Raw genomic sequence first — 110,160 nt, forward strand, 5'->3', positions numbered from 1 at the left:
GCGCGTCGGGAAGGCGATCAGCGACAGTTCCGACACCGGCACGCCGTCCTGCTTGTCAGGCGGGCGCAGGATCGTGAAATGCACCAGATCCACCGCGCTGTCGGATTTCAGGAGGTTGCGCCAGGTCCGCTCGCCCGCATAGGGCTCGCCCGAGACCAGTAGCACCCTGAGCCGGTCGCGCACGCCGTTGATCTGCACCACGGCCATATTGTTGCGATCGGTGAGTTCGCCCTCGGCGACCTCAACCCACAATTGCACCACGTTCTGCCCGCCGTGATCGAGCACCAGCGGCAGGTCGATATCCTCGCCCACCGGCACCGGATAGGTCTCCGGCGGCGCGCCATCGATCGCTACCGAGAGCATGACCGGCCGCCCGCCAAGCCCCGCCGGCATCCGTCCCTGCTCCTCGACGCGGATCGTGAGTTGCACCGGCTCGCCTATGATCCCGAAGACCGGCGCGGTCTTGATCATCAAGCGGCGGTCCCAGTCGTCGTCGTGCCCGGTCAGGAGCACGTTCATCGGCGCGGGCATGTCGGGCGCAAGCTCCAGGTCATGCACCTGGCCGTCGGTGACGAGGATCGCACCCGCAACGCGCGCCCTTGGCTCCTCTGCCAGGGCCTGCGCGAGCGCGGTCATCGCGAGCGTACCGGCATCCTCGGCCCCGTCGCCGAGTACGACCTTGCGCAGTTCGGTGTTCGGCAAGGCCGCGATCTCGGCCTCGACCCGCGCCACCGCCGCTTCGGTCTGCCGGGCGCGGTCGGCGATCTTCTGGCTCGCGCTCTCGTCGACGACGAGGATGACGATGTCGCTGAGGCTGCGCCGCTCCTCGGTCTGCAACGAGGGGCCGGCGATCGCCACCAGAAGTGCTGCGGCGGCAAGGCCGCGCAGCCACCAGCCCGACAGGCCGCGCCAGAGTGCCAATGCCATGAAGGCCAGCGCGAGCCCGCACGCGGCCCAGATCAGCGGCCAGGGCAGGAACGGATCGAAGACGACATGCCCGGTCATTGCCCCAGCCTTTCCAGAAGCGTCGGCACATGGACCTGGTCGGATTTGTAGTTGCCGGTCAGCACATACATGATCAGGTTGACGCCGAAGCGGTAGGCGATCTCGCGCTGGCGCTCGCCGCCGAGGCCGCGCCCCACCCGGAACATCGGCCGGCCGCTGTCATCGACCGCCCAGGCCGAGGCCCAGTCGTTGCCGCCGATCACCACCGGGGTCACCCCGTCGTTGAGGTTGCGGAACGGCATCCCCTCGGCGCGCTCGGCATCCGGCGGCGCGGCCTCGACCCAGACCGCGCGGCCGGCATGGCGGCCGGGGAAATCCTGCAGGAGGTAGAAGCTGCGGGTCAGCACATGGTCGCTCGGCAAGGGTTCCAGCGGCGGGATATCGAGGGGCGCCGCCAGCGCCTGCAGCCGCCGCCCCTCGGGCGTCGCCGCGCCGAAGCCCGCGACATCGCCGTCGCGGGTGTCGAAAAGGATCATGCCGCCGGACCGCAGATAGCGGTTGAGCCGCGCATAGGCCGCGGGCGACGGCGCCTTCTGGTCGGCGGTGACCGGCCAGTAGAGGAATGTGTAGACCGCGAGATCGTCGGCCTCGACATCGACGCCGCGCGGCTCCACCGGCTCGACGGAGGTGCGGGCGAAGAGGATCTCCGACAGGCCCCAGAGCCCCGCCTCGGCGACCCGGTCGGTCTCGGCGTCGCCGGTCAGGACATGGGCGAGGACGACATTGCCGGCGGCGCGGACGAGTTGCTCCTCCGCCGCGCCTTGGGCATGGGACTCGCCCGGCAGCCCCGCGGCGAGGATCGCGAGCAGGAGCGCCGCCATGCCCGCCCGCGGCCCCCGCAGCCGCCCCGAGAGCGCGAGCGCCGCGATCATGTCCAGCAGCAGGAGGAGGAGTGCTGCCCCGAGGAACCAGCCCTTCAGGAGCGTTTCGCGCGCGACAGCCAGCCCCTCGACCGCGACATCGTTGGGCCATTCCGCCGCCGCCAGCACCCGGTCGGGCGCGACCGCGTTGACCGCGAGCCGCCGGTCGCCCGATGCATAGAGCCCCGGCGGCAGCTCCGGCCCGATCCGCGGATCGGCCAGCGCCTCGCCGGGGATGCCCGGCAGATCCTCGGCCTCGCCCAGCGCGCCATAGGCGTCGAGCACCTTCTCCGCGACCCAGGTCGTGCCCGCGAGATCGGCCTCTTCCGGCCGCGCCGGCCGGCTCGACACCGCGAGCCGTTCGAGCATCTGCACGAAGAGCCCCGACAAGGGCAGGTTCGACCATTCGGCATTGGCCGCGACGTGGAAGAGCACCACCTGCCCCTCGCCGATCGCCCGCCGCGTGACGAGCGGCGTTCCGTCGGCAAGCGTCGCGACGGTCGCCGCCGCGAGATCCGGCCCCGGCTGGGCGAGGACCTGCGCGCTCACCGCGACATCGGCGGGCGCCACCAGCCCGGCGAAGGGCGATCCGTCCGCGAAGGGCGCAAGCGCCTTCGGCTCGCCCCAGCTCATCGTGCCGCCGACCGCGCGGCCGCCAAGCCGGAGCCGCACCGGCAGCAGCGGATCGAGCGCGTCCCGTCCGACATCGGAATTGGCAAGGCGCGGCCCGGCAAAGCGGACGAGCAGCCCGCCCTCCGCGATCCATTCCGACAGCGCCTCGCTCTCGGCCACCTTGGCGACATCGGCAAGGATGATCACGTCGGGGCTGGCAAGCAGCACGTCGCCGATGGTCCCCTCGACGAGATCGGCGGTCGGCACCAGCGCCTGACGCAGGTAATGGTCGGGCGAGAGCAGCTCCAGCCCCTCGCGCCCGGCGCCGCCGACCACGAGCCCGACCTTGCGCCGCTTCAGCGCGTCGTCGGTCAGCGCGACCGCACCCGCCGTGGCCTCGCCCGACACTTCGAAACGGGTGATGCGGTTTCTCAGTTCCGGCGGCAGGTCGAACGCCGCCTCGGCCATGCCGTCACCGTCGGCGAACGTGGCTTCTGCCCGCGCCAGCTCGCGCTCGATCCCGGCGGGGTCGAGCCCGCGCGCGACGATCTCGGCCGCGGCCGGGCCGGCATGGCGCGCCCTGAGAGCGGTGACCGAGACCTTGCCCTCGGCATAGCCCGCGCCGGAGAGCGCCACCACGTCCCGCGCACTCTCGACCGCCGTGACCTTGCCCTTCGCTGCGAGTGCCGCGGCAAGCTCCGCCCGCCCCTCCCGCGCGAGCCCGTCCGACAGCCAGAGCGTATCGAAGCCGCCCTCCGGCAGTGCTGCCGCCAGATCGGCCAGCGCCCCGGCCTCCGGCTCCCACGGCTTCGGCTCCAGCGCCGGCAGGCTCGCGGCGACCGCGTCGGCGGCCGCGAAGACCGGCCCGCCCGCAGACGGATCGGCGAGGGAGACGAGCGCCACCGGCCGCCCGGCGCGCCCGGCATCGGACAGCGCCGCCGAAATCCGGCCCGCGCGCCGCGTCCAGTCGCGCGCATCGGCCCAGCCACCATCGACGAGAACGAGTAGCGGACCGCCCCCCGCGACCTTTTCCTGCGGATTGAGCACCGGCCCGGCGAAGCCCGCGATGACGAGCGCCGCCGCGAGCATCCGCAGGAGCAGCAGCCACCACGGGGTGCGCTCGGCCTCCTGCTCCTCGTCCGTCAGCCCCAGCAGCAGCGCCACGCCCGGAAACCGCCGCCGGATCGGCGCCGGCGGGATCGCGCGCAGGAGAAGCCAGAGCACCGGCAAGAGTACGAGCCCCCAGAGGAGCCAGGGAATCGTGAAGCCGATGGGGCCGAGGATCAGCATCAGTGGTCCTTCCTCAGCGCCGCGTAGATCCAGAGGAGCGCCCCTTGCGCGGGCTCGCCGGTGTGATGGGTGGTGTAGAGCCAGCCCGCCTTCTGCGCGTAATCGGCAAGCCGCGCCTTGCGCTCGGCGAGCCGCTCCTGGTAGCGCGCGCGCAGGTCGCCGGCCTTGCGAGTCTCATGGGTCAGCGTGCCGCCCATGCTTTCGAAGATCGTGCGGCCGTCGAACGGAAACGCCTCCTCGACCGGGTCCAGCACCTGCATAAGCACGCCCGTCACGCCCTTGTCGGCGGCGAGCGCCAGCGCCATCTCGACCGCCTCGGGCTCGCCCATGAAGTCCGAGAGGAAGACCGCGCGCGAGCCCGCGAGGATCGCCCGCGCCTCGGGCGCGCCGAAATCGGCCTCTCCGGCGGCCCGCGTGAAGGCCTGCGCAAGGCGCAGGAGCTGCACCTCGCCCGAACGCGGCGGCGCGATAGGATCGGCGAGCCCGACGCGTTCGCCCGCCCGGATCAGGAGCACGGCGAGCGACAGCGCCAGAAGCCGCGCCCGGTCGGCCTTGGCCTGCCGCTTCGGATCGCCGGTGAATTCCATCGAGCGGGAATCGTCGACCCAGAGATGCACCGATTGCGCCGCCTGCCATTCCTTCTCGCGCACGAATTGCGCGTCGGCCTTGCCGGAGCGGCGCCAGTCGATCAGCCGCGCCTCGTCGCCGGCATGGGCGGGGCGGTACTGCCAGAACTCGTCGCCCATGCCCGAACGCCGCCGCCCGTGCTCGCCCAGCTGCACCGTCGCCGCCAGATGGCGGGCATCCGCCATCAGGGGCGGCAGCGCCGAGGCGAGCGCCTCCGCCCTGCGCCTCAGGCCCGCCGGACGGGCGGAATGGGGCGCGGCCTCGGTCATGCCGCCTCGGCCCGCGTCACGTCACGCGCCACGCTCTCGATGATCTCGGCAAGGCTCTCGCCCCGCGCCCGCGCCGCGAACGAGAGCGCCATGCGGTGGCTGAGGACCGGCCGCGCCAGCGCCAGAACGTCCTCGGCCGAGGGCGCGAGCCGGCCCTGCAGCAGCGCCCGCGCCCGGACCGTCAGCATCAGCGCCTGCGCCGCGCGCGGACCTGGCCCCCAGCTCACGCTGTCGGTGACCGCACCGCCCGCCTCGTCCTCGCCGGGCCGGCAGGCCCGCACCAGGTCGAGGATCAGCTCCACCACCTTCTCGCCGACCGGCATCCGCCTCACGGTGGTCTGCGCCGCGATGAGATCGGCGGCGGTGAAGACCTGCGGCGATTCCGCACTCTCCACCCCGGTCGTGGCCAAAAGGATGTCGCGTTCGGTGCCGCGGTCGGGATAGTCGACGTCGATCTGCACGAGGAACCGGTCGAGCTGCGCCTCGGGCAAGGGATAGGTTCCCTCCTGCTCGATCGGGTTCTGGGTGGCGAGAACGTGGAACGGCGCGGGAAGCCGGCGGTGCTGGCCGGCGATCGTCACCTCGCGCTCCTGCATCGCCTGCAAGAGCGCCGACTGGGTGCGGGGCGAGGCGCGGTTGATCTCGTCAGCCATCAGAAGCTGGCAGAAGACCGGCCCCTCGATGAAGCGGAAGCTGCGCGACCCGTCCTTGGCCGTCTCCAGCACCTCAGAGCCGAGGATGTCGGCCGGCATCAGGTCGGGCGTGAACTGCACCCGCCCCGATTTCAGCCCCATCACAGCGCCGAGCGTGTCGACGAGCATGGTCTTGCCCATGCCGGGCAAGCCGACCAGGAGCCCGTGGCCGCCGCACAGAAGGGCCGCGAGCGACAGCTCGACCACCCGTTCCTGCCCGATGAAGCGCCGCCCAACCGCCTGCCGCGCCTCGGCGATCTTTTCGCCCAGTGCCTCGATCTCGGCCAGAAGATCGGTGGTATCGGCCATGACAAGCCCTCCTCCATCGTTATACTTGTGAGCATAAAGGCAGAATTCCAACCCGGCACCAATGGCAAAAAAAGACCCAGAACAATTGATCGTGAAGCCCTCGGCGGAAAACCTCGCTGCCGCGGCCAAGGCCGCCGGCAAGAAGGGTCCGCCGCCGGTACACCTGTGGAATCCGCCCTTCTGCGGTGATCTCGACATGGAGATTCGCCGCGACGGAACCTGGTTCTATCTCGGCACGCCGATCGGGCGGCACGGGCTGGTGAAGCTCTTCTCCTCGATCATCCGCAAGGACGGCGACGACTATTTCCTCGTGACGCCGGTTGAAAAGGTCGGCATCCGCGTCGTCGACGCCCCCTTCGTCGCGGTGGATGCCAACGCGGCCGGGGCGGGCCGCGACCAGGCGATCACGTTCCTTACCAGTGTCGAGGACGAGGTGACGGCCGGCCCCGACCACCCGATCCGCGTCGCCCGCGACCCCGAGACCGGCGAGCCCTCGCCCTACATCCTCGTCCGCGCCAATCTCGAGGCGCTGATCGACCGCAAGACCTTCTACCGGCTGATCGAGCTCGGCGCCCACGAGGAGCGCGAGGGGCAAAGCTGGTTCGGCCTCTGGTCCGGCGGCACGTTCTTCCCGGTGATCCCCTCGGCGGAGCTCGCCTGAGTGCCGAAATTCTGCGCCAACCTCTCGTGGCTCTTTCCCGAACTTCCCTTCATGGACCGCTTCAAGGCGGCGAAGGAGGCCGGGTTCGACGCGGTCGAGGTGCTCTTCCCCTATGACTGCGCCGCGCAGGAGATGCGCGACCAGCTGGTCTGGAACGGCCTGACTTTCGTCCTGATGAATTGCCCGCCGCCGAACGCCACCGGCGGGCTGCAGGGTTTCGCCGCGGTCCCGGGCCTCGAGGACCGCTTCCGCCGCGACTTCGACCGCGCTTCACGCTTCGCGCAGGTGCTGAAACCGCGCCATATCCACATCATGGCCGGCGTCGCGGACGGACCCGAAGCCGAGGCGACCTTTACCGAAAACCTTCGTTGGGCCGCCGCCCGCGCGCCCGGCCAGAGCCTGACGATCGAGCCGATCAACCGCCACGACATGCCGGGCTACTTCCTCGCCGACTACACCACGGCGGCCCGCGTCCTCGACGCGGTCGCCGCCCCGAACCTCGCGCTCCAGTTCGACGCCTACCACGCCCACCGCATCACCGGCGACGTGCCGGGAACCTGGGCCGCCCACGGCCACCGCGCGGTCCATGTCCAGGTCGCGGGCTTTCCCGGCCGCCACGAACCGAAAGGCGGCGAGATCGACTACCCCGCCTTCTTCGCCCGCCTCGACGCGGAGGGCTACGCCGGCTGGGTCAGCGCCGAATACGCCCCGGCCGCCGCCACCGCGGAGGGACTCGGCTGGCTGCGCTGACCGCTGTCATCTTGCCCGAAATATTCCGGGGGAGTCGCCGCGCCAGCGGCGACGGGGGGGAGCGCCCCTAGCGCCGCTCCGACCTGCGCCGCGGCTGCCGGCCCTCCAGAACCCCCGATTCGAGGATGATCTCCGAGACCTGGTGCTCGCGCCGGTAGGCCATCACATGCACCCCCGCGACACCCTTGATCTCGCGGATCTGCTGGATGAGCTCGATGCAGATCTTCTTGCCCTCGGCCCCCGGCTTCTCGGCCTTCTCCATCCGGTCAATGAGCGCATCGGGCACATGGATCCCCGGCACGTTCGACCGCATCCACCGCGCCGCCTTGGCCGAGGCCAGGGGCCCGACGCCCGGAAGGATATAGACCTTCTTGTCGAGCCCGAGATCGCGCACCCGCGCCATGAACTTCTCGAAGAGGGGAATGTCGTAGATGTAGTTGGTCTGGATGAACTCCGCCCCCGCCTCGACCTTCTTGGCGAGCCGCTCGGGCCGCCAGTCATGCGGCGGGATGCAGGGGTTTTCGGCGGCACCCAAGAACATCTGCGGCGGCCGGGTGATCTTGCGGCCCGACAGGAACATGCCCTGGTCGCGCATCGTCCGGATCGTCCTGAGAAGCGTCAGCGAATCGAAGTCGAAGACCGGCTTCGCGCCGGGCTGGTCGCCCACCCCCACCCCGTCACCGGTGAGGCAGAGGACGTTCGACACCCCCATCGCCGCCGCACCGAGCACGTCGCCCTGGATCGCGATCCGGTTCCGGTCGCGGCAGGAGATCTGGTAGACGGTCGAATACCCCGCCCGCGTCAGAAGCGCCGAGATTCCGATCGACGACATGTGGCAGTTCGCGCCCGACGCGTCCGTCGCATTGATCGCATCCGCCACCTCGCCAAGGGGCTGCGCGGCCTCGAACACGTCCGACGGATCGGCGCTGTCGGGAGGGTTCAGCTCCGCCGTCACCGCGAAGCGTCCCGCCCTCAGCACCCGCTCCAGCCGCGAATGCGAGACATGGCCCTCGGGCGGCGGGGCATAGACCGGCACCTCGTCGGAATAGTCGCCCGTGCTCATTTCTTCAGCACCTCCCGGTTGACCGCGCTCGCCGGCTCCTCAGCCAGCGGCGCCACGGCGGGTTCTATCGCGCGTGCCTCGGGGAAGGCTTCGGCGACCGCGGTGCGCGCAGCCTCGCGCGCCTCCCTGAGCTTCGCCGCCTTCTCGCGGCTGACCCTCAGCCAGGACGAGGAGCCCTTGAGGCTGCGGTCGACCGGCGGCAGCACCTCGCGGATCTTCTGGCCGCCCTTCATCCGGGTCGAGCCGTCCCAGGCGGCCGCCCAGACGCATTTCATCCAGGGCTTCACCTCGCAGTAATTGCCCGGCCGCACGCCGCCGCAAGGACCGTTCCGCAGCTCCTTGGGGCAGTTCATCGGGCAGGACATGCCGGTCGAGGACAAGGCACACTGGCCGCACATCTTGCAGTCGAAGAGAACCGACTTCACCCCCTGCTCCAGCAGCGCGATCGGCCGCTCCACCCGGTTGTAGCCGATCTTGGCGAAGACCGGGTCGAGTGCCACCATCACCCCCTCGACACGCTGGTAGATCCACTCGAAGACGCCGGAATGACGGATCGCGAAAAGTCGAATGCGGTACATGGGTTGGCCCTGCTCGCCGCGCCGCCCTGAGCATGGCGGCTCGGCTTCAGGATCGGCGGGCGCCGCAGCGAATGCAAGCCAAATCCGAGACTTCCGCCATTTCAGCGGTAGCGTGGCGCCCGCCCTGCCATGGCCGCCATCACCGCCTCGATCTGGTTCGCGCCGCCGAGGATGTCCGCCTGCAGCCTCGCCTCAAGCGCGAGTCCTTCGCCCGTCGGCAAGACCCAGCCCGCCTCGACCAGCCGCTTCGCGGCGGTGAGCGCATCGGGCGAGCGCAGCGCAAGCTCCGCCGCCATCTCCCGCGCCGCCGCGACCGGATCGGCCGCGAGCCGCGTCACGAGCCCGAGCGCCAGCGCCTCTTCGGCGCCGACGACGCGGGCCGACATGATCAGGTCCTTGGCCTGATCGGCGCGCATCAGCCGCGGCAGGAACTGGCTGATCCCCATGTCGGGGATGAGCCCCCATTTCGCCTCCATCACCGACAGCCGCGCATCCGGCGCCGCGATCCGGAAATCGGCGGCAAGGGCGAGTTGCAGCCCGGCGCCGTAGGCCACGCCCTCGACCGCCGCGATCACAGGCACCGGCAGCGCCGCCCAGGCGGTGCAGGGCTTCTGGAACCGGTTCGCGGCTTCGCCCTCGGGCGGCGTCAGGATCTCGCGCTTCAGCCCCTCGATATCGGCCGCGAAACCCTGCAGCACCGAGAGGTCGAGCCCCGAGGAGAAACACCCGCCCGCGCCGCACAGGATCACCGCGCGCAGGCCCCTCTCCCGCGACAGCCCTTCGGCCGCCCCGGCGAGCGCGTCGAACATCTCCATCGTCCAGGCGTTCTTCCGTTCCGGCCGGTTCAAGCAGACCTCGGCCACGCCGTCCTCGCCCAGGGTCACGCGCACCACGTCGCCCATCGCCGCCTCCTTCTGCAAGTCGCGGCATCATCTCTGGCGTCGCCCACCGGGAAAACCCCGTCAGTGCGGCCGTGACGCGAGGTCACGAAATCGCGACCCGCAGGGCTCCTGACAGAAGGCTGTCAGGAGGGCTGTGCGACAAGGTCCGCGTCACCCCGCATGAAAGGAGTTCCCCATGCAGTCCCAACCCGTTGTCGTCTGGAGCGAAATCCCGGTTTCCGATATGAAGAGGGCGGTGGCCTTCTACAACGCGACCTTCGACTGGCAGATGACAATCGACGAAAGCGGCCCGAACCCGATGGCGATCCTCGGCGGCAACATGGAGACGACGGGCGGCCATCTCTATCCCGGCAAGCCTGCCCGGGATGACGGCCCCACCGTCCATATCGCCGTGTCCGACCGGCTCGAGGATGCCGCGATCCGCTGCCGCAAGGCCGGCGGCGAGGTGATCGGCGACATCATCACAATCCCGCCCGGCCGCTTCGTCTATGCCAAGGACCCCGACGGCAACTCGATCGGGCTCTTCGAACCGTCGAAAGCCGCCTGATGCGGCGAGCCGACCGCCTCTTCCAGATCGTCCAGTATCTCAGGGGCGGTCGGCTTCTGACCGCGAAGATGCTCGCCGAACGGCTCGAAGTCAGCGAGCGCACGATCTACCGCGACATCGCCGACCTCGTCGGCTCCGGCGTGCCGATCGACGGCGAGGCCGGGATCGGTTACCTGATGCGGGCGGGCTACGACCTGCCACCGCTGATGTTCTCGAAGGCCGAGATCACTGCGCTCGTCGCCGGCGCCCGAATGGTCCGGAGCTTCGGCGGCGCGGCCATGGCGCTCGCCGCCGAGGAGGCGCTGGCCAAGATCGAGGCGGTGCTGCCCCACGATCTGAAGGACCGCCCCGCAGGGGTCGCGGTCCATGCCCATGACGCGGGCGCGCTCTCGGACGCCGACCGCGCGATGGTCGACCGGCTTGATGCCGCGACCGATGCCCGGCTGACGCTCACGCTCGACTACCGCGACGCCGGGGGCGCGGCGACTCGGCGCAGGGTGCGGCCGCTTGGCCTCTGGTTCTGGGGCAAGGTCTGGACGCTCATCGCCTGGTGCGAACTGCGAGACGATTTCCGCATGTTCCGCATCGACCGGATCGCATCGGCCGAGCCGGCCGGCCCCTTCCGACCTGAACGCGACAAGAGCCTGGCAGCCTTCCTGCAGCAGGAAGTCGCGCGCACGGACTGCGCGCGGGACTAGCGCCATTTCGGGTCGATCACCTCGTATCCGAGCATCTCGGCCAGCCGCCCCACCGTCGCCGCCGCGACATCCGCAGCACCCTTCGGCAGCCGGGCATCATAGCCACCGGCCCGCCCGAGCACCCGCCCCGCCAGCGCGAACTTCATCGGATGGCGCGGCAGGCCGAGCCGGTCGAGCGCGATCTTGCCCGCCGCATCCCACTCGAAGATCGAGAAGAAGAACCCGAGCGTTTCGCGGATCGCGCCCGGCGCGGGATCGGTGACCGTCGCGTGCTGTTCCATCACCATCGGCCCCGAGCCGGTGTTCATCGGATGGACGTGGCGGATCTGCTCCGGCAGGACGGCGGTCTCCCCCGCCCTGACGGTCCCGACCTTGCCGTCCAGCCGGTAGGTGCCCTCGCCGGACAGGAGCTTGAACTCCTCGTGCCAGCCGACGTGGAAATGTTCCGCGAAATCGGGTGCGCGCGAGGGTTCGGCCATCGTGTATCGGAGGACGAAATGGGTATCGCTCATGTCGAGCAGTTCGAACTCGGTCCCGGACCTTGGATTCGTGACCCTCGCGCCGACCTCCAGCATGCCGCAGCCCCCCGACATTGACACCAGGGCCGAAGTCTACCGCATCTGGGCGCCAACACCCAAGCCAATCGGACCGCCGGAGCGTGGCCCTTCTTGCAGGGCGTCACGGCTCGGAGGCAGGCCAAACTTCCGGCTGTAGTCGCGGCTGAAATGGGTCGGGCTTTCGTAACCCACGGCGAAGGCCACCGCCGAAACCGGTTGCCGCCCATCGGCAAGCAGGCCCCGCGCCTCGATCAGGCGCAGGTCCTTCTGGTATTGCAGCGGCGTCGTCCCGGTCACCGACTTGAAGTGGTCGTGAAACGACGACGGGCTCATGCCCGCCGTTCGCGCCAGATCGGAAACCGCGAGCGGGGCGCGGAAATCGGCCCTGATCCGCAGGATGGCCCTGGCGATGCGGCTGGCATGGCTGTCGACGGACAGAAGGTTGCGCAGCATTGCCCCGATCGGCGACATGAGAAGCCGGTAGTGAACCTCACGCAGCACCGCTGGTCCCAGCACCCGGGCGTCGAGCGGGCGGTCCATCATCGCAATGTAGCGGCCCAGGGGTTTGAGCCATGCCGGATCGGCCGGCGCGGCCGACAGCGACCTTGCGCTGCCCGCCGGGGGCAGCGCCTCGCCGACCTGTTCGTAAAGGCTGCGCACCAGCGCCAGATCGAGCGACAGGATCAACGCAAGATAGGGTTCGGACGCACTTGCCTCGGTGATCCTCGAGACGACCGGCACGTCGTGACTGACCAGCAAGGCATCGCCCGCCCGCAACCGCGCGCCCTGATCACCAACGAACGTTTCCTTGGCGCCCTGAAGAATCAGGCAGATCACAGGTTGGTAGATCACCGCCTCGAAACTGCTGGCGACTTCCTTGCGAAGCACGAAGAGGCCGGGCAGACTTTCCGATTTTTCCTTGAATTTGGCCGCATACCGCTCGCTGAGAGCCGCCAGTTGGGTGAGATCCATGCGCGCATCCTCCACCTCCCCATTACCGGATAACGCTGCAATATGCACCAATTTCAACGGAGCTTCGGAGGAACAGGCAGGTCAAACGGAAGATGTGGCAGGCACGGGCACCCCCATGCCGCTAGAGTCACAGCCAGCAAGCAGCCGACGGAGACAGCCATGAGCGTCATGCAGCAAACATTTCCCGTGAACGCCGATACCGACATTCCCGCCGTTGGTTTCGGCACCTACCTGATCTCGAACGAGGAGGCGGTCGAGGCCGTCTGCGGCGCCATCATCGCCGGCTACCGTCATATCGACACCGCCGCCGGCTACCGGAACGAAGAGGGCGTCGGCGCCGGTCTGCGCGCCGGGCTGGAGGCGACCGGCCTGTCGCGCGGCGACATCTTCGTGACGACGAAGCTCTGGCCCGGCAACCCGGCCTGGGGCGACGCGCCCAAGACCGAGGCGCAGACCCTGGCCGAAGCCGAAGCGAGCCTCGCGCGGCTCGGGCTTGACCATGTCGACCTCTACCTGATCCACGCGCCCTTTGGCGGCGCGGAGCGGATCGGGCAGTGGCGGGCACTTCTGGAGCTGAAACGGACCGGCAAGGCCCGCAGCATCGGCGTGAGCAACTTCAACCAGGCGCATCTGGAAGAGATCAAGGCCGCCGGTTTGCCGATGCCAGAGGCCAACCAGATCGAGTTGCACCCCTGGTCGCAAAAACCCGAGTTGCTCTCCTACATGAAGGCGCACGGCATCGCGCCGATCGCCTACAGCAGCCTCGTGCCGCTGTCGACATGGCGCGCCGAACCCGGGCAGGACAGCAAGAAGACCGACGCGATGAAGAATGACGGCCATGCCTTTGCCGGAATGGCGGCGAAGTACGGCGTGACCGAGGCGCAGGTTCTGCTGCGCTGGGGCGTGCAGAACGGGTATGCCGTGCTGCCGAAGAGCCTTAACCCCGAGCGGATGCGGCAGAACATCGACCTCGCGGGCTTCTCCATCGACGACGCCGACATGGCACTGATCCGAACGATGAACCGCGGCGAAGGCGTCGCCTGGGCAAGCGGCGATCCTAGCCTGGCCGATTGAGCCTTTCGACTGGCAGGGCAACGCGGCACGCGCCGAAAGCGCCGCTCAATGCGCCTCGGCCCAGTTCGCACCCTGCCCGGCATCGACCACGAGCGGCACGTCGAGATGGGCGGCGGGATGGGCCGCCCCCTCCATGACCTCGCGCGCGGTCTTGATGAGCCTGTCCACCGCGCCCTCCTCGACCTCGAAGAGCAGTTCGTCATGGACCTGCAGAAGCATCGTCGCGGGAAGGCCCTCTATCGCTTCCGGCATGCGGATCATCGCGCGCCGGATCACGTCGGCCGCCGCGCCCTGAATCGGCGCGTTGATCGCGGCGCGCCGGGCAAAGCCCGCCGTCGTGCCCTTGGCGTTGATTTCGGGCGTATGGATCTTGCGGCCGAAAAGGGTCTGGACATACCCGTGCTCCTTCGCGAAGGCCACGGTCGCGTCCATGTAGGACTTGATCCCCGGGAACCGCTCGAAATAGCGGTCGATGAAGCCCTGCGCCTCGGCGCGCGGGATGCGCAGGTTGCGGGCGAGGCCGAAGCCGGAAATCCCGTAGATCACGCCGAAGTTGATCGCCTTTGCCCGGCGCCGCACCATCGGGTCCATGCCCTCGACCGGCACGCCGAACATCTCGGAAGCCGTCATCGCATGGATGTCGACGCCCTCGCGGAACGCCGTCTTCAACTCCGGGATATCGGCGACATGGGCGAGGATTCGAAGCTCGATCTGGCTGTAGTCGAGCGAGACGAGCCGCATTCCCGGCCCGGCGACGAAAGCCTCGCGGATGCGGCGCCCCTCCTCGGTCCTGACGGGGATGTTCTGCAGGTTCGGATCGGTCGAGGCGAGCCGCCCGGTATTGGCCCCGGCGATGACGTAGGAGGTGTGGACGCGGCCCGTCTCGGGGTTCACATGGCTCTGCAGAGCGTCGGTATAGGTCGACTTGAGCTTCGACAGCTGGCGCCAGTCGAGCACGCGGGCCGGCAGGTCGTGCCCCTCGGCGGCGAGGTCCTCAAGGACATCCGCACCCGTCGAATAGGCCCCGGTCTTGCCCTTCTGCCCGCCCGGAAGCGCCATCTTGTCGAAGAGGATCTCGCCGAGTTGCTTGGGGCTGCCGACGTTGAAGGGCTCGCCCGCGAGCTCCTGGATCTCAGCCTCGAGCCCGGCCATCTTCTGGGCAAAGGCATTCGACATCCGGTTGAGCGTCGCCGCATCGACGAGGATGCCCGCCATCTCCATCTCGGCAAGCACCGGCACCAGCGGGCGCTCCAGCGTCTCGTAGACCGTCGTCACCCGCGCCCGGTGCAGGTTGGGCTTGAACGCCTGCCAGAGCCGGAGCGTGACATCGGCATCCTCGGCGGCGTATTTCACCGCCTCGTCAATCGGCACCCGGTCAAAGGTGATCGCCGACTTGCCGGTGCCGAGGAGCGATTTGATCTCGATCGGCGCATGGCCGAGATAGCGTTCGGAAAGCCCGTCCATGCCGTGGTTGTGCAGCCCCGAATGCATCGCGTATGACATCAGCATCGTGTCGTCGATCGGGGCCACCCGCACCCCGTGACGGGCGAAGATCTTCCAGTCGTACTTCATGTTCTGGCCGATCTTGAGGATCGCATCATCCTCCAGCACCGGTTTCAGAAGCCCGAGCGCCTCGTCGAGCGCCATCTGCCCCTCGGCCAGTTCGTTCGAGCCGAAAAGATCGCCGCCGCCCTGCCGGTGGCCGAGCGGGATGTAGCAGGCCTCGCCCGGCACGACCGAGAGCGAGATGCCGACAAGTTCCGCCCGCATCTCGTCGAGACTGGTGGTTTCGGTATCGACTGCGACATAACCGCGGTCGCGGATCGCCGCGATCCAGCGCGCGAGCGCCTTGGCGTCGCGGACGCATTCATATTTTCCGGTGTCGAAGGGCGCCGCCTCGGCGACCGCCTGCGGCGGCGCCTCGGCGGCTTCGTGCGTGACCGGCACCGCCGGCGCCTCGGGGATCGCCGGGGCTTCGACCTTCAGCGCCTCGGCGACGCGCTTCGTCAGCGTGCGAAACTCCATCTGCGCGAGGAAGTCCATCAAAGGCTCCGCCTCGGGCGCCTTCACCTCGAGTTCATCGAGCGTCCATGCGACCGGCGTATGCGCGTCGAGCGTCACCAGCCGCTTGGAGATGCGGATGAGTTCGGCATTGTCGATCAGCGCCTGGCGCCGCTTCGGTTGCTTGATCTCCTCTGCGCGCGCCAGAAGCGTCTCCAGATCGCCGTATTCGTTGATGAGAAGCGCGGCGGTCTTCACCCCGATCCCCGGCGCGCCGGGCACGTTGTCGACCGAATCCCCGGCCAGCGCCTGCACGTCGACCACGCGGTCGGGCTTGACGCCGAACTTCTCCTCGACCTCTTCAATGCCGATCCGGCGGTTCTTCATCGCGTCGAACATCTCGACGCCGCCGCCGACGAGTTGCATCAGGTCCTTGTCCGACGAGATGATCGTCACCTCGCCGCCCGCCTCGGTCGCCTGCCGGGCGAGCGTCGCGATGATGTCGTCGGCCTCGTAGTTCTCAAGCTCGAGGCAGGCGACGTTAAAGGCCCGCGTCGCCTCGCGCGTGAGCGGGAACTGCGGGCGCAGATCCTCCGGCAGGTCCGGCCGGTTGGCCTTGTACTTGTCGTAGATGTCGTCGCGGAAGGTCTTGGAGGAATAGTCGAAGACGCAGGCGATATGAGTCGGGCCGTCCTTGCCGCTGTTCTGGCTGAGCAGGGACCAGAGCATGTTGCAGAACCCCGCCACCGCGCCGATCGGCAGCCCGTCGGACTTGCGCGTGAGCGGCGGCAGCGCGTGATAGGCGCGGAAGATGAAGGCGGAACCGTCGATCAGATGCAGATGGCAGCCCTTGCCGAATGTCATGTCGCCCCCCGTCCTGCTCGTGACCGACTATTCGCACGATCCTCGCGGGAACGCCACCCGCGGCCGGCGGCCCTGCTTAGAGGTGCGTTCGAGAGCAGTTCAGAATCCTCCGGATAGGGCGGCCGGTTGATCCGGCAACGCTTGGCGCCACAGCAGCGCAAGGATGACTCTCGTCGCGGTTGCCTCATCAAGTGGCGCGCGTTACATGTCCTCAGGGGCAGCCAAAAACAGGCACAATCTATGTCGAAGCATCCGCTTTCCAACATCAATGCGCCGGTCAAGGTCGTGATCTGGGACCTCGACGAAACATTCTGGAAGGGAACGCTTTCGGAAGAGGGCATCGAGCCGATCCCCGCTCATGTCGAGATGGTGCGGACGCTTGTCGACCGGGGCATCATGTGCTCGATCTGCTCCAAGAACGACTTCGACACCGCCAAGGCCAAGCTGGAGGAGCTTGGCATCTGGGACATGTTCGTCTTCCCGCATATCGACTGGACGCCGAAGGGCCAGGCCATCAACACCATGCTGGAACGCATGGGTCTGCGGGCGGAGAATGCGCTCTTTCTCGACGACAACCACCTGAATCTTGAAGAAACGACCTTCTTCAACGAAGGCATCATGTGCGTCGACGCAACCCTCGATCTTGCCGGGCTTCTCGACCTGCCGCAGATGAAGGGCAAGGACGACCGCGAGCATTCGCGCCTCAAGCAATACCGGGTGATGGAAGGCAAGTTCGCCGAGATGAAGTCGAGCGGGCTGTCGAACGAGGATTTCCTGCGGCAGTCCGAAATCCAGATCCGCATCATCACCGACATCGACGACAAGATGGACCGGGTTCTGGAGCTGCTGAACCGGACGAACCAGCTCAACTTCACGAAGGTCCGCGCGAACACCGACAAGGAGCGGGCAGACCTCGACAATCTTCTGAAGACGTCCGGCATGCATGCCGGCCTGATCCAGGTGAAGGACCGCTACGGCGACTATGGAATCGTCGGGTTCTTCTGCGTGCGGACGAAGTTCTCGGGCACGACGGTGCACCATTTCGCTTTTTCGTGCCGGACGCTCAACATGGGCGTCGAGCAATGGGTCTGGCAATATCTGAACAAGCCCGAGTTCAAGATCGTCGGCCCCGTGTCGGGCGACCTCGACGCAGACAAGGAGGTCGACTGGATCACCGAAGTCGCGGATTTCGACGCCGCGGTGGAAGAGGAGCAGAAACGACTTGTCCTCGTCGGTGGCTGCGATCTGCTGCAGGTCTCGTTCTACTGCGGCACCAACCGCGACGAATTCGTGAACAAGCAGGACGAGATGGGGCTCCTCGTCCGCTACGACGATGTCGGATTCTTCATCAACCCGCGCGACATGGAGCTGAAGCACTCGAGGGCATTAAGAAACTTCATAGGCTGGTCTTATGACGACATGTTGAACCTCGACCGGAGCCTTGGTGAAGCCGATCTGGTTCTTCTCTCGATGTATTTCTCGGTGCCATCCGACAACCTCTTCACCTTCGGCGGCAAGGAGTTCGGCGGCAAGTACTGGGGAACGGTACCTCCGCGTCGGCTCAAGCGGCTGATGAAGGACCCCGATCACGCCTTGCGCTTCGCCAAGGAGATGTTCCACCGCCGCCTGCCGCTCGAGGACCGGCTCGACCTGACGCGCCAGGCCTTCGCCCATGCTTATGGCCATAAGAAGCCGGGCGCGCTGCTGTTCATCCTCTCAGCCGTGGCCGACCACGGTCAGCAGGCCGAACGAACGCGCGACATGCGCCTGGCCTTCAACACGATGTGCCGCGAATTCTGCGCGGACAATCCGGAGGCGGTGTTTGTCGATATCGATACGCTGCTGCTCCCGGAGGAGTTCGCCGACAGCGACCATTACACCAGAACCGGCTATTTCAAGATTGCTGATTTCATGAACCGGAGCGTTGGAAACGCCTCGGGCGCGAAGGCTGCATAATTAAGTACAACGCGATCAGTGGCCCCAAAAGCCAGAACCATCACAGGAACCCACCATGACTTCGGAAACTTTAGGTGATCGCAGGATCGGCGAGGCTAGCCAGCCCCCTAGCGCCATGGAGCGCTATATGGGCTTTCTGCTTCAGGAATGGGAGAAGATGCGCGTTAAGGCGTTGCGTGCGCCCGACTTGCAACCGTCATCGTCCACTGACGTTTTGAAATCGACCGTTGATATCGTAGGAGGCGCATCCGGCCTTCGGCTCGAATTCGGCGTGTGGCGCGGCAAGTCCATCCAAATGTGCGCCGCACGCTTTCCCGATCAAAGATGGTACGGTTTCGACAGCTTCGAGGGCTTCCCGGATGACGGCAGAATTGACTGGCAGAAACCGTTCAAAGTCATCGAAATGCCCGACACGCCCAATAACGTGACGCTCGTTAAGGGGTATTTCTCAGACTCCCTCGATCCTTTTCTAGCCAACACTTCTGGTGAGGTCGCCTTCGTAAACATCGACTGCGACCTCTATTCCTCGACCGTCGACATCTTCAGCGCGTTGGAAAAGCACAATAGGCTAAAGCCCGGTGTCGTCATTTATTTCGACGAGCTGATCAATTACGCTGACTACATGTGGAACGAAAGCCTCGCGCTGTTCGAGATGTGTGAGCGCACCGGCCTTGGAGTAGAGTGGATCTGCTACGACCACCACCTGCGATCGCCCGAAGAAACGACCGCGTTTTTTCATAAAGGCAACCACCCGACTTGGAATGACGATATCCGAGAGGGATACTGGGTGCAGGCTAGCTGCCGACTGACCAAAGGGCCGATCGACTGTGGACCGATGCATGATCCTGCTTACCGCGCACGGATCGCGCGGATGATCAAGGGGTTCACGAAGCAGGAAACCGTGCGCACTCGCTCATTCGAAAAACGTCAGGAACGGCTGGCCGAGCAGGAGCGTGAACGAGAATTAAGACTTGTTGAGCGTAAGAAGCTTGAGAAACAACGGCAACTGGAAAACCTCGAACGCCGCCGCTTGGAAAAGGCGGGCCGTCACTGAAGGACCACGCTCCGCGCGGTTTCTTACCACGTTTTCAGTAAGGCGATGAAAGTGATGAGGAAGGCACCGCGACAATCCCCTTTACCTCGGTCAGCTTGAGTGTTTTGGCAAGCCTTCGGGTATCAGACAAACTGACGACGGACGCTATTCGTTGAGCTTGGCATGAACCTCGTCGAGGTCGACTTCGCCCTTCGGCATCTTGTTCGCCGGGTTCTCGAAATCGTAGCGGAAGAGTTCGAAGTCGCGCTTGTAGATCTCGTAGACGATATGCATCGAGAGGTCGTCAAAATAGGCTTCGACCGGATGGGCGCGCTTCGGACCGTGGCCCTCGCTCTCGTTGAAGCGCGGGATCGCGGCGAGGTCCACCGGAACCGGAGTCTCGATGGCGTCGAGCACCTTTTGCATGCCGTCGTTGAAGGTCTCGGTGAAGATGATCGAGTTATAGCGCCCGCCGTTGGCGATCAGTGTCGCGACATGGCCCGACATCGCGGACCAGTGGATGTCGGGGTCCATCGGCCGCTTCCAGCGGATCGTGTCGCGCGCGAACAAGAGGAAGCGGCGGAACGACTTGATCTGGTCGAAATCGAACCCGGTTTCCGGGGTGCCGACCTCGATGCCGTATTTCTGGGTCAGGAGCGGCACGAGATTGCCGCGGTAACGCTTGCCGTTCCTCTGGATGCCGCAGATCTTGTCGAAGAAGGACGACAGGATCCGCGTGTAGGGATTGCGCACGCAGGTGAAGGTGTAGCTGCGATGGGCCTTCACGTTGGCCTCGATCAAGGGCTGGCTCGGTTCCTGCGCCCACTTGTGCATGCCCGAGGTCGAGTCATGGATATCCCCGTCGAAGAAACGCCCGTGATCGGAGTAGAACATGATCTGGCCGATCGTCGAGCAGGCGCATTTCGGCACCACGCGGTAGACCACGCTTTCGCTCTCCGTCATCCAGGTGCCGGGAAAACCCATGAAATCGCCTCCAAAACCGGGCCGCATCGCAACCCGCGCACGAATTGCTGCATAAAGAGCAAAGAAGCACTGTCTTTTCAACGGCTGTTGGGGGTAATTAGCCCCACAAACAGCCAAGCAGCGTCTTCCAGGTTTCACCAATGGCAAGAATCGCCTTCATACTGCTGTGCCACCGGGATCCCGAGGGGATCATCGACCAGGCCCGGCGGCTCACCGCGACCGGCGACTGCATGGCGATCCACTTCGACGCGCGCGCGAATCCCGCCGACTACGCGCGGATCCGCGCCGAACTGGCCGGCAATCCCAATGTCACCTTCGCGCGGCAGAGGGTCCGGTGCGGCTGGGGCGGCTGGAGCCTCGTGCAGGGTACGCTGAACGCGACCCGCGCCGCGCTCGACTCTTTTCCCGACGCGACGCATTTCCTGCTGCTGTCGGGCGACTGCATGGCGATCAAGTCCGCCGAGTATGTGCATGCCTTCCTCGACGCCGAGGATGTGGACTATGTCGAAAGCTTCGACTTCTTCGACTCCGACTGGATCAAGACCGGAATCAAGGAAGACCGGTTGATCTATCGCCACCCGTTCAACGAACGCCGCCACAAGCGGCTCTTCTATGCCTCGCTGAACCTGCAAAGGCGGCTCGGCCTCAGGCGGACGCCTCCAGCCGACCTGCAGATGATGATCGGCAGCCAATGGTGGTGCCTGAGGCGCCACACTGTCGAGGCGGTGTTCGAATTCACGCGCGGCCGGCGCGACGTCATGCGGTTCTTCCGAACGACTTGGATCCCCGACGAAACCTTCTTCCAGACGCTGGTCCGTCACCTCGTCCCAGAACGCGAGATCCGGTCCCGAACGCTCACCTTCAAGATGTTCACCGACTACGGGATGCCGGTGACGCTCTACAATGACCACTACGACCTCCTCCTGGGGCAGGACTTTCTCTTCGCCCGCAAGATCAGCCCGGACGCGCGTGAACTGAAGGCGCGGCTCGGCGATCTCTATGCGGCGCGGGGCATCGAGTTCCGGATCTCGAACGAGGGGGAGCGGCTTTACACGTTCCTCGCGGGGCGCGGTCGCTCGGGTCGGCGCTTCGCCCGGCGGTTCTGGGAAACCGAGGCGAGCCTCGGCGCCGATCGCGAGCTCATGATCGTGGTGTGCAAGAAATGGCATGTCGCCAAGCGGCTCGCCCGGCGCGCCGGGCAGGTCGCGCAGGTGCCGGTGATCGAGTACCTGTTCAACGAGGAAGGGACGCCCCTGCCCGATCTCGGCGGCATCGAGACGACACTGGAAAAGCGCGCCCGTCACCACCGGGCGCTGATGCGGATGCTCTACGGCTATCACCGGACCGACCGGCTGATCATATGCCTCGATCCCTCGAGCATCGATCTGATGCAGGATTTCTGCTCGGACCGGGCGACCGTGCGGATCCTCGAGGTCGACTGCCGGTATTCGGACGACAACCTCGCCGGCCATGCCCGCCGAGTTGGCCTCGCGGGCGAACACACCGGCGCAGAGGCGCTCGGCCGGCTCCTGCCGTCGATCCGCCACGACCTGCGCCACGAGAGCGACCGGATCCGCGATTCCGGTTTCTCTCATCTCCACCGGATCCGCGAGGGCCGCTCCGTGGAGGAAAACGCCGTGCCTTTGGCGGCGTTTCTCGATATTTCGGTAGGCGCCGCGCGCGAGATCGCGGCAAAAGAGCACATGTTCGACGATTGAGGAAGCCATGGCCTACGTTTACGACGACACCAATGTCTTCGCCCGCATCCTGCGCGGCGAGATCCCCAACAAGACGGTGCTAGAGACCGAGCATACGCTCGCGTTCCACGACATCGGCCCGCAGGCCCCGGTCCATGTGCTGGTGATCCCGAAGGGCAAATACGTGAACTTCGACCACTTCTCCGCCGAGGCCTCGACAGAGGAGATCGCCGATTTCATGCGCAGCGCGGCCGCGGTCTGCGAGACGCTCGGCATCCGCCCCGGCGACGGCGGACAAGGCTACCGGACGATCTCGAATGCCGGGACACATGGCGTGCAGGAAGTGCCGCATTACCACATGCATATCCTCGGCGGCCGGGTGCTTGGGTCGATGTTGAAGCGGGTGGATTGACAGGCGGCGCGCGCTTGTCCATCCACCTACAATCGCTATCATGCCGCAAACTTTCGTGACGGAGCCCAGACCATGCCCATCCCCGCCCCAGAGACCGAGGTCGTGTCCTCCTGGAAAGTGGCCTGCGACGGCGGCGAGGGCGCGCTCGGCCATCCGCGCGTCTGGCTGACGATCCCGCAGGAGACGGGTTTCGTCGAGTGCGGCTATTGCGACAAGAAATACGTCATCGACCGCGACCACGCCCACGACGACCACTGACGGCGCCGTCCAGGCCGCCTGAGGCGGGCCGCCCAGGCGAGCCCGGATGACGGCGCGGATGCAGGCGGCCGGTCATTCCGCCGCGACCCTCGTCGCAAAGCGCCTCAGGAGCGAGGCGATCTCCGGCCGGCAGGATCCGCAATTGTTTCCCGCGCCGATCGCCGCGCCCACCGCCTCGACCGACAGCAGGTCCTGGGCGAGCACGGCCTCCACGATCGTGTTCACGCCGATGCCGAAACAGGAACAGAACGTCGCGCCGGGGTTGGGTCGACCGGCGGCCGGCTAACCGGCAAGGGTCTCCAGACCGGCGCTGCCAAGCTGGTTGGCCAGATGCTCGCGCGAGACCGCCACGGGCTCCGGCCCGGCGAAAAGCGCGGCCAGCGCCCTACCCTCGGCGATCAAGGCCACCCGCCCCGGGCGCGGTCGACGACGTTCTTGGCCTCGGCGGACGGCAGACCGAAGGCGGTGCGGGCGAAAGCCTCCCAGTCCGTTGGCAGAGTGGCACCGGCAAGCTCCATGCGCCAGCCGCTCGCGACCAGTGTCCGCGCGGCATGGTCCGTATCTGGCAGCGCATCGGCCCGGGTGACCGCGAAGCCGTACCAAGCGGCGTTTTAGGCGCGCAGGATAACCGCGCCGGCCTTGCTTTCTGGCCGTCCCGCGACCGGGTCGGTGACGGGCGAGACGAGCGCGCCGACGCGGCCCGTGGGGGCGTGCTCGACGGTCCAATGCATCGGTGCGAAGACCTGGCCGGGGCGCCCTTCCGGTGCGGGTCCTCGTGTGCAACTGGTCGCAGATACGGCCGGTGTTGAGCCGGAAGGGGTAGCAGCCGTCGGCGATGGCGGGTCCGCGCGAGATGACGGGCACCATTCGCGCCTTGCCGTTCGGCGTGAAGAAGCCCGCCTCGGCGAAGAAGCGCCCGCCGGTCCGGGTCGCGCTCACCGGTCAGCAAACCGGCGCCAGCGCATCGTATGCGGCCTGGTCGAGCGCGGAGAGACCGGGAATGTCGAAGTCGCGGACCTGTGTGCCGCCGCCCGACCGGAAAGCGCGGCGTATTCGCGGAGGATTTCCGCCGGCGCGGCATAGTCGAAGGTGGAGGCCCAGCCCATGCGGCGCCCGACCTCGGCGAGGACCGCCCAATCGGGCCGGGCAGAACCGGGCGCGGGCAGGAAGGGGCGCTGGCAGCTGATCGTGCGGTCGGAATTGGTCACCGTGCCGTCCTACTCGCCCGAGCCTGCGGCCGGCAGCAGAATATCGGCGAGGCGCGTAGTGTCGGTCGTGGCTAAAAGGTCGCTGACTCCGGTGAAGTCGCATCCCGCGATGACGTCGCGCACAGCGTCCGCATCAGGCAGGGTCGCCGCGGGATTGGTGCCGATGATCCAGAGCGCCTTGATGCGTACATCGGCAACCACCCTGAACATCTCGACCGCCTTCCACGGCTTCTCAGGCATCGCCGGCGCCTCCCAATACTCGCGCACGAGGCGACGATGATCGGGGTTCTCGATCTCAAGGTGCCAGGCAAGCATGTTGGTGAGCCCGCCGACCTCGCGCCCGCCCATCGCGTTGGGCTGGCCCGTGACGCTGAACGGCACCATGCCGGGCCTGCCGATGCGGCCGGTCGCGAGGTGGCCGTTGAGAATCGCGCCCACCTTGTCGGTGCCGGAGGCGGACTGGTTCACGCCCTGGCTGAAGACCGTCACGACCTTCTCGGTGCCGATCCAGAGGTCGAGGAAGGCCGCGATCTCCGCTTCGCCGAGTCCGGTTTTGCCCTTGTCGGCGCGGGCGGCGGCGGCGGCCTCGTCGAAACCCTCGAGATGGCACGCAAAGTCCGGGTCGACCGCACCTCTGTCAGCAATGGCGGCGAGCAGGCGGTTGAACAGTGCCACGTCGGCGGCGGGATCGATCTTGAGGTGCAGATCGGCCAGATCGCAGGTCGCGGTGCGGCGCGGGTCGACGGTGACGACCCGCATCTCGGGCCGCGCCGACTTCGCGGCAGCGATCCGCTGGTAGAGGACCGGGTGGCACCAGTCGAGGTTCGATCCGACAAGGACGACGAGATCGGCCTCCTCCAGATACTCGAAGGTGGCCGGCGACGGTCGAGGCCATGCAGAGACGCGAATTCGAGTCGATATTGGCCGACCCGATGAACCCCTTCATCAGCTTGTTGGCGACGTAGTAATCCTCGGTCAGGAGCTGGCCCGAGACGTAGAGGGCCACCGCATCCGGACCGTGCACGGCGATGGTCTGCCGGAACCGGTCCGCCACCAGATCAAGCGCCGCGTCCCAGCCCGCCTCGCGGCCGCCGATCCGAGGGGCGAGAAGCCGGCCGTCGAGGCCCAGCGTCTAGGCCAGCGCCGTGCCCTTGGAGCAGAGCCGACCGCTGTTTGCCGGCTGATCCGGATCGCCCCGCACCGCGAAGCCGCCCGCTCCGTCGGGTGCCACGATCACGCCGCAGCCGACGCCGCAATAGGCGCAGGTGGTGCGGATGCCGGGCGCGTCGAGAAGGATCCGCCCGCCCTCGAGCCGGGCGGGATAGGTCGGGACCTCGCCCGCGTCGGCACCCTGCGCCTGCCCGGTCTCGAGGCTGAAGACCCAGCTGTGCAGCGGTCGGAAAGCGCGAAGACCTCGTCGGCGGCGGTGCGGAAGACCGCGACGCAGCCCTCAGCGGTCTTGACCACGCGGGCGCCGCGTGTGGGGATGTCGTCCACCGCCCCGATGTCGTTCGAGGTGGTCATTCCGCGGCCTCCAGCATGAGATTGGCGAGCGGCGCGCAGCGCGCCCGATCGGATTGGACATGGTCCGCCCAGGGGGCCCTCTGGTAGACGGACTGGCTGATCCGAAACCGCTCGATCAGGGCGGCGCGGCTCTCAGGGGCGTCGACGACGCGCGCCTTCACCCAGTCGAGCCCGACCTTGGCGATCCACTTGTAGGGCCGGTCGAGGTACTTGGCGTTCTCGCGGTAGAGCTGGACGAAGGCGATGGTGAGCGCGATCGCCTCCTCCTCGGTCCTCACGCCGGCGGGCCGCTCGGTCTCCTTCACGTCCATCCCGGCAGCACCGCCGACACCGACCTGGTATCCGCTGTCGACGCAGACGATGCCGACATCCTTGCAGGTCGCCTCGGCGCAGTTGCGCGGGCAGCCGGAGAGGGCTTGACCTTGTGCGGCGTCCACGAGCCCCAGAGCGCCTGTTCGAGCTTCACCCCGAGGCCGGTCGAATCCTGCGTGCCGATGGGCGTTGTTTCAGAACTCGGCAGCGGCGGGATTCACGTAGCGAATCCGGCAGGTTAAGACGCCCGGCATGAACAAGCCCGAACCTGCTCGCTACCGCGCGACGAGCTGGAAGCCCTGCAATGAAGCGCTGAGGCGTCGCGGATCACTGCTGATCAGGCTCGACAAGGACATGGTGTGGCTTGCCCCCAGGGCCGGGCGTTCAGGCCGACCGCCGGTATTCTCCGATGCCGCGGTACAGTTCTGCCGGATGCTGAAGGGTGAAGGGCGTCCCGGAAACATGCCTGCGGCATGTTTCGGCCCTGAACGGGCGGAGCCCCGGGCAAGTTCAGCCTACCGCTTCGGCAGACGACGGGGATGGTGTCCAGCATCCTGCAGATGGCCGGGCTGGATTGGCCGGTCCCCGGCTTCTCCACCCTGAGCCGCAGGCAGAGGAACATCGCCGTCGGGATCTCGAGCCGCCGGTCGCCGGGCCCGCTGAGCCTCATGGTCGACATCGAGCCGGTAAGCGCCACCGGTTCGAGCGAACCGGCAAGGGGGGACCAAGTTCCCGGGCGACGGCGAATGGCTGGCCCGCAAGCATGGCACCCATCGCAGACGCCACTACCGCGAGGTACATCTGGCGATTGACACGGCCACCGGCGACATCCGGGCCGAGGAATTCACCTCGAGCTGCGAAGGCGACAGACCCGTCCTTCCTGACCTGCTCGGCCAGATCCCGCCGGATCAACCGATCGGCACGGTGACCGGCGATGGGGCTTTCGACACCCGCCGCGGCCACTCCGCGATCCTCGCGCGTGGCGGCACCGCTTTTGTACTCATCCGCAAGAACGGGCGCTTTTGGAAGGAGGACTGCCCTGCCGCAACGGCGCGCAACGAAATCCCCCGGGCGGCCAGACGCTTCGGGCGGGCGACCTGGAAGCATTGGCCTGGCTATCACTCCGCTGTCGGATCGAGGCGAAGATGCCCTCGCGGGTTCGCTCGACCCTGTGGCGCTGAACCTGCGCGGCCTCAAATCCGTCAGCGAAAGTATCGCATCGCGAGACCCCGACCGCCAGACCGCCGACATCCACATCCGCATTGTCCTCGTGAACCGCTTCAACGCCCTCGGCCAAGCCAAGATCGAGCGCGTCACCCGAGATCAACGGGCAAAGGGGGCATCACGCCCAGACCGCGACTCTTGCAACAACGCCGGGTCGATGTGGCGAGGATCGCGCCGGGCAGGAAATGCGCTCGTCGGTCTGGCCGTCCCGTTCACGGCTGCGCGGTGATTTCCTGCGCGTCCCCGCAGCCACTTCCTGTTTTGTGTGCGCCCTCCGGACGGCACGGTCGACGACGATCAGGCAGGGCGCGCAGAGTCCGCTAGTGCTTTATCATCACGTGACGCACGGCCGTGTAGTCCTCGAGCGCGTACATCGACATATCCTTGCCGTAGCCCGAGCTCTTCAAGCCGCCGTGCGGCATCTCGTTGACCAGCATGAAATGCGTGTTGACCCAGGTGCAGCCATAGCGGAGCCTCGCCGCCGTCGACATCGCCCGCCCGATATCCTTGGTCCAGACCGACGACGCGAGGCCGTAGTCGCTGTCGTTGGCCCAGCCGACCGCCTGCTCGACATCCTTGAACGGCGTCACCGACACCACGGGGCCGAAGACCTCGCGCTGGACGATCTCGTCCTCCTGCCGCGCCCCGGCGACCACGGTGGGCGTGTAGTAAAAGCCGTTGTCGCCATGAGCCTTGCCGCCGGTCGTGATCTCGACATGCGGCAACTCGCGCGCGCGTTCGACGAAACTCGCGACGCGGTCGCGCTGGCGGGCCGAGATCAGGGGCCCGATCTCGTTCACCGTGTCGTCGCTCTGCGCGAAGGCGATCCCTTCTACGGCCGTTGTCAGATCGGCGACGAGCTTCTCGTAGGTCTTCTCGGAGGCGTAGATGCGGCAGGCCGCCGTGCAGTCCTGACCGGCGTTGTAGTAGCCGAAGGCGCGCAGCCCTTCGACGACCTCGGACAGGTCGGCATCATCGAACACGATGACCGGCGCCTTGCCGCCAAGCTCCAGATGAGTGCGCTTGACCGATTTCGACGCCGCCTGAAGCATCTTCTTGCCCGTCGCGACGTCGCCGGTCAGGGAGATCATGTCGACCTTCGGATGCGAGACGAGCGCGTTCCCCACGGTCTCGCCGCGCCCGGTCACGATGTTCACGACGCCGGGCGGCAACTCCTCGGCCAGGATCCGCGCCAGCTTGAGCGCGGTCAGGGGCGTCTGCTCGGAGGGCTTGAAGACGACGGTGTTGCCGCCGGCGATCGCGGGGGCGAGTTTCCAAGCCATCATCATCAGCGGATAGTTCCAGGGCGCGACCGAGGCGATGACGCCGACCGGATCGCGGCGGACCATCGAGGTGAAGCCTTCCATGTATTCGCCCGCCGCCGGTCCGTGCATGTTGCGCGCCGCGCCCGAGAAAAAGCGGTAGACATCCACGATCGCCGGGATCTCGTCGCCGATCGCGGCATTGATCGGCTTGCCGCAGTTCAGCGCCTCGAGCCGTCCGAAGGCCTCGCCCTCGGCCTCGATCCGGTCGGCAATCCTCAGAAGCGCCGCGGCGCGGGCCGACGGCGAGGTGCGCGCCCAGCCGGAGAAGGCGTCCGAGGCCGCCGCGACGGCCGCTTCGACCTGCTCCGCCGAAGCCTCGGGCAGATGGAGGATCGCCTCTCCGTTGCGCGGGTTCAGGATCGCCTCTTTTGTCTCTGTTCCCTCGGTGAAAGCGCCGTTGATCAGGAGCTTGGTATCCATGTCTTATCCTCGCTATGCGGATGTCATTTGCCGCCCCCGGCGGTCTCGGTGCCGCCGCGGGTCAGGTAATAGGCGCCCAGGATGGGCAGGAAGGTCACCAGCACGACGACCATCGCGACCACGTTGGTCACCGGGCGCTGGCGCGGCCGGACAAGCTCTTCGAGCATCCAGATCGGCAGGGTCTGCTGCTGGCCGGCGGTGAAGGTGGTCACGATCACCTCGTCGAAGGACAGCGCGAAGGCGAGCATCCCCCCGGCGAGTAGCGCGGTCGAGATGTTGGGCAGTATCACGTGCCGGAAGGTCTGGAAGCTGTTCGCGCCGAGATCCGCCGACGCCTCAACGAGCGACCCCGACAGCCGGCGGAACCGCGCGACCGCGTTGTTGTAGACCACGACGATGCAGAACGTGGCGTGGCCGAGTACGATCGTCAGCGTCGAGAACGGGATGTCGCCGAGGTTAAAGGCCGAGCGCAGCGAGATGCCGGTGATGATACCGGGCAGGGCGATCGGCAGGATCACCAGAAGCGAGATCGACTCGCGCCCGAAGAACTTCGCCCGGCTCACGGCGGCCGCGCAGAGCGTGCCGAGCGCGATGGCGATCACGGTGGAGACCGCGGCGACCTTCAGCGAAAGGCCGAGAGAGGCCCAGACATCCGGGCGGTTCCAGGTGACGCCGAACCATTTCAGCGTCAGCCCCGGGGGCGGCCACTGGTACGATCGGTCCTCGGTCGTGAAGGCGTAGACGAAGATCAGGATGATCGGCAGGTGCAGGAACGCGAGCCCGGCGAAGGCCGCGATCTTCAGTCCCAAAGGGGCGCGCTCAGAGTGCATCGAACGCCCCCTTCCGCTTGGCCATCCAGAGATAGAAACCCATGATCACGATCGGCACCACGGCGAAGGCGGCCGCGAGGGGGATGTTCCCGGCGGTGCCCTGATGGGCATAGACCGCCTGCCCGATGAAGAGCCGCGAGGAACCGATGATCTGGGGAATGATGTAGTCGCCGAGCGTCAGCGAGAAGGTGAAGATCGAGCCGGCGATGATCCCCGGCAAGGCAAGCGGCAGGATCACATGGCGCAGCGTCTGGCCCGGGCTGGCCCCGAGATCGCCCGACGCCTCCAGCAGGTTCTGCGGCACGCGTTCGAGCGCCGCCTGCACAGGCAGGACCATGTAGGGAAGCCAGACGTAGAGAAAGACGAGGAACGTGCCGATGTAGCTGACCGACAGGGAGCCTCCGCCGATCACCGGCATCGACAGCACAGCGTTCAGGACCGCGCTCGCGCCGATCCCTTCCACCATCCAGTTCAGGATGCCTTCCTTGGCGAGGATCAGTTTCCAAGCGTAGACCTTCACGAGATAGCTCGACCACAGCGGCAGCATCACGCCGAGATAGAAGAGCGCCTTCATCGGGCCCTTCGCGTAGCGCGCGGCATAGTAGGCGATCGGAAAGGCCACGATCGCGGCGGCGACGGTCACCGCGGCCGCCATCAGGGTCGTGCGCAGGATGATGTCGAAATTGGCGGGCTGCAGCAGCTCCGCATAGGTCTTGAGCGTGACCTCGTAATTGATGAGGCCCGTGAACTCGTCGATCGAAAAGAAGCTCTGGACCAGTAGGGCGAAGAGCGATCCCACATAGACGATGCCGAGCCAGAGGAGCGGCGGCAGCAAGAGGACGAGCAGAAGCAGGCGAGGCTGGCGCCAGAAGGCGTCCGAGACCCGCTGGGCGAGGCCCTGATGGCTTGCGACCATCACTCGTCCTCCATCCGGTGGATCGAGGCGTCGCTCCAGTTGAGCCCGACCCGCGTCCCAGGTTCCGGCACCGTCCGCTCCGCCGGAACCGCCACCGTGAGCTGGTCACCGCCAAGGTCCACGGTCACGCGCTTGACGGGTCCGATGTAGCGTATCGACGCGACCGTACCGGCCAGGCGTCCGCTTTCCGCCTTCGCAAGCTCCATCGACTCCGGTCGCAGGCTGTGCCACGCCTTCGCGCTGCCCGCCGACTGGCTGAGTGCGGGCGACAGCACGTTGGCCGAGCCGACGAAATCGGCGACGAACCGCGTGCGCGGGCGCTGGTAGATGTCTTCCGGGCTGCCGGCCTGCACGATCCGCCCGTCGTTGAAGACCGCGACGCGATCGGCCATCGACAGCGCCTCGCCCTGGTCGTGGGTCACGAAGACGAAGGTGATGCCGAGCTGCTTTTGCAGCGCCTTGAGCTCGTCCTGCATCGCCTCGCGGAGCTTCAGATCGAGCGCGCCGAGCGGTTCATCGAGCAGAAGGACGCGGGGCTTGTTGACGAGCGCGCGGGCGAGCGCCACGCGCTGCCGCTGCCCGCCGGAAAGCTGGGCGGGTTTGCGGTCGCCGTAATCGCCTAGCTTCACGAGCGCCAGCATCTCGTCCGCCCGGCCGTGACGGCTGCGCTTGTCGACGCCCTGCACCATCAGCCCGTAGGCGACGTTGTCCCGGACGTTCAGGTGCGGAAAGAGCGCGTAGTCCTGGAACACCGTATTCACCGGGCGGCGATTGGGCGGCAGGTTCTCCGAATTCTCGCCGAAGATCCTCACATGCCCCGCATTCGGCCGCTCGAACCCGGAGATGAGCCGCAGGCAGGTTGTCTTGCCCGAGCCGGACGGGCCCAGCATGGCGAAGAAAGTGCCCTCCTCGATCGCGATGGACACGTTGTCGACCGCGCGCACCGCGCCGAAACTGCGAGAGACTTCGTCGAATTCTACAGCATAGGACATGGACATACCGGTTCTCTGACCCGGCGGCTCAAGTGCCGCCGGGCGGATTTCGTTGGATCAGGTGCAGGATCAGCGGCCGCCGATCACCCCGATGTAGTCGGAGACCCAGCGGTAATAGGGCACGCACTCGCCCTGGCTCGCGCAGCTCGACACCGGCGTGGTCCAGAACTTGATCTTCTCGAAATCGTCGAGGCCGTTCTTGGTGCAGCCCTCCGCCGTTTGCATGCCGCGCCCGTCGGTGCACGCCGCCGGCACGGACGGGTTCGCGCCGAACCAGACCGAAAGATCGGATTGCAGGTTGGACGCCAGCGAATGCTCCATCCACAGGTAGGCGCAGTTGGGGTGCGGCGCATCGACATGCATCATCGTCGTGTCCGCCCAGCCGGTCGCCCCCTCTTCAGGAACCACAGATGCGATGGGCTGCCCTTCGCCTTGCATGATATTGACCTGGAAGGGCCACGAGCCCGAGGCCACCACGCCCTCGTTCTTGAAGTCGTCCATCTGGATGAAGGCGTCGTGCCAGTAGCGGTTCACCAGCTCCCGCTGGCCGCGTAACAGGTTGAGTGCGGCGTCGTATTGCTCCTGGTTCAGCTCGTAGGGCGAGGTGATGCCGAGTTCGGGCTTGTGAAACATCAGGTAGTTCGCCGCATCTGCGATGTGGATCGGCCCGTCATAGGCCTGCACCCGCCCCTTGTTCGACTTCCCGTCGGCCAGGGTCACCTCCTCGAATACGACGTTCCACGAGGTCGGCGGGCTGTCCCCGAAAGCCTCCGTGTTGTACATGAGAACGTTCGGGCCCCACATGTAGGGCGTGCCGAAATGCTCGCCATTCACCGTGTGCCAGGCTGCGTCCTTCAGCCGGTCGTCCACGGTGGACCAGGAAGGGATGAGGTCGACGTTGATCGGCTGCACCCGCTTGCCGGCGATCAGCCTCAAAGAGGCGTCGCCCGACGCGGTGACGAGGTCGAAGCCGCCCTCGTTCATCAGCGCCACCATCTCGTCCGAGGTGTTGGCGGTCTTCACGTTGACCTTGCAGCCGGAGGCCTCCTCGAACTTGGTCACCCAGTCGAAGGCGGCGTCGGTCTCGCCGCGCTCGATATAGCCGGGCCAGGCGACGATATCGAGCTGCCCCTCGCCCGGTCCGACCTCGGTCATCTGCGCCTGCGCGAGGCCAGTCCCCGCAAACGCCAGGATCGTTGTCGAAATTAACAGTTTCTTCATCGTCCGTCTCCCTGCTTGCCCGTGGCTCACATCAGCCCGAGCTGTTTGTAAAACCCAAGCGCATCGTAGTAGTCGGCCTGGTTCTGGATCTCGTCGCCGTCGACGCGAAAGACCGAAGCGCCGTGGAAGCTGAAGGCCTTTCCGGTGGCCTCCGTACCGTCAGACCATGCGCCGGTGTTTGTGCCCGAGAAGGTCCATTCGAATGCCACCGAATTGCCCTCCACGATCGGTGCGCCCTCGATCTTCCATACCGCGTCAGGCGCGGCGTTGAGAAAGGCGTCGATCACCTGTGCCTTGGCCGCCTCGCGCCCCTCAACGGGCGTACCGACGGACGCGTCGTAATAACGCACGTCTTCGGCGAGATAGGCGGCCGCCGCCGCGCTGTCATGCGCGTTCCAAGCCGACAGGTAGCCTTCGACCGTGTCGAGCGGGCCGCCTGCCCAGGCCATCCCGGCCGAAAGTGTCAAAGCCGCCGACACCAGAAGCGCGTGTTCGGACCGAGAAGCAATGCTCCACATGAGTTCCCCCTGACCACCTCAAAGAGGTGAATTGCGGCACTCTTTCCGCGCTGAAAATACTGCGCCGCCTGCGAAAATTCGCAAACGCAAAATACAAAAGGTTATTATCGGATTATCCGATAGCTACGCCGCGGGTCAGAACGACGCCTGCGCGAGACGCACGAAATCGCGCGTGATCGGCGACAGAGGCGCACCACGGCGCCAGGCCATGCCGACCTGGACGGTGGGCAGGTCGCCCGAGACGTCGCGGATCTCGATGCGGTCGCCTTCAAGCGACCAGGGCCGGTAGATCAGGTCCGGTAGGATCGCGAGTCCAACTCCAGTCGCGACGAGGCTGCGCACCGCCTCGACCGACCGGGTCCGGAAAGCCACGTCCGGCCGGGTTCCAAGCGACGCCATGAGCCGGTTGGTGCTTTCCTCGATCTCTTCGAGCGAGAGCATGATCAATGGCTCGCGCGCCACCTCGTCGAGCTCGATCGCCTCCTTCGCGGCCAGCGGATGACCGAGTGGCAACCAGAGCCGCATGGCCGACGCGGCGATGCTCTCGACCTGGAAGGCGCTGCGGTTGTGCATGTTCGAGACCAGAAGGAAGGCGACGTCGATTTCGCCGCCTATCAGGAGGTGTTCGAGATACTCGCCGGAATCCTCGATGGCCGAGATCCGCACGGAGGGAAAGGTCCGCCGGAACCGTGACAATGTCTCCGCCAGCCCGTATCCCGCGACGAGCGAGGTGACGCCGAGCCTGAGTTCGCCGCTCCTCTCAGAGGTTTCAAGCTGGAAGGCACGGCGGGCGTCCGAGACGTCATCCCGGATCTTGCGCGCGTGCCGCAGGAACTGGTGCCCCGCATTGGTGATCGCAATGCCGCGCGCCCGGCGTTCGAACAACACGATGCCGAGATCGGCCTCCAGCGCCTTGATCGCTTCCGTGACCGAAGACTGGGAGATCGCGAGTGCCTTGGCGGCGCCCGACACGCTTCCGTGCTCGGCCGCGGCGACAAAGAACTGAAGCTGTCTCAGGGTAAAGGCCATCTGGGATCTGCCTTATCCGCGTCGGTTGCGGCGCCCGTCCAGAGGGTGCCTACCTGCCATCCAGACGCCTCGAGCGATCCGGCGCAACAGATTTCTCGGGGATGCCGCCCCCGGATCCCGTATGCACCGTCGCCGCCGTCCGGAAACGACGGCCGCCCGGACGGAGCCGCATGGAACGGCGGATCGCCCCGGACAGGCGCGAGCCGTCCGGGTTCGCAAGGTTTCATGGCGCAAAAGGGCACCGCGGCACCGAATCGCCAAATAAAAACAATCAGATTGTCAAGGTTGACCGAAATATCTTTTCGCCGTCCACTTGAAGATTGACACGACCCCACGGAACCGAACTCCAGCAAGGGGAGTGACTTGATGTCATCGTTCAAAGGCGCGTCTTTCAACACAGTCTTCATTGTCGCCATGACGCTCTGCCTCGCCATCGGCGTCTGGGGCGTGATCAGCCCGTCGAGCATGACCGGTTCGGCGCAGGCCTTCACCGGCTATCTCCTGAACGGTGCGGGCTGGATGTGGCTCGCCATGTGTTCGGGGTTCCTCCTGCTCGGCGGCTACATGGCGTTCGGGCCCTACGGGCATATCCGCCTCGGCAAGGACGACGAGGAGCCGGAGTTCGACACCGGCTCCTGGATCGCGATGCTGTTCGCGGGCGGCATGGGCTCGGGGCTTCTGGTCTGGGGCGCGGCCGAGCCGATGTACCACTTCGTCTCCCCGCCGGGGATGGAGGGCGAGACGCCCGCGGCCGCCCGCGAGGCGCTGGTCATCACCAACCTGCACTGGGGCCTGCATGCCTGGTCGATCTATGGCTGCTGCGCGCTGGTGATCGCCTATTTCACCTTCCGCCGCAACGAACCCTCGATGATCTCGACCCCGATCAAGCATGTCTTCAAGGGCCCGGCCGGCGAGACGGTCGGCAAGGCCGCCGACATCCTCGGCGTGATCTCGGTCGTCTTCGGCCTCGCAGGCTCGCTGGCGATGGGCGCGCTCGCGGTGCGCTCGGGCATGTACTACGCCTTCGGCACCGAGCAGAACAACACGATGTCGATGATCATCCTCGTCGCGCTCTTCGTCGCCTACATGCTGTCGGCCACGACCGGCGTCGACAAGGGGATCAAGATCCTCTCCAACATCAACATGGTGCTGACGGTCGCGATCATGCTGATGGTCATCTTTGCCGGCCCGACGCAGTTCATCATGGAGACCTTCGTCGACTCGATCGGGCGTTATTTCAGCGCGATCATCACCAAGTCCTTCACGCTCTACCCGTTCGAGGGGCTGACCGGCTGGACCTCGGGCTGGACGCTCACCTACCTCATCTGGTGGCTGGCCTGGGGGCCGTTCATCGGTATCTTCGTCGCCCGAATCTCGCGCGGGCGCACGATCCGCGAGTTCATCTTCGGCGTCGTTCTGGTGCCGACCATCTTCTCGATGCTCTGGTTCGCGGCCTTCGGCGGCGCGGGCTTCTACATCGAGATGTACGGTGGCGGCGGTCTCAAGGAGATCATCTTCGAGGACGTCTTCGCCGCACTCTTCGCCTTCCTCGGTTACTTCCCCGGTGCGACGATCCTCGCCGGGCTCGCGGCGGCGCTCCTCTTCATCTTCCTCGTGACCTCGGCGGACTCGGGCACCTTCGTGCTGTCGATGATGACGACGAACGGGGACCTCAACCCGCCGGTGATCCAGAAGATGATCTGGGGCATCCTGATCGCGGTCCTCACCTTCTCGACGCTCGTGACCGAATCCGTGACCGTCGCCAAGGCGATGGCCATCACCGGGGCGATCCCCTTCGCGATCATCGTGCTTTTGCAGATCGTCGGCTTCATGCGGGAGATCCGCAAGGAGATCGAGGAGCCAGAAGTCATCGAGGCACGCGGCGAGATCGAGGGCCGCGGGCCGGCCGGCGCCGCCGAGGCGGCGCAGGACAGCGCGTCGTGACCGGGCGCGGAAAGGAGGGTCACATGTCCATTCGCGCAATCATCGCCATTCTGGCCACCCTGGCCGCGCTCGCCGGCTGCACCGAGGAGGACGGCAAGATCCGCATCGGCGCCAAGAACTTCGGCGAGAGCAAGATCCTCGCCCACATGATGGCGGCCGTGATCGCGGAACAGGGCATTCCCGTCGAAGGCGTCGTGGAATACGAGAACACGCCCGCGATCCTCGAAGCCCTGAAGCGCGGCGATATCGACGCCTATCCCGAATACAACGGCACCGGCCTTGTCATGCTCGGCCAGAGCCCGCTGGCCGACGGCGATGCCGCGACCGAGCGGGTGAAGCAGATCTTCGAGCCGCTCGGCATCTCCTGGCGCGAGCGGGTGGGCGTGGCCAACAATTACGGGCTCGCGATGCTGCCCGAGCGGGCCGAGGACATGCGCCTGACCGACATGTCGCAGCTCGTCCGGCGCAGCTCCGAGGTGACGATCGGGATCGAGGACGACTTCACCAAGCGGCCGCTCGACGGCCTCACCCCGATGACACAGCGCTACGGCTTCGAATTCGGCGAGATCGTCGAGGTGCCGCTTTCCGACCGTGGAACGCTCTACGACCAGCTTCTCGACGGCGAGGTCGACGTGATCGAGGTCTACACGACCGACGGCCAGATCGCAGATTACGGGCTGACGCTTCTGAAGGACGATCTCCAGTTCTTCCCGGTCTACGAGCTCGCGCCGATCGTCCGGCTGGAATCGCTGTCGAGATACCCCGCCCTCGGCGGCGCGCTCGACGCGCTCGGCGGCAAGTTCACCAACGAGGAGATGCAGGCGCTCAACCGCCGCGTCGATCTCGAGGGCCGTTCGCCCGAGGCCGTGGCGCGCGACGCGCTGGCCCGGCTCGGGCTGATCGCGGCGGGCGCGGTGGAGGCGGAAGAACCGCTGATGATCGCCGCCTCGCCGCTCCTGGCCGAGAGCGATCTTGCCAGCACCGCGCTGCGCTCCGCCCGGCGGGCCTATGTCGGCCGCGAGGTCACGATCGACCCGAACCACGATCCGTTGGCGGAGGTCGCGAATGGCAACGCCCGGCTCGCCCTCGTCGGCGCCGAGAGCTTCTTCGACCTCTCCGGCCCGACGCCGGTGCGGACCGAGGCCTTCGAGGGCCTCGCGGCGGTCGGTGCGAACGCGGTCCACCTCGTCAGCCCGACCGGCGACGCGGGTGTCGGCGCGCTCTCCGAGGCCACCGCGCTCATCGTCGGCCCGGAAGGTTCGGCGTCCTACCGGATCGCCACGATCCTCACCGACGCGCTCGGCCTGACGGCGGCGCTGACCGTAACCGACGCGGCAAGCGCGGGCGATCTCCTGGCGCTTCTCGACGCGAAGGGCAAGGTCGCCGTGCTTCCCGCGCCCGTCGGCAGCGACATGATCGCGGATGCATTCTCGACCGCGGATCTGAAGCTCCTGCCGGTCGATGGCTGGGCGCAGGGCGCCAACCTCGTGAAATACCCGTTCCTGCGCCAGACCCGCATTCCCGGCGGCGCCTACGGCGGGCAGTTCTCGGCCGTCGAAACGCTGTCGAGCCAGGCGGTTCTGGCCGGGCCCGCGCCGGTTCCGGCGGTCGCCACGATTGGCGACCAGGGCCCAGGTGCCACGGCCGCCCCCGCCCTGAAGCCGGTGCCGACGAGCACGGTGCAGGCCCTGGCGGCCGGCATCACCGGGGGCGAGCTGATCGACCCGGTGCTGCCGCTCGCGGCGGCCTTCGCGCCGACGCTGCCGACGCCGCCTGCGGCGATGAATCCCTCGGCCGACGTCTCGGTGCTGAACGTCGCGCTGGTTTTGATGTTCATATGGCTTTTCTGGCTCTATTTGCGCCGCGAAGCCCGGTGAAACAGGGAAGGAGAGCAGAAGATGGGCGAAAAGATCCTTGTTCCGATCGACATGGCGGACCAGAAGACCGGCCTCAAGACGATCGCCGAGGGCGTCGTCCAGGCCAAGGTCCGCAAGGCCGAGCTGGTGGTGATGACCGTCGTGCCGGACATCCTGTCGGGGCTCGATTACCGCTACGCGATCCGCGGCGAGATGGGCGGATCGGAGAACTATGACCTGAAGGCGATCGTCAAGGAGGCGCTCGACAAGCTGAACGAGATCGTCGCGGACCATACGCCGGGCGGCATGAAGGTCAGCACCATCGCGCGGCATGGCACCGCCTACGAGGAGATCCTGAAGGTCGCGAAGGATATCGGCGCGACGATGATCGTGCTCGGCGCGCACCGCCCCTCGCTGAAGGACTACCTGATCGGCCCGACGGCGGCGCGCGTCGTGCGCCACGCGAATTGCTCGGTCAACGTGATGCGAGACAACTAGACGGGAAGCCCAAGGGAAGCGAGTATCGGATGCAACGCGCGAAGGCGAACCCGCCTTGGAGCGCCCCGTCGCCCAAGATCACGCTTCGCCCCGCACGGGCCCACAGGGAGAAGCCCGATGGAACTCAACGCCGATTTCGACCTCCGCGTCGCGGTCCATGCCGACCGGATGGACTGGACCCCCTCGCCGATGCCCGGCGTCGAGCGCAAGATGCTTGACCGGATCGGCGACGAGGTGGCGCGGGCGACCACGATCGTCCGCTTCGCTCCGGGCAGCCGGTTTTCGCCGCATACTCATGACGGCGGCGAGGAGTTCCTCGTCCTCGACGGCGTGTTCCAGGACGAGCAAGGCGACTTCCCGGCGGGCAGCTACGTCCGCAATCCGCCGACATCGCGCCACACGCCCGGCTCCGCGCCGGGCTGCACCATCTTCGTCAAGCTCTGGCAGTTCGCGCCCGACGACCGGAACGAGGTCACGCGCGACACGCGCGACCTCGACCTGCAGGCGCCTCCCGGCCGGCCGGGCGTCGGCAGCGCGATCCTGTACGAGGACGCCCGCGAATGCGTCCGGATCGAGCAGTGGGCGCCCGGCGCGACGGTCGAGGTGACGCCTGTCGGCGGCCTGGAGATCCTCTGCCTTGAGGGCGGGTTTCTCGAAGGCGGGGAAGGCTTCGCGCCGGGATCGTGGCTGCGCCTGCCGATCGGGGCCAGGCTCTCCGCCGTCGCTGGGAAGGACGGCTGCCGGGTCTGGATGAAAGAGGGTCACCTTCGGTTCGCGGGCAAAGACCTGCCGTCGCGCTGACCGGACAGGCGCGCCTTCCCGGCCGAAGGCGGATCGGAAATGGATTGGATCGGCCGCCGGAAGTCGTCTAGATTGCGTACATGGCTCTTTGCAGGAGGCGCCGCCCAGGACCAGATGGACGATCAAGCATGAACGACGACTTGATCAGCGTTGTCATCCCCGCGCACAACTCGGGCTGGTCGATCCGGGACACGATCCGCTCAGTCCGCGCCCAGCGCGGCATCGCCTACGAGGTGATCGTCGTCAATGACGGCTCGACCGACGACCTCGAGGCGATCATGGCCCCCATTCTCGCCTCCGACGCCCGGTTCCGCATGGTGACGCAGGAGAACCGCGGCCTCGCGGCGGCACGCAATCGCGGTCTGGACGAGGCGAAAGGCGGATACGTCGCCTTTCTTGACGCCGACGACCTCTGGCACCCGGACTTTCTGGAGAGCCTGCACGCAGCACTGGAGGACCATCCCGAAGCCCCCTTCGCCTATGCCTACCTGCTTCGCGTCGACACCGCGAACCGGCTGATCCCGGCCCCGCCGTGGCGCCACGAGCCGCGCCACGACTTCGAAGGGCTCCTGACGCTGAACTCGGTCGGCTGCGGCAGCGCCTCGCTGTTCCGCCGCGCCGCGGTTGCCGAGGCCGGCGGCTTCGACCCGTCCCTGCGCGCGCGCGGCGTCCAGGGAGCCGAGGACTGGAAGCTGGTCCTGCGCCTCGCTGCCCGGCAGGCGCCGGTTCTCGTGCCGCGCTTCCTCGTCGGCTACCGGCTTGTCGAGCATGGCATGTCCCAGCGCGAGCCTCGCCGGCAGCTCAAGGCCGTCCGCGCAGTGATGGACGATATCCGCGCGGAGTTTCCCGATACGCCCGACCGCTGCTTCGCCGACGCCCGCACGCTTCTGAACGGCTGGCTGATGACCGCCTTCCTGCGCAACCGGGACTACCGGACCATCGCCCGGCTGCTGGTCGAATCCTACCTGCTCAATCCCTTGTGGTTCCGCTCCCGCGAGTTGCGCATGGTGCACCGCCAGAAGATCGTCTCGCTGATCCGGGACAGGGCCGGGCCGCGCACCGACCTTCGCGACCTGATCCAGAACGGCGAGCGGCCCTTCGCCTTCCTCTCCGAGCCCTGAGACCGCGAACCCGCATCACCCGCCCGCGATACGCCAGTGTCGCGGCGGGTTGAGCATGCCGTTCGGACGGGCGTCGCCCTCGATGGTGAGCGGACAGGCGCTCCAGTGGCTCAATTGCGAAGGATCGCTTCCGCCGGGCCGCAGGCTGACGCTGACCGTGTAGTGCCCCGGCGTGAGATCGAGGCGCGCGATCTCGACCGACAGGTCTGCGTTGCCGGTAAGGTCAGGCATATCGACGCCATCGGCCAGGCTGTCGGCATCGAAGCAGACATGCCCCGAGGCATCGGCGATCGTGATGCCGACTTGCGGCCGGGAAATCGGCCGCAGCGCACGCAGCGCGACCCCGACCGTTAGGCCGGCACCCGGCGCGAGCGTCTCGATCCCCGCCCCGGCAGGGTCGCGCAGGGTGACGCCGGCGACCTCGCCCCAGCCATCCATGCTGGTCACGCCACTGCTTTCGCCCTCATAGGCGGAGACGACACTCTCGGGCGCGCCGATCGCCCGGACCTGCCCGCGGTCCAGCCAGAGAACCCGGTCGCAGACCCGCCGGACCGTTCCGAGGTCATGGCTGATGAGAACGATGGCGCAGCCGTTTTCCTTGAACTCGGCGATGCGCCTGAGGCACTTCTTCTGGAACTCGATGTCGCCCACCGCCAGAACCTCGTCGATCAACAGGATCTTCGGCTCGACATGCACCGCGACCGAGAAGCCGAGCCGCAGCTTCATTCCGCTGCTGTAGGTGCGCACGGGGTCGTCGATATGGTCCTGCATTTCCGCGAAGGCGATGATGCTGTCGGACCGCGCGCGGACCTCCTCCCTGAGCAGGCCCGAGAGCACGCCGTTGATCACGATGTTCTCGCGCCCGGTCAGTTCCGGATGCATGCCGGTGTTCAGCGCCAAGAGGCCATTGACCGGCGCCGTGGCGATCACCCGCCCCCGGTCCGGCTGCATCACCCCGCCGAGCAGCCGCAGAAGCGTCGACTTGCCGGCGCCGTTGCGGCCGATGACCCCGAGCATCTGGCCCGGCGCCACCTCCAGGCTCACATCGTCGAGCGCGCGGATCATCTCCCCGCGCGGCCGCGTCCGCCAGCCGCCCTCGACCCAGCGCCGGAAGGTGCGCGGCGCGTCCGCACCCTGATGGCGGAAGCTCTTTTGCAGGCCTTCGGCGCGCAGCGCGGTCACTGTCATATCTCCTCCAGGAAGCGCAGGCTGGCGCCGCGGAAGAAGCGATAGGTCAGCGCCAGCAGTACGAGCGAGGCCACGAGCAGGATGCCGATCGCGCGCCAGTCCGGCCATTCGCCGTAGATCAGGACGCTGCGGTGGGCCTCTATGATCTGAAGCATTGGGTTGAGCGAGAGGATCTGCCGCGCGCGCTCGGGCAACGCGTCGGCGGAATAGAAGATCGGCGTGGTGAAATACCCGAACTGCAAGAGAATAGGCACGATGTACTGCAGGTCGCGGAAGACCACGTTCAGCGCCGAGACGAAATAGGCCATGCTGAGGACGAACACGAACTGGCAAAGCGTCAGGATCGGCAGCGCGACGAGCGCCGGCCCGACTTTCGCGTCCTCGACCCACAGGATCACCACCAGAAGCGGAAGGGTCAGGAGAAGGGTCACGAAGTTCGACACCGTGGCGGCCAGCGGCAGCGCGGCGACCGGGAAGCGGGGCTGATTGACCAGGCCGGGGTTGCCGACGATGGTGCCCACCGCCTCCATTGTCGTGGTCTGGAACCAGGTCCAGAGGATGAGCGCGATGAAGAGATGCGAGGCGTAGTTGGGAATGTTCAGGGGCAGCATGACCTTGAAAAGGACATAGAAGGTCATGAGGAACAGCGCCGGGCTCACGACCGCCCAGAAGACGCCCATCGCCGTGCTCTGGTAGCGCGCCTTCTGGTCCCGCGCGACCAGCACGCCGATCACGTCGAGCATGTGCCGTATCGACCTGCGGTCCGGAATCCTCATGCCTCGCGCCCCTCCGCGAGCGGTGCGGCCGGGTCGTCCGGCGCCCCCTGACGGCGCGCCGTGACCCGCGCCCGCCGGTATCGTCCCGGAGCCCGGAAGAGGCCCGACAGCTCGGCCAGCGTGAGGCGCCGGTGGCTGCCCTGCGGCCAGATCAGGCGGCGGATGAGCCAGCCCCAGATCCAGTCGTACAGGGCGAAGGCCAGAAGCGTCGCCCGGCTGACCATGCCGCTCCGGCCCACGGCGAGAAGATAGGCCGCGAACCCCGACCCGTTGTCGCGCATCTGGTCACGCAGCGCGCCCATGCTGCTCCGGTGCTCGTGCCAGACGACAGCCGAGGGCGTATAGGCGAGCGCGCCGCCACGGCGCACGACCCGGTGGAACATCTCGAGATCGCCGCCGCCGCGGGTCGCCGTGCCGACATCCAGCGCCGGGTCGAAGCCGCCGATCCAGTTCAGCGCCGAGCGGCGGAACGCCATGTTGGCGCCGACGCCGAAGCGGTTGGCCCAGAGCATCGCGCGCGGGCTGAGATCCGTGCGGCGCCAAGTCACCGGGTCAAATCCCTTGCCCATGCCGCCATAGACATTCTCGAAATAATGCTCCGCCGCCGTCCCGAGCGCCATCGGCAGGACCAGCCCCGTCACCGCCGCGACCTCCGGGTCGGCGAATGCGGCCGAAATGCCCGAAAGCCAATGCCGGTCCACCTCCGTATCATCGTCGGTGAAGGCTACGATGTCGGTCCGCGCCTCGGCAAGTCCGCGGTTGCGCGCCCAGTCGAGGCCCGGCCGGTCCTCCCGGACATAGCGGACATTGGGCAGCGCCGCGACGAGCCGCGCCGTCGCCTCCGTGGCCGGCGCGTTGTCGACGACGATGACCTCGAACTCCGGGTGGCCCAGCCCCGCGATCGCGGCGAGGCACCGCTTCAGCCGCTCGGTCCGGTCGCGCGTGCAGACCACCACCGTGAGCGGCGCGGGATCGGGCTCCGGCGGCGTGCCGGTCAACGCATCCGCCAGGAGCCGCTCGCAGATCGCCGCATCGCGCACCACCCCGTCCCGCAGCGCCGCCGCGAGCGCCCCCGCCGGCGGCCGCTTATCGACGGAAATCCAGCCGAGGGGCCGGGCACCGCGGCGCACCAGAACGCGCAGGGGATAACCGGTCCGGCCGCCTCGGGGCGTGAAGCGCCAGTCGGCGAGGTCAAGCTCCGCCAGCGCCGTCCCGGCATCCGCGTCACGCTCGGCCGGATCCCCCTGCCCCTCCAGCGGCGCATCGGGCAGGGGCGGCATATGCTCCGCCGCCATGACACCGGGCGCCCAGTCGCGGATGCGCGCGTTCAGAGCGGCATCGAACTGCCGCAGACCCGGCACCACAAGGCCGGGCTGCGCGCCGACCCGCGCAACGGGCTTGCCGCCGAGCCGCAGCTCGAACGCGAGGGGACCGCTCTCGATGAATTGCCGTCGCGCGGCCTCGATACCCCCGGCGAGCTCGATCCCGAGGACCGGCGGCACCTGAGCCTTCGCCGCCTCGGCCGCGCGCCCGGCGAGCGCATCGAGTTCCCCTTGCGCGCCGAGGGCCTCGGCCACGCTGCGATGATAGGCATGGGTTCGCACCATGCGGCTGCCCCGATGCCAGGTGCGGCGAAGCCCGGCCGCCTCGAAGACCGGCAAGAGCGCGCCCAGCCCCGCCGCCGCGAGCCGCGCCGGCCCGGCCAGCCGGAACACCGACTGGCGCAAAAGCCATGCCCGGACGCCCGGCGCCGTCATCTCGGCGGCGAGCAGGAAGGGAAACAGCTCGGGATGCTTGCGCGCGATGGCAACATCGGCCCGCCCTTCCGCGCGGGCCCGGTCGAAACTCCGCCGCAGGTCGCTCGTGTCGTGATGCAGGCCATGCGCGTCGGCCGCGTATCGAATCCTCGCTCCCGCCGCGACGAGGCGGTAGCCGAGCTCGTAGTCCTCCCGGCAATCGAGGGTCGTATCGAAGCCGCCAAGGCGCTCGAACAGGGCACGGTCAATCGAGAGGTTGCCGCTCATGACGTCGGAATAGGCGAACCGGTGATCCGGTGCCGACAGTGCATGGAACCGGTCGGTCCACCACCGCCGCAGCGCCTCGGCGAAGAGCCCGTCCCCGGCGATGGCCGGGGCCGACTGTCCGACCACGACAACGGCCGGGTCATCGCCCGCCACCCGAAGATGCGCCGCAAGGAAATCTGCGCCGACGATGATGTCGTCGTCGAGAAAGACCAGCCGCCCGGCCCGCGCGATCGCCGCGCCGGCGTTGCGGGCAGCGCCCGCCGCGCGCCGCGCGGATTCGGCCTGGCGCAGATCGAACCGCCAGCCGCGCTCCGCGAGCGCGGCGGCGGTCCCGTCGGCGGCGGCGTCGAGCGCGACGATGACCTCGAACCGCGACCGCTCCAGGCTGTGGCGTTCGAGCGCCTCCAGCGTGCGCAGAAGCTGGCCGCAGCGCGCATGCGTCGGGATGACGACGCTGATCTCCGGCCGCGGCTCAGTCAATTACCGCCCCGCCCGCCTGCCGCCGCGCCCGGAGATAGGCGAAGGGGCCTTGCCAGCAGCCCCGCAGTTCCGCCCAGAGAAGGTCGCGCGGCCGGTCCTTCGAGGGGGCAAAGGTCGCGCGGACCAGTGCCGGCAGCTGGTCGTGGCGGAACCAGCCCAGCGCGCGGCGGAACACGCCCCAGTCGTGGTCGACGAGAAACGCGCGGGTCCATCCGGCATAGACCCCGACGCCGTAGCCCTGCATGGTCGCGACGAGCTCCTCCCAGCTCCGGCGATGGCGGTGCCAGTTGACCGCGCCCGGCTCGTAGACGATGTGGTGGCCGGCGCGCAGGATGCGGGTCATGTATTCGTGGTCGCCCCCCGACTTCGTCGGCGTTCCGGCATCCAGCGCCGGGTCGAACGGGCCGATCGAGTGCACGAGGTCGCGCCTGATCGCCATGTTGGCGCCCGCGCCGATGGGGCCAGTCGCAAGCGGATGGGTCGGCGGCGAGGAAAACGTCCTGCGGGCGAAGCCCCGCCGCGAAAACCCGGCGAGAGATTCGAACACCTCCTGCGCCTCGGTTTCCAGTTCCAGCGGCATCGTCAGGCCGGTCACGCAGGCGACGCGCGGATCCTCGAACCCGCCGAGCAACGCGTCGAGCCATTCGTCCTCCGCGACGGCATCGTCGTCGATGAAGGCGACGATCTCGCCGCGCGCCTCCGCCAACGCCCGGTTGCGGGCGTTGTCGAGGCCCTTGACCGGCTCGCAGACGTACCGGACCGACGGAAAGCCGTCGACAAGACGGCGGGTCGCGTCGGTGGACGGGCAGTTGTCGACGACCAGGATGTCCTGGCCGCGGTCCGCGAAACCCGTGAGCGCGGCAAGAGCGCGTTCCAGATCGTCGGGCCGGTCCCGCGTGCAGATCGCGATGGTCGCCGTCGGGGCCGAGGACTTGTGCGGCGGGAAATGCGAGCGGCGCGCCAGTTCCACGGCAAGTTCGCGGCGGATCTGGGGTCCGATCGCGCGCCGGACCGCGCCGCGCGCGACCGCCCCGTCGCGCACCGGCACCGTCACCATGCCGAGCGGCCGCCTGTCGAGCCGGATAAGAAAAAGCGCCCGGTCGTAGCCGCCAAGGCCGGTCCATTCCCCGCCGGCCTCGGCAATTCCGATGTCGAAGATGCGGGTCGCCATCGGTCTAGCCGCGCCGATCCGGCCGGGCGTCGCCGCGGCCCTCACGCCCGGCCGCCCGCGCCGTTCCCTTACGTCCTGATCTCAATTTGTGCCAACCTTCAATCGCATGCACCACTTAACTCAATACGGCTTTGCCGGACCACATCGGGCGGCACCGCGAACGGCACCGGAACCAGCGCCAGCGGCCGGCCGCGCGCGATCAGATCGTCCCGAAACCGACGCAGACCTGCCTCAAGCGCGATTTCGGCGCGCCAGCCCAGAACCTCACGGGCACGCGCGGGATCTCCGACGAAACCGCGCACATCGTAACTCCGCCGGTCCACACCCGTTACCGGCGTCGCGGACCCGGCGGTGGCGACCGCCGAGCGGGCCAGTTCCAGCAGGGTCGTCGGCACGCCGCTCGACAGGTGCACGGTCGGCACCGATGCCGCGCCCCCCGAAAGCATCTCGGCCGCGACCAGCAGCCCCTTCACGCAATCCTCGACATGCACGAAGTCGAGAACCATGTCGGAGCCCGAAACCTGCAATTCCTCGCCCGCGAGCGACCGCCACAGGAACGCGGGCACGGCGCGATCCGGATGGTCGTTCAGGCCGCCATAGACGTTCGAGAGCCGGAGGATGCCGCACCGAAGCCGGTCGGCGCGGGCGGCTTCGATCAGACCCTCGCTCTCGGCCTTGCTGCGGCCGTAGTGGTTGATCGGGCGTATCTCCGCGTCTTCCGTCACCGGAAGCATGAGCGGATCGCCGTAGACCTCGCGCGAACTGGAGAACAGAAGCCAGGGCTCGGGGCGCTGCCGGGCCACGGCAGCGAGGACGGCCGCCGTTCCGCCCACGTTGACGTCATGACAGAGCCGCGGATGGATTTCGCCCCACATCACCCGGGAAATCGCGGCGAGATGGACCACCCCCTCGCAGCCGCGCATCGCGCGTTCGAGGTTGTCCGGATCGCGAATGTCGTCGCCGAGACGGATGTCGTAGGCGACCACATCGTGTCCGCCCGCCCGAAGCGACTCCGAAAGCCAGCGCCCCACGAGCCCCTCGCTGCCGGTCACAAGAAGCCGCATCACCGCCCCTTTCCTTCGCGGGGACAATCACAAACCCCATCGCGCCGACCTGCATGCCACCGCCCGGCCAAGACATCCGGTTCCGGACAGCCGGGCGCGTTGGAGGCATTTGTCCACCGATCCTGCATTCGGCCCGTCCCAAGAGCTGCCAGAGGTCGCGACCTCCGGGAACCGCGACTGATTGTGCGCAGATACTACACGCGAAGGCATGTTTTCGGAACAGGTGTGTTTGCCGCATTCCATATCACATCCGAAAACCGAAGCCGCCCCTGCGGCACCCACTTGCCTGCCGCAAAGTCTTTCCCTGATAATGACATGCGCATCCGACGGCATGCCGGTGCGTACCGATCGAGGCAACCCGCAAGGCCGCACCGATGTCAGCCGGAAACCGCAGGCACATGGCCCGAAGCGCCGGGCACAGGATCGTTCCGGTATCGCGGCTCGGGACGCGCCCGCCCGTGAGCCTGCCCCCTGTCGCGAGCCGGACGCGATGACGACGATGCGCCCCGCCCTCTGGAGCGTTCTTGCCGCCGGGCTCTGCCTTTCGGTCTGGCTCGCCAACGGGGCGCCGCTCTTCTACTTCGACACCATCGGCTTTCTCGATCAGGGCGACAACATCCTGACGTCGCTGGGCCTGCCCGCCGATGACCCGGCGGCGGCCGGGCCGGGCGACGCGGACACGCAGCCCGCCGCCGCACCGGCCGAGGACCGCGTGGTCAATGCCAGCCGCTCGGCGATCTACGCCCTTCTGCTCGCAGGTCTGGAACGGGCGACCGGCCCCGGCGGGATCATCCTCTTCAACCTTTGCTTGCTCTGGCTTGCGGTGTGGATCGCCGCCCGGCAGATCCGCCGCGCGGGCCCGGCCGCGCCGCCAGCCTCGGGCATGACGGCGATCGCGCTCGCCGCGGGCTGCCTCGGATCGGCGCCGTTCTACGTCGCGTTCCTGATGCCGGACATCTTCGCGCCGGTCCTGATCCTCATGCTCGCGGTGCTGTGCGCCTTCTGGGCGAGGATGGGGCGGGCCGACCGGCTGGCGGCGATCGCGCTGTCCCTCGCGGCGATCCTCGTCCATCCGTCGCACCTCTTGATGGCGGCGGTGATCCTGCCGGTCGGCCTCATGCTGGCGCCCGCGGCGGCGGGCCGCCGGTGGTGGACCGCGCTCGGCCTGATCGGGCTTCTGGTCGGCACCGGCGTCGCCGAGCGGATGCTCTTCGGCTATGCCGTCGAGCGTTTCGAGAAGAAGACCGCCCACTACCTGCCCTTCGTCACCGCGCGGCTCATCGGCGACGGCCCCGGACGCCTCTATCTCGCCGAACATTGCCCTGACCCGGAACTGGCGACCTGCGCGCTTTTCGACGTGCTGGCGGCGGGCGAGGATCCGCAGCGGTTCTATGCCCCGAACATCATCTTCGCCCGGAGTCCGGAACTCGGCTCGCTGAGGCGCCTGCCGCTCGACGCGCAGCAGGCGATTTCGCGCGAGCAGTTGCGGTTCCTCGCGGATGTCGCGAGGAGCGATCCCGCGGGCCTCGCCTGGGCGCTGATGCGCAATGTGGCGACCCAGATCGGCTATTTCCGGGTCGACATGACCATCCCCTCCGAGGCGCTTCTGGCCATGCCCGATCCCGACGGGCCCTCCTCGGCCTTGCGCGCGGGGCGCATGACCGGGGCCGATCGCCACTGGCTCGCGCCCCTCGCCTGGCTCCACGGCGCGGTCTACCTGCTGTCCGCCGCCGGCCTTGCCGGGCTGTGCCTCGGCCGCCGCCTGCCGGCCGATCTCCGCGCGATGGCGGTCATGGTTCTCATCGGCATCGCCGTGAACGCCCTGGTCTGCGGCGGCGTGTCCGAACCGGCGCACCGATACGGCGCGCGGGTCTTGTTCCTGCTGCCGCTGACCCTTGCCCTGCTCCTCTGCGTGCGTCCGGCCGCGGCCCGCGACAGCGGAACCCGGCGCCGCAGCGGGATCGGGCGCTCGGACCCGCACGACGGCGCTTGACGCCCGCTCGCTGCCGCGCATAACGTGCCGCTACGTCAGGGGAGTCCCGCCAAGGGGACTGAGAGGCTGACAGCATGGGCGACCATGCGGTGACGCGACCCTTTGAACCTGACCCAGTTGATGCTGGCTTAGGAAGACCGAAGGGTGCCATCCGGCCTCTTTGGGCCGTGTGGCCCGCCAACGGGGCCGAAGCGGTCCCTTTCTGCCTCATGTGTTGCTTGGGTCTCATCGAGTGCACTTGAGGAGACGCCATGACCACGCCCACCACCGCGCCCCGGATCACCACCGGCGCCCTGCCCGCTTCCTGCAAGATCCATGTTCCCGGCCAGATCCACGACATCCGCGTGCCGATGCGCCGGATCGCGGTCGGCGGCGGCGAGGCGCCGCTGACGGTCTACGACAGCTCGGGCCCCTACACGGACCCGGCCGCCGCGACCGACATCGCGACGGGCCTGCCCGTCGTCCGCAACTGGCTCACGCCCCGCGACGACCTCGAAACCTACGCGGGCCGCGAAGTCACCGCCGCCGACAACGGCTTTGCCGAGGGCGCGCGGCTGGTGCCGGCCTTCCCTTCCCGCCGCCAGCCGCTCCGCGGCAAGGACGGCCGCGCGGTCACGCAGATGGCGAGCGCCCGCGCCGGCGTGATCACCCCCGAGATGGAATTCGTCGCGATCCGCGAGAACCTCGGCCGAATGGAGGCCTGGCACGCCGCGCGCGACGGCGAGGACTACGGCGCGTCGATCCCCGACCTCGTGACCCCCGACTTCGTCCGCCGCGAGATCGCCGCCGGCCGCGCGATCATCCCCGCGAACGTCAACCACCCCGAATTGGAGCCGATGATCATCGGCCGCAACTTCCTCGTGAAGATCAACGCCAATATCGGCAACTCCGCCGTCACCTCCTCGATGGAGGAGGAGGTCGACAAGATGGTCTGGGCGATCCGCTGGGGCGCGGACACGGTGATGGACCTCTCGACGGGCCGCAACATCCACAACATCCGCGACTGGATCCTGCGCAACGCCCCGGTGCCGATCGGGACCGTGCCGCTCTACCAGGCGCTGGAGAAGGTCGGCGGCATCGCCGAGGACCTGAGCTGGGAGGTGTTCCGCGACACGCTGATCGAACAGGCCGAGCAGGGCGTCGACTATTTCACCATCCATGCCGGGGTGCGGCTCCACATGATCCCGATGACCGCGAGCCGGGTGACCGGCATCGTCAGCCGCGGCGGCTCGATCATGGCCAAGTGGTGCCTGCACCATCATCGCGAGAGCTTCCTCTACGAGCATTTCGACGAGATCTGCGACATCGCGCGGGCCTATGACGTCTCGTTCTCCCTCGGCGACGGCCTGCGCCCCGGCTCGATCGCGGATGCCAACGACGCGGCGCAGTTCGCCGAGCTGGAGACGCTCGGCGAACTGACTAAGGTCGCCTGGGCCAAGGACTGCCAGGTGATGATCGAGGGGCCGGGCCATGTGCCGATGCACAAGATCAAGGCCAACATGGACAAGCAGCTTCAGCATTGCCACGAGGCACCGTTCTACACGCTCGGGCCGCTCACGACCGACATCGCGCCGGGCTACGACCACATCACCAGCGCCATCGGCGCGGCGATGATCGGCTGGTTCGGCACCGCGATGCTCTGCTACGTCACGCCGAAGGAGCATCTCGGCCTGCCCGACCGCAACGACGTGAAGACCGGGGTGATCACCTACAAGCTCGCCGCCCATGCCGCCGACCTCGCCAAGGGCCATCCCGGCGCGCAGGCGCGCGACGACGCGCTGTCCCGCGCCCGGTTCGAATTCCGCTGGGAGGACCAATTCAACCTCTCGCTCGACCCCGACACCGCCCGCGCCTTCCATGACGAGACGATGCCGAAGGAGGCGCACAAGGTCGCGCATTTCTGCTCCATGTGTGGGCCGAAGTTCTGCTCGATGCGGATCAGCCACGACATCCGCGCCGAGGCCGAGAAGGCCGCCGGCATGGCGCGGATGGCCGAGAAGTTCCGCGAGGGCGGCGAACTGTACCTGGACGTCGCGGAATGATGTTCTCGGTCCTCGGGGCCGGCGTCGCGGGGCTCTGCGCCGCGACGATGCTGGCCGAGCGCGGCGCGCTGATCGAGGTGATCGACCCCGCGCCCGATCCGCAGGGCGCCTCCTGGTATGCCGGCGGCATGCTCGCGCCCTTCTGCGAGGGCGAGAGCGCGCCCCTTTGCGTCGTCGAAAACGGCCGCCGCGCGGTCGATTGGTGGGCGGCGCGCGTGCCGGGCGTCGTCCGGCGCGGCACGCTCGTCGTCGCCCCGCCGCGCGATCGGGCCGAACTCCGCCGCTTCGCCCGCGCCACCACCGGCCACGCACCCGCCGATCCCGGCAGCCTCGAGCCCGACCTCGCCGGGCGCTTCGCCGAAGGGCTCCACTATGCCGACGAGGCGCATATGGATCCCCGCGCGGCATTGGCCGCGCTCCGGGCGCGGCTCGCCGCGATGGGGGTCGCGCTGCGCCTCGGCACTGACGCGAAACCACGCGGGCAAACAATCGACTGCCGGGGCCTCGCTGCGCGCGACGCCCTGCCCGAACTGCGCGCGGTCCGGGGCGAGATGCTGCTGGTCGAGGCGCCCGAGGTGACGCTGACCCGCACCGTCCGGCTCCTCCATCCGCGCTTTCCCTGCTACGTCGTCCCGCGCGAGGGCGGCCGCTTCCTCATCGGCGCCACGATGGTCGAGAGCGACGACCCCGGCCTGATTTCCGCCCGCGCCACGATGGAGCTCTTGTCGGCCGCCTACGCGCTCCACCCCGCCTTCGCCGAGGCCCGCGTGATCGAGACCGGTGCCGGCCTGCGCCCGGCCTTTCCCGACAACATCCCCCGGATCGTCGAGCGGAACGGCCGGATCCACCTCAACGGCCTTTACCGCCACGGCTTCCTCCTCGCCCCCGCGCTCGCCGGGGACCTGGCCGCCACGCTTTACCAGGAGACCCGCCATGCGTCTTGAACTGAACGGCGAGCCCGTCGAGGTCCGCGCGACGACGCTGGCCGAGCTGGTCGAGGAGCAGGGCTACCAGCCCCGCGCCGTCGCCACCGCGCTCAACGGCGTCTACGTGCCACTCCACTGCCGCGCCGCGACCGCGCTCCGCGACGGCGCCAAGATCGAGGTCCTGTCGCCGATGCAGGGGGGCTGAGATGGTCTACGGCACCGCGCTTTCCTCGCGCCTGATGCTCGGCACGGCGCAATACCCCTCGCCCGCGGTCCTCGCCGAGGCCATATCCGCCGCCGGGGCCGAGGTCATCACCGTCTCGCTCCGCCGCGAGGGGCCGGGCGGCGGCGCCTTCCGCGAATTGGTCCGCGCCTCGGGCTGCCGGATCCTGCCCAACACCGCCGGCTGCCACAGCGTGAAGGAGGCGGTGACGACCGCCCACATGGCGCGCGAGCTTTTCGGCACGAACTGGATCAAGCTCGAGGTGATCGGCCATGCCGACACGCTGCAGCCCGATGTCTTCGGCCTCGTCGAGGCGGCGCGGATCCTCGCCGCCGACGGCTTCGCGGTCTTTCCCTACACGACCGAGGACCTGATCGTCGGCGAACGCCTGCTCGCGGCGGGCTGCGAGGTGCTGATGCCCTGGGGCGCGCCGATCGGTTCCGGCCAGGGCCTGCGCAACCGCGAGGGGCTCCGGGCGATGCGGGCGGCCTTTCCGGGCGTGCCGCTGGTGATCGACGCCGGGCTCGGCGCGCCGAGCCAGGCGGCCGAGGCAATGGAGATGGGCTATGACGCGGTGCTCCTCAACACCGCCGTCGCCAAGGCCGCCGACCCGGTCAGGATGGCCCGCGCCTTCGCGCTCGCCGTCGAGGCGGGCCGTGCCGCGCATCTCGCGGGCCTGATGCCGAAGCGCGACATGGCGCAGCCCTCCACCCCGGTCTTCGGCATGGCGGAGCTCGCCTGATGGACCGCTTCTACCTGATCGTTCCGGACGCGGAGACCTTGGCGAGGCTCGTTCCGCTCGGCGTCCGGCTGGTGCAACTGCGCCTCAAGGACGCGCCCGACCGCGCCGCCCAGATCGCGCGCGCCATCGCGCTCTGCCAAAGCCACGGCACGGAACTGGTGATCAACGATCACTGGCGGGAGGCGATCGACCTCGGCGCCGGCTTCGTCCATCTCGGGCAGGAGGATCTCGACACCGCCGACCTCTCCGCGATCCGCCGCGCCGGTCTAAGGCTCGGGATCTCGACCCATGACGAGGCCGAGCTCGGCCGCGCGCTGTCCTGCGACCCCGCCTATGTGGCCCTCGGACCGGTCTACCCGACGCTCCTGAAGCAGATGCCCTGGGCGCCGCAGGGGCTTGACCGCGTGCGGGAGTGGAAGCGCCGGATCGGCGCGCTGCCGCTCGTCGCCATCGGCGGTCTCACGCCCGACCGGCTGCCCGGCGTCTTCGCCGCCGGCGCCGACAGCGCGGCGGTGGTGACCGACATCCTCCGCGACCCGGACCCCGAAGCGCGCACAACCCACTGGATCAAGGCCACCCGATGAGCGGAGCCCGCAGCGCATGAAGACCGTGCTCGTCATCGCCGGGTTCGATTCCGGCTGTGGCGCCGGGGCGGCGCGCGACCTCGCCGTGCTGTCCACGCTCGGCTGCGCCGCGCGGGTCGCGCTGACGGCGGTGACCGCGCAGACCGACCGGGGCGTCACCGCCTGCCAGTTCGTGGCGCCCGCGCTCCTCTCGGCGCAGATCGCGGCGGCCTTCGACGCAGGCCCCATCGACGCCGTGAAGATCGGCATGCTCGGGGACGCGGGCTCCGTCGCGGCCGTCGCGGCGGCTCTGCCCCGCGGCATTCCGGTCGTCCTGGATCCGGTCCTCGCCGCCTCTTCCGGCGCGTGCCTCCTCGACGCGCCGGGGAGGCACGCCCTCGTCGCGACGCTCATGCCGCTGGCCACGGTCGTCACCCCGAACCTGCCCGAGGCGGCGTTGTTGACTGGACGCCCGCCCGCACGAGACGAGCCGGAACGGGTGCGCCAGGCCAAGACGCTGCTCGCGCTCGGCGCTGGGGCGGTCCTGCTCAAGGGGGGCCACGACGACGGGCGGGACGCTTGCGACTGGCTGTTTTCGGCGGGGGGCCTGTTGACGCTCCGCTCCCCGCGCCAGCACCGCGGGCGCAGGGGAACCGGCTGCACTTTCGCGACCGCCATAGCCGCGGCCCTCGCGAACGGGGCGCCGCTCGATCGGGCCGCGCAGGACGCGAAGGCGATCACGGCAACGTATATAGCGGGACGCTAGGGGGCCGGTGGAGGTCATCTGGACCGACCCGGCGGGAAGCGGGCTGTTCCGATGAGCGGGCCGGACAGGACCCGCGGGCGACGCGCGGGCCTTTCACACGGCCAGATCTGCCGGGCAATCCGGCAGCGGGTCCGGTTCAGGGCGCCGCGGCATGTCGCTTTGCGGTCAGTCTCTCAGGCGATCGTCGGAGCTACCGACCACCCTGATGAGCGGCCGCTCCGTGAAGAACGTGAAGAAAACGTCAACTACAAGAACGGCTGCCCTGGTCAACGGCCAGAGCGCCAACATGGAAATCGCGGTCTCGAGTTCCTGCATCACAAAAAACAAGCAAAACGAAAACAAGGCCAGAACAAGAGCGATGCGATCGATAATCCTATAAAGGGTCATGTCTCACCATCCGTCTCGTTTGTTTTTAATCTCCTCTCAACTGCTCAACCTCATTTGTTTCTTGTTAGTGCCGGCGCAAGCTGCCGGCTCCGGCGGCCTCACTCGATGACAGGCGCCGGATCCTCCACCACGAACTCGGGCTCCTCGACCGGCAGATCCGCGACCTCGTCGAACTCCGCATCGGGCAGCGCCCGGCTGACACCAAGCTCGGAGGCAAGCTCGTCCAGAAGATCCTCTGTACGCTCCGGGCTCAGCGGCTTGTTCGACTCGCCGACGATGCGGGCTTCGGAGTCGGACAGGAAGCCGTCGAGGGCCATCTGCTCCTCGGTCTCCTGGATGTTCATCGCCTCGGCGTCGGCGGCGGCCTGGGCGCCCGCCAGATCGACGCCGTCGCAGTTCGCGTCGCAGCGCACTATGCCGTCCTCGACCGAATAGACCGGGTCGCTGACGAGCGCTCCTTCATTGAGGAAATCGGCCAGATCCTGGTCTGAGACCTCGATCGCGTCAAAGTCCACGAACGTGTCGAGCGCGGCCTGCTCGCTTTCCGACAGCTCCTCGCCGGCCGCCGCCTTGGCCGCGAGCTGGTACTGCGAGAGCGCGCCGATCGTGCCGTTGAAGTTCTGATTGCGGATATGCGCGTCAAGCGCCGCCTGGTTGGCATGCGCGGCGTTCCACTTGCCCTTCTCGCTCGGATGAAGCGGCTTGCTGACGTCGTCATCGTATTCGGCTGCCGCGAGCTTGGATTTGCCGTAGGGCATCGGCCTGACCCTGGATTTTCCCGGGACATCACCGCTGTCGAGGCTCTTGTGCGCGCTCTTCGCCGCGCTCTTGGCGCCGTTGCTTCCCTTGCTCTTGCCGTTCCCCTTGGTGCTGCTCTTGCTGGCGCCCTTGCCTGCGCTCTTTCCGGAGTTCTTTTCGCCGCCTTTGCCGTTGCCGTTTCCATTGCCGTTCTTGGCATAGGCGGCATCGGGCATGGCAACCGTCGCGACGAAGGCCACAGCCCCCAGCGAGGCGATCGCGAAGCAGGCGGCTTTCAGGATTGTGTTGGCAGACGAGGGCATAAGTCGCTCCGGCAAATTCAGGTTGCAAGGCCCTCTCGCCACCTGTCCGGCAGGGCCGCGGGATCGGCGGCCATTGCACGGGAATCGAAGACGGACCTGTCGTTATCCTGAAAAAAAGCACAGACCGCTTGAACCGAATGACAACATGTCGTTCATCTTCGGTTCATCTTGGGTTTGCTAAGAATTTTTAATGATCAGGCGCGTCGTACTCGCATGTCTTGTTGCTCATGCCCTTGCGCCCGTCCCGGCGCAGGCGGCGAGCGTACGCGAACTGAGCCAGAAGGAATTGCGCCAGAGCGTCAACGCGGGCCGCAGCCTCGGGCTTCAGAAGATTCTGTCCTCGATCTCGTCCAGGGTTTCCGGCGACCCCGTCGATGTGCGCGCCTTCGACGCGGACGGCATCTGTTACAATGTCCTCGTGATGCAGCCCAACGGAAAGCTGGCTTCCGTGGTCGTGGATGCCTCGACCGGGGCCGTCCTGTCGCGGTTTTCGACGCGCGCCAAGGCGGTGCGGGAAGCCGCCCGCACGAAGAACAACGGCAAGACCGCCGCCGCGCAGAAGGTCGGCAAGGCAACGAGCAGCAAGAGCACCGCGAGCAAGAGCACCGCGAGCAAGAGCGGCGCGAGCAAGAGCGGCGCGAGCAAGAGCGGCGCGAGCAAGAGCGGCGCGAGCAAGAGCACACCCGGCAAGAGCAAACCAAGCAAGAGTAAACCAGGCAAGAGCAAGAGCAAGGGCGGCGGCAGCAGCAACGGCGGCGGCAGCAGCAACGGCGGCGGCAGCAGCAACGGCGGGGGCAGCAGCAACGGCGGGGGCAGCAGCAACGGCGGCGGCAGCAGCAACGCCGGCGGCAGCAGCAACGGCGGCGGCAGCAGCAACGCCGGCGGAAACGCTGGCGGCAACAGTGGCGGCAACAGTGGCGGAAACGCTGGCGGCAAAGGTGGCGGCAAAGGGCCTAAGTAGTCTATCATCCGCGAAGCACTCACCAGCCGGGGCCGTAACGAGACATGCGGATACTGATTGCCGAGGACGAAACCGTTCTGTGCGAGCAGATCAAGCGCGCGTTGATTGCCGAGGGCCGGGCCGTCGATGTCGTTCATGACGGCGATGAAGCAGCCTTCATGGGCGGCACCGAGCCTTATGACCTGATCATCCTCGATATCGGCCTGCCGAAGAGGGACGGGCTCTCGGTCCTGAAGGAATGGCGCGGCCAGGGCGTCGCGACACCCGTACTCATCCTGACCGCGAGGGATGGCTGGACCGAACGTGTCGACGGCCTCGACGCGGGCGCGGACGACTACATGTCAAAGCCGTTCCACATGCCCGAGCTCTCGGCCCGCGTCCGCGCGATGCTGCGCCGCCGGTCAGGAACGGTCAACCCGGTCTTCCGCAAGGGCAGTGTCGAGTTCGACACCCGCAACAACCGCGTTACCTCGGGCGGCTTCCCGGTCGAGCTGACCTCGCAGGAGGCTGCGGTCCTGTCCTATCTTGCGCATAATGCCGGGCGGCTCGTATCGCGTACCGAACTGGTCGAGCATATCTACGAATATGACAACGACCGCGATTCCAACACCATCGCGGTCTTCATCACACGACTGAGAAAGAAACTCGGGCCCGACTTCATCCAGACGGTCCGCGGCCGCGGTTACACCATAGACAACAGCTGATGCGGTCCCTTCGGCAGCGCGCTATCGTCGGCGGCCTGATCTGGGCCGCCATCGCCCTGGCGATCGGCGGGGTGGCGCTCTACTACATCTTCGATGCCGCGACCCAGCGGCGGTTCGACGACACCCTCCTCGACCGGCACCTGCAACTCGTCTCGGCGCTCGGAAACACCGGTGGCGACGTCGAACTGATCGAGGACTTCCTGACCGATCCGGCCTATCTTCGCCCCTATTCGGGCCGCTACTGGCAGATCTCGGGCGCCGACACCGACACGGTCGCCTCGCGCTCTCTCTTCGACTCGCTCCTGCCGGAGCCGCGCGACCCCGCGCCCGAGCCGCAGTTCTGGACCGGCGCCGGCCCGCAGGGCACCGTGCGCGGCGCCTATAGCCTGGTCGAACTGGATGACGGCACGTCATGGACCGTGATGATCGCGGAATCCCTGGCCGCGCTCGAACTTGAACGCCAGCGGTTTCGCCAGGGCTTGTTCTCGACGCTGGCCCTGATCGGCGTGCTCGGGATCGCCGGCGCGATCCTGCAAACCTCGGCGATCGTGCGCCCGCTGACCAAGCTGCGCGAGGATGTCGCGCACCGCTGGGACCGCGAGGAGGCGCTCGATCCCGGCGACTATCCCAGCGAGGTCGCCCCGCTGGTCTCCGACATCAACACCCTGCTGGAGCGCAACCGCGACATCGTCGAGCGCGGCCGGCGGCAGGCGGCCGATCTCGCCCATGCGCTGAAGACGCCGTCGGCGATCCTGCGCAACGCGCTCGACTCGCTGGAGCGGGACGGCACCGACATCGGTCCGGCGAAGGAGGCGCTGGACCGGGTCGATGCCCAGCTCCTGCGGTCGCTCGCCCGGATCCGCGCCGCGAACAGCGGCGGCGCGACCCAGGCGCTCACGAACCTTTCCGGTTCGGTCGACCGCATGGCGCGGCTTTTCCGGTCGATGCCCTCCACCCACTCGAAGAGGTTCCTCACCGAGACGGACCCCGATCTCCGGATCCGGATGGACATGCAGGATCTCGAGGAGGTTCTGGGCAACATCCTGGAAAACGCCTTCCAGTGGTCGCGCCGGACGGTGCGGCTCACCTGCGGCAATTCCGAAAACGAAACCTGGATCGCGGTCGAGGACGACGGCCCCGGCATTCCTGACCAGGATCGCCGTGAGGCTTTGCGCTCAGGCGGGCGTCTCGACACCTCCGCTCCGGGGACGGGCCTCGGGCTCGCGATCGCGACCGATCTCGTGCAGGCCTATGGCGGCGCGATAGCGCTTAGTGGGTCGGAGGATCTCGGCGGACTGAGCGTCCGGATCTCGATCCCGACGCGGCTCGGGCTCGGTCCGGTCCGGACATGATCGCGGCGGCCACGGGGAGTGGCCGCCGCGCCGGTTCGGACCCCAGGGAAGCGGGGGTCGAACCTATTCCGCCGCCGCCCGGGCGGTCCCGGTCTGCAGGTAGGATTCGAGCGAGTCGTCGAGCGCGTCCTTCCACGGCGTGTGGTGCAGAGGCGCCATCGTGCCGGTGATGACCGAGCGGTAGGCGTTGTTGCGGAAGCCCATGATGTCCTGCTTCTTGTGGTCCTTCCACTCGAAGAAGGCCTCGCAGGCGCCGTCGACGTCGAAGCTCGGGTAGTCGGTCTCGGAGATCAGTTCCTTGACGTAGTCGCCCTGGTAATGGATCGCGTCATGCGCGTCCTTGCCGGCATCCTCGCCCGCCACGCGGTCGACGACGTCCTTCATCAGCACCGCCTTGTCGGACGGGATCGCGATCCGCCCCATGATCGCGTCGCGCACCCACCAGGCCTGCGCGTCGAACATGTTGAAGGTGAACCACTGGTCCTGCATCCCGAGGTAGAACATCGCCGGATTGTGGACATAGACGACGCCCTTGTAGAGATCGTTCGTCGCTAGCCGGTTCGCGGTCTTCAGCCGCAGGTCGTCCGGCAGGAAGTTGAAATAGTGCTTGTAGCCGGTGCACAGGATGATCGCGTCGACGACCTTCGTGGTGCCGTCGGCGAAATAGGCGGTGTTGCCGTCGACCTTCTCCAGCGCCGGCTTCTCTTCCCAGTTGTCGGGCCACTTGAAGCCCATCGGCGCGGAGCGATAGGACGACGTGACCGACTTGCAGCCGTACTTCCAGCACTGCGAGCCGATGTCCTCGGCCGAGTAGGAGGCGCCGACGATCAGGATGTCCTTGCCGCGGAACTCGCGGGCATCGCGGAAGTCATGGGCATGCAGGACACGGCCATTGAACGTGTCGAAGCCCTCGTAGAAGGGCACGTTCGGCGTCGAGAAATGGCCCGAGGCGCAGATCACATGGTCGAAGTCCTCGCTGTAGGTGCTGTCCTTCTCGTGGTCATGCACCGTGACGGTGAACTTCTTGGTCTTGTCGTCGAAACTGACCCCGCGGACCGCGGTGTTGAACCGGATCCACTTGCGCACGTCGGCCTTCTTCACCCGGCCCTCGATGTAGTCGAAGAGCACCGCCCGCGGTGGGTAGGAGGCGATCTGCTTGCCGAAATGCTCCTCGAAGGAATAGTCGGCGAATTCGAGGCCTTCCTTCGGGCCGTTCGACCAGAGGTAGCGGTACATCGAGCAATGGACCGGCTCGCCGTTCTCGTCGAGGCCGGTGCGCCAGGTGTAGTTCCACAGGCCGCCCCAGTTGGACTGCTTCTCGAAGCAGACCAGTTCGGGGATCTCGGCGCCCTTCTGTGCGGCGGACTGGAAGGCCCGCAACTGGGCCAAGCCGGACGGGCCGGCACCGATGATGGCTACGCGTTTCCTCATTTCGACCTCCTGGTGGTATGAACCAATTTCGCGATTTGGTTCCTTTGGTTTGGACCAGACTGGCGAACCGGTTGCCCGCCTGTCAATAAAAAGTTTTGCCTATGGGTAATATTGCGCCGTGAAAGGGCTACACAACGCATGAAAAGGACGTAATATCGGTGACATGAGCTCAGGAAGTTTTGCGCAGAGATTGGCCGTGAAGGGTGCGCTTCCCCGGCTGACCACCGGGATCGCCGACACGATCAACATCGGATTCGTCGCCCCGCTGACTGGTCCAGTCCAATCCTGGGGCCTGCCCGGCCTCAACGGCTGCCAGATCTGGGCCGACCGAATCGGCCGCAAGGGCGGGCTCCAGCTGGGCGGCCGGCGCCACAACATCCGCATCCTGCCCTACGACTGCCGCTACGACCCGAAACTCGCGCGGGAGGGCGTCCGCAAGCTGGTGCAGGAGCATGACGTCAAGCTCATCCTCTCGCTCGGCGGCGACACTTTGTCGGCGGTGATGGACTACCTCACCGACCGCAAGATCCTGACGGCGACGCTCCTGCCAAGCGACCTGTCGCCCGACACGCCCTACCTCATCGCGCCGAGCGAACTGCACCCGATCTACAACGTCACCGGGGTCGACTGGCTGTCGCGGACCCGCCCCGAGATCCGCCGCGTCGCGCTCTGCAGCCAGACCGACGCGCTCGGCCTGCCCTCGCTCGCGACCTACCGGGCGGCCTTCGACGCCGCCGGGATCGAGGTGGTCAAGGAGATCCGCTACGACCCGGACGCCGCCGACGCGGGCGCGATCGTCGCGGCGATGCTGGCCGACCATCCCGACATGCTCTGCTGGTGCACGAGCTACACGCCGATGGTCCATGCCCTGACCGAGGCCGCCCATGCCGCGGGCTTCACCGGCCAGCTCCTCTCCTGCACGCTCGACGCCTATCCGCGGCTGGTCGCGCGCACCTCGCGCGCCTTCATGGAGGGCTTCGTCTTCCAGTTCCCCGATTTCGACGACCCCGCGCTCGCCGAAAAGGCCTTCTTCTTCAACCGCCCGAAGGATTTCTACGACGAATACCAGCGCCGCTTCCCCGACAGCTGGAGCGCGGTTTCCTGGGAATATGCCGCGATCCTCGACATCTGGCACACGGCGGCAGAACGCGCGGGCAGCGTGACCTCGATCTCGGTCCTGGCCGCGATGAAGCAGTCCGGCGCGGTGATGCATGCCTTCGGGCCGGCCGCCTGGTGGGGGGCGGAGATCTTCGGCATCGACAACGCGCTTGTCGGCGACTGGCCGGTGGTGCGGCTCACCGACGGCAAGGCGCGGATCGTCGAGTTCGGCTCGATCCCCGACTGGCTCGCAGAGCACGGGCCCCGCCTCAAGGCCCAGATGATCGAGCTCGGCCAGATGTGGGACCAGCGCCAGGCCCGCGCCGGCAGCAAGACCGCGCTCGCGCGCCGCAGCCTCTAGGCTCACATCTCCTGCAAGAGCAGCTTCTGCTCCTCGATCAGGTGGAGCTTGATGAACTCGACCGCCGCCTCGATGTCGCGCGAGGCGATGGCGTTGAAGAGCGTGTTGTAGCGTTGCTGGTACTCGCCGATCCGCTTCGGAGTCAGGTGCCGCCGGAGAAGCGCGGCGCGGAAATTCTGCCGGCAGGAGTCGATGGCAAGCTCGTAGCAGGCCGCCAGCAGCGGGTTGCCGGTGCCATGCGCGATCTGGCGGTAAAGCTCCTCCTCCTGGCGCACGAAGGCGGCAACGTCGGTCCGCACCTGCTCCATCTGCGACAGGGTCTCGCCCAGCGCCTCGATCTGGCGCGGCGTCATGTTGATGATCGCGAGCCGCACCATCTCGGGTTCGAGGATGCCGCGCACGACGAGGTGGTTCAGCGGGCTCGTGTTCGAGGCGAGCGCCGAGGGCGCGGCGTTCGTCTGCGCCTCGGCGTTGTAGGTCACGAAGCTGCCGCTGCCGGCGCGGCGGCGGATCACCTTGCGGGTCTCCAGCACGTCGAGCGCCTCGCGCACGGTATTGCGCGCGACCCCGAGCTCGGCCGCGAGCGTCCGCTCCGAGGGCAGGCGCTCGTCGATCGCGTATTCCTCGGCCTCGATGCGGCCGAAGATCGTGTCGATCACGGATTGCACGGTGGCGCCGATGGTGCTCTCGGCGGCCTCGGCGGGTTTGGACATGGCCAGACGGTTGTTCACGGCGGGATCCCGGTTCGGTCGCCCGGAGTTAACCAGATCGCGACAGAGGCCACAACTGCGCCCGTCAGCCCAGCCCTGCGCCGCTCACCCCCATTGCTCGACAAGCGCGCGCAGGACGTCGGCGCGGCTGACCTGCCCGACGAGCCGCCCCTCCGACACGACCGGAAAGCGCCGGTAGACGCTGCCAAGAAAGGCCTCCGCCGCCGCGACGATATCCATGTTCGCGTCGAGCGTCTCGACGTCGCGGTTCATGTAGTCGCGCACGCAGTCGCCCCACTCCTGATAGTAGGACGCATTCAGCGCCGCCCGCAGACAGTCCTTCTTCGACAGGACCCCGACAAGCTGGCCCGCCGCATCGACCACGGGCGCCCCCGAGATGCGCCGGTCGAGCAGGATCCTCAGCGCATGGTTGATCTCCATGTCCGGGGTCAGCGTGATCAGCTCACGCGCCATGCAGTCGGCGACCTTGGGGCGATCAGTCATCGCGGCCCCCTTCCCCGCCCCCGCATCCGGCGCAGGCCGCGACCTTGCGGCAGGCGACGCCGCCGCAGGATCCCTTGAGCGGGCGGCGCCCGGCAAGGAGCCCGACCGCGAGGCCGGCCTGGACGAGAAGCAGGATCGCGAGGGTCAGAAGGAAGGTCGCCATGTCATCTCTCCGTAAGGGTCAGGGGCGGTTCCATCGCTCAGGCTCCGAAATCGTCGTTGAAGATGGCGCTGTCGTCGACGCCCGCATCGGCGAGCATCGCGAGCACCGCCTTGATCATCAGCGGCGGGCCGCAAAGGTAGTATTCGCAGTCCTCTGGCGCGGGGTGATCCTTCAACAGCCGCTCCTCGACGACCCTGTGAACGAAGCCGGTGGCCCCCTGCCAGCCATCCTCAGGGCGCGGGTCGGAAAGCGCGACCGTCCAGCGGAAATTGTCGTGCCGCTCGGCCAGCGCATCGAACTCATCGGCGTAGAACAGCTCGCCCCGGTTCCGCGCGCCGTACCAGAAGCTCATCCGCCGCTGCGTCCCCAGCCGTTCCAGCTGGTCGAGGATGATCGCGCGCAGGGGCGCCATGCCGACCCCGCCGCCGATGAAGACCATCTCCCGGTCGCTCTCCTGCGCGCGGAAGCTGCCGAACGGACCGGCGATCTCGATCCGGTCGCCCGGCCTAACCGCGAAGAGATGCGAGGAAACCTTGCCCGGCGGCGCCTCCGGCTCATGCGGCGGCGGCAGCGCGAGGCGGATGTTGAAGACGACGCGCCCGGCCTCGCTGTCCTCAAGCCGGTTGGAGATCGAATAGGCCCGCGTCTCGCTCTGCCGGCACTCGGAGACGAGCGGACGAACCGCCCGCCAGGCCCGCTCGTGTTCCGCCGGCACGTCGAGCTCGTCGAACCGCAGCCGGTAGGGCGGCGCGGTGATCTGGAAGAAGCTCCCCGCGGGCAGCTTGGGCCGCGCCCCCTCCGGCAGCGCGACCACGAGTTCCCGGATGAAGGGCGCGAGGAAGCGGGCGGAGTGCACCGTGCAGTCGAGGCTTTCGGCGCCGATCAGGCTGTCCGCCAGCTCCACCGCGACATCGCCGCGCAAGGTCACCTGGCAGGCCAGCCGCATCCCCTGCGCCAGCTCCGCCCGGCTCAGCCGCGCGGTCTCGGTCGGCAACACGGTCCCGCCGCCCCCGGTCACCGTCACCCGGCAAAGCCCGCAGGTTCCGGCCCCCGCGCAGGCCGAGGGCACGAGGATCCCGGCCTGCCCAAGCGCGGAGAGCAGCTTGTCGCCGGTCACCGCGGCGACGTTCTCGCGCCCGTTGACGGTGATCGAGACCGGCTTCGCGGGCAGGAGCACCCGCCGCGCGGCGGTGACGACCGCCGTGAGGACAAGGACGATCGCGGTCAGGAGCACGCTGCCAAGGACGATCTCGGTCATGGCCCGCCCGCCCCCGCCAAGGCCGAGATCCCCAGGGACATGAGCCCGGTCACCAAGAAGGCGCTGCCGAGCCCCTGCAGCCCCGCCGGCATGTCGCTGTAGCGCAGCCGCTCGCGGATCGCGGCGAAGGTCACGATCGCAAGCGCCCAGCCGGCGCCGCTGCCGAAGCCGTAGACGACCGCCTCCGCGAAATCGTACCTGCGCTCGACCATGAAAAGACTGCCGCCGAGGATCGCGCAGTTCACCGTGATCAGCGGCAGGAAGATCCCGAGCGCGCGGTACAGCAGCGGCGCGAAGCGGTCGAGCGTCATTTCAAGCACCTGCACCGAGGCCGCGATCACGCCGATGAAGGTCACGAGCTTCAGGAACCCCAGATCGACCTCCGGCAGCCCCACCCAGCCCCAGGCGCCTTCGGACAGAAGCTGCGTCTGGATCAGGTTGTTCAGGGGCACCGTGATCGTCTGCACCACGATGACCGCAAACCCCAGCCCCGCCGCCGTCTCCACCCGCTTCGACACCGCAAGGAAGGTGCAGATGCCGAGAAAGAACGACAGCGCGAGGTTCTCCTCGAAGATCGACCTGAAGAGGAGCTCGGTCATCGCTCCTCCTCCGTCGCCTCAAGCCGGTAGTCCGGCGCCTCGGCCTGCGACCGGCGCAGGGCCCGGATCGCCCAGACCAGGAGCCCGAGGATGAAGAACGCCGCCGGCGCCCGCTGCATCAGCGCGAGCGGCTCGAACCAGCCGCCCTCGGCCACGGTCGCCACGACCGGCCGGCCAAGGAGCGTGCCCGCGCCGAGGAGCTCGCGCAACGTGCCGACGACGATCAGGACGAGGCTGTAGCCCATCCCGTTGCCGAGCGCGTCGGCGAGCGTCGGCAGGACCGGGTTCTTCATCGCGAAGCTCTCGGCCCGGCCAAGGACGAGGCAGTTGGTGACGATCAGCCCGACGAAGACCGAGAGCCGCCGGCTCATCTCGAACGCGTAGGCGCGCAGGAGCCCGTCGATCACGATGACAAGCGAGGCGATGATCGTGATCTGGACGATCAGCCGCACCGAATGCGGAATATGTTGCCGGATCAGGCTGATGAACAGGCCCGAGAGGCAGAGCACCACCGTCAGCGCAGCCGCCATCGTCAGCGCCGTCGCCAGCGTCGTCGTCACCGCGAGCGCCGAACATATCCCGAGGATCTGCAGCGTCACCGGGTTCTCGTCGACGAGCGGTCGGGTCAGGCGGTCGATGAACGTGGCCATGTCACCCCCCCTCCCGCTTCAGCCGGTCGAGGAACGGGCCGAACCCGTGCGCGCCGAGCCAGAACGCCAGCATGTTGGAGATCCCGGCCCCGGTCCGGGTCGCGCCCGATATCCCGTCGACCTCGTAAGGCGCCTTCGCCGGGGTCTGCACCACCCGGATCAGGACGCGTCCCGCGTCATCCGCGACCCTGCGGCCGGTCCAGAGCGCCTGCCAGTCCGGCTCCTCGATCCGCGCGCCGAGGCCGGGCGTCTCGCCCTGCTCGACGACCGTGAGCGCCGCGACGGTGACGAGATCGGGCTCAAGCGCCAGGTAGGCGCGGATCAGCGACTGGTACCCCATCCCCGAGACCGGCAGCACGACGAGCGCGAGCCGCCCGTCGCGTTCGAGAAGATGGACCGGCGCAAGGGTGGCGATCCGTTTCAACCCGGCTGGATCGGCCTCGGGGGGAAGCTCCTTGCTCGTCGCGGGATCCCTCGCGGCCGCGACGGGATCGAACGCCGCCGGATTGGTGGCGGTCTCGTAGTCGCCGGTCTCCAGCACCACGAGCCGCGTCTCCAGCGCATCGACGCCGGCCTCCTCCATCAGCTCGCGCATCGCCGGAAGGGCCGCGACCATCGCCGCGAGCCGCGCCTGCCGCTCGCGCTCGACATGCGCGTCCTGCAACGGCTTCAGGAGGACCGAGGCCGAGGAGACGACCAGCGCGCAGACGAGCGCGACGAGGAAGGTCACGCCGAAAGCCTTGCGCGGATCGGTGTTCGGCAGGCCGAGAAAGCGCCGCCAGGGGCCCGTGCGCTCAGACATGCCGCCGCCTCCCGTCCCGGCGCCGGGCAAGGGCGCGGATCACCAGATGGTCGACCAGCGGGGCCGCGAGGCTCGCGAGCAGCGCGGCGAAGACGAGCGCGTTGACCGGCCCCATGCCGGCCAGAAGGACCACGAGCCCCCCGGCTATGAGCCCGTGAATCCAGCGCCCGGCCTGCGTCGCCGCAGCCGCGACCAGATCGGCGATCAGGAACACCGCGCCGAACGCCAGCGATACCCCGAGCGACGGGCCGGGCAAAGCGCCCGAGGCGAGAAGCGTGGCAAGGCAGAGTCCCAGCGCGAAGCCCGCGAGCAGCCGCCAGAAGACGAGCCCCGCCGCGAAAAGCAGCGCCAGTCCGGGGACCGTCGCCGCCGCGACGGCGGGCTCGGCGCCGGCAAGCCCGGTTCCCGGAAAGGAGAAGGCGAGAAAGGCCAGCGCCGCGACCGCCGGGCTGAGGAACCCGAAGCCGCGCCCGCCGAAGACCTGCTCGCCAAGGACGACGCCGAAGCTCGCCGCCAGCGCCACCTGCCAGAGCGGCACGTCCGGCGGCACCGCCACCGCGAGGATCAGCCCGGTCGTGACGCTGTGCCAGGCCAGCGAACCGGCGCGGGCGCGGGCAAAGACGAGGTCCCAGATCAGCGTCGACAGAAGCGCGACCGCCAGCACCGCCGCCGCCCCCGCGCCCCGCGCGAGGACCGCCACCGCGACCGGCGGCAGAAGGGCCGCCGCCTGCAGAAGCGTGACGCCCGCCGGAGAGGCTGACCGGATCATGCCGCGCCCTCCATCCGGTCGAGAACCCGGCGCAGAAGCCTTCCGTAGTCGCTGCCGCTCGTGCAGAGATGGGTCAGCCGGGCGACGTCCTCCTCGACAAGGCCGCGCGCGCCAAGCCGCTCCGCCGCCTCCAAATCGCCGATCGCGAGCGCGCGCATCAGCGGCACCGGAGGGATCGCGACCGGCAGTGCCGTATCGAGCGCGGCCCGGGGCAGGATCGGCTTGGGGCGCGGCTTGCCCCCGGCCGCGAGATGTTTCGCGAGCCGGTCGAAGAACGATACCCGCCGCACCGGCACCAACGCCGCCTGCGTGTCATAGCGGCCGAGAAACCGCGCCTCGCGGCCCTCGATCCGGGCGCCGGAGACCAGACGGAAGGCTGCACCCGCATCGCCCGGCAGGTCCGCAAGGTCGCTCAACTCCGCCCCGAGCAGGGTCGGGAACAGGGCGGCCTCGCCGCGCCCGTCGTGAAACGCGATGACGCGCTGGCCGTGATAACGGCCGGTCCGTGCCAGCTCCCCCATCGCGACCACGTCCTGCCAGCCGACGGTCCAGACGCTTTGCCCCCCGAGCGGCGCCCCGAGCCGGTCGATGTGATGCGAACTGAGCCCCGCCGCCGCCAGATCGGCGAAATGCGCGGTGCGGATGCGCTCGCGGCCGGGCGTCGCGAAGGCCGCGCCCCGGCGCTGGCAGACGAAGACCGGCCCCCCGGTCAACTCGGCCACCATGTCGAGCCCGCGGTCGAAGCCCGCCCCCGCTTCGGCAAGGACCGCATGCGGATCGGGCGCGCCGTCCCGCTCTGGCATCGCGTTGACGAAGATCGCCTGCGGCACCTCGTCGGGCGCCGGGATGCGCCCGTAGGGCCGCCTGCGGAACGCCGGCCAGAGGCCGCCCGCAAGCAGCGCCGCGCGGGCGTCCCCGACCCGCACCTCCCCAACCGGACTTTCCCGCTCCGGCGCCGCATCGAGCCGCACCAGCAGCAGAGACAACCCCCGCCCCGCGCCCAGCGCCACGGTCTCGACGGTGCCGGACGCCGGCGCGACGAAAGCGATCTCGGGGTGGCGGCGGTCGGTGAACAGCGCCTGCCCGGCCCTGACCCGGTCTCCCTCCGCGGCCACGAAAACGGGCCGCAGCCCCGGATAATCCGCGCCGACCAAGGCGACGCGGCCCGGCCGGCGCAAGGCTCCGACCGGCCCCGCAACGGGGCGGCAGCGCCGCCCCCGGATGGCGTTCAGTCCAATCATTCGCGGTCCAGACCGTCCTTTTGCATGACACTCAGCCCGTTGACGCCGGTGCGCCTTGATCCGTGTCAACGAACGGCCCCCGGCGATCCGGCAGCATGGAGCGATCGGCCCGAGCACCGGAGGTTTCCCGACATGATCCCGAAACTCTTGACGCTGACAGTGACGACGATCTTCCTTTCCGGCCTTTGCGCAACCGTTTCGCCGGCCCAGGAAGCGGCGCCCTCGCTCGCCGACGTGGTCGAATCCTGGCTCGCCTCGCCGCATGCCGACCTGAGCTCGGAGTCCTTCCGCCACTGGAACGAGGATGGCGCCGTGCCGCCGGCATGCGCCAACTGCCACACCAGCGCCGGGTTCCGCGATTTCCTCGGCGCCGACGGCAGCGAGGCCGGCGTCGTCGACCACCCCGCGCTGACCGGCTCCACCGTCGACTGCGCCGCCTGCCACAACCGGACGGCAACGGCGCTCGACAAGGTGACCTTCCCCTCCGGCACCATGACCGAGGGGCTCGGCTCCTCCGCCGTCTGCTGGGTCTGCCACCAGGGCCGGCAATCCTCGGTGAGCGTGGAAAGCGCGCTCGCGGGGCTCGACGAGGACGCGGTCTCGCCCGATCTCGGCTTCATCAACGTGCATTACCGCGCCGCTGCCGCGAGCCTGATGGGCGCGGCTGCTCATGGCGGCTACGAATACCCCGGCAAGACCTACGCCGGGCGCTTCACCCATGTGCCCGGCTTCGACAACTGCACCGGCTGCCACCAGCCCCACACCCTTGCCGTGGACGCGACAGGCTGTCTGGACTGCCACAAGACCGCCGACATCGCCGACATCCGCACCCGTCCCGGCGATTTCGACGCGGATGGCGACTCTGCCGAAGGCATCGCCCACGAGATCGCGGGGCTGCATGCCGCGCTTGGCGAAGCCATCGGCGCCTACGCCGCCGCCGTCGCGGGAACGCCGGTGATCTACGCGCCCGAAAGCTACCCGTATTTCTTCGCGGACCTGAATGCGAACGGGCAGGCCGACGGTGACGAGGTCGGCTATCCGAACCGCTATCAAAGCTGGACGCCACGGCTGCTGAAGGCGGCCTACAACTACCAGTTCGTCGCCAAGGATCCCGGCATCCACGCCCACAATCCGGCCTATGCCGCGCAGATCCTGATCGACAGCCTCGAAAGCCTTGGCGAGAAGGTCGATATCGCGATCAAGTCCGGGCCCCGGCCCTGACGCGGCCACTCTTGCCGGTCAGGCGCAGGCGCACAGCTCGGCATCGCCCTCGGCGAGGCACCGCAGGCAGTATTCATCCCGCACGACCATCGTGTTCGAGTCGTCGAGCGCGATGACATTCTGGGCGCGCAGCTGCGTGATCGACCGGCTCACGGTTTCGGGCGTTAGCCCGAGATAGTCGGCGATATCGGCGCGGTTCATCGGCAGCCGGATCAGCCGGTAATCAGCGAGCGGCTCACCGATCCTGTCGAGCAGCAGCACGAGAAACGCCGCGACCTTCTCGCTGGCAAGCCGCCGGCCGAGGATCAGGAAGTGGTCCTGCAGCATCCGGATCTCGTTGAGCGCGGCGTCCATCAGCCGTGCGCGCAGCTGCGGGTCCATGCCGGACGGCTCCGAGATGTCGTAGCGGCGCGGCACGACCTCGACCGTGGTGATCGCGTCGCATTCGGTCGTGTGGCGACCCTCGCAGGGCAGCCCGATCACGTCGCCCGGAAAGCCGAAGGCAATGACCTGTCGCCGGCCGTCCTTCTGGGTGCGGGTCAGGCGCAGGACGCCGGACGTGACCTTGAAGACGAAATTGGCCCGGTCGGATTCATAGAAAAGGTGCTGGCCGGGCGTCAGCCTGCGCGTCACGCCCTCGACGGCCGCGCTCCGCCCCTGCCGGCGCCGCTGAAGCGACGTCGGGACCGTGCCGAGATCAGCGGGTTTTATTGCGTACATCTTCCCCCCCCACGCAGTGGTGCGGATCGAGGGTGACACGCGACTGTCGCAGGAGTTCATGCGCTATTGTATCAAATTGTACCCGTGCGGCCGTCCGGCATTTGCCAATTGATCCGCCACTGGAAAGCACTATCCTTCCAGCAAGGCGCGGAAATCAGGAATATTTGTCCAAGGAAAAGGGATGGCCGATACGAACATACTCGTGGTCGAGGACGATGCCGGCGTGCGCAAGCTTCTGCGCAGCTGTCTTGAATCCGACGGCTACGCTGTTCAGGAAGCCACTACCGCCGCCGAGGTTCGCGAGGCCCTGTCCCACACGCGGGTGAATCTCATCACGCTCGATCTGAACCTGGAACGGGAAAGCGGTCTCGACATCGCCCAGGAGATCCGCAAGGTTTCCGACGTGCCGATCATCATGGTGACGGCCAAGGACGATCTCATCGACCGCGTCGTCGGGCTCGAGATCGGGGCGGACGACTATATTCCCAAGCCGTTCCACGTCCGCGAGCTTCTGGCGCGGGTGCACAGCGTCCTTAGGCGCAGCGGCGAGCGGCCCGCAGAACCCGCCAAGGCCGACGCCAACGCGAGCCGGGAGCTTTCCTTCGCGGGCTTTCGCGCGATCCCCGACAAGCTCGAACTGACCGGTCCCGACGGGCAGATCGTCGATCTGACCGCGGGGGATTTCCGGCTCCTGACCGTGTTCCTCGAAAGCCCGCGCCGGGTGCTCTCGCGCGAGCAGATCATGGACATCCTGAACGGCCCCGGCTGGTCGCCCTACGACCGGACCATCGACAACCAGGTCGCGCGGCTGCGCAAGAAGATCGAGGTCGAACCCGGCGCCCCGAAACTTATCAAGACCGTGCGCGGCGTGGGCTACATCTTCACGCCCGAGGTCACGCTAAAGGCCGGAGACACTCGCCCGGCCTGACAGCAGGACCCGCAGGCGGGTCGCCAGCTCCGCCTGGTGGTAGGGTTTCTTCAGGACCGGAAACGGCGGCGCCAGTTCCTTCTGCGGCTGGATGAGATCACCGGAGAATCCCGAGGTCAGCAGGATCGCGACATGTGGCCATTCCGCGCGGACCCGCAACGCCAGATCGGTCCCGTTCATCGGTCCCGGCATCACGATATCGGTGAACAGCGCGTCGATCGCCGGGTTGCCGCCGAGGATCTCCAGCGCCTCCTCGGAATCGGCCGCCGCGATCGCGCGGTAGCCCATCGCCTGAAGCCGCGCGACCGAGAGCCGGCGGATGTTCTCGTTGTCCTCGACGACGAGAACCGTCTCGCCCGCGCCCGGCTCGACCACCGGCTTCGGCCGGGGCGCGGGCTCGGCCTCGGACCGCGCCGGATCCCGGTCGGCGGGGAAGTAGAGGCTGACCGTCGTTCCGAGCCCGGCCTCGCTGTAGATGGTCGCGCGCCCGCCCGACTGGTTGGCAAAGCCGTAGACCATGGCCAGCCCCAGCCCCGTACCCTTCGTTTCTGCCTTGGTGGAGAAGTAGGGTTCGAACGCCCGCTTGAGGATTTCGGGCGGCATTCCGGTGCCATTGTCCGTAACCGAAACCCGCACGAACTCCCCCGGCGTGAGACCGACCTCATGCGCGACGTAGTCGTCGTCGATGGCGACCATGCTCGTCCGGATCACGATGTCGCCGCCATCCGGCATCGCGTCGTTCGCGTTGACCACAAGGTTGACGAGCGCGGCCTGCAATTCGGCCGGATCCGCCTGCACCGCCCACAGGTCGGCGGCGAGGGCGCAGTCGAGACGCACGTTCGGAACGAGCGTGCGGCGCAGGATCGCCACCGTCGCGCGCACGGTCTCGTTCACGTCCAGCCGCACCGGCTTCAGATGGCCGCGGCGCCCGAGCGCGCGCAGCCGCTGGATCAGCGAGGATCCAATCTCGGCGGCGGCGAGCGCTTCGCGGATCATCTCCTTGCCGCGGTTGCCCTCCAGCTGGCCTTCCAGCAGTTCGAGATTGCCGACGATCACCGTCAGCAGGTTGTTGAAGTCATGGGCCACGCCGCCCGTCAGCAGGCCCAGCGCCTCCATCCGCTGCGCCGTGACCAGTGCCGCCTCGGCGGACTTGCGCCGCGATATGTCGTGCAGGAGCGCCACGAACAACACCCTGCCGTCGATCCTGCTCTGGCCGACCGAGAGATGCAGCGGAAAGATGCTGCCGTCGCGACGCAGCCCCTCCACTTCGCGCCCCTTGCCGATGATCCGCGCCTCGCCGGTCCTGAGGTAGCGCTCGATCACGTCGGCATGGCGGAGCGTGTCCGCATCCGGGACCAGCATGTCGATGCTCTCGCCCACCATCTCGCCGCTGGAATAACCGAAAAGGCGGCACGCCGCGGGGTTGACCCGGACCATGCGGCCATCGGTATCCGCGACGACGATCGCGTCGACCGCCGCATCCAGCAGCGAGTCGAGCAGATATGCGCTGCGGTCGCTTTCAGCCATGCGGTACCGATCCGTCCCCCTCGGCGCAGTCTCGCGCGGGGGCGGCGAGGCGTCAACGCTTCCGTGCCGGCATCAGCTCCCCGGCGGAACCGACCGCGCGCTCCCCCCGGCGCCGCGTCCTGCGCCCACCTCCTGCAGCACCGCCAGGTAGGCCAGCAGATCGGCGAGCGTGATGACGCCGAGAAAGCGCCCCCGCTCGGCAACGAGGAACTTGCGCCGCCCTGTCTCGGCGATGCGCTTCATCAGCGCCTCGGCCGAAAGGCCGGGTTCCACCGTGCTCGTGTCATTGGCGCCCATGTAGATATCCGCCACATGCGTGTCGTCCCAGTGGTCGCGGTCGATCCCCTGCAGAAGCGCCGTATCGACATATCCCAGCAGGTGATCGCCCTCGACCACCGGAACGAAGCTCACCGCGTGGCGCAGCATGATCGTGTCGACCACGAAGGCCAGCGTGTCGTCGGGCGAGGCGGCATGCACCTGCTCGGTCATCAGCCCGCGCACGCTCTTGCCCGACAGCGAGGCCTTGACCAGAAGCTGCTGATACGTGCCCCGCGCCGCGGAAAGCAGAAAGAGCCCGATCAGCACCTGCCAGATACCCCCGACCGTAGCCCCCGAGAAGAGCGAGACGAAGCCGAAACCGATCAGCGCGTAGGCAAAAAGCGACGAGATCACGGCGGCGTTGCGCGTCGCGCCGATCAGGTCGCCCCGCATCCGCCACAGCATCGCGCGCAGGATCCGGCCACCATCGAGCGGGAAGGCCGGGATCAGGTTGAACAGCGCGAGCACGAGGTTGATCAGGGCGATATATTCCAGCACCGCCTGCAGCGGCGCCGAGACCTGCGCCCCCTCCAGCGCCCGATGCGCGAGCCAGGCGACCGCCGCGATGGCGAGGCTCATGACCGGCCCCGCGATGGCGATCCAGAACTCCGAATGCGGGCTTTCCGGCTCCTCGTCCAGCTCCGCGACCCCGCCGAAGACGAACAGCGTTATCCCGCCCACGCCAAGGCCGAAATGCCGCGCCACCAGCGAATGCGCCAGTTCGTGCAGGATCAGCCCGGCAAAGAGCGCCAGCATCGAGATGACCGCAAGCGCGAGATAGTCGCCCTGGCCAAGCCCCGGCAGCGCCTGCGGGAAATAGCCCGAGGACAGGGTCCAGACGATCAGCGCGGCAATCAGAAGCCAGCTCGGATCCACCTTGATCTGGAACCCGAAGATATCGACCAATTTGACCGCCCTGGAAAACATCGGGCCATCTCTCACCGTTGCCTATGATCAGACCCTATATTCTACCCGGATTCGCGAATTGACGCCGATCAAAGCGGACACGCCCGGATCGGGGCCGAGCGCCGATCCGCAAGCTCCCCCTCCCGCACGCCCCCGGACAGGCCTATACTCCCAGCCATGCCCGCCCTTTGCCGCGATTGCCTCCACCCGTTCGAGACCGGCAGCCGCTGCCCGGCCTGCCGCAGCCCGCGTGTGCTCTCGCATCCCGAGCTCTTCACCCTCTCGATCGCCCACATGGATTGCGACGCCTTCTACGCCTCGGTCGAGAAGCGCGACGACCCCGCGATCCGCGACAAGCCGGTGATCGTCGGCGGCGGCAAGCGCGGCGTCGTGTCGACCTGCTGCTACCTCGCGCGGATCAAGGGCGTGCGCTCGGCGATGCCGATGTTCCAGGCGTTGAAGCTCTGCCCAGAGGCGGTGGTGGTGAAGCCGCGCGGCAGCCATTACGCCGCCGTCTCGCGCGAGATCCGCGCGCTCATGGACGAGCTGACCCCGAAGGTCGAACCCCTCTCGCTCGACGAGGCCTTCCTCGACCTTTCCGGAACCGAGCGGCTCCACAGGGCGCCGCCGGCGGTGCAGCTCTGCCGGCTCCTGAAGCGGATGGAGGCGGAGCTTGGCCTGACCGGCTCGGTCGGGCTGTCGCACAACAAGTTCCTCGCCAAGGTCGCCTCCGACCTCGACAAGCCGCGCGGCTTCTCGGTGATCGGCCGCGCCGACACCGCCGCGTTCCTCAAGGGCAAGCCGGTGCGGATGATCTGGGGCGTCGGCGCCGCGACCCAGATGACGCTCGAAGCCGCCGGGATCCGCAGCTTCGACGACCTCGCGCGCTGGGACCGCAAGGACCTCAACCACCGTTTCGGCGCGATCGGCGACCGGCTCTGGCACCTCGCCCGCGGCGAGGACCACCGCCGCGTCAACCCGCACGAGCCGATGAAGTCGATCTCGGCCGAGACCACCTTCGACGAGGACATCGCCGACCGCGACCTCCTCGACGGCCATATCTGGCGGCTGGCCGAGAAGGTCGCAGACCGGACCAAGGCCAAGACGCTCGCGGGACGCACCGTGACCCTGAAGCTCAAGCGCGCCGACTTCACCGCGATCAGCCGCCGCCACACCCTGCGCGAGCCGACGCAGATGGCCGACCGGCTCTACCGGGAGGCCGCCGACCTCTTGGCGCAGGTGAAGGAGCCGGGTCCGTTTCGGCTGGTCGGGGTGGGCCTGTCGGACCTCGTCCCCGCCGCCGAGGCCGACCTCACCGCCGACCTCCTCGACCCGCAGGCGGTCCGGCGCGCCGGCGCCGAGCGCGCGACCGACGCGATCCGCGCCCGCTTCGGCCCCGACGCTATCGTCAAGGGCCGCTCTCTCAGGTGATCATTCCGCCGCGAGCGACAGCTCGCCGGTGCGGCCGATGTCCGCGATCTCGGCGAGGATCCCGGTCAGGATGCGCTTGAAGCCGGTGAAATTGCCGTTCGGCCGGATCTCGCGCTCGTTCATGTAGAGCGAGCGGTCCATCTCGATCTGCACCGCATGCATCCGCTGCGCCGGCCGGCCGTAGGTCTGGGCGACATAGGCCCCGGCGAAGGGCGCGTTGCGCACGGTCGGAAATCCGGCCGCCACGAACGCCGCCTCGATCCGCTCGACCAGCGCCGCGCCCGCCGTGGTCCCGAACCGGTCGCCGATCACGATCTCGGCCCGGCGCCGCCCCGACGAGGCGACGGCATCCATCGCCTCGTGCGGCATCGAATGCATGTCGATCAGGATCGACTCGCCGAACCGCGCGCGGGCATCGTCGACAAGGCCGCTCAGGCAGGCGTGGTAGGGCCGCCAGCAGGTCTCGATTCTCCGGCAGGCCTCCGACAGCGGTATCTTGCCGCGATAGATCGCCCGCCCCCCGGCGACAACGCGCGGGATCACGCCGAGCCCCGAGGAGATGCGCGGATTGTGGGTGTTGATCCGCACCCCCTCGATCACCGCCGGGTCGAGCTCGTCCGCCGCGCGGTTGAGGTCGAGATAGGCGCGCGGCACCCGCGCGGCGATGAGCGGCGCGCCGAATTGCGGAACACCGGCGAGAAGCTGGTCGACGAAGGCATCCTCCGACGAACGAATCGTGCGCTCGTCCAGGATCGATTCGCGCAGGAATCCGGTCGGGTAGTCGCGCCCGGAATGCGGCGAGGCGAAGACCACGCTGGTCATGAGCCGCTCGGGCAGGGTCAGATCGTAGGGCGCAGCCGGCATTCGGGCTCCTTGAGGTCAAGAAAACTATAGCGGCAAAAAGAGCTGTGCCAAAACCCCTTGAAAGCCTCTCCGACTCCTTTTATAGACCCGGGACCGACGCGGTTCCGCCGCGGTCCGGCGCAAGCGGGATCGGCGGAAACAGCACCGGAACGGGCGGTTAGCTCAGCGGTAGAGCACTACGTTGACATCGTAGTGGCCACTGGTTCGATCCCAGTACCGCCCACCATCGCCCCCCTCGCGGGGGGCATCGTTGTTTTCAAGGGCGCGACGCGCGCCGCGAATAGGAGAAGACCGATGAAGGTCAGGAACTCGCTCCGCTCGCTGAAGTTGCGCCATCGCGACTGTCAGATCGTGCGCCGCAAGGGCCGCGTCTACGTCATCAACAAGACGCAGCGCCGCTTCAAGGCCCGCCAGGGCTGAGCCGCCGCAAGGACGGATTTGAAAAGGCCGCCGGTGAAAACCGGCGGCCTTTTCCTTTCGCGACCCCTCAGAACGAATCGACGAGGAGCCGCGCCACCGTGTCCTGCGACAGATAGCCCGTGACCGGCAGGTTGCGCGCCTGCTGGTAGCGGCGGATCGCCCGCCGGGTGTCGCCGTCGAAATTGCCGTCGGCCCGCCCCGGCTTCAGCCCCATCCCAGAGAGCCGCTGCTCGACCATCGCGCGCATCGTCGAATTGAGCCCGAGCGCCTGCTCCACCTGCTCGGCCCGCTGCCGCTCGGCCTCGGCCGCCGCGTTCACGTCGCGCCCGGAAAGGATCTGCCGGGCATCCTCGGCAAAGGCGCCGTCGGGATGGGCGGCGAGGTAGTCGCGATACCCCTCGGCGCTGTTGCGCCGCACCGCCCGGTCCCAGTCGGCGCGGTCGGAGCTCTGCGCCCCGCCGAGCCCGCCGCCCGCCCCCGCGAGCCGCTCCCGCGCGAGATCGGCATAGATCCCGTCCGGGTAGCGCCGCAGATAGGCCCGGAGCCCCGCCTCGTCGCCCGTCGCCCCGGTCTCTTCCCAGAAGAGCCGGTCGAGCCGCTCCGCATCGCCCTGCTGCGCCGCCCCGGCCCCGACCTGGCCCTGCCGCGCCGCCGCCTGCGCGGCGATGGCCTCCATCTGCGGCCCGGTGATGTAGCCCGTCGGCGCATGGCCGTTCTGGCGCTGCCAGCCCGCGATCGCATCGCGCGAGCCGCGGCCGAAGACCCCGTCGACGCCGTTGGTGTCGAACCCGATCGTCGTGAGGTCGCGCTGAATCTGGCGCCGCTCGCCACGGCCGAGCCGCAGCGCCGTCTCCGCCGCGAGGCCCTGCGCCGCCGGGTCGGCGGGCCGGTCGACATCGGCGATCGCCGCCCGCGCCGCATCGGCAAAGACCCCGTCCGGGTAGCGGTTGAGATAGGCCTCGTAGCCCGCCTTGCCGTCGATCGACCGCGCCGTCTCCCACACCGCGCGCTCCTCGGCGAAACCGGCCTCCGCCTCGACGGCCGGCGCCGCGGGCGCGGGCGCCGCCGCCACCGGCAGGCCCGGACCCATGTGCTCGGGCAGGAGCGGCGTGCCGGTGCCGAGATAGCCCTCCGCCACCAGGTCCTCGGCGCGCTCGGCGAGCCCCGCCGCCGACAGCGCACGGTTTTCCATCGCCTCGGCGGCGAAGGCCGCGACCGTCTCGGCATCGCCGGAGATCACCGTCACGCCCTGCGGAATGTCGAGCCGTCCGAGCCCCGGCGCCAGCCCGCGGCCAAGCTCGATCCGCCGCTCCTCGGTGCCAAGCAGCACCAGCGCCCCGCCCGGCCGCTCCGCCGCGATCCGCAGGAGCGTCGCCACCGGCACGCCAGCCCGGTCGGCCCCGGCCAGCGTCGGCGCATCGGCGTCGATCCCCAGAAGCCAGCTATCCTCCCCGGCATGGGCGAAATGGCCAAGCGCCAGGATCACGCTGCGCCCCGGCATCTCGGTGCGGCCGTAGAACTCCGCGATCAGCGCCCGCATCGCCTCGGCGGTCAGGTCGCCGCCGCTCGACGTGGCGAAGCCCGCCGCCGCCAGCGCCTCGGCGGCGTCGAGCGCGTCGAGCCCGGAAGAGATGTCGCTCGCGTTGTCGTAGTTCTCGTTGCCGATGACGAGGGCCGCGTCCTGCGCGAAGGCGGGGGCGGCGAGGAGGGCGGCGAACGCGAACAGGCTGATGTGCTTCATGGGGCGGCTTTCCTTCTGGTAACGGCGGCGAACCTAGCGAGGTGCGCGCCGTTATCCCATCACAGATCGCCCCAACGGGGGTGCAGTCGGCTAACAAGAAGCGGAAAGCCGCCGGTCGCGCGCCGCCTCACTCGTACTGGCGCTGGTCCTCGATCACCTTGCCGTCGTTGGGCAGCGACCCCCTCGGCACGAGCTGGATCCGGCCGCGCAGCTTCAGCGTGTCGATCACCGACTTCTCGAACGCGGCGGCATCGCCCGCCTCGGTCTCGACCATGACCGTCATCGCGTCCATCTCGCCCTCGCGGGTGGCGACGACGCGGGCGCGGGCGATCTCGGCATGGCGGGCGACGAATTCCGCGACCTGCTCGGGGCGCACGAACATGCCCTTGATCTTGGTGGTCTGGTCGGCGCGGCCCATCCAGCCCTTGATCCTGAGGTTGGTGCGCCCGCAGGGCGAGGCGCCCGGCATCACCGCCGAGAGGTCCCCGGTGGCGAAGCGGATCAGCGGATAATCCGGGTTGAGCGTCGTCACCACGACCTCGCCGACCTCGCCCTCGGGCACCGGGTCGCCGGTGCCGGGGCGGACGATCTCGACGATCACGCCCTCGTCGACGATCATCCCCTCCATCGCGGCGCTCTCGTAGGCGATGTTGCCGAGATCGGCGGTGGCGTAGCATTGCAGGCAGGCGATGCCGCGGTCGGCATATTCGGCCCGGAGCGACGGAAAGAGCGCCCCGCCGCCGACGGCGGCCTTCGCGATCTTCGGCCGCTCGCCCATTTCCTCGGCACGGTCGAGGATCACCTTCAGGTAATCCGGCGTGCCGGCATAGGCGGTGGTGCCGATATCGACGGCGGCGCGGACCTGCAGATCGGTCTGGCCGGTGCCGGCCGGCAGCACCGCCGCGCCGACCGCGCGGGCGCCGTTCTCGAAGATCATGCCCGCGGGCGTCAGGTGGTAGCCGAAGCAGTTCTGCACGATGTCGCCCCTGCCGATCCCGGCGGCATGGAGGAAGCGCCCCACCCGCCACCAGTCATGGCCGACGCCGCCCGGCTCGTAGATCGGCCCCGGCGACTGGAAGACATGGGCGAGGTTCGAGACCGGCAGCCCGCCGAAGGGCGGCTTCGCCTTCTGTGCCGCGACGAGATCGGACTTCCTGAGGACCGGCAGCTTGGCGAGATCGCCGAGGCTCGCGGCCGGGTCACGCCCGTTCAGCGCCAGTTGGGCATTCAGGGCCTTCAGCTGGTCCGCGGCGCGCTCGTCGGCGGAACGGGTTTCGAGGGTGTCATATCCGGTCATCGTTCAGTTCCTCGACACAGCGCGGACGTCCAGCCGACGCCGCCATGTGGATTTTCTCTTGAAGACTTCGGGGTTTGCCGTCCGGCGTGGTACGCTGGGCGCGCGCGAAGGGAGGACAGGATGGCCTATCACATGCACACGATCTTCAATCTCAAGCCCGGCATTGCGGAGCCCGACTTCGCCGCCGCCCTCGCGGATTTCGCGGCCCATCTGCGCGACGAGAACCTCCTCCTTCGCGTCGGCCCCCTCGGGCGTCGCCACCGAAATCCGACGCTCGACACCGACACGGACCGCGGCCATCAGTTCTTCGTGACGATGACCTTCACGGGCCGCCGCCAGGCCGACGATGCCGTCGACCGAATCCGGGCGCGGACCGAGCCCCTGCTCGGTCTGCATCGCGCGGTCTATGGAAAGGTTCACGATCAACTGTTCACCTGTTTCGAAGACATCTGACCCGATCACGCCAGCCAGCGCTTGCGGCGGCGGTAGGAGCGCACGTCGCGGAACGACTTGCGGCCCTCGTCCGACATGCCAAGGTAGAATTCCTTCACGTCGGGATTCTCGCGCAGCTCCTTCGCCGGCCCGTCCATCACCACCCGGCCGCTTTCGAGGATGTAGCCGTAATGGGCGTAGCGCAGCGCCACGTTGGTGTTCTGCTCGGCCAGGAGGAAGGTCACGCCCTCCTTCTCGTTGACCGATTTGACGATTTCGAAGATCTGCTCGACGAGCTGCGGCGCGAGGCCCATCGAGGGCTCGTCGAGCAGGATCGTCTCCGGCTTCGACATCAGCGCCCGGCCGATCGCGCACATCTGCTGCTCGCCGCCGGAGGTGTAGCCGGCCTGGCTTTTGCGGCGCTCCTTCAGGCGCGGGAAATAGCTGTAGACCATCTCGAGGTCGCGGGCGACCGCGCCGGCGCCATCCTTGCGGGTATAGGCGCCCGTGAGGAGGTTCTCCTCGACCGTCAGGTGCTCGAAACAGTGGCGCCCCTCCATCACCTGGATGACCCCCATCTGCACCAGATCGGCCGGCGCCATGTCCTGCACCTTCTGGCCGCGGTAGACGATCGAGCCCTTCGTGACCTCGCCGCGCTCGGAATGCAGCAGGTTGGAGATCGCCTTCAGCGTCGTGGTCTTGCCCGCGCCGTTGCCGCCGAGAAGCGCGGTGATGCCGCCCTTCGGGACATTGAGGCTCACGCCCTTCAGGACGAGGATCACATGGTTGTAGATCACCTCGATATTGTTGACCTCGAGCAGCGTCTCGGTCTTGCCGGCGTCGAGCATGGGGGCCTCCCGTGCGGAAGTTGATCCAATGGACCCCGGCCCTGGTCGGGCCGGGGAAGAGATGCATGCCGCTCAGTTGCAGCGTTCGGCGATATTGTTCTCCGCGGCGAAGGCGGCGGAGTCCTCCATCACCAGCGGCGTCAGCACCTCGTCATCCGGCGCGATGAAGCCGGTGATCAGGTTCCACTGCTTGGCTGAGGCGTCCCACTGCTGGATCATCGCGGCGCCCGGACCGCCGTGATCCTCGCAGGACGAGGCGAAGGGCTGGCCGAAGTTCGGCAGGCCAAGCTCGGCCATCCGCGCCTCGGTGATCTCCAGCGCCTCGAACCCGTCGCGGAGCTCGGCCGCCGTGATCGTCGCGTGGCCGGCGAGTTCCTGCGCCTTGCGGATCGCTTCCGAGATCACCAGCGCCGCGTACATGCCGCGCGAGTAGAGCACCGACCCGACCTGGTCGCCCGCGCCGGAGGACTTGCCGGCGTCATAGACATACTGCTTGAGGTCGGCATAGACCGGGTAGTCCATCCCGGTGCCGTGCATCGCGAGCGACTTGTAGCCGTTGGCGCCATCGCCGGCGGGCAGCACGTCGTTCTCCGAGCCCGACCACCAGACGCCGATGAAGTTCTCCATCGGGAAGCGGATGTTCGCGGCCTCCTGGATCGCCACGGCGTTCATCACGCCCCAGCCCCACATCAGCACGTAGTCCGGCTTGTCGCGGCGGATCTGCAGCCACTGCGATTTCTGCTCCTGGCCCGGATGGTCGACCGGAACCTCCACCAGTTCATAGCCGTGCTTCGCGGCAAGATCCTGGAGCGTGCGGATCGGCTCCTTGCCATAGGCCGAGTTGTGGTAGACGAGCGCGATCTTCTTGCCCTCGAGGCTGCCGCCGTTCTCGTCGAGCAGATACTTGATCGCCACCGAGGCGGCGTCCCAGTAGTTGGCCGGATAGTTGAAGACGTTGGAGAAGACCTTGCCGTTCGCGGCCGAGGTCCGGCCGTAGCCCGGCGTGTAGAGCGGGATGTTGTCCGCCGTCACCTTCGGAATGAGCTGGTAGGTGATGCCGGTCGACAAGGGGTTGTAGACCAGCGCGCCGGAGCCCTTGGTGGCCTCGTAGCATTCGACACCCTTTTCGGTGTTGTAGGCGGTCTCGCATTCCGGGGTCGCGACCTTCTCGCCGCCGATGCCGCCGTCGCGCTCGTTCAGAAGCGTGAAGTAGTCGTTGAAGCCGTCGGCATAGGGGATGCCGCCCGGCGCGTAGGGGCCGGTCCGGTAGCTCAGGTTCGGCACGACGAGCTCGGCCATCGCCGGCGTTGCCGTGGCCATCGCAAGAGCCAGGGCGGTCATGGTCTTTCTCATTCTGGGTCTCCTCCCAAGGTTAAGCGTTACGACATGCCGGCGCGCGGGCCGGTCTTCTGGTTGGGCGGCCCCTCAATGCGGGAAGGGCCAAAGCCGGAGTTTCTCCTTCGCCAGCCGCCAGAGCTGGTTGAGCCCGTGCGGCTCGGCGATCAGGAAGATCACGATCAGCGCGCCGACGATCATCAGCTCGACATGCGCGGCAAGGTCCGTGGCCCAGCCGAGCTGGCCGACGAGGACGTTCTTCAGGAGCACCGGCAGCAGCACCATGAAGGCCGCGCCCGCGAAGCTGCCGAAGATGCTGCCCAGCCCGCCGATGATGATCATGAAGAGGATCAGAAACGACTTCTGGATGCCGAAGGCCTCGCCGACCTCGGCCGCGCCGAGATAGACCGCGAAGAACAGGGCCCCCGCCACGCCGATGTAGAAGGACGAGATCGCGAAGGCGGAAAGCTTGGTCGTCAGCGGGTTCACCCCGATGATCTCGGCCGCGATGTCCATGTCGCGGATCGCCATCCACTTGCGGCCCACGGTGCCGCGCGTCAGGTTCCGCGCGAGCCAGGCCAGCGCGACGAGGATCACGAGGCAGAAGAGGTACTTGGCGCTCGCCGTGGTGTTGGCGCCGGTCACCGCATGGCCGAGGATCGTCCGTTCCGGCGCCGAGATCTGGCCCGAGGCGGAGTAGTTGTAGAACCACGGCACCTTGTTGAAGAGCCAGACGAGGAAGAACTGCGCGGCGAGCGTCGCCACCGCGAGGTAGAAGCCCTTGATCCGGAGGCTCGGCAGGCCGAAGAGGACGCCCACGCCCGCCGTGATGCCGCCCGCGAGGAGGACGTGGATCAGGATCGAGACCTCGGGGAAGGCGGTCATCAGCTTGTAGCAGGCGTATGCCCCGACCGCCATGAAGCCACCGGTCCCGAGCGAGACCTGCCCGCAATAGCCGGTGAGGATGTTGAGCCCGATCGCCGCGATGGCATAGATCAGGAACGGCACGAAGACCGCGTTCGCCCAGTAGTCGTTGATCAGGAACGGCACCGCCCCGAAGGCCACCGCGAGGATCGCATAGTAGCGCCAGCGGTCGAACCTGATCGGAAAGGTCTGGCTGTCGTCGACGTAAGACGTCTTGAAGTCACCTGCCTCACGGTAGAACATCAGCCAAACTCCTTCGCTTCGCCTGGAAAATCATCGCCCTGCGGCTGGACGAGGCAGAACCGGTGCCCGGTCGGCGCCTCCATCACGATCCACGTCCTGACCCGCGCCACTTCCTTCGCACCCAGCGCCTTCAGCCGGGCGCATTCGGCCTCCACGTCGTCCGTCTCGAAATCGAGATGGACACGCGGCTCGTGATCGACCGCCTGCAACAGCACGCGCGGATAGCCCTTGTGGCCATCGAAGGCGGCGTACTTGCCGCGCTCGTCGATCTCGCCCTTCATGCCAAGCATCTTCGACCAGAAGCCCACGGCCTCGGTCAGGTCGCCGGTCTTGCAGTCGATGCAGACGACGCCTATGCGGGACCTGTGGCTCATGCCTCGCCCCCGTCCGTGCGGTGATGCTCGCGCGGCACCTGGTTGGCACGGCGGGCGTAACCCGTGGCCTCGGAGTGCCTCACCAGCCAGAGCCAGGCGACGATGCCCACCGCCGCGCCGACGGATGCGAGGATCGTCGCCACAACCGCCCGGCCTGCACCGTCGTCGCTTGTCAGCGCGAGGTAGCCGAAGGCCCAGAAGCCGCCCCAGGCGATGACGTTGAGGATCGCGATCAGCTTTGCCACGTCACACCCTCTCGATGATCTTTTCGCCGAAGAGGCCCTGCGGCCGGAAGACGAGGAACAGGAGCGCCAGCACATAGGCGAACCAGTTCTCGGTCGCGCCGCCGATCATCGGGCCGGCGAAGAACTCGAAGAGCTTCTCGCCCATGCCGATGATGAGCCCGCCGACGATGGCGCCGGGGATCGAGGTGAAGCCGCCGAGCATCAGGACCGGCAGCGCCTTCAGCGCGATCAGCGAGAGCGAGAACTGCACCCCGGACTTCGATCCCCACATGATCCCTGCGACCAGCGCGACGATCCCGGCGATCGACCAGACCAGCACCCAGATGAAGCGGAGCGAGATCCCGACCGAAAGTGCCGCCTGGTGGTCGTCGGCCACCGCGCGCAGCGCCCGCCCGTACTTGGTGTACTGCGAGAACAGCGTGAGCGAGAGCACGAGGAGCGCCGCGACCACGGTCGCCACGATGTCGAGATTGTCGATGAAGAAACCGTAGCCGAAGGCGTTGTAGGTCACCGTGTCGATCGTCTCGTTGATCCCCTGCGGCAGGCCGACGTCGAGCTTCTTGATGTCGGCGCCCCACATGATGTCGCCGAGCCCTTCGAGGAAATAGGCCAGCCCGATCGTCGCCATGAAGAGGATGATCGGGGCCTGGTTGACGAGGTGCTGGAGCACGAACTTCTCGATGATCACCGCGAGCAGGACCATCACGGCGGCGGTGAGCACGATCGCGACCACCGCCGGCAGGTGCCAGCCGAAATGGTGCAGGTTGGTCCCGAAGATCGCGTTGATGAGATGGGCGAAGGGCACCTGGCCGTTCTGGAACCCGACGAGCGTCAGCGCGGCGAAGAGCGCGAGCACGCCCTGCGCGTAGTTGAAGATGCCGGACGCCTTGAAGATGAGGACGAAGCCCAGGGCCACGAGCGAGTACATCACCCCGGCCATGAGGCCGTTGAGCGTGACCTCCATCGCGAAGAGGATCTGGTCAGACATGGCGGATCTCCCTGTTCCGCTGGCGGCGGGTGTCGGTACGGGCGCTGTACGAAAGCTGTACGCGGGCGGTACGGAGGCGGTCAGTCATGCGAGACCCCCAGATAGGCGTCGATCACGTCCTGGTTGTTCCTCACCTCGTCCGGCGTGCCGTCGCCGATCTTCTTGCCGTAGTCCATCACGACGACCCGGTCGGAGAGGTCCATCACCACGCCCATGTCGTGTTCGATCAGCGCGATCGTGGTGCCGAACTCGTCGTTCACGTCGAGGATGAAGCGCGACATGTCCTCCTTCTCCTCGACGTTCATGCCGGCCATCGGCTCGTCGAGAAGGAGGAGCTTCGGCTCGGCGGCAAGCGCGCGGGCGAGTTCCACGCGCTTCTTCAGCCCGTAGGGCAGCCGTCCCACCGGCGTCTTCCGGATCGGCTGGATTTCGAGGAAGTCGATGATTTTCTCGACTTTTTCCCGGTGCTCCGTTTCCTCGCGCTGGGCACCGCCCCACCACATCGCCTGCGACAGGAGGCCCGATTTCATCAGCGTGAGCCGCCCGGTCATGATGTTGTCGAGGACCGACATCCCGTCGAAGAGCGCGATGTTCTGGAAGGTGCGGGCGATGCCGAGGCGGGCGACCTGGTAGGGCTTCATCGGGCCGCGCTTGTAGCCCTTGAACCAGACCTCGCCCTCCTGCGGGACATAAAAGCCGCTGATGACATTGAGCATCGAGGACTTGCCCGCGCCGTTCGGCCCGATGATCGCACGGATCTCGCCGTCGCGGATATCGAAGGAGATGTCGGTGATCGCGTTCACGCCGCCAAAGCGCAACGTGATGTTCTTCATCTCCATCAGCACGCCGCCGATCTTGCGGCCATCAGCGGTGGTGTAACCCTCTGAATTCATGTCCTTCATTCCGCCGCCATCCTTTCCGCCACCCGTTCCACCTTCGCGTCGCGCAGGGTCAGCGTCGCCTTGATCTTGCCCTTGCGGCCGTCTTCGTAGGTCACCTCGGTCTCGGTGTAGATCTCGTCCTTGCCGCCGTAGAGCGCGTCGATCAGGTCGGCGAACTTCTCCTCGATGATCTTGCGGCGGACCTTGCGGGTGCGGGTCAGCTCGCCGTCATCGGCGTCAAGCTCCTTGTGCAGGATCAGGAAGCGGTGGATCTGGCAGCCCGCCAGCATCGGGTCGGCGGCGACCGACTTGTTCACCTCCTCCACGTGGGACTGGATCATCTCGTAGACCTTCGGGTGGCCGGCGAGTTCCTGGTAGGAGGCATAGGCGATGTTGTTGCGCTCGGCCCAGTTGCCGACCGCGTTGAGGTCGATGTTGATGAAGGCGGTGCACATGTTGCGGCCCGCGCCGAACACCACGGCTTCAAGGATGTTCGGGTAGAACTTGAGCTTGTTCTCGACGTATTTCGGCGCGAAGAGCGTACCGTCGGCCATCTTGCCCACATCCTTGGCGCGGTCGATGATCCGAAGATGCCCAGTGCCTTCCTCGAAGAAGCCGGCGTCGCCGGTCGCCACCCAGCCTTCGGCATCCTTCGTCGAGGCGGTCGACTCGGCGTTCTTGTAGTATTCCACGAAGGTGCCGGGCGAGCGGTAGAAGACCTCGCCGTTGTCGCCGATCCTGACCTCGACGCCGGGCGAGGGCACGCCCACCGTATCCGACCGCACCTCGCCGTCCGGCTGCTGGGTGATGAAGACCGAGGCCTCGGTCTGACCGTAGAGCTGCTTCAGGTTGATCCCCAGCGACCGGTAGAAATCGAAGATCTCCGGCCCGATCGCCTCGCCGGCGGTGTAGCCGACGCGGACACGGGAAAAGCCGAGCGTGTTCTTCAGGGGCCCGTAGACGAGGATATCGCCGAGCCAGTAGCGGAAGCGGTCCATGCCCGAAACGGGCTTGCCGTCGAGGATCGCCGGACCGACGCGGCGCGCGATGTCCATGTAATGGTCGAACATCCGCTTCTTCAGCCGCCCGGCATCCTCCATGCGGATCATCACGTTCGTGAGCTGGCCCTCGAAGACCCGCGGCGGCGCGAAGAAGTAGGTCGGCCCGATCTCGCGCAGGTCGGTCATCATGGTCGAGGCGTTCTCGGGGCAGTTCACCGTGAACCCGGTCCAGAACGCCTGCCCGACAGAGAAGATGAAATCGCCGACCCAGGCCATCGGCAGGTAGGCCAGGACCTCGTCGTCGCGCTTCAGATGGTCGAAGGCGGCGGAGTTCTTCGCGGTCTCGATGATGTTGCGGTTCGACAGCACGACGCCCTTGGGCTTGCCGGTCGTGCCCGAGGTGTAGAGCATCACGCAGGTATCGTCATAGGTCAGCTCGGCGATGCGCTTGTCGAGTTCGGGCCCCACGCGCTGCGCCGCCGCACGCCCCTCGGCGGCGATGTCGGCGAGCGCGTTCATGCGGGTGTGGTCGTATTTGCGCATGCCGCGCTTGTCGAGATAGGCGATGTGGTGGATCTGCGTGCCCTTGTCGCCGAGCGCCTCCTGCACCTCGAGCACCTTGTCGACCTGCTCCTGGTCGCCCGCGACGATGAAGCGCGCGCCGCAGTGCTCGAGCACATAGGCCATCTCCTCGGCCACGGCGTCCTGGTAGAGCGGCACCGGTACCGCGCCGCACATCTCGGCGGCGACCATCGACCAGTAGAGCGCCGGACGGTTGCGGCCGATGATCGCGACATGGTCGCCCCGCTCCATCCCCAGCGTGAGGAAGCCGAGGGCGATCGCACGGACCTCCTCGGCGGTCTCGGCCCAGGTCCAGCTTTGCCAGATGCCGAATTCCTTCTCACGGAAGGCAGGCGATCCGCCCCACTTCGCGGCGTTGCGCGCCAGAAGCGCCGGGATGGACTGCAAGTCGCCCGTCGTCGCGTTATGTGCCACCGATGGTCCTCCCCCGCGCCGTCGGGCGGCGCCTGCTTCGCCTGCGGACGATTCCTCCGATGTCCGCAGCTTCCGTGCAAGACGATTGCGGCCAAAGGTTTCCGGACTTTTTCTCAATCCTTTCGAATTGTAACAGGCCCGTCTTCCCCTTTGCGGCCCGCGCCCGCCGGTGCTAGCGATAGGGCGAAAGGAGCCCTCGCGGATGGAGCGGACCGACACGCGCGCCAAGCTGACCCAAGCCGGGCTGAACCTCATCCAGCAGGCGCTGTCGATCTACGACAAGGACCTCCGGCTCGCGGTCTGCAACCGCCGCTTCCAGGAGATGTTCGAACTGCCGGAGGAGCTTGTGACGCCGGGCGCGGCGTTCGAGGACACGATCCGCTATCTTGTCAACCGCGGCGAATACGGGCCGGTGGAGAACGAGGAAGACGCGATTCGGACACGCGTCGAACAGGCCCGCGCCTTCCAGCCGCACTACATGGAGCGGACCCGCGCCAACGGCCGCACGATCTCGGTCGAGGGCTCGCCCCTGCAGCAGGGCGGCTGGGTCACGGTCTATACCGACATCACCGAGATCAAGGCGCAGGAAGCACTCCTGCGCACCCGTTCCGAGGAACTGTCGGACCAGCTCCTCACCCATGCCGAGCGGCTTGCCCAGGCCAACCGCGCGCTCGGCGCGACGAACGCGGCGCTGACCGAGGCCAAGCGCGAACTGACCGAGATGGAGGCGCGGACCCGGCTCGTGACCGAGATGATGCCGGCCCATATCGCCCATGTCGGACCCGATCTCGTCTATACCTATTCGAACCGGCGGCTGTCGGCGGTGATGCCGGGCAGCCTTTCCGACATCGTCGGCCGCCCGGTGCCCGAGGCGCTGGGCGCCGAGACCTTCGCCAAGATCGAGCCGGGCCTCGGCCGCGCGCTCTCGGGCGAGCCGAACGTGTTTGAGTTCACCCACGACGCCTCGGGCCGCCGGATCCGGCTCGCGCTGACGCCCGACCGCGGCACCGACGGACGGGTTCAGGGCGTCTACATCCTGTCGATGGATGTCACCGAGGAAACCCAGGCCCGCGCCGCATTGAGCCAGAGCGCAAAGCGCGAGCTTGCGGCCCAGCTGACCTCAGGTCTCGCGCACGACTTCGCCAATCTCCTGACGATCATCCTCGGGCTGCAGGGGCGGTTGGAACGGATCGAACATCTGCCGGCCGACGCTTCCGACCTCGCCCGCGCGACGCTCGCCGCCGCGCGGCGGGGCGGCACGCTCCTCGACCGGATCGCCGCGATCTCCGGCCCGCGCGAGATCCATCCCGCCGCCACCGACCTTGCCGCCCTCCTCGACGAGCTCCGCATCATGGCGGGGCCGTCGCTGCCTGAGGGGATCGGCCTCGACATCCTTGTCGCAGCGACCATGGGACCGGTGCTGCTCGACGCCGGATCGCTGCAGGATTCGCTCCTGAACCTCGTCCTGAACGCCCGCGACGCGATCGGCGCGGGCGCGGGGCGGATCACCCTCACCGTCCGCCCGGTCCGCGACACCTGGATCGAGATCAGCGTCGCCGACACCGGGCCCGGCTTCTCGGCGGCGGCGCTCGAACACGGGCTCGATCCGTTCTTCACCACCAAGGGTGGCGAGGGGTCGGGGCTCGGCCTGTCGATGGTCTATGACCACACAAAGCTGATGGGCGGCAGCGTGAAGCTCGCCAACCGTCCGGAGGGCGGCGCCAAGGTGACGCTGCGGCTGCCGCTGAGGCCGGTCGGCCCGGCGCCGGCCGCGCCGCTTCTGGTGCTGCTCGTCGAGGACACCGAGGAGATCCGCACCGACATCCGCGAAATGCTCACGGCGATGGGCCACAATGTCATCGAGGCCGCGAGCGTCGCGGAGGCGGAGGAGCTTGCGGACCTGCCGGGGGTCGATCTGATCCTGTCGGACATAAGCCTGCCGGGCGACCGTAACGGCGTCGATTTCATCCAAGGCCTGGCCGCCCGCGACCACCCGGCGCGGCGGCTCCTGATGACGTCGCTGCCGCCGGGGGATGCTTTGCGCGCCCGCGCCGGGGCGGTTCCGATCCTCACCAAACCCTTCACCGCCGCCGAGCTCGCCGCCGAGCTCGCCACCCGGGAGGCCGCATGAGCCAGACCAACCCGCGCGGGCCCGATACCCGGCCCCATGTCGCGATCCTCGACGACGAGACGGAGATTCGCCGGATGCTGTCGGACGCGCTGGAGGAGGCGGGCTTCCGCACCTCTAGTTTCGCGCGCGCGACCGAGTTCGAGGCCGCGCTGAACCGGATCACCCCCGATGTCTGTCTCGTCGATCTTGGCCTGCCGGACCGCGACGGGCTGGCGCTGGTGCATCGGCTGGCGCTGGAATCCGGCGCCGCGATCATCATCATCTCGGGCCGGGCGCAGGTGCAGGACCGGGTGACGGGGCTCGAGCTTGGCGCCGATGACTACATCATCAAGCCTTTCGATCCGGCCGAGGTCGTGGCGCGCATACGCGCCCGGCTTCGCAAGGGCCGCGCCGATCCCGAGCGCGCCGCCACCGTGGCGCGCTTCGCCGGCTGGAGCGCCGATTTCGACCGTTACGTTCTTGTCGACGAGGAAGGTGCCGAGGTGCCCTTCTCCCATGCCGAGGGCGAGGTTCTGCGGCTCTTCCTCGACAGTCCGAAACGGCTGATCTCGCGCGCGCAGATGCAGGAGAGCCTTGGCGGCGCGGCGGGAGAAAGCTTCGACCGGGCGATGGATGTGCGGATCTCGCGGCTCAGGACCAAGCTCGGCGAGGACCCGAAGAACCCGCGCCTGATCAAGACGATCTACGGGGCGGGCTACATCTTCCTCGGCGACGTGCACTGGCGCTGACGGGGCTGCGGAAAGGGAGGAAAGCGATGCGAATTCACTGGTGCGGCACCGGCCTTTCGGCAGTTCCGGGCCTTAGGCGGCTGATCCTCGCAGGCCGTCCGGTGACGGTCTGGAACCTGCCGGTCGAGGCGGCCGTGGAGGCGGTCGGCGATCTGACCGACGAGATCCGGGCGATGGAGCCCGCGACCTTCGACGCGGCCCTCGGCCGGGGCGACATTGTCGTCTCGATGCTGCCAGCGCATCTGCACGGCAGCCTCGCGCGGACTTGCGTGGGTCGCGGGGCGCATTTCATCTCGTCGAGCTACATCACCGACGAGATGCGGGCGCTCGACGAGCCGGCGCGCGAGGCCGGGGTGACGATCGTCAACGAGGTCGGGCTCGACCCCGGCATCGACCACCTGATGGCGCATGACCTCGTCGCCCGCTACCGCGCCTCGCCGGCCTATGACGTGGCGAACGTCCTCTCGTTCACCTCTTATTGCGGCGGGCTTCCGGCGATCCCGAACGCCTTCCGCTACAAGTTCTCCTGGTCGCCGCTCGGCGTTTTGAAGGCGCTGATGGCGCCGGCGCGGGCGATCCGGGACTTCTCGGAGTTGCGGGTGGCGCATCCCTGGGACGCGGTCACGAGCTTCGCCGCGCCGCTGCCGGTGCCGGAAACCTTCGAGGTCTACCCGAACCGCGACAGCCTGCCCTATGTTGCCGATTACCGCTTCGACCCCGCCTGGAAACTGCGCGACTTCGTGCGCGGAACGCTCCGGCTCAACGGCTGGGCCGATGCCTGGGCGCCGGTCTTCGAGGCGCTCGCCGCGGAGCCCGACGCGGCAACTCTCGAGGACCTGTCGGACCGGCTGCTGAAGGAACACCCCTTCGGCCCCGGAGAGCCGGACCGGGTCGTGCTGTGCGTCGCGCTGAAGGCGGAGCGGGCGGGCGTGCCGGTCTGGCACGAGAGCTGGGCGCTCGACGCGCGCGGCGATGTGCGCGGCTCGGCGATGGCGCGGCTCGTCTCGGGGACGGTGGCGCTTGCCGTCGAGGCGGTGATGGCGCGGGAGCTGCCCGTCGGGCTCCATGCCGCGCCGCACGATGCGCGGCTCGTGGCGCGCTGGCTCGAGGCGATCGGGCACGAGGCGCAGGTCATGCGGCGGATCGACGTGACCAGGCGTTGAGCTCGCCCGGCGGCATCCCGCGCGATGCCGCCGCCGGCGACGCACGGATCATGAATCTCGGATCCGACCATATCGGACATCGCGAGGGCCTCCCCGTTCGTAACGGCCGCATTCGCTTTCTACCGAACTGACCGCGCCTGGAAGCAAATCGGGCTCGCTACCGTTCGTTTTCCTTTCTCTATCGCCGCGATGTTCGATTCCCGGGGAAAATGTGGCAGGGTGGACCCAGGCAGCGCGTTCACTACGGTTCCGGCAACGCCTGCAACGCGGTTCTGCGGACATGGCGGAGCTTGCCATGCTCGGTCTTGTTCGTTTTTCAGAGAAGCCGGCGTGAAAAGGAGCCTTTCGGCTACCGCCACGCCCGGCCCCATCAGAGAGCGGCCCAGCCAGATTGGAGCTCCGTATGTCTCAATCGTTCAGGCAACCCGAAATCCTCGATATCGCCCGCCGCGAAGGACGGGTGACGGTCGAGCGGCTGGCGGAGCATTTCGGCGTCACCCATCAAACCGTGCGCCGGGATCTGACGGAGCTGTCCGATGCGGGGCAGCTCGAGAGGGTGCATGGCGGCGCGATCCTGCCCTCCGGCACGATGAACATCGGCTACGAGGACCGGCGCGCGCTCAATGCCGGAGAGAAACAGGTGATCGCGCAAGCCTGCGCCAGAGCGATACCGGACAACGCGTCGGTCTTTCTCAATATCGGCACGAGCACTGAGGCCGTCGCGCGCGAGCTCTTGCGTCACCGGGATCTCATGGTCGTCACGAACAACATCAACGTCGCGAACATTCTTGCCGGAAACGCCCAGTGCCAGGTGATCGTCGCCGGCGGAACGCTGCGGCGATCGGACGGGGGACTCGTGGGGAGCCTGACAACCCAGACGATCCGCCAGTTCAAGTTCGACCTCGCCGTGATCGGCTGCTCGGCGCTCGATCAGGACGGCGACATTCTGGACTTCGACATTCAGGAGGTCGGCGTCAGCCAGACGATCATCCGGCAGTCCCGCAAGACCTTCCTCGTCGCCGACCACTCCAAGATCCAGCGCAATGCGCCCGCCCGGATCGCCTCTCTCGCAGAGATCGACGTGGTGTTCACGGATGCCGAGCTTCCGGGCTCGCTGTCGGCGAAGTGCCGCGACTGGAGCACCGACGTCGTGGTCGCCTTGACCTGAACCACTCTGGCAGAAAGCGCGCCCGACGGGACGCAGAGCCGCCCGGCCCGGCCAGCACGGCCGTCATGTTTCCGGCACCCGAGGGGCCGCAATCCCGCGAAAGGACTCGCCGTATCGCGCGCGGATGGCCGGCCCAGCCGGCCGTTCCGCGCCGGAATCGTTCGGCAGGCCTTGACGGCAGGCCGATCAACCGGAAGAAACATGAACAGTCCCCAGACCAACATGCCTGGGAACAGGGGTTGTTTCGCCGCCGGTGCGACGCGTCTTCCCCATATGCCGTTATGCCAGAAGGAAAGTTCCATGAAGTTTCGCTTTCCCATCGTCATCATCGACGAGGATTTCCGCTCCGAGAACTCCTCGGGCCTCGGCATTAGGGCAATGGCGCAGGCCATCGAAAACGAGGGTTTCGAAGTCCTGGGGGTGACCAGCTACGGCGACCTTTCCCAGTTCGCGCAGCAGCAGTCGCGGGCCAGCGCCTTCGTTCTTTCCATCGACGACGAGGAATTCAGCCCCGGCCCGGACGTCGACCCGGTCGTGACAAACCTGCGCAGCTTCATCGAGGAAGTGCGCTGGAAGAACGCCGACGTGCCGATCTACGTCTACGGCGAGACCAAGACAAGCCGCCACCTGCCCAACGACATCCTGCGCGAACTGCACGGCTTCATCCACATGTTCGAGGACACGCCGGAATTCGTGGCGCGTCACATCATCCGCGAGGCCAAGAGCTACATCGAAGGCATCCAGCCGCCGTTCTTCCGGGCCCTGCTCGACTACGCCGAGGACGGCTCATACTCGTGGCACTGTCCGGGGCATTCGGGTGGCGTGGCCTTCCTGAAAAGCCCGATCGGCCAGATGTATCACCAGTTCTACGGCGAGAACATGCTGCGCGCCGACGTCTGCAACGCGGTGGAGGAGCTCGGCCAGCTTCTCGACCACAACGGCGCCATCGGCGCCTCCGAGCGCAATGCCGCGCGCATCTTCAACGCCGATCACTGCTTCTTCGTCACCAACGGGACCTCGACCTCCAACAAGATGGTCTGGCACCACACGGTGGCGCCGGGGGACGTGGTGGTGGTGGACCGCAACTGCCACAAGTCGATCCTGCACAGCATCATCATGACCGGCGCCATCCCGGTGTTCCTCAAACCGACGCGGAACCACTACGGAATCATCGGCCCGATCCCGCACAGCGAGTTCGAAGTCGAGACGATCAAGGCCAAGATCCGCGCCAACCCGCTGCTCGCCGATGTCGATGCCGATACCGTCAAGCCGCGCATCATGACGCTCACGCAGTCGACCTACGACGGGGTGCTCTACAACACCGAGAGCATCAAGGGCATGCTCGACGGCTATGTCGACAACCTGCATTTCGACGAGGCCTGGCTGCCGCACGCGGCCTTCCACCCCTTCTACGGCAGCTACCATTCCATGGGCCGCAAGCGCGGGCGCACCAAGCACTCGGTCACCTACGCCACGCAGTCGATCCACAAGCTCCTCGCCGGCATCAGCCAGGCCAGCCATGTGCTGGTCCAGGACTCGCAGGACACGAAGCTTGATCGGCACCTCTTTAACGAAGCCTACCTGATGCACACGAGCACGAGCCCGCAGTACAGCATCATCGCCAGCTGCGACGTGGCCGCGGCCATGATGGAGCCGCCGGGGGGCACCGCACTCGTCGAGGAGAGCATCGCCGAGGCGCTCGATTTCCGCCGCGCCATGCGCAAGGTCGACGAGGAGTTCGGCCAGGACGACTGGTGGTTCCAGGTCTGGGGGCCGGACGAGCTTGTGGAGGAAGGCATTGGCCGCACCAAGGACTGGGTGCTGAAACGGACGGACGCGGATGGTGTGCAGCCCTCGGACGGCGAGGATTCGTGGCACGGGTTCGGCGATATGGCGCCCGGCTTCAACATGCTCGATCCGATCAAGGCCACGATCATCACGCCCGGCCTGAACCTCGACGGGCGGTTCGAGAAGACCGGCATTCCCGCCTCCATAGTGACCAAGTATCTGGCCGAACACGGGGTGGTGGTCGAAAAGACGGGCCTCTACAGCTTCTTCATCATGTTCACCATCGGCATCACCAAGGGCCGCTGGAACACGCTCCTGACCGCGCTGCAGCAGTTCAAGGACGACGTCGCCCGGAACCTGCCAATGTGGCGCGCCATGCCGGAGTTCTGCGCCAAGCAGCCGCGCTACGAGCAGATGGGGCTGCGCGACCTCTGCCAGCATGTGCACGCGCTCTATGCCAAGTACGACGTGGCGATCCTGTCCACCGACATGTACCTCAGCGACCTCACGCCGGCGATGAAACCCAGCGAGGCGTTCTCGCATATTGCGCGCCGGACCACGCAGCGCGTGCCGATCGACGACCTGGAGGGCCGGATCACCACCAGCCTTGTCACCCCCTACCCGCCGGGCATCCCGCTGCTGATTCCGGGCGAGGTGTTCAACAAGAAGATCGTGGAATACCTGAAGTTCAACCGCGAGTTCGCGCGCGAATGCCCGGGTTTCGAAACCGATATCCACGGCCTCGTGCAGGAGGTCGGCGCCGACGGTTCGGTGCATTACTTCGCTGACTGCGTGGGCGCATGACCTAAGGGCCGGATACCGGTCGCGAGGCTGCCCGGCCAACGCGCCCGGCGCCTGACCGGATCAGGCAGATTCCCCTCGAGGGGTCTTGCCAGCGCAGGTTGACGCGGCTGCCCTGGTCCTGACCGTGTCGTGCCCGCCGCTCTCTTGCCGCCGGGCTGCGGCCGCGCGCGGGATTGGTTTGCAAATCGCCCGCCCGAGCATCCGCATCCGGCGCCAGCCCGCGATTCCACGCGCGGATTCTCCCCGTTCCGGCAGAAATTCGAAGCCCCTTTAATCTTACGTCAGGGCAGGCGCCGCTCGCGCCCTGATCGCCCTCACCGGTCGCTCCAGCGCGGCGCGCCCGACCCGGAGACGGTGGCCGATATGCGCGCTCGCCTTGAAACGCTGTTGCCGCATCATGGATGCAGCGGCAGGGCACGGCTTCTTGGCGGAATCCGGGAGCAAGCCTTCAATCATGAACACGAAATCGACGGCACCCCCGGCTCGCGATGTCGATCTAAAGCGGAAGTCCGGCGCTCCCCAATATAAGGTTCCGAATTGGAAGGCAACCGGAACTGCTGCAACGGATGCTCAAGGGGCGAAAGAATCACACTGTCCGAATATGGCTAGCATCCTTGATTTGCGCGATGCAATAGTGACGCTGCTAAGCATCGCGGGGTTCACCAAAGGTGACCTCTGCTGTGCAGCCCAGTTAATGGAAACCGTGATTGAATTGGAGAATACCCATGAAAAAGCTGCTCTCGCTTGCGGTGCTGGCATGTGCTTTCGGCACCGCTGGCATGGCGCAGACCTACGCCGAAAAGCTCTATGAAAACGGCTCGCTCACCCTCAACAATACGGAACAGTATCTCAAAGACCTGCTGCTCGATCACGGCGTGTCCGAAGAATGTCTCGGCAAGCTTTCCTGGGCCGATGCGTCTGAGATGCAGATGATCATCGACGGCAGCGACAACCGCGAGGGCAAGAAGACCCAGATCAAGCTGATTCTCGACAAGCGTTGCAAGTGATCTAATACTTTTTGGGTAGGGCGGATCCGCCCTACCCTTATAACCCGGCGCGGAAACGGCGCTGGAGAATGAGCGATTTACAATTCTCGATGGGTGAGATTCAGGCTTGGAGAGAGACCGCTGAAAATGCGAGTTCCTATGATCTCCAGCCGTGCATTCGTCGGCTTCGCGGACCCCGTCGAGGAAATGATCGGACCGCGCGCATTGGCCTCGCTCTTGGAGCGAGTCGACCTGCCTGAAACGGTCCTGCGCAGTTTCAAGCACTATGTCCCCCAGAGCCGCCAGCTGAGTTTCTTTGAGGGCCTGTCACAGGCAATCAAGGGGGAAGCGTGCCTGGAACTTGCAAAGCACGCCTCGATTTCAACATTTGGCAAGTTCGCAGATTATGTGTCCGCCGCCGAGACTTTTGGTGACGCGATCCATCTGGCTTGCGCGATGATGCCCTACCATACCTCGCACGACCGCCTCTCCCTTCAGACCAAGGGTAATCTTGCCTTTTGGAATTACCACTCCGTGTTGCGCAATGTAAAAGGCTATAGACACTATGCGGTGCTGGCGGCGCGGGTTATGGCCTCGCTGGGCGAAAGGTACATTACTGGAAAGTCTCTCCTCGATCACGTCGGTTTTGATTTTCCAAAGCCGGCAAATGTAGCGAGGTATGAACAGCTGTTCGGATGCGAAATACGTTTTCAGCAGCCTTCGATCACCCTGGCTTATAAGCGCTCCGCGCTGTCCTGTGCGCAATTGGTGCGGCCATCGAAAATGACGACGCTGAACGACATCGTACTGGAAGTGACCACGCCTGCCCCGAAGGAGTCATTGGCCGCGGTGGAGGCCATGATCCGCCTCGGCCTGGAAGAGGGGAGCGTCGAGATGGGCCAGGTCGCGCGGCGGCTGGGGTTCGGGGAACGGACCCTGCGGCGGAGGATGGACGAATTCGGCATCTCCTACCGCGATCTCGTGCTGAAGACGCGGATCGACAAGGCGCGCGAGCTTATCGCCGAGACCGACATTCCGATCATCGAAATCGGCTTGATGCTCGGCTACTCCGACGCATCGCATTTTGGCCGCGCGTTCAAGCGCCTGACGGGCATGGCCCCCAGCGAAGTCCGCAGGACGGACACGGAAAAGTCAACGCTCGACCATCCGGCACCGTCGGCGCAAGCCAATGGCGGTGCGGTCTAGGTGCCCTGCCCCTGATCGGACGCGACCGTTATTCGCGGCGCCCCTTTTCGTAGAATCGCGACGTCTTTTCGCCCGTGTGACACGCGGAGCGGACGACTTAGCTCGCTCGAACAGACGCGAGGCGCTGTTCCGGTACGACTTTCAGGACACCTCGCCGAGCGCCGACTCCGAAGCCATGAACCTGTCTGCTTTGCGCGCTCTGCCCGTACTTCTCGCGGCAGGAGAACTTCGCTCTCGTAGCCGTGGCGCCAGTTCACCACAACGACACTCGCGTCGGGGGCTGCGCGGCAGAAGTCGAGGAAACGTGCGGGGCATACGACGCCGTGCCGGCATGACGGATGACCGATCTCGAACGCCCGGCCGCACGCTTACCGCCACCAGGAGCGCGATCCTCGGTGCCGGCTCCCCTTGGCGGCACCGCCGCAATGCGCGGACATAACTGCCGACGATGGGGTGCTCGTGTCCTTGACCATCGACCGCCGCTCATGATGGTACATGGGGTCCATGCGGCCATCGCAGGCGGCAGGCGGTATGTCCAGCCGCGGTTCGCCATTGTACAAGGGGGCCGTGTGGTCGGGTGCCCGCCGCGGAGACAGGGAAGAAGGGGTCTTTCTTTTGCGAGGAGCGCAGTCGGGCGATGCCGGAGGTGTTGCTCCGAAGAAATGGGAGGGGTTCGCCGAAACGCTGAGGCGCTTGCGCCGCGAGGGGCCGTTCCGCGTAACCTTTCTGCTCGTCGAGGGCTTCTCCATGATGGCCCTGAGTTCCGCAATCGAGCCGCTGCGCGCGGCGAACCGGCTCCTGGGGGCGCAGCGGTATGAATGGACGCTTGCGGCGGACCATGCCGGCCTGATCGCCGCCAGCAACGGCATCGAGATCAAGGCGCAGCATGGCGTCGACACCGCCTCGGAAACCGACCTGACGGTTGTCGTGGCCAGCCTGTTCCCCAAGGATTACCAAGCGCCACGGACATTCGCTTGGCTGCGGCGCCTTCGGGCCCGTGGACGGCTCTTGGGTGCCATCAGCAGCGGGGCGCTGCTGTTGGCCCGTGCCGGGGTCCTGCACAACACCCGCGTGACGATTCACTGGGAGACGGCGCGCGAGCTGGAGAAGTCGTTTCCCGATCTCGATGTCTCGCAGGAACTCTATTGCTGGGATCGAGGGATCCTGACCGCGGCCGGAGGTGCGGCGGCGATGGACATGATGTTGGCGCTCATCACGCAGATCGACGGCGAGGATCTGGCGATCGACGTCGCGAACCAGTTCCTGCATGGCCCGATCCGCCCGTCGTCCCATGCCCAGCACGAGGACCTCCGCTGGCGGTTCCGCATCACGGACGAGCGGCTTCTCGCGGCCATCAAGATCATGAAGCGCCGGCTGTCCGAGCCGGTCAGGATTACCGCGATCGCCGAGCAGGTCGGCATTTCGGAGCGCCAGCTGGAGCGCCTGTTTCTCGCCGAGGTCGAGAAGCTGCCGTCCGAGTTCTACATGGGGCTCAGGCTGCAGGCGGCGCGGGGGATGCTCCTCGCCTCCACCGAGTCGCTCGAGACGATCGCCGAGCAATGCGGGTTTTCGAGCCTCGGCCACTTCAGCCGCAGCTTCAAGGCGCGCTTCGGCGAATCGCCTTCGGTGACCCGGCGTCGGCGCCCGCGCGGGCATGGCGGATTCGTGCAAGAGGATGGCGAACTCCCGTAACGTCTGACGTAATGGGGCGTCGTATCTCCCTAGCGAACCTGCCGAGACGGACTGTCTGGCGGGTCGGGGGGAGAGATGGAAATACTCAGCTTCGTCGCGAACAACTGGTCCGTGATCCTCGGCCTCGCGGCCGAACATATCTCGATCGTCGCGGTGGCCGTGGGCCTGGCGATCCTGACCGGCGTGCCGATCGGCATCGCCATCACCCAAAGCAAGCGCGTGGCGGATGCCGTCCTCTATGTCGCGTCGATCATCGTCACGATCCCCTCGATCGCGCTCTTCGGCCTGATGATCCCGCTCCTGTCGACGATCGGACAGGGGATCGGCTGGCTGCCGGCGGTCATCGCGATCCTGCTCTATTCGCAGCTCCCGATCGTCCGCAACACCTACACCGCCATCACCAATGTCGACCCAGCCCTGCGCGAGGCGGCGAAGGGGATGGGCATGACGCCGCTGCAGCGGCTCCTTCAGGTCGAGATCCCGATCGCCGTGCCGGTCATCATGGCCGGGGTGCGGACCGCGGTGGTGATGAACATCGGCGTGGCCGCCATCGCTGCCTATATCGGCGCGGGCGGTCTCGGTGTCCTGATCTCGCGCGGGATCTCGCAGACCGATCCGCGCCAGCTTGTCACCGGCGCGATCGCCGTCTCCCTCCTCGCCATTGCCGCCGACTGGGCGCTTCTGAAGCTGCAGAAGCGCCTGACCCCGGCCGGCCTGAAACGCTGACGCGCCCCGACGAAGGACCACCCGAATGATCCGTCTCGAAGACCTCACCAAGACCTTCGCCACGCCGAACGGCCTCGTCGTGGCCGCCGACAAGGTGAACATGGAAGTGCCGACCGGCGAGATCTGCATCCTGCTCGGCCCGTCGGGATGCGGCAAGACGACCGCGCTCAAGATGATCAACCGGCTCATCGCGCCGACGAGCGGCAGGATCCTCATCAACGGCGAGGACACGTCGAAGCTGAACGACATCGAGCTGAGACGGAACATCGGGTACGTCATCCAGCAGATCGGCCTCTTCCCGAACATGACGATCGAGGAGAACATCTGCGTCGTCCCGAAGCTCCTCGGCTGGGACATGAAGAAGGCCAAGGCGCGGGCGGCCGAACTGCTCGACCTCGTCGGCCTTGATCCGCGACACTTCCTGCGACGCCACCCCAGGGAGCTTTCGGGCGGTCAGCAGCAGCGGGTCGGCGTGATCCGCGCGCTCGCGGCCGATCCACCGGTCATGCTGATGGACGAGCCCTTCGGCGCCATCGACCCCATCAACCGCGAGATCATCCAGGACGAGTTCCTGAAGATGCAGGCCGCGCTGAAGAAGACGATCATGTTCGTCAGCCACGACATCGACGAGGCGGTGAAGATGGGCGACAAGATCGCGATCTTCCGCGCCGGCAAGATCGAGCAGTATGACTCGCCCGACCGTATCCTCGCGCATCCCGCCAATGCCTTCGTCGCGGATTTCGTCGGCGCAGACCGGACGCTGAAGCGCCTGCGCCTCGTGACCGCCGAGGAAGTGGCCAGGGCCGACGCGGCCTCTGCCGCTCGCTCGGCCTCGGTCGCGGACGTGCGCCAGTCGCTGGCGTCGTCCGGCGAACGGATCGCGGTCGTGATCGACGGCGACCATCACCCGGTCGGCTTCGTCACCGCCGACGAGCTTCAGGGCGCGTCCGGGCGGATCGGCGATTTCGCCCATCCGCTGCCGGCCAGCGTTCCGGTCCGGGCCGACCTGCGCGCCGTCGTCTCCGAGATGTTCGCCCATGACACGATGTGGCTCGCCTGCACCGACGACAACGGGCGCTATGCGGGCGTCGTGACGCAACCCGCGGTCACCGCCGCATTGCGCGCGACCTATGGCGGCGCGAATGCCGGAGCGGCCTGAGACATGAGGCGCGCTATCGCACGACCCATCGGCCTTGGACGCGGCGCCATGCTGGCACTGGGGCTTCTGGCCGGCCTCTGGGTAGCCAACTCGGGGCTTCTGGACCAGATCATGGTCTATTGGGACGACATCGCCTTCCTGTCGCGCCAGCACATGATGCTGGTCGCCGCCTCGGGCGGGGCGGCCATCCTCGTCGGCGTCCCCGTCGGCGTCTGGCTGTCGCGCCCCTCGGCCGAGCGCTACGCCGAGACCGTAATGCAGGTCTTCAACATCGGCACGACCATCCCGACGCTCGCGGTGATCGCGCTGTCGATGACCATTCTCGGCATCGGCTTCCCGCCGGCCTTCTTCGGCCTCTTCGTCGCCTCGCTGCTGCCCATCGTGCGCAACACCTATGCCGGGCTCCTGGCCGTGCCGTCGCATCTGAAGGAAGCGGCAACCGGTATGGGCATGACGCCCCTCCAGATCCTCTGGCGGGTCGAGCTGCCGAACGCGCTCTATGTGATCTTCTCGGGCATCCGCACGGCGCTGGCGATCAACTTCGGCACCACGCCGCTCGCCTTCCTGATCGGCGGCGGCGGCCTTGGGGAGCTGATCTTCACCGGCATCGACCTGATGGACACCGGCATGCTGCTCGCCGGGGCCGTGCCCACCGCCATGCTGGCGGTGCTCGTAGACTTCCTGATGGGCCAGGCGCAGCTGCACCTGATCCCGAAGGGCGTAAACCCGCTTCGCTGACGCGCGGCGATCCCATTCCAACGTGGAGAAGACGGAATGAACATGACTATCAAGACCGCCCTGACCGGACTGGCATTCGCCGGTTTCGCGATGACCGCCCAAGCGGCCGACATCGTCGTCGGTGGCAAGAACTTCACCGAGCAACAGCTCCTCTCGTCGATCACCGAGCAGCTCCTCGTGGCCAAGGGCCACAGCGTCGACAACCGCGCCGGCATGGGCTCCGCCGCCGTCCGCGAGGCGATGGAAAGCGGCCAGATCGACGTCTACTGGGAATACACCGGCACCTCGCTCATCACCTACAACAAGGTCGAGGATAAGCTGAACGCCGCCGACACCTACACCCGCGTCAAGGAGCTTGACGCCGAGAAGGGCATCACCTGGCTCGACGCGTCGGCGGCGAACAACACCTACGCGCTCGCCATGCGCGCGGCAGATGCCTCCGAAAAGGGGATCACCACGCTCTCGGAACTCGCCAAGGCGGTCAACGGCGGTCAGGAGATCTCGTTCGGGTCCAACGCCGAGTTCTACGCGCGTCCCGACGGGCTGAAGCCGCTCGAGGTCGCCTACGGCTTCGAGTTCGGCCGCGCGAACGTCAAGCGGATGGATTCGGGTCTTGTCTACCAGGCGCTGAAGGACGCGCAGGTCGATGTCGGGCTGGTCTTCGCCACCGACGGCCGCATCCCCGCCTTCGACTTCGTCGTCCTGAGCGACGACCAGGGCTACTTCCCGGCCTACGCACTGGCGCCGGTGGTCCGTACCGAGGTGCTCGAAGCCAACCCCGAGCTCGGCGATCTCCTGAACCAGGTTTCGGCCAAGCTGAACGACGACGTGATGGCGGCCCTCAACGCCCGCGTCGACGTCGAGAAGGTCTCGATCGAGAACGTCGCCGCCGACTTCCTCAAGGAAAACGGCCTCATCTGATACACTCCCCCCGGGAGGCGGACGCCGCCTCCCGGATCCTCTTGTTTCGAAGGCAGGAAGGTCATGTCGACCGCTCAGAAGATCAAAGTCGGCGCCGCGCAGTTCTCCAGCGAGATCGGCGACGTGGACGCCAATATCGACCGCCACCTCCACTGGATCGCCCGCGGGCACGAGGCCGGGCTCGACTTTCTCGTCCTGCCCGAGCTTTCGCTGACCGGGCATTACGGACCCGACCGCCTGCTGACGGCGGCGATGACGCGCACCGATCCGCGGTTGATGCAGCTCGCTGAGGCCGCAGGACCGATGGCGGTGTCCGTCGGCTTCATCGAGGAAGGGCCGGCCGCGCAGTTCTATAACGCGGCCGCGGTCCTGAAGGACGGCAAGCTCCTGCACCTTCACCGCAAGGTGAACCTGCCGACCTACGGCAAGCTGGAGGAAGGCAAGCACTACGCCTCGGGCCGCTTCGTCGAGACCTTCAGCCTCGCCGGGCGCTGGACGGCGGGCCTCCTGATCTGCGCCGACGTCTGGAACCCCGCGCTCACCCATCTGGCCTTCCTGCAGGGCGCGACGCTTCTCACCTGCCCGGTGAGTTCGGGCATCGAGGCCGTCGGGGCCGATTTCGACAATCCCGCCGGCTGGGCGCTGACCTGCCGTTTCTACGCGATGATGTACGGCGCACCGGTCATCATGGCGAACCGTACCGGGACCGAGCGTGACCTGCATTTCTGGGGCGGCTCGCGCATCATCGACCCGTTCGGCAAGGAACTGGCCGTCGCCGGAGCCGAGGCGGAGCTGATCACCGCCGAGCTCGATTACGACGTGGTCCGCCACGCCCGCCACCTCTTGCCCACGGTCCGTGACAGCAACATCGCCCTCGTCCTGCGCGAGACGCAACGGCTGGTGGAGACGCTCGGCATCCCGGACTTCGTGCGCGAAAACCACTAGGGGCAAGCAAGATGCACGACTTCTTCCTGACCGACGAGGACCGCGCCTTCCGTGCCGAGGTGCGCGACTTCATGGCGCGTGAGCTTGGACCCCGCGTGGACGCCATCGAGAAAGACCAGGACTTTTCTGCCCAGCTCGCCGTCGCGCGGGCTTTGGGCGAGGCGGGCTACCTAAAGGTCATGTTCCGCGACCTTTACAAGGGAAGCCTCGCCAAGCCCGGCCTGACCCATGCGGTGATCGTCTCGGAAGAGGCCGCCTATCTGAACTACGCCTTCGAGACGACGATCGCGACGGCCCTGTCCTGCGCCTACCCGATCCACGCCCATGCTCGTCCGACGCTGCGCGAGCGCTACCTGACGCCGATCCTCGAAGGCCGGGCGGTCGGCTCGATCTGCATGACCGAGCCCAATGTCGGCTCGGACAGCGCCGGCATGGAGACCCGGATCCGCTTCGACGAAAAGACTCGCGAATGGGTCATAGACGGCTTCAAGCGGTATATCTCGAACGCCTCAAAGGCCGATGTCTACATCGTCTGGGGCATCACCGATCCCGATGTCGCCCCGCAAAAGGGCATGACGGCGATCCTCGTTCCCGCCGGCACGCCCGGCCTGTCCTTCCCGCGCACCTATGATTTCATGGGCCGGCGCGGCTCGGTCGTCGGCGAGGTCACGCTGGAGAACGTCCGCGTTCCCGAGGAGAATCTCCTCGGCGAGGTCAACGCCGGTTTTCGCATCATGCTCGGCGCCTTCAACTTCGAGCGCGTGATCCTCGGCGGCTCCGGCCTCGGCGTCGCGCGGTCGGCGTTCGACCTCGCGCGCGAGCACGCGCAGACCCGCGAGAGCTTCGGCCAGAAGCTCGGCCAGAAGCAGCTGATCTGGGACATGATCGCGCAGATGAGCTGGCGCATCGACGCGGCCGAGCTTCTCACCCACCGCGCCGCGAAGATGTACGACGCCGGGATCGACGGCAAGGAACTGATGCGCGAGGCGAGCCAGACCAAGCTGGTCGCGACCGAGACGGCGGTGTTCTGTTCCGACCGCGCGGTGCAGATCCTCGGCGGCGACGGGGTTACGCAGCAGTACGGCCGGGTCGAGCAGCTCTACCGCGACGCGCGGGCGCTGCCGATCGTCGGCGGGACGTCGGAAATGTGCAAATACCTGATCGCCGCGCGGGAAATGCCGGCGATCCGGCCCAATCTCTGACCCCTCGGAGGGGAAACGCGATGCATATCGCACGCCTGCTGGAAGCTTCCGCAGACCGCTACCCTGACCACCTCGCGCTGGTCTTCGAGGACCGCCGCTGGACCTATGCCGAATGGCTCGGCCGGGTGCGCCGCTTCGCGCAGGCGCTTTCGGATCTCGGGGTCCGCCCCGGCGACCGGGTGGCGTTCTACGTCTCGACCTCCGAGAACTCGGTGACGACCTATTTCGCCTGCCAAGTGCTGGGTGCCGTCGCGGTGCCGATGAACTTCCGCCTGTCGCCGGGCGAGGCGGCCTATATCCTGCAGGATTCCGGCGCCCGCGTTCTCGTCTATGGCCGCAACCTGACCGAGAACGCGCTCAAGGTCGCCGGGCAGGTGCGCTCGGTCCACGATTTCATCGGCTGCGCCTACGACAAGGCGAACATCCCCGACAGCCACCACCATTTCGACACGCTGGCCGAGGAGACCGTCGACCGGCACGAAACGCGCCCGATCCCCGCGAGTGACGCGATCTCCTCGCTGGTCTATACCTCGGGCACGACGGGCCGGCCGAAGGGCGTGATCCACACCCATGCCAACGACATCGCTATCGCGATGAACTGCGTGATGGAATACTCGCTCAGCCATGCCGACAGCGCGCTGCACATCGCGCCGCTCTACCATGTCGGGGGCATGCAGGCCTATTTCATCCCGCATCTCCTCGTCGGCGGGACCAATGTCGTGATCGGCCGCTACGAGGCGGAAAAGACGCTGGAGACCATCGCGTCCGAGAAGATCACCACACTCTTCGCGGTGCCGACCCAGATCCAGGAGATGCTGTTCCACCCGCGCTTCGCCGACTACGACGTCTCGTCGCTGCGGCTCATCACCACCGGCGGCGCGGCGATCTCGTCGACGACGATGGAACGGGTGATGATGGAGTTCTGCCCCGGCATCTTCAACGGCTACGGCATGACCGAGGCGTCTTTGACCCTGGTCCTGCATCCCGAGGACGCGCTGCGCAAGCTCGGCTCCTGCGGCAAGCCGACGCTTATCTCGGAATGCCGGATCATCACCGACGACCAGAGCCGCGAGGTGCCGCCCTCCGAGACGGTCGAGCAGGGCCGGATCGGCCAGCTCATCGTGCGCGGCGCGCAGGCGATGGAGGGGTACTGGAACAACCCCTTTGAGACGCAGAAGAAGCTGAAGGCGGGCTGGATCTATACCGGCGACCTCTTCAGCCAGGACGCCGACGGGTTCTACTATTTCCACGGCCGCGCCGACGACATGATCGTCTCGGGCGGCGAGAACATCTACCCGCGCGAGGTGGAGGAGCTCCTCTACCGCTGCCCCGGCGTGCAGGAGGCCGCGGTGGTCGGGCTCGCGGATGAGAAATGGGGGGCAGGTCGTCACCGCCTTCATCGTGCGGTCCGATCCGGCGCTGACGGCGGACAAGCTCGACGCCTTCTGCAAGGCGGGCGATGATCTCGCGCCCTACAAGCGCCCGAAACGCTACGAGTTCCTCGACGAGCTGCCCTTCAACCCGAGCGGCAAGGTGCTGAAGCGCGAACTCGTCGCCCGCTACAATCCGCCCGCGGCGGCCTGACAGGAGACCCGGAAATGTCTGACAAGCTGATCTTTGAGCAGGACGGCCACGTCGTCACGCTCACCCTCAACATGCCGGAGGCGCGCAACCCGCTGACCGACCACGACCTCTGCGATGCGATCGTCGCCGCGATGGCGCGCATTTCGGCCGACCAGAGCGTGCGGGTGGCGATCCTGACCGGCGCGGGCAAGGCGTTTTCCTCGGGCGGCAACCTCAAGCACATGAAAGACAAGCAGGGCACGTTCGCAGGCGATGCGGTCGCGGTGAAGGACGGCTACCGGCTCGGCATCCAGCGCGTCGCGCGGGCGATGTGGGACTGCGAGGTTCCGCTGATCGCCGCCGTGAACGGCCCGGCTTATGGCGCGGGCTGCGACACGACCTGCCTGTGTGACATCCGCATCGCCTCGACCCGCGCGACCTTTGCCGAGAACTTCGTCAACGTCGGCCTGATCTCGGGCGACGGCGGTGCCTGGCTCCTGCCGCGCCAGGTGGGCCTCAGCCGCGCCGCCGAGATGACATTCACTGCCGATCCGGTGGACGCCGAGACAGCGCTGGCCTGGGGGCTGGTGTCGAAGGTGGTCGAACCCGAGGCGCTGATGGACGAAGCTCGCGCGCTCGCCGCCCGGATTGCACGGAACCCGCCGCGCCAGCTCCGCATGGCCAAGCGGCTCTTGCGCGAGGGGCTGAACACGCGGCTTTCCTCGGTCCTTCAGCTCGCCGCCGCCTATCAGGGGGCGTGCCACCAGACGGCGGACCACGACGAGGCCGTCGACGCGCTTCTTGAAAAACGTCCCGCCGTCTTCGACGGGCGCTGACCCGGCCGCCCAACCCACAGGAGTTGAACACATGTCCTCGCGCTTCATCGACTTCCTCCACGAGACCGACGCGTCGAGCCTGCCCGACGAGGTGCTGGACCTCGGCCGCCGCTGGCTTCTCGACCTGATCGGCGTCGCAGCGGGCGGGGCCGGCACGCGCATGTCGCGGATCATCCGCGACCATGCCGCCGGGCATTTCGGCCCCGGCGCCCGGCAGGCACGGATCCTCTTCGACGGCCGCGCCGCCAGCCCCGCGGGCGTGGCACTCGCCGGCGGCATCACCATCGACGCGCTCGACGGCCATGACGGGCACAAGCTGACCAAGGGCCATGTCGGCTGCGGCGTCTTTCCCTCGCTGCTGGCGGTGAGTGAGGCCGAGGGGCGGCTTGACGACCGCGCCTTCCTCGCCGGCCTCGTCACCGGTTACGAGATCGGCACGCGGGCGGGCATTGCGCTCCACCGCACGGTGCCCGACTACCACACCTCGGGCGCCTGGGTGGCGGTGGCCGCCGCCGCGCTCGGAGCGCGGGTGCTCGGCCTCGACGCGGCGCAGAGCCGCGAGGCGATCGGGATCGCCGAGTATCACGGGCCGCGCAGCCAGATGATGCGCTGCATCGACCACCCGACGATGGTGAAGGACGGCTCGGGCTGGGGCGCGATGGCGGGCGTGTCGGCCGCCTATCTCGCCGCCGACGGCTTCACCGGCGCGCCGGCGATCACCGTCGAGGGCGCGGATGTCGCCGATCTCTGGGACGATCTCGGCACGCGGTGGCGGATCGCCGAGCAGTATTACAAGGCCTATCCGGTCTGCCGCTGGGCGCAGCCGCCACTGCAGGCGGTCCTGAACCTGCGGTCGGAACACAAGCTCACCTCGGGCGATGTCGAGCGGATCGAGATCACCACCTTCCACCAATCCCGGCGGCTTGCCACGCGCGACCCGAAGACCACCGAGGAGGCGCAGTATTCCACCGCCTATCCGACCGCCGTGGCGCTCGTGCGCGGCCGCGTCGATCCCGTCGACGTGGCCGAGGCGAGCTTCGCCGACCCCGAGATCCGGCGGCTCGCGCAGTCGATGACCGTGACCGAAAGCGACGAGTACAATGCCGCCTTCCCCGCGCGCCGGATCGCCCATGTGGCGCTCGTGCTGAAGGACGGCCGCCGCTTGCAATCCGAGCCGACCGAGGCGCTCTACGATCCCGAGGCGCCGGTCGACATGGCGACGGTCCGCGCCAAGTTCCGCGCCTATGCCGGGCCGGCCCTGGGCACCGACCGCGCGGCGGCGATCGAAGCGGCGGTCGACCGGCTTGGTGACGGCAGCGGTATCGCGGACCTGATCGAGCTGGTCCAGGCGCCGGCGGCGGAACCCGGCGACGTCGCGGCATGAGCGGACTTGTCCAGTACGAGACACGGGACGGCATCGCCGTCCTGACGCTCGACCGGCCGGAGCAGCGGAACGCGGTCAATGCCGCGCTCGCGGCCGACCTGCGCGATGCCGTGGCGCGGTTCGAGGCCGATGACGCGGCGCGTGTCGGTGTCCTCACCGGAGCAGGGCGCACCTTCTGCGCCGGGATGGATCTCAAGGCTTTCCTCGGCGGCGAGCGGGACGCGATCCTGTTCGCAGAGAACCGCTTCGCCGGCTTCGTCGACGCGAAACGCACCAAGCCGATGATCGCGGCGGTCAACGGCGCGGCCCTGGCCGGCGGGCTCGAGATCGCGCTGGCCTGCGACCTGATCGTCGCCGAGGAGGGCGCGGTCTTCGGCCTGCCCGAAACGGGCGTCGGCATCTTCGCGGTTGCGGGCGGCCCGTTCCGGCTCGCGCGGCGCATCCCGCCCGGCCGCGCGCTGGAACTGGCGCTGACCGGCGCACCGATCGGGGCGGAGGAAGCGAAGGCGCTCGGCCTCGTGAACCGGCTCGCTCCGAAAGGCGAGGCCGTCGCCGCCGCGCGGGCGCTGGCGCAGGAAATCGGGCGCAATGCGCCCCTCGGCATCGCGGCGACGCTCCGGCTCACCCAGGCGGCGCTGCGGGAGCGCGATGCGGAGCTTTTCGTCCTGTCGGAAGAGCTCTGGCCCGCCGTCGCCGCGTCGCGCGATGCCGAAGAAGGACCACGCGCCTTTGCCGAAAAGCGGGCGCCGAAATGGGCGGGACAATGACCCGATACGCCGAAGAGAGGACTACCGGATGAGCGATGCAGAGATGACCACCGAGAAACGGACCACGGGGCGCCGGGCGAGAGCCGCCCGCGGCGGAGGGGCGATCTCGCAGCTGCCCTGGCGCGCCGTCCAGAACCCCTACGCGCCGCTGGAACTCGCGACGCCCGATCAGGTCGAGGCGATCCACCGGACCT

The 110,160-nt window shown here is 67.5% G+C and carries 99 protein-coding genes, 1 tRNA gene, 4 pseudogenes and 1 riboswitch (1 of these 105 cut by a window edge); of the genes and pseudogenes, 52 read left to right on the forward strand and 52 right to left on the reverse strand.

Annotation, left to right across the window (positions count from 1 at the left end; translation table 11 throughout):
* The 4 genes in view from R5H32_RS11395 to R5H32_RS11410 are tightly spaced (each overlapping or abutting the next) and all read right to left on the reverse strand, a layout consistent with a single transcriptional unit that may run on beyond the window.
* A protein-coding gene (locus R5H32_RS11395) for a hypothetical protein (protein ID WP_318338802.1) crosses the window boundary here: on the reverse strand, positions 1 to 1,005 show its 5' end (the start). The gene continues 1,080 nt to the left of window position 1, outside the view; 1,005 of the gene's 2,085 nt are visible here — the first part of the coding sequence; its start codon is at positions 1,003 to 1,005; its stop codon lies off the left edge, out of view.
* Positions 1,002 to 3,767: a DUF4159 domain-containing protein gene (locus R5H32_RS11400; RefSeq protein ID WP_318338803.1), complete on the reverse strand. Its 2,766-nt coding sequence runs from the start codon at positions 3,765 to 3,767 to the stop codon at positions 1,002 to 1,004. Before R5H32_RS11400 ends, R5H32_RS11395 begins: the two co-directional genes overlap by 4 nt.
* Positions 3,767 to 4,663 carry a DUF58 domain-containing protein gene (locus R5H32_RS11405; RefSeq protein WP_318338804.1) on the reverse strand — a complete coding sequence of 299 codons (897 nt, stop codon included), beginning with the start codon at positions 4,661 to 4,663 and terminating at the stop codon, positions 3,767 to 3,769. The genes R5H32_RS11400 and R5H32_RS11405 overlap by 1 nt, the downstream gene beginning before the upstream one ends.
* Positions 4,660 to 5,664: a MoxR family ATPase gene (locus tag R5H32_RS11410; RefSeq protein ID WP_318338805.1), complete on the reverse strand. Its 1,005-nt coding sequence runs from the start codon at positions 5,662 to 5,664 to the stop codon at positions 4,660 to 4,662. Before R5H32_RS11410 ends, R5H32_RS11405 begins: the two co-directional genes overlap by 4 nt.
* Before the next feature lie 61 nt (positions 5,665 to 5,725).
* On the opposite strand from R5H32_RS11410, the gene R5H32_RS11415 reads away from it, so the two are divergent.
* Together R5H32_RS11415 and R5H32_RS11420 are read left to right on the forward strand one after the other, a co-directional pair.
* Positions 5,726 to 6,325, forward strand: a complete 600-nt coding sequence (locus R5H32_RS11415; protein WP_318338806.1) for a DUF1285 domain-containing protein — start codon at positions 5,726 to 5,728, stop codon at positions 6,323 to 6,325.
* Positions 6,326 to 7,075 (forward strand): hydroxypyruvate isomerase family protein, encoded by a 750-nt coding sequence (locus R5H32_RS11420; protein ID WP_318338807.1) that lies wholly within the window; start codon positions 6,326 to 6,328, stop codon positions 7,073 to 7,075.
* A 67-nt stretch (positions 7,076 to 7,142) separates the two neighbouring features.
* Here the strand turns inward: R5H32_RS11420 and R5H32_RS11425 are convergent, their stop codons facing one another.
* The 3 genes from R5H32_RS11425 to R5H32_RS11435 all read right to left on the reverse strand — a co-directional run bounded on the left by R5H32_RS11425 (position 7,143) and on the right by R5H32_RS11435 (position 9,618).
* Positions 7,143 to 8,138 carry a methylenetetrahydrofolate reductase gene (locus R5H32_RS11425; RefSeq protein ID WP_318338808.1) on the reverse strand — a complete coding sequence of 332 codons (996 nt, stop codon included), beginning with the start codon at positions 8,136 to 8,138 and terminating at the stop codon, positions 7,143 to 7,145.
* Complete coding sequence (locus R5H32_RS11430; RefSeq protein WP_263334059.1) at positions 8,135 to 8,716, reverse strand: methylenetetrahydrofolate reductase C-terminal domain-containing protein; 582 nt, start codon at positions 8,714 to 8,716, stop codon at positions 8,135 to 8,137. Before R5H32_RS11430 ends, R5H32_RS11425 begins: the two co-directional genes overlap by 4 nt.
* A gap of 101 nt (positions 8,717 to 8,817) precedes the next feature.
* Positions 8,818 to 9,618 carry a crotonase/enoyl-CoA hydratase family protein gene (locus tag R5H32_RS11435; protein ID WP_318338809.1) on the reverse strand — a complete coding sequence of 267 codons (801 nt, stop codon included), beginning with the start codon at positions 9,616 to 9,618 and terminating at the stop codon, positions 8,818 to 8,820.
* Between the two features lie 175 nt (positions 9,619 to 9,793).
* Between R5H32_RS11435 and R5H32_RS11440 the strand changes: the two genes are divergently transcribed.
* Together R5H32_RS11440 and R5H32_RS11445 are read left to right on the forward strand one after the other, a co-directional pair.
* Positions 9,794 to 10,165, forward strand: coding sequence for a VOC family protein (locus R5H32_RS11440; RefSeq protein ID WP_318338810.1), 372 nt, complete (start codon positions 9,794 to 9,796; stop codon positions 10,163 to 10,165).
* Positions 10,165 to 10,863 carry a YafY family protein gene (locus R5H32_RS11445; RefSeq protein ID WP_318338811.1) on the forward strand — a complete coding sequence of 233 codons (699 nt, stop codon included), beginning with the start codon at positions 10,165 to 10,167 and terminating at the stop codon, positions 10,861 to 10,863. The genes R5H32_RS11440 and R5H32_RS11445 overlap by 1 nt, the downstream gene beginning before the upstream one ends.
* On the opposite strand, the gene R5H32_RS11450 is transcribed toward R5H32_RS11445, so the two are convergent.
* Together R5H32_RS11450 and R5H32_RS11455 are read right to left on the reverse strand one after the other, a co-directional pair.
* On the reverse strand, positions 10,860 to 11,438 hold the full coding sequence (locus R5H32_RS11450; protein ID WP_318338812.1) for a cupin domain-containing protein: 579 nt from the start codon (positions 11,436 to 11,438) through the stop codon (positions 10,860 to 10,862). The genes R5H32_RS11445 and R5H32_RS11450 overlap by 4 nt on opposite strands.
* 36 nt (positions 11,439 to 11,474) lie before the next feature.
* Positions 11,475 to 12,392, reverse strand: coding sequence for an AraC family transcriptional regulator (locus tag R5H32_RS11455; RefSeq protein ID WP_318338813.1), 918 nt, complete (start codon positions 12,390 to 12,392; stop codon positions 11,475 to 11,477).
* Between the two features lie 159 nt (positions 12,393 to 12,551).
* Here R5H32_RS11455 and R5H32_RS11460 point away from each other — a divergent pair, with 159 nt between their 5' ends.
* Positions 12,552 to 13,466 (forward strand): aldo/keto reductase, encoded by a 915-nt coding sequence (locus R5H32_RS11460; protein ID WP_318338814.1) that lies wholly within the window; start codon positions 12,552 to 12,554, stop codon positions 13,464 to 13,466.
* 45 nt (positions 13,467 to 13,511) lie between these two features.
* Here R5H32_RS11460 and polA read toward each other — a convergent pair whose 3' ends face one another.
* Positions 13,512 to 16,331: a DNA polymerase I gene (gene polA / locus R5H32_RS11465; protein WP_318338815.1), complete on the reverse strand. Its 2,820-nt coding sequence runs from the start codon at positions 16,329 to 16,331 to the stop codon at positions 13,512 to 13,514.
* Positions 16,332 to 16,571: 240 nt separating this feature from the next.
* Here polA and R5H32_RS11470 point away from each other — a divergent pair, with 240 nt between their 5' ends.
* Both R5H32_RS11470 and R5H32_RS11475 read left to right on the forward strand, forming a co-directional pair.
* Positions 16,572 to 18,287 carry a hypothetical protein gene (locus tag R5H32_RS11470; protein ID WP_318338816.1) on the forward strand — a complete coding sequence of 572 codons (1,716 nt, stop codon included), beginning with the start codon at positions 16,572 to 16,574 and terminating at the stop codon, positions 18,285 to 18,287.
* A gap of 55 nt (positions 18,288 to 18,342) precedes the next feature.
* Positions 18,343 to 19,341, forward strand: coding sequence for a TylF/MycF/NovP-related O-methyltransferase (locus tag R5H32_RS11475; protein WP_318338817.1), 999 nt, complete (start codon positions 18,343 to 18,345; stop codon positions 19,339 to 19,341).
* 144 nt (positions 19,342 to 19,485) lie between these two features.
* On the opposite strand, the gene R5H32_RS11480 is transcribed toward R5H32_RS11475, so the two are convergent.
* Positions 19,486 to 20,304 (reverse strand): sulfotransferase family protein, encoded by an 819-nt coding sequence (locus R5H32_RS11480; RefSeq protein WP_318338818.1) that lies wholly within the window; start codon positions 20,302 to 20,304, stop codon positions 19,486 to 19,488.
* Between the two features lie 140 nt (positions 20,305 to 20,444).
* On the opposite strand from R5H32_RS11480, the gene R5H32_RS11485 reads away from it, so the two are divergent.
* The 3 genes from R5H32_RS11485 (at position 20,445) to R5H32_RS11495 (ending at position 22,671) form a co-directional block, all read left to right on the forward strand.
* Positions 20,445 to 22,022: a DUF5928 domain-containing protein gene (locus R5H32_RS11485; protein ID WP_318338819.1), complete on the forward strand. Its 1,578-nt coding sequence runs from the start codon at positions 20,445 to 20,447 to the stop codon at positions 22,020 to 22,022.
* A 7-nt stretch (positions 22,023 to 22,029) separates the two neighbouring features.
* Positions 22,030 to 22,413, forward strand: coding sequence for a histidine triad nucleotide-binding protein (locus R5H32_RS11490; protein WP_318338820.1), 384 nt, complete (start codon positions 22,030 to 22,032; stop codon positions 22,411 to 22,413).
* Positions 22,414 to 22,485: 72 nt separating this feature from the next.
* Complete coding sequence (locus R5H32_RS11495) at positions 22,486 to 22,671, forward strand: zinc-finger domain-containing protein (RefSeq protein WP_318338821.1); 186 nt, start codon at positions 22,486 to 22,488, stop codon at positions 22,669 to 22,671.
* A gap of 72 nt (positions 22,672 to 22,743) precedes the next feature.
* Here R5H32_RS11495 and R5H32_RS11500 read toward each other — a convergent pair.
* The 3 pseudogenes from R5H32_RS11500 to R5H32_RS11510 all read right to left on the reverse strand — a co-directional run.
* A pseudogene (locus R5H32_RS11500) lies at positions 22,744 to 25,176 on the reverse strand (molybdopterin-dependent oxidoreductase).
* Positions 25,162 to 25,403 (reverse strand): annotated as a pseudogene (locus R5H32_RS11505) (tRNA-(guanine-N1)-methyltransferase); the annotation flags it as partial. The pseudogenes R5H32_RS11505 and R5H32_RS11500, both read right to left, overlap by 15 nt.
* A pseudogene (locus tag R5H32_RS11510) lies at positions 25,400 to 25,896 on the reverse strand (nitrite reductase large subunit); the annotation flags it as partial. The pseudogenes R5H32_RS11505 and R5H32_RS11510, both read right to left, overlap by 4 nt.
* Before the next feature lie 71 nt (positions 25,897 to 25,967).
* On the opposite strand from R5H32_RS11510, the pseudogene R5H32_RS11515 reads away from it, so the two are divergent.
* A pseudogene (locus tag R5H32_RS11515) lies at positions 25,968 to 27,030 on the forward strand (IS5 family transposase); the annotation flags it as partial.
* A 229-nt stretch (positions 27,031 to 27,259) separates the two neighbouring features.
* Here R5H32_RS11515 and R5H32_RS11520 read toward each other — a convergent pair.
* From R5H32_RS11520 to R5H32_RS11550, 7 genes are all read right to left on the reverse strand, one after another.
* On the reverse strand, positions 27,260 to 28,684 hold the full coding sequence (locus R5H32_RS11520; RefSeq protein WP_318338822.1) for a gamma-aminobutyraldehyde dehydrogenase: 1,425 nt from the start codon (positions 28,682 to 28,684) through the stop codon (positions 27,260 to 27,262).
* A 23-nt stretch (positions 28,685 to 28,707) separates the two neighbouring features.
* Positions 28,708 to 29,514 carry an ABC transporter permease gene (locus R5H32_RS11525; RefSeq protein ID WP_318338823.1) on the reverse strand — a complete coding sequence of 269 codons (807 nt, stop codon included), beginning with the start codon at positions 29,512 to 29,514 and terminating at the stop codon, positions 28,708 to 28,710.
* Entirely contained in the window at positions 29,504 to 30,430 is a 927-nt protein-coding gene (locus R5H32_RS11530) for an ABC transporter permease (protein WP_318338824.1), read from the reverse strand. Before R5H32_RS11530 ends, R5H32_RS11525 begins: the two co-directional genes overlap by 11 nt.
* Entirely contained in the window at positions 30,430 to 31,422 is a 993-nt protein-coding gene (locus tag R5H32_RS11535; protein ID WP_318338825.1) for an ABC transporter ATP-binding protein, read from the reverse strand. Before R5H32_RS11535 ends, R5H32_RS11530 begins: the two co-directional genes overlap by 1 nt.
* 69 nt (positions 31,423 to 31,491) lie before the next feature.
* Positions 31,492 to 32,643: an ABC transporter substrate-binding protein gene (locus R5H32_RS11540; RefSeq protein WP_318338826.1), complete on the reverse strand. Its 1,152-nt coding sequence runs from the start codon at positions 32,641 to 32,643 to the stop codon at positions 31,492 to 31,494.
* A gap of 26 nt (positions 32,644 to 32,669) precedes the next feature.
* The gene (locus R5H32_RS11545) at positions 32,670 to 33,161 is read right to left on the reverse strand and encodes an ester cyclase (RefSeq protein WP_318338827.1); all 492 of its coding nucleotides are present in this window, start codon (positions 33,159 to 33,161) and stop codon (positions 32,670 to 32,672) included.
* 135 nt (positions 33,162 to 33,296) lie between these two features.
* Complete coding sequence (locus R5H32_RS11550) at positions 33,297 to 34,190, reverse strand: LysR family transcriptional regulator (RefSeq protein ID WP_318338828.1); 894 nt, start codon at positions 34,188 to 34,190, stop codon at positions 33,297 to 33,299.
* A gap of 366 nt (positions 34,191 to 34,556) precedes the next feature.
* Between R5H32_RS11550 and R5H32_RS11555 the strand changes: the two genes are divergently transcribed.
* From R5H32_RS11555 to R5H32_RS11575, 5 genes are all read left to right on the forward strand, one after another.
* Entirely contained in the window at positions 34,557 to 36,134 is a 1,578-nt protein-coding gene (locus R5H32_RS11555) for a BCCT family transporter (protein WP_318338829.1), read from the forward strand.
* Positions 36,135 to 36,157: 23 nt separating this feature from the next.
* On the forward strand, positions 36,158 to 38,011 hold the full coding sequence (locus R5H32_RS11560; RefSeq protein ID WP_318338830.1) for a glycine betaine ABC transporter substrate-binding protein: 1,854 nt from the start codon (positions 36,158 to 36,160) through the stop codon (positions 38,009 to 38,011).
* A gap of 21 nt (positions 38,012 to 38,032) precedes the next feature.
* Positions 38,033 to 38,488: a universal stress protein gene (locus R5H32_RS11565; protein WP_318338831.1), complete on the forward strand. Its 456-nt coding sequence runs from the start codon at positions 38,033 to 38,035 to the stop codon at positions 38,486 to 38,488.
* A gap of 117 nt (positions 38,489 to 38,605) precedes the next feature.
* Positions 38,606 to 39,289: a cupin domain-containing protein gene (locus R5H32_RS11570; RefSeq protein ID WP_318338832.1), complete on the forward strand. Its 684-nt coding sequence runs from the start codon at positions 38,606 to 38,608 to the stop codon at positions 39,287 to 39,289.
* Between the two features lie 128 nt (positions 39,290 to 39,417).
* On the forward strand, positions 39,418 to 40,410 hold the full coding sequence (locus R5H32_RS11575) for a glycosyltransferase family 2 protein (RefSeq protein ID WP_318338833.1): 993 nt from the start codon (positions 39,418 to 39,420) through the stop codon (positions 40,408 to 40,410).
* 15 nt (positions 40,411 to 40,425) lie between these two features.
* Here the strand turns inward: R5H32_RS11575 and R5H32_RS11580 are convergent, their stop codons facing one another.
* The 5 genes from R5H32_RS11580 to R5H32_RS11600 form a co-directional block, all read right to left on the reverse strand.
* Positions 40,426 to 41,592, reverse strand: a complete 1,167-nt coding sequence (locus R5H32_RS11580) for an ABC transporter ATP-binding protein (RefSeq protein ID WP_318338834.1) — start codon at positions 41,590 to 41,592, stop codon at positions 40,426 to 40,428.
* Between the two features lie 2 nt (positions 41,593 to 41,594).
* The gene (locus R5H32_RS11585) at positions 41,595 to 42,374 is read right to left on the reverse strand and encodes an ABC transporter permease (RefSeq protein ID WP_318338835.1); all 780 of its coding nucleotides are present in this window, start codon (positions 42,372 to 42,374) and stop codon (positions 41,595 to 41,597) included.
* Entirely contained in the window at positions 42,371 to 44,878 is a 2,508-nt protein-coding gene (locus R5H32_RS11590; protein ID WP_318338836.1) for a glycosyltransferase, read from the reverse strand. The genes R5H32_RS11585 and R5H32_RS11590 overlap by 4 nt, the downstream gene beginning before the upstream one ends.
* Positions 44,871 to 46,049 (reverse strand): glycosyltransferase family 2 protein, encoded by a 1,179-nt coding sequence (locus tag R5H32_RS11595; RefSeq protein ID WP_318338837.1) that lies wholly within the window; start codon positions 46,047 to 46,049, stop codon positions 44,871 to 44,873. Before R5H32_RS11595 ends, R5H32_RS11590 begins: the two co-directional genes overlap by 8 nt.
* Positions 46,050 to 46,147: 98 nt before the next feature.
* Complete coding sequence (locus R5H32_RS11600; protein WP_318338838.1) at positions 46,148 to 47,113, reverse strand: NAD(P)-dependent oxidoreductase; 966 nt, start codon at positions 47,111 to 47,113, stop codon at positions 46,148 to 46,150.
* Between the two features lie 490 nt (positions 47,114 to 47,603).
* On the opposite strand from R5H32_RS11600, the gene R5H32_RS11605 reads away from it, so the two are divergent.
* The 7 genes from R5H32_RS11605 (at position 47,604) to R5H32_RS11635 (ending at position 54,368) form a co-directional block, all read left to right on the forward strand.
* Complete coding sequence (locus R5H32_RS11605; RefSeq protein ID WP_318338839.1) at positions 47,604 to 49,106, forward strand: hypothetical protein; 1,503 nt, start codon at positions 47,604 to 47,606, stop codon at positions 49,104 to 49,106.
* A 27-nt stretch (positions 49,107 to 49,133) separates the two neighbouring features.
* A riboswitch (TPP riboswitch) is annotated at positions 49,134 to 49,258 on the forward strand.
* 99 nt (positions 49,259 to 49,357) lie between these two features.
* Positions 49,358 to 51,148: a phosphomethylpyrimidine synthase ThiC gene (gene thiC / locus R5H32_RS11610; RefSeq protein WP_318338840.1), complete on the forward strand. Its 1,791-nt coding sequence runs from the start codon at positions 49,358 to 49,360 to the stop codon at positions 51,146 to 51,148.
* A complete protein-coding gene (locus R5H32_RS11615) occupies positions 51,148 to 52,092 on the forward strand; it encodes an FAD-dependent oxidoreductase (RefSeq protein ID WP_318338903.1) in 945 nt (314 codons plus the stop codon). Before thiC ends, R5H32_RS11615 begins: the two co-directional genes overlap by 1 nt.
* A complete protein-coding gene (thiS, locus tag R5H32_RS11620; protein WP_318338841.1) occupies positions 52,082 to 52,279 on the forward strand; it encodes a sulfur carrier protein ThiS in 198 nt (65 codons plus the stop codon). The genes R5H32_RS11615 and thiS overlap by 11 nt, the downstream gene beginning before the upstream one ends.
* Position 52,280: 1 nt before the next feature.
* The gene (locus R5H32_RS11625) at positions 52,281 to 53,039 is read left to right on the forward strand and encodes a thiazole synthase (RefSeq protein WP_318338842.1); all 759 of its coding nucleotides are present in this window, start codon (positions 52,281 to 52,283) and stop codon (positions 53,037 to 53,039) included.
* Positions 53,039 to 53,623 carry a thiamine phosphate synthase gene (locus R5H32_RS11630; RefSeq protein WP_318338843.1) on the forward strand — a complete coding sequence of 195 codons (585 nt, stop codon included), beginning with the start codon at positions 53,039 to 53,041 and terminating at the stop codon, positions 53,621 to 53,623. The genes R5H32_RS11625 and R5H32_RS11630 overlap by 1 nt, the downstream gene beginning before the upstream one ends.
* A 16-nt stretch (positions 53,624 to 53,639) precedes the next feature.
* Positions 53,640 to 54,368, forward strand: coding sequence for a hydroxymethylpyrimidine/phosphomethylpyrimidine kinase (locus R5H32_RS11635; RefSeq protein ID WP_318338844.1), 729 nt, complete (start codon positions 53,640 to 53,642; stop codon positions 54,366 to 54,368).
* A 165-nt stretch (positions 54,369 to 54,533) separates the two neighbouring features.
* Here R5H32_RS11635 and R5H32_RS11640 read toward each other — a convergent pair whose 3' ends face one another.
* Both R5H32_RS11640 and R5H32_RS11645 read right to left on the reverse strand, forming a co-directional pair.
* Positions 54,534 to 54,755, reverse strand: a complete 222-nt coding sequence (locus R5H32_RS11640; RefSeq protein ID WP_318338845.1) for a hypothetical protein — start codon at positions 54,753 to 54,755, stop codon at positions 54,534 to 54,536.
* A gap of 98 nt (positions 54,756 to 54,853) precedes the next feature.
* Positions 54,854 to 55,816: a hypothetical protein gene (locus R5H32_RS11645; RefSeq protein ID WP_318338846.1), complete on the reverse strand. Its 963-nt coding sequence runs from the start codon at positions 55,814 to 55,816 to the stop codon at positions 54,854 to 54,856.
* A 190-nt stretch (positions 55,817 to 56,006) separates the two neighbouring features.
* Between R5H32_RS11645 and R5H32_RS11650 the strand changes: the two genes are divergently transcribed.
* Genes R5H32_RS11650 through R5H32_RS11660 form a run of 3 tightly spaced genes read left to right on the forward strand, consistent with a single transcriptional unit; the run spans position 56,007 to position 58,833 of the window.
* The gene (locus R5H32_RS11650) at positions 56,007 to 56,777 is read left to right on the forward strand and encodes a hypothetical protein (protein WP_318338847.1); all 771 of its coding nucleotides are present in this window, start codon (positions 56,007 to 56,009) and stop codon (positions 56,775 to 56,777) included.
* Between the two features lie 44 nt (positions 56,778 to 56,821).
* Positions 56,822 to 57,481, forward strand: coding sequence for a response regulator transcription factor (locus tag R5H32_RS11655; RefSeq protein ID WP_318338848.1), 660 nt, complete (start codon positions 56,822 to 56,824; stop codon positions 57,479 to 57,481).
* Positions 57,481 to 58,833, forward strand: a complete 1,353-nt coding sequence (locus R5H32_RS11660; protein ID WP_318338849.1) for an ATP-binding protein — start codon at positions 57,481 to 57,483, stop codon at positions 58,831 to 58,833. The genes R5H32_RS11655 and R5H32_RS11660 overlap by 1 nt, the downstream gene beginning before the upstream one ends.
* A 63-nt stretch (positions 58,834 to 58,896) precedes the next feature.
* Here R5H32_RS11660 and R5H32_RS11665 read toward each other — a convergent pair whose 3' ends face one another.
* A complete protein-coding gene (locus tag R5H32_RS11665) occupies positions 58,897 to 60,264 on the reverse strand; it encodes an NAD(P)/FAD-dependent oxidoreductase (protein WP_318338850.1) in 1,368 nt (455 codons plus the stop codon).
* A 163-nt stretch (positions 60,265 to 60,427) separates the two neighbouring features.
* Here R5H32_RS11665 and R5H32_RS11670 point away from each other — a divergent pair, with 163 nt between their 5' ends.
* Entirely contained in the window at positions 60,428 to 61,723 is a 1,296-nt protein-coding gene (locus R5H32_RS11670) for an ABC transporter substrate-binding protein (RefSeq protein WP_318338851.1), read from the forward strand.
* 2 nt (positions 61,724 to 61,725) lie between these two features.
* Here R5H32_RS11670 and R5H32_RS11675 read toward each other — a convergent pair whose 3' ends face one another.
* The 9 genes from R5H32_RS11675 to R5H32_RS11715 form a co-directional block, all read right to left on the reverse strand.
* Entirely contained in the window at positions 61,726 to 62,436 is a 711-nt protein-coding gene (locus R5H32_RS11675) for a FadR/GntR family transcriptional regulator (RefSeq protein ID WP_263334143.1), read from the reverse strand.
* 102 nt (positions 62,437 to 62,538) lie between these two features.
* Positions 62,539 to 62,937, reverse strand: coding sequence for a CBS domain-containing protein (locus R5H32_RS11680; protein ID WP_318338852.1), 399 nt, complete (start codon positions 62,935 to 62,937; stop codon positions 62,539 to 62,541).
* The gene (locus tag R5H32_RS11685; protein ID WP_318338853.1) at positions 62,930 to 63,100 is read right to left on the reverse strand and encodes a hypothetical protein; all 171 of its coding nucleotides are present in this window, start codon (positions 63,098 to 63,100) and stop codon (positions 62,930 to 62,932) included. The genes R5H32_RS11680 and R5H32_RS11685 overlap by 8 nt, the downstream gene beginning before the upstream one ends.
* Positions 63,101 to 63,137: 37 nt before the next feature.
* Positions 63,138 to 64,358, reverse strand: a complete 1,221-nt coding sequence (nqrF, locus tag R5H32_RS11690; protein WP_318338854.1) for an NADH:ubiquinone reductase (Na(+)-transporting) subunit F — start codon at positions 64,356 to 64,358, stop codon at positions 63,138 to 63,140.
* A complete protein-coding gene (nqrE, locus tag R5H32_RS11695) occupies positions 64,355 to 64,957 on the reverse strand; it encodes an NADH:ubiquinone reductase (Na(+)-transporting) subunit E (protein ID WP_318338855.1) in 603 nt (200 codons plus the stop codon). The genes nqrF and nqrE overlap by 4 nt, the downstream gene beginning before the upstream one ends.
* Positions 64,954 to 65,607 carry an NADH:ubiquinone reductase (Na(+)-transporting) subunit D gene (locus R5H32_RS11700; protein WP_318338856.1) on the reverse strand — a complete coding sequence of 218 codons (654 nt, stop codon included), beginning with the start codon at positions 65,605 to 65,607 and terminating at the stop codon, positions 64,954 to 64,956. Before R5H32_RS11700 ends, nqrE begins: the two co-directional genes overlap by 4 nt.
* A gap of 1 nt (position 65,608) precedes the next feature.
* The gene (gene nqrC / locus R5H32_RS11705) at positions 65,609 to 66,409 is read right to left on the reverse strand and encodes an NADH:ubiquinone reductase (Na(+)-transporting) subunit C (RefSeq protein WP_318338857.1); all 801 of its coding nucleotides are present in this window, start codon (positions 66,407 to 66,409) and stop codon (positions 65,609 to 65,611) included.
* The gene (locus R5H32_RS11710) at positions 66,402 to 67,178 is read right to left on the reverse strand and encodes an RnfABCDGE type electron transport complex subunit D (RefSeq protein ID WP_318338858.1); all 777 of its coding nucleotides are present in this window, start codon (positions 67,176 to 67,178) and stop codon (positions 66,402 to 66,404) included. Before R5H32_RS11710 ends, nqrC begins: the two co-directional genes overlap by 8 nt.
* Complete coding sequence (locus tag R5H32_RS11715) at positions 67,175 to 68,419, reverse strand: hypothetical protein (protein ID WP_318338859.1); 1,245 nt, start codon at positions 68,417 to 68,419, stop codon at positions 67,175 to 67,177. The genes R5H32_RS11710 and R5H32_RS11715 overlap by 4 nt, the downstream gene beginning before the upstream one ends.
* A 132-nt stretch (positions 68,420 to 68,551) precedes the next feature.
* On the opposite strand from R5H32_RS11715, the gene R5H32_RS11720 reads away from it, so the two are divergent.
* The gene (locus R5H32_RS11720; protein WP_318338860.1) at positions 68,552 to 69,640 is read left to right on the forward strand and encodes a polyheme membrane-associated cytochrome C; all 1,089 of its coding nucleotides are present in this window, start codon (positions 68,552 to 68,554) and stop codon (positions 69,638 to 69,640) included.
* Positions 69,641 to 69,658: 18 nt separating this feature from the next.
* Here the strand turns inward: R5H32_RS11720 and R5H32_RS11725 are convergent, their stop codons facing one another.
* Positions 69,659 to 70,360, reverse strand: coding sequence for a helix-turn-helix domain-containing protein (locus R5H32_RS11725; RefSeq protein WP_318338861.1), 702 nt, complete (start codon positions 70,358 to 70,360; stop codon positions 69,659 to 69,661).
* A gap of 181 nt (positions 70,361 to 70,541) precedes the next feature.
* On the opposite strand from R5H32_RS11725, the gene R5H32_RS11730 reads away from it, so the two are divergent.
* Complete coding sequence (locus R5H32_RS11730; RefSeq protein ID WP_318338862.1) at positions 70,542 to 71,288, forward strand: response regulator transcription factor; 747 nt, start codon at positions 70,542 to 70,544, stop codon at positions 71,286 to 71,288.
* Here the strand turns inward: R5H32_RS11730 and R5H32_RS11735 are convergent.
* Both R5H32_RS11735 and R5H32_RS11740 read right to left on the reverse strand, forming a co-directional pair.
* Positions 71,259 to 72,815 (reverse strand): PAS domain S-box protein, encoded by a 1,557-nt coding sequence (locus R5H32_RS11735; RefSeq protein ID WP_318338863.1) that lies wholly within the window; start codon positions 72,813 to 72,815, stop codon positions 71,259 to 71,261. The two genes, R5H32_RS11730 and R5H32_RS11735, sit on opposite strands and share 30 nt — an antisense overlap.
* A gap of 72 nt (positions 72,816 to 72,887) precedes the next feature.
* Entirely contained in the window at positions 72,888 to 74,039 is a 1,152-nt protein-coding gene (locus tag R5H32_RS11740; RefSeq protein WP_318338864.1) for a site-2 protease family protein, read from the reverse strand.
* A 177-nt stretch (positions 74,040 to 74,216) separates the two neighbouring features.
* On the opposite strand from R5H32_RS11740, the gene R5H32_RS11745 reads away from it, so the two are divergent.
* Positions 74,217 to 75,470, forward strand: coding sequence for a DNA polymerase IV (locus R5H32_RS11745; RefSeq protein ID WP_318338865.1), 1,254 nt, complete (start codon positions 74,217 to 74,219; stop codon positions 75,468 to 75,470).
* On the opposite strand, the gene R5H32_RS11750 is transcribed toward R5H32_RS11745, so the two are convergent.
* Positions 75,471 to 76,334 carry an N-formylglutamate amidohydrolase gene (locus R5H32_RS11750; protein WP_318338866.1) on the reverse strand — a complete coding sequence of 288 codons (864 nt, stop codon included), beginning with the start codon at positions 76,332 to 76,334 and terminating at the stop codon, positions 75,471 to 75,473. It abuts the gene before it with no gap.
* Positions 76,335 to 76,485: 151 nt separating this feature from the next.
* Here R5H32_RS11750 and R5H32_RS11755 point away from each other — a divergent pair.
* Together R5H32_RS11755 and ykgO are read left to right on the forward strand one after the other, a co-directional pair.
* Positions 76,486 to 76,560, forward strand: a tRNA-Val gene (locus R5H32_RS11755).
* Between the two features lie 68 nt (positions 76,561 to 76,628).
* Positions 76,629 to 76,754, forward strand: a complete 126-nt coding sequence (ykgO, locus tag R5H32_RS11760; protein ID WP_263334173.1) for a type B 50S ribosomal protein L36 — start codon at positions 76,629 to 76,631, stop codon at positions 76,752 to 76,754.
* 67 nt (positions 76,755 to 76,821) lie between these two features.
* Here the strand turns inward: ykgO and R5H32_RS11765 are convergent, their stop codons facing one another.
* Both R5H32_RS11765 and R5H32_RS11770 read right to left on the reverse strand, forming a co-directional pair.
* Positions 76,822 to 78,495, reverse strand: coding sequence for a peptidoglycan-binding domain-containing protein (locus R5H32_RS11765; protein ID WP_318338867.1), 1,674 nt, complete (start codon positions 78,493 to 78,495; stop codon positions 76,822 to 76,824).
* 127 nt (positions 78,496 to 78,622) lie between these two features.
* Positions 78,623 to 79,792 (reverse strand): phenylacetate--CoA ligase family protein, encoded by a 1,170-nt coding sequence (locus R5H32_RS11770; protein WP_318338868.1) that lies wholly within the window; start codon positions 79,790 to 79,792, stop codon positions 78,623 to 78,625.
* A gap of 120 nt (positions 79,793 to 79,912) precedes the next feature.
* Here R5H32_RS11770 and R5H32_RS11775 point away from each other — a divergent pair, with 120 nt between their 5' ends.
* A complete protein-coding gene (locus tag R5H32_RS11775) occupies positions 79,913 to 80,245 on the forward strand; it encodes a DUF6614 family protein (protein ID WP_263334178.1) in 333 nt (110 codons plus the stop codon).
* A 5-nt stretch (positions 80,246 to 80,250) separates the two neighbouring features.
* Here the strand turns inward: R5H32_RS11775 and R5H32_RS11780 are convergent, their stop codons facing one another.
* From R5H32_RS11780 to R5H32_RS11815, 8 genes are all read right to left on the reverse strand, one after another.
* Positions 80,251 to 81,072, reverse strand: a complete 822-nt coding sequence (locus tag R5H32_RS11780) for an ABC transporter ATP-binding protein (protein WP_263334179.1) — start codon at positions 81,070 to 81,072, stop codon at positions 80,251 to 80,253.
* Between the two features lie 72 nt (positions 81,073 to 81,144).
* Positions 81,145 to 82,425, reverse strand: coding sequence for an ABC transporter substrate-binding protein (locus R5H32_RS11785; protein WP_318338869.1), 1,281 nt, complete (start codon positions 82,423 to 82,425; stop codon positions 81,145 to 81,147).
* A 72-nt stretch (positions 82,426 to 82,497) separates the two neighbouring features.
* Positions 82,498 to 83,574, reverse strand: a complete 1,077-nt coding sequence (locus tag R5H32_RS11790) for a branched-chain amino acid ABC transporter permease (protein ID WP_318338870.1) — start codon at positions 83,572 to 83,574, stop codon at positions 82,498 to 82,500.
* Positions 83,574 to 83,948 carry a VOC family protein gene (locus R5H32_RS11795; protein WP_318338871.1) on the reverse strand — a complete coding sequence of 125 codons (375 nt, stop codon included), beginning with the start codon at positions 83,946 to 83,948 and terminating at the stop codon, positions 83,574 to 83,576. The genes R5H32_RS11790 and R5H32_RS11795 overlap by 1 nt, the downstream gene beginning before the upstream one ends.
* Entirely contained in the window at positions 83,945 to 84,193 is a 249-nt protein-coding gene (locus tag R5H32_RS11800) for a hypothetical protein (protein WP_318338872.1), read from the reverse strand. The genes R5H32_RS11795 and R5H32_RS11800 overlap by 4 nt, the downstream gene beginning before the upstream one ends.
* Before the next feature lies 1 nt (position 84,194).
* A complete protein-coding gene (locus tag R5H32_RS11805) occupies positions 84,195 to 85,181 on the reverse strand; it encodes a branched-chain amino acid ABC transporter permease (protein ID WP_318338873.1) in 987 nt (328 codons plus the stop codon).
* Positions 85,182 to 85,261: 80 nt separating this feature from the next.
* Positions 85,262 to 86,083: an ABC transporter ATP-binding protein gene (locus R5H32_RS11810; RefSeq protein WP_318338874.1), complete on the reverse strand. Its 822-nt coding sequence runs from the start codon at positions 86,081 to 86,083 to the stop codon at positions 85,262 to 85,264.
* Positions 86,080 to 88,059: a long-chain fatty acid--CoA ligase gene (locus tag R5H32_RS11815; RefSeq protein ID WP_318338875.1), complete on the reverse strand. Its 1,980-nt coding sequence runs from the start codon at positions 88,057 to 88,059 to the stop codon at positions 86,080 to 86,082. The genes R5H32_RS11810 and R5H32_RS11815 overlap by 4 nt, the downstream gene beginning before the upstream one ends.
* 202 nt (positions 88,060 to 88,261) lie before the next feature.
* Here R5H32_RS11815 and R5H32_RS11820 point away from each other — a divergent pair, with 202 nt between their 5' ends.
* From R5H32_RS11820 to R5H32_RS11910, 19 genes are all read left to right on the forward strand, one after another.
* Positions 88,262 to 90,190, forward strand: a complete 1,929-nt coding sequence (locus R5H32_RS11820) for a PAS-domain containing protein (RefSeq protein WP_318338876.1) — start codon at positions 88,262 to 88,264, stop codon at positions 90,188 to 90,190.
* Positions 90,187 to 90,918 (forward strand): response regulator transcription factor, encoded by a 732-nt coding sequence (locus R5H32_RS11825; RefSeq protein WP_318338877.1) that lies wholly within the window; start codon positions 90,187 to 90,189, stop codon positions 90,916 to 90,918. Before R5H32_RS11820 ends, R5H32_RS11825 begins: the two co-directional genes overlap by 4 nt.
* 26 nt (positions 90,919 to 90,944) lie before the next feature.
* Entirely contained in the window at positions 90,945 to 92,081 is a 1,137-nt protein-coding gene (locus R5H32_RS11830; protein ID WP_318338878.1) for a saccharopine dehydrogenase C-terminal domain-containing protein, read from the forward strand.
* Between the two features lie 403 nt (positions 92,082 to 92,484).
* On the forward strand, positions 92,485 to 93,249 hold the full coding sequence (locus tag R5H32_RS11835; RefSeq protein ID WP_318338879.1) for a DeoR/GlpR family DNA-binding transcription regulator: 765 nt from the start codon (positions 92,485 to 92,487) through the stop codon (positions 93,247 to 93,249).
* Between the two features lie 300 nt (positions 93,250 to 93,549).
* Positions 93,550 to 95,841, forward strand: a complete 2,292-nt coding sequence (locus R5H32_RS11840; protein WP_318338880.1) for an arginine/lysine/ornithine decarboxylase — start codon at positions 93,550 to 93,552, stop codon at positions 95,839 to 95,841.
* Positions 95,842 to 96,566: 725 nt separating this feature from the next.
* A complete protein-coding gene (locus tag R5H32_RS11845; protein WP_318338881.1) occupies positions 96,567 to 96,848 on the forward strand; it encodes a hypothetical protein in 282 nt (93 codons plus the stop codon).
* Between the two features lie 138 nt (positions 96,849 to 96,986).
* Positions 96,987 to 98,033, forward strand: a complete 1,047-nt coding sequence (locus tag R5H32_RS11850; protein ID WP_318338882.1) for a helix-turn-helix domain-containing protein — start codon at positions 96,987 to 96,989, stop codon at positions 98,031 to 98,033.
* 504 nt (positions 98,034 to 98,537) lie between these two features.
* Positions 98,538 to 99,725, forward strand: a complete 1,188-nt coding sequence (locus R5H32_RS11855) for a GlxA family transcriptional regulator (protein WP_318338883.1) — start codon at positions 98,538 to 98,540, stop codon at positions 99,723 to 99,725.
* 75 nt (positions 99,726 to 99,800) lie between these two features.
* Positions 99,801 to 100,451 (forward strand): ABC transporter permease, encoded by a 651-nt coding sequence (locus R5H32_RS11860; RefSeq protein ID WP_318338884.1) that lies wholly within the window; start codon positions 99,801 to 99,803, stop codon positions 100,449 to 100,451.
* A gap of 25 nt (positions 100,452 to 100,476) precedes the next feature.
* Positions 100,477 to 101,610 (forward strand): ABC transporter ATP-binding protein, encoded by a 1,134-nt coding sequence (locus tag R5H32_RS11865; RefSeq protein ID WP_318338885.1) that lies wholly within the window; start codon positions 100,477 to 100,479, stop codon positions 101,608 to 101,610.
* Between the two features lie 3 nt (positions 101,611 to 101,613).
* Complete coding sequence (locus R5H32_RS11870) at positions 101,614 to 102,348, forward strand: ABC transporter permease (RefSeq protein ID WP_318338886.1); 735 nt, start codon at positions 101,614 to 101,616, stop codon at positions 102,346 to 102,348.
* A gap of 42 nt (positions 102,349 to 102,390) precedes the next feature.
* Complete coding sequence (locus R5H32_RS11875; protein ID WP_318338887.1) at positions 102,391 to 103,269, forward strand: glycine betaine ABC transporter substrate-binding protein; 879 nt, start codon at positions 102,391 to 102,393, stop codon at positions 103,267 to 103,269.
* Positions 103,270 to 103,332: 63 nt separating this feature from the next.
* Entirely contained in the window at positions 103,333 to 104,214 is an 882-nt protein-coding gene (locus tag R5H32_RS11880; RefSeq protein ID WP_318338888.1) for a nitrilase-related carbon-nitrogen hydrolase, read from the forward strand.
* An 11-nt stretch (positions 104,215 to 104,225) separates the two neighbouring features.
* On the forward strand, positions 104,226 to 105,416 hold the full coding sequence (locus R5H32_RS11885) for an acyl-CoA dehydrogenase (RefSeq protein WP_318338889.1): 1,191 nt from the start codon (positions 104,226 to 104,228) through the stop codon (positions 105,414 to 105,416).
* Positions 105,417 to 105,436: 20 nt separating this feature from the next.
* Complete coding sequence (locus R5H32_RS11890; protein ID WP_318338890.1) at positions 105,437 to 106,879, forward strand: class I adenylate-forming enzyme family protein; 1,443 nt, start codon at positions 105,437 to 105,439, stop codon at positions 106,877 to 106,879.
* Complete coding sequence (locus R5H32_RS11895) at positions 106,818 to 107,000, forward strand: hypothetical protein (protein WP_318338891.1); 183 nt, start codon at positions 106,818 to 106,820, stop codon at positions 106,998 to 107,000. Before R5H32_RS11890 ends, R5H32_RS11895 begins: the two co-directional genes overlap by 62 nt.
* 14 nt (positions 107,001 to 107,014) lie before the next feature.
* On the forward strand, positions 107,015 to 107,815 hold the full coding sequence (locus R5H32_RS11900; protein ID WP_318338892.1) for a crotonase/enoyl-CoA hydratase family protein: 801 nt from the start codon (positions 107,015 to 107,017) through the stop codon (positions 107,813 to 107,815).
* Positions 107,816 to 107,846: 31 nt separating this feature from the next.
* A complete protein-coding gene (locus R5H32_RS11905) occupies positions 107,847 to 109,199 on the forward strand; it encodes an MmgE/PrpD family protein (protein WP_318338893.1) in 1,353 nt (450 codons plus the stop codon).
* Positions 109,196 to 109,966: a crotonase/enoyl-CoA hydratase family protein gene (locus R5H32_RS11910; protein WP_318338894.1), complete on the forward strand. Its 771-nt coding sequence runs from the start codon at positions 109,196 to 109,198 to the stop codon at positions 109,964 to 109,966. Before R5H32_RS11905 ends, R5H32_RS11910 begins: the two co-directional genes overlap by 4 nt.
* Positions 109,967 to 110,160 lie beyond the last annotated feature (194 nt).

Source organism: Defluviimonas sp. D31 (assembly GCF_033436765.1).
GTDB lineage: Bacteria > Pseudomonadota > Alphaproteobacteria > Rhodobacterales > Rhodobacteraceae > Albidovulum.

Bases quoted from the DNA above. Each gene is read 5' to 3' on its own strand.
- R5H32_RS11720 (WP_318338860.1), top strand. From the start codon at position 68,552: ATGATCCCGAAACTCTTGACGCTGACAGTGACGACGATCTTCCTTTCC.
- R5H32_RS11440 (WP_318338810.1), top strand. From the start codon at position 9,794: ATGCAGTCCCAACCCGTTGTCGTCTGGAGCGAAATCCCGGTTTCCGAT.
- R5H32_RS11460 (WP_318338814.1), top strand. From the start codon at position 12,552: ATGAGCGTCATGCAGCAAACATTTCCCGTGAACGCCGATACCGACATT.
- R5H32_RS11530 (WP_318338824.1), bottom strand. From the start codon at position 30,430: ATGGTCGCAAGCCATCAGGGCCTCGCCCAGCGGGTCTCGGACGCCTTC.
- R5H32_RS11660 (WP_318338849.1), top strand. From the start codon at position 57,481: ATGCGGTCCCTTCGGCAGCGCGCTATCGTCGGCGGCCTGATCTGGGCC.
- R5H32_RS11865 (WP_318338885.1), top strand. From the start codon at position 100,477: ATGATCCGTCTCGAAGACCTCACCAAGACCTTCGCCACGCCGAACGGC.
- R5H32_RS11885 (WP_318338889.1), top strand. From the start codon at position 104,226: ATGCACGACTTCTTCCTGACCGACGAGGACCGCGCCTTCCGTGCCGAG.
- R5H32_RS11845 (WP_318338881.1), top strand. From the start codon at position 96,567: ATGAAAAAGCTGCTCTCGCTTGCGGTGCTGGCATGTGCTTTCGGCACC.
- R5H32_RS11735 (WP_318338863.1), bottom strand. From the start codon at position 72,815: ATGGCTGAAAGCGACCGCAGCGCATATCTGCTCGACTCGCTGCTGGAT.
- R5H32_RS11870 (WP_318338886.1), top strand. From the start codon at position 101,614: ATGAGGCGCGCTATCGCACGACCCATCGGCCTTGGACGCGGCGCCATG.
- R5H32_RS11450 (WP_318338812.1), bottom strand. From the start codon at position 11,438: ATGCTGGAGGTCGGCGCGAGGGTCACGAATCCAAGGTCCGGGACCGAG.
- R5H32_RS11675 (WP_263334143.1), bottom strand. From the start codon at position 62,436: ATGTCCAAACCCGCCGAGGCCGCCGAGAGCACCATCGGCGCCACCGTG.
- R5H32_RS11750 (WP_318338866.1), bottom strand. From the start codon at position 76,334: ATGCCGGCTGCGCCCTACGATCTGACCCTGCCCGAGCGGCTCATGACC.
- R5H32_RS11685 (WP_318338853.1), bottom strand. From the start codon at position 63,100: ATGGCGACCTTCCTTCTGACCCTCGCGATCCTGCTTCTCGTCCAGGCC.
- nqrE (WP_318338855.1), bottom strand. From the start codon at position 64,957: ATGACCGAGCTCCTCTTCAGGTCGATCTTCGAGGAGAACCTCGCGCTG.
- R5H32_RS11725 (WP_318338861.1), bottom strand. From the start codon at position 70,360: ATGTACGCAATAAAACCCGCTGATCTCGGCACGGTCCCGACGTCGCTT.
- R5H32_RS11615 (WP_318338903.1), top strand. From the start codon at position 51,148: ATGTTCTCGGTCCTCGGGGCCGGCGTCGCGGGGCTCTGCGCCGCGACG.
- R5H32_RS11910 (WP_318338894.1), top strand. From the start codon at position 109,196: ATGAGCGGACTTGTCCAGTACGAGACACGGGACGGCATCGCCGTCCTG.
- R5H32_RS11470 (WP_318338816.1), top strand. From the start codon at position 16,572: ATGTCGAAGCATCCGCTTTCCAACATCAATGCGCCGGTCAAGGTCGTG.
- R5H32_RS11780 (WP_263334179.1), bottom strand. From the start codon at position 81,072: ATGCTCGACGCCGGCAAGACCGAGACGCTGCTCGAGGTCAACAATATC.
- R5H32_RS11905 (WP_318338893.1), top strand. From the start codon at position 107,847: ATGTCCTCGCGCTTCATCGACTTCCTCCACGAGACCGACGCGTCGAGC.
- R5H32_RS11630 (WP_318338843.1), top strand. From the start codon at position 53,039: ATGGACCGCTTCTACCTGATCGTTCCGGACGCGGAGACCTTGGCGAGG.
- nqrC (WP_318338857.1), bottom strand. From the start codon at position 66,409: ATGTCTGAGCGCACGGGCCCCTGGCGGCGCTTTCTCGGCCTGCCGAAC.
- R5H32_RS11775 (WP_263334178.1), top strand. From the start codon at position 79,913: ATGGCCTATCACATGCACACGATCTTCAATCTCAAGCCCGGCATTGCG.
- R5H32_RS11830 (WP_318338878.1), top strand. From the start codon at position 90,945: ATGCGAATTCACTGGTGCGGCACCGGCCTTTCGGCAGTTCCGGGCCTT.
- polA (WP_318338815.1), bottom strand. From the start codon at position 16,331: ATGACATTCGGCAAGGGCTGCCATCTGCATCTGATCGACGGTTCCGCC.
- R5H32_RS11875 (WP_318338887.1), top strand. From the start codon at position 102,391: ATGACTATCAAGACCGCCCTGACCGGACTGGCATTCGCCGGTTTCGCG.
- R5H32_RS11855 (WP_318338883.1), top strand. From the start codon at position 98,538: ATGCGGCCATCGCAGGCGGCAGGCGGTATGTCCAGCCGCGGTTCGCCA.
- R5H32_RS11555 (WP_318338829.1), top strand. From the start codon at position 34,557: ATGTCATCGTTCAAAGGCGCGTCTTTCAACACAGTCTTCATTGTCGCC.
- R5H32_RS11635 (WP_318338844.1), top strand. From the start codon at position 53,640: ATGAAGACCGTGCTCGTCATCGCCGGGTTCGATTCCGGCTGTGGCGCC.
- R5H32_RS11640 (WP_318338845.1), bottom strand. From the start codon at position 54,755: ATGACCCTTTATAGGATTATCGATCGCATCGCTCTTGTTCTGGCCTTG.
- R5H32_RS11410 (WP_318338805.1), bottom strand. From the start codon at position 5,664: ATGGCCGATACCACCGATCTTCTGGCCGAGATCGAGGCACTGGGCGAA.
- R5H32_RS11405 (WP_318338804.1), bottom strand. From the start codon at position 4,663: ATGACCGAGGCCGCGCCCCATTCCGCCCGTCCGGCGGGCCTGAGGCGC.
- R5H32_RS11795 (WP_318338871.1), bottom strand. From the start codon at position 83,948: ATGAGCCACAGGTCCCGCATAGGCGTCGTCTGCATCGACTGCAAGACC.
- ykgO (WP_263334173.1), top strand. From the start codon at position 76,629: ATGAAGGTCAGGAACTCGCTCCGCTCGCTGAAGTTGCGCCATCGCGAC.
- R5H32_RS11860 (WP_318338884.1), top strand. From the start codon at position 99,801: ATGGAAATACTCAGCTTCGTCGCGAACAACTGGTCCGTGATCCTCGGC.
- R5H32_RS11810 (WP_318338874.1), bottom strand. From the start codon at position 86,083: ATGAAGGACATGAATTCAGAGGGTTACACCACCGCTGATGGCCGCAAG.
- R5H32_RS11415 (WP_318338806.1), top strand. From the start codon at position 5,726: ATGGCAAAAAAAGACCCAGAACAATTGATCGTGAAGCCCTCGGCGGAA.
- R5H32_RS11595 (WP_318338837.1), bottom strand. From the start codon at position 46,049: ATGGCGACCCGCATCTTCGACATCGGAATTGCCGAGGCCGGCGGGGAA.
- R5H32_RS11570 (WP_318338832.1), top strand. From the start codon at position 38,606: ATGGAACTCAACGCCGATTTCGACCTCCGCGTCGCGGTCCATGCCGAC.
- R5H32_RS11575 (WP_318338833.1), top strand. From the start codon at position 39,418: ATGAACGACGACTTGATCAGCGTTGTCATCCCCGCGCACAACTCGGGC.
- R5H32_RS11670 (WP_318338851.1), top strand. From the start codon at position 60,428: ATGAGCTCAGGAAGTTTTGCGCAGAGATTGGCCGTGAAGGGTGCGCTT.
- R5H32_RS11605 (WP_318338839.1), top strand. From the start codon at position 47,604: ATGACGACGATGCGCCCCGCCCTCTGGAGCGTTCTTGCCGCCGGGCTC.
- R5H32_RS11835 (WP_318338879.1), top strand. From the start codon at position 92,485: ATGTCTCAATCGTTCAGGCAACCCGAAATCCTCGATATCGCCCGCCGC.
- R5H32_RS11645 (WP_318338846.1), bottom strand. From the start codon at position 55,816: ATGCCCTCGTCTGCCAACACAATCCTGAAAGCCGCCTGCTTCGCGATC.
- R5H32_RS11655 (WP_318338848.1), top strand. From the start codon at position 56,822: ATGCGGATACTGATTGCCGAGGACGAAACCGTTCTGTGCGAGCAGATC.
- R5H32_RS11525 (WP_318338823.1), bottom strand. From the start codon at position 29,514: ATGCACTCTGAGCGCGCCCCTTTGGGACTGAAGATCGCGGCCTTCGCC.
- R5H32_RS11665 (WP_318338850.1), bottom strand. From the start codon at position 60,264: ATGAGGAAACGCGTAGCCATCATCGGTGCCGGCCCGTCCGGCTTGGCC.
- R5H32_RS11765 (WP_318338867.1), bottom strand. From the start codon at position 78,495: ATGAAGCACATCAGCCTGTTCGCGTTCGCCGCCCTCCTCGCCGCCCCC.
- R5H32_RS11540 (WP_318338826.1), bottom strand. From the start codon at position 32,643: ATGAAGAAACTGTTAATTTCGACAACGATCCTGGCGTTTGCGGGGACT.
- R5H32_RS11850 (WP_318338882.1), top strand. From the start codon at position 96,987: ATGATCTCCAGCCGTGCATTCGTCGGCTTCGCGGACCCCGTCGAGGAA.
- R5H32_RS11485 (WP_318338819.1), top strand. From the start codon at position 20,445: ATGGCAAGAATCGCCTTCATACTGCTGTGCCACCGGGATCCCGAGGGG.
- R5H32_RS11715 (WP_318338859.1), bottom strand. From the start codon at position 68,419: ATGATTGGACTGAACGCCATCCGGGGGCGGCGCTGCCGCCCCGTTGCG.
- R5H32_RS11625 (WP_318338842.1), top strand. From the start codon at position 52,281: ATGGTCTACGGCACCGCGCTTTCCTCGCGCCTGATGCTCGGCACGGCG.
- R5H32_RS11700 (WP_318338856.1), bottom strand. From the start codon at position 65,607: ATGGCCACGTTCATCGACCGCCTGACCCGACCGCTCGTCGACGAGAAC.
- R5H32_RS11890 (WP_318338890.1), top strand. From the start codon at position 105,437: ATGCATATCGCACGCCTGCTGGAAGCTTCCGCAGACCGCTACCCTGAC.
- R5H32_RS11585 (WP_318338835.1), bottom strand. From the start codon at position 42,374: ATGAGGATTCCGGACCGCAGGTCGATACGGCACATGCTCGACGTGATC.
- R5H32_RS11455 (WP_318338813.1), bottom strand. From the start codon at position 12,392: ATGGATCTCACCCAACTGGCGGCTCTCAGCGAGCGGTATGCGGCCAAA.
- R5H32_RS11730 (WP_318338862.1), top strand. From the start codon at position 70,542: ATGGCCGATACGAACATACTCGTGGTCGAGGACGATGCCGGCGTGCGC.
- R5H32_RS11490 (WP_318338820.1), top strand. From the start codon at position 22,030: ATGGCCTACGTTTACGACGACACCAATGTCTTCGCCCGCATCCTGCGC.
- R5H32_RS11880 (WP_318338888.1), top strand. From the start codon at position 103,333: ATGTCGACCGCTCAGAAGATCAAAGTCGGCGCCGCGCAGTTCTCCAGC.
- R5H32_RS11400 (WP_318338803.1), bottom strand. From the start codon at position 3,767: ATGCTGATCCTCGGCCCCATCGGCTTCACGATTCCCTGGCTCCTCTGG.
- R5H32_RS11445 (WP_318338811.1), top strand. From the start codon at position 10,165: ATGCGGCGAGCCGACCGCCTCTTCCAGATCGTCCAGTATCTCAGGGGC.
- R5H32_RS11840 (WP_318338880.1), top strand. From the start codon at position 93,550: ATGAAGTTTCGCTTTCCCATCGTCATCATCGACGAGGATTTCCGCTCC.
- R5H32_RS11560 (WP_318338830.1), top strand. From the start codon at position 36,158: ATGTCCATTCGCGCAATCATCGCCATTCTGGCCACCCTGGCCGCGCTC.
- R5H32_RS11475 (WP_318338817.1), top strand. From the start codon at position 18,343: ATGACTTCGGAAACTTTAGGTGATCGCAGGATCGGCGAGGCTAGCCAG.
- R5H32_RS11825 (WP_318338877.1), top strand. From the start codon at position 90,187: ATGAGCCAGACCAACCCGCGCGGGCCCGATACCCGGCCCCATGTCGCG.
- R5H32_RS11535 (WP_318338825.1), bottom strand. From the start codon at position 31,422: ATGTCCTATGCTGTAGAATTCGACGAAGTCTCTCGCAGTTTCGGCGCG.
- R5H32_RS11785 (WP_318338869.1), bottom strand. From the start codon at position 82,425: ATGAGAAAGACCATGACCGCCCTGGCTCTTGCGATGGCCACGGCAACG.
- R5H32_RS11495 (WP_318338821.1), top strand. From the start codon at position 22,486: ATGCCCATCCCCGCCCCAGAGACCGAGGTCGTGTCCTCCTGGAAAGTG.
- R5H32_RS11790 (WP_318338870.1), bottom strand. From the start codon at position 83,574: ATGTTCTACCGTGAGGCAGGTGACTTCAAGACGTCTTACGTCGACGAC.
- R5H32_RS11435 (WP_318338809.1), bottom strand. From the start codon at position 9,618: ATGGGCGACGTGGTGCGCGTGACCCTGGGCGAGGACGGCGTGGCCGAG.
- R5H32_RS11745 (WP_318338865.1), top strand. From the start codon at position 74,217: ATGCCCGCCCTTTGCCGCGATTGCCTCCACCCGTTCGAGACCGGCAGC.
- R5H32_RS11550 (WP_318338828.1), bottom strand. From the start codon at position 34,190: ATGGCCTTTACCCTGAGACAGCTTCAGTTCTTTGTCGCCGCGGCCGAG.
- R5H32_RS11680 (WP_318338852.1), bottom strand. From the start codon at position 62,937: ATGACTGATCGCCCCAAGGTCGCCGACTGCATGGCGCGTGAGCTGATC.
- thiC (WP_318338840.1), top strand. From the start codon at position 49,358: ATGACCACGCCCACCACCGCGCCCCGGATCACCACCGGCGCCCTGCCC.
- R5H32_RS11600 (WP_318338838.1), bottom strand. From the start codon at position 47,113: ATGCGGCTTCTTGTGACCGGCAGCGAGGGGCTCGTGGGGCGCTGGCTT.
- nqrF (WP_318338854.1), bottom strand. From the start codon at position 64,358: ATGACCGAGATCGTCCTTGGCAGCGTGCTCCTGACCGCGATCGTCCTT.
- R5H32_RS11480 (WP_318338818.1), bottom strand. From the start codon at position 20,304: ATGGGTTTTCCCGGCACCTGGATGACGGAGAGCGAAAGCGTGGTCTAC.
- R5H32_RS11425 (WP_318338808.1), bottom strand. From the start codon at position 8,138: ATGAGCACGGGCGACTATTCCGACGAGGTGCCGGTCTATGCCCCGCCG.
- R5H32_RS11710 (WP_318338858.1), bottom strand. From the start codon at position 67,178: ATGATCCGGTCAGCCTCTCCGGCGGGCGTCACGCTTCTGCAGGCGGCG.
- R5H32_RS11770 (WP_318338868.1), bottom strand. From the start codon at position 79,792: ATGACCGGATATGACACCCTCGAAACCCGTTCCGCCGACGAGCGCGCC.
- R5H32_RS11565 (WP_318338831.1), top strand. From the start codon at position 38,033: ATGGGCGAAAAGATCCTTGTTCCGATCGACATGGCGGACCAGAAGACC.
- R5H32_RS11820 (WP_318338876.1), top strand. From the start codon at position 88,262: ATGGAGCGGACCGACACGCGCGCCAAGCTGACCCAAGCCGGGCTGAAC.
- thiS (WP_318338841.1), top strand. From the start codon at position 52,082: ATGCGTCTTGAACTGAACGGCGAGCCCGTCGAGGTCCGCGCGACGACG.
- R5H32_RS11900 (WP_318338892.1), top strand. From the start codon at position 107,015: ATGTCTGACAAGCTGATCTTTGAGCAGGACGGCCACGTCGTCACGCTC.
- R5H32_RS11545 (WP_318338827.1), bottom strand. From the start codon at position 33,161: ATGTGGAGCATTGCTTCTCGGTCCGAACACGCGCTTCTGGTGTCGGCG.
- R5H32_RS11650 (WP_318338847.1), top strand. From the start codon at position 56,007: ATGATCAGGCGCGTCGTACTCGCATGTCTTGTTGCTCATGCCCTTGCG.
- R5H32_RS11430 (WP_263334059.1), bottom strand. From the start codon at position 8,716: ATGTACCGCATTCGACTTTTCGCGATCCGTCATTCCGGCGTCTTCGAG.
- R5H32_RS11520 (WP_318338822.1), bottom strand. From the start codon at position 28,684: ATGGATACCAAGCTCCTGATCAACGGCGCTTTCACCGAGGGAACAGAG.
- R5H32_RS11805 (WP_318338873.1), bottom strand. From the start codon at position 85,181: ATGTCTGACCAGATCCTCTTCGCGATGGAGGTCACGCTCAACGGCCTC.